The sequence below is a fragment of the Bradyrhizobium sp. UFLA03-84 genome (assembly GCF_002289535.1).
GTDB lineage: Bacteria > Pseudomonadota > Alphaproteobacteria > Rhizobiales > Xanthobacteraceae > Bradyrhizobium > Bradyrhizobium viridifuturi.
This window is the reverse complement of sequence record NZ_NSJY01000014.1, coordinates 171,783-287,125: the sequence shown is the minus strand read 5'-3', so window position 1 is coordinate 287,125 and position 115,343 is coordinate 171,783. Positions and strand designations below refer to the sequence as shown.

Genomic DNA, 115,343 nt, shown 5'->3' with positions numbered 1-115,343 from the left:
CGACCGGACCGCCATTCGGGTGCAGCGAGCCCTCCCGCTGCGGCACGAAACTGTCGCCGCGCAGCGAGACCTTCGGCACGTTAGCCTCGTGCATGTGAAAATACGTGTCGAGCAGCGTCGATTCGATGAACTGCCCTTCTCCGGTGCGCTCGCGATGAAGCAGCGCAAAGCCGACGGCCATCGCCGCGGCGACGCCGGTCGAAGCGTCTCCGATCGCGACCGGCACCTGCGCCGGCTTCCCGTCGGGATCGCCGATCACGCCGGTGATGCCGGCGAAGGCCTGCGCGATGTAGTCGAAGCCGGGCTTGTCGCTCAGCGGACCGGTCTGCCCCGCAAACGAGATCGAGCACATGATCAGCCGCGGATTGATTTTCTTGAGCGTCTCGTAGCCAAGTCCGGCGCGCTCCATCACGCCGGGCGTGAAGTTCTCCACCAGAACGTCGGCCTTGGCCGCGAGCCGGGTCAGGATCTGGCGGCTCTTCTCATGCTTGAAGTCGAGCGCGAGGCTGCGCTTCGAATGGTTCTGCTGAAAGAAATACGTGCTCTGCGAGGTGTTCTTGTAGGCGGGATCGCGCGGCTTGAGCCCCTGGAAGCGCGACCGGTCGCCGAATGGCGCGAGCTCGATCTTGATCACGTCGGCGCCGGCCTCGGCCAATAGACGGGTGCAGGTCGGGCCTGCGACGAACTGGGTGATATCGAGCACGCGATAGCCGGTCAGCATTTTTGGAGGCAAGGTCATCTCAATGATCCGGTTGTAGTGATTGCAGAGCTCCGGCGGGCGTGTCTCCGCTCGCCGGCCTCGTTCCGAACAGATTGCTGCGCGCCTCACCGTCCAGCGTCTTGCGCACCGCGCGCCGGCCGACCGCCAGACCCTTCTGGAGCAGCGGCCGCATGCGCAGCTCAGTGAACCAGCGCTTGATGTGCGGGAAGTCGTCGAGCTGGAAACCCTGCGCCTTGTGGGTCATCACCCAGGGAAAGCAGGCGATGTCGGCGATCGAATAGTCGTCACCTGCGACATAGGCGTTCTCGCCCAGCCGATCGTTAAGCACGCCGTAGAGACGACGCGCCTCGTTGCCATAGCGCTCGACGGCATAAGGAATCCTGTCCGGCGCATAGAGCGAGAAATGTCCGTTCTGGCCGAGCATCGGCCCGAGCGCACTCATCTGCCATATCAACCATTGCTGCACGCAATAGCGGCCACGCAGGTCGCGTGGAGAGAACCGGCCGGTCTTTTCCGCAAGGTAGAGCAATATCGCGCCGGATTCGAAGATCGTCAGCGGCTCGCCTCCGCCGGGCGGATCCCTGTCGACGATGACAGGGATCCGGCGATTGGGATTGAGCTTCCGGAATTCGGGCTTGAACTGATCGCCGCGCGTGATGTTGACGGGCACGACGGTGTACGGCAGCCCGCATTCCTCGAGCATGATCGAAATCTTCCAGCCATTCGGTGTCGGCGCGAAATGAAGATCGATCATCGGAGCCTCCGGCACGGTTCAGGCCAGCTGCTTTTCGCGCGACAGCGACAGCCCGGCCTCCTGCAGCCGGCGCTCGAGCATCGGCACCCGGTCGTTGCCCCAGAACTGCTCGCCGCGGAAGACGCAGATCGGCACGCCGAAGATATGGTCGCCCTGGCTCTCCTGCTGCGCCTCCTCATATTCACGGCGGCCGTCGCCCTCGAAATAACCTCGGAATTCCGCACCGGACATCCCGAGCGATTCGATAAAGCGCTCGACCGCGTCGACCTCGTCGACCGCGAGCTCGCGGCGGAAGAACAGCTCATAAACCAGGCGGCTGTATTCGATCAGCCGACCCTGCTTCTCCGCGAACAACCCGCCGATCAGCGCCGGCGCGGTGTCGAAGATCTTCAGCGGACCGCGGATGATCTTCTTGTCGCCGCGCTCGTTCGCGGTCCGCCGTGCATCCATGTAGGAATACTTGACCTTGTATTCCGAATAGACGCTGCGCTGGCCGGAGCCCTTGATCCGGAGCTGGAACGGCCGCCACTGCACCTTGATGTCGAACCTCTTCTCGAGCTCGAACACCGGATCGAATGCCAGCCAGGCATAGGGGCTCTTGTAGTCCGAATACATCTTGAGAACTTCGCGGGACATTGTCTCTCCTTTGTCGATGTCATTGCGATTGAGCGACGAGCGGGCACTGGCTCTCCGACAACGGCTGCGCCGCCTCGGAAGCCGGAATGACCTTCTCGATGGTGTAGTAGTCCCAGGGCTTCCTGACCTCGCCGGGGGCCTTGATGCTCGCCATGTAGAACGGATGCATCAGCCAGCCGTCGGCGCGCACCGAGCCGTTCTCGACATACATGTCGTTGACCGGCAGCTTGCGGATCTCGTCGGCGACCTTCAGGCCGTCCAGGGTTCCCGCTGCCGCGACCGCCCGGAGATAGTGCAGCGTTCCCGAGTAGACCGCGGCCTGGTCCATGGTCGGCATCGCATGATGCTGCCGGAAGAAGCGCTCCGACCAGGCCCGCGTCTTGTCGGTGCGGTCCCAGTAGAACGGCGTCGCAAAGGTCAGCCCCTGCACGTTGGCGATCCCGAGCGCGTGCACATTGGTGATGTAGGTCAGCGGCACCACGATGTGCTGGCCGCCCTCGGCGATGCCGAACTCCTTGGCCTGCTTCAGCGCGTTGGTGGTGTCCTCCGCGGCGGAGATCAGCCAGATCACCTTGGCCTTCGACGCCACTGCCTGCAGCAGGAAGGAGCTGAAGTCGGGATTGTTCTGTGGGAAGCGCACCGAGCCCAGCACCTTGCCTCCCGCCGCCTTGATCGCACCCGCCGCGGCATCCTCCATCGCCTTGCCGAAAGAGTAGTCGGCCGACAGAAAGAAGAACGTATCGAGCCCGCGCTCGATCAGCGGCTTCGGCAGCGGTGCCGAAATGGCGTAGGCATTGAGCGACCATGAGAATGCGGTCGCCGCGCAGGCCTGCTGGGTGATGGCGGGACTTCCGGTCACACCATGGATGACGATCTTGTTGCGCGCCCGCGCCAGCTCCTGCACCGCGAGCGCCACGGCGGATTGCGCGACATCGACGATGACGTCGGCGCCGCCATTGTCGAACCAGTTGCGGGCGATCGCCGCGCCGACATCGGGCTTGGCCTGATGATCGCCGGAGATCACCTCGATCGGTCGGCCCAGCACCTTGCCGCCGAAATCCTCGACCGCCATCTTCGCTGCGAGCACCGAGCCCGGTCCCATGATGTCGCGGTACATCCCCGACATGTCGGTGAGCACGCCGATCCTGACCGGCTGCACATCCTCCGCCCGAACCGGCGTCGCCATCGCGCTGCCGACCAGCAACGCGATCGCCGCAGCTGTGATTGTTCGTTTCCTCGCCATGACTATCCTCGACGCTCCCCGTGTGGGAATGCGTGTGCCGGCCTCTTTGCTTTCAGATGATCCGTCTTGACTTCAAATCGTCGATCCTCTCGCCGGAGAGGCCGAGCAGCCCGCCATAGATCTCCTGGTTGTTCTGCCCGAGCGTCGGCGCCGGCGCGGTGTATCCCTTGTGCGTCCGTCCCATCTTGATCGGGAATCCGGCGCCGATGACCCGCTGCTCCAGCGGCTCGGTCGGATGCTCGACCGCCAGCAGCATGTCGCGCGCTCCGAGATGCTCCCAGGCGAGGATGTCGTCGATGTCACGGATCGGGCTCGCGGCGACATCGCCGCGATTGAGCGCCTCGATCGCCTCGGCCGTGGTGCGGCCCAGCGTCCATTCGGTGACGACCGCGTCGATGACCGCGTTGTTGGCAACGCGCCAGCCGGTGTTCATGAACTTCGCATCTGCAGCGAGGTCCAGCCGGTCCATCACACCCAATAGGGCCAGCCAGTCCTCGTTGGTGGCGGCGCCGAGCGCGATCGCGCCGTCGCGCGTGGCATAGGTATTGAACGGCGAGAACCGCATGATGCGATTGCCCTGCCGCGGCGCCATCCCCATCTGCGGATAGCAATCCAGGGGCTCGTCGAGCACCAGCGACAGCAGGCAGTCGGCCATCGCGACGTCGACGAACTGGCCTCGTCCCGAGATGCGCTGTTCGGTCAGCGCGGCGAGGATGCCGGAGACGGCAAAGGCGCCGGTAATGCCGTCGGCAAGCGCAGTGCCGGCCTTGCTGGGACCGCCATCCGGCGCACCGGTGATCGACATCAATCCAGCGGCCGCCTGGATCATCAGGTCGTAGGCCTTGAGACGCCGGTCGGCGCCGGTCGAGCCATAGCCGGTCAGCGCGCAATGCACGATGGAAGGATTGATCTGGCGGTTCGCCTCGTAGTCGATCCCGAGCCGCTCGGCAGCGCCGGGTCGCAGATTCTCGACCAGGATGTCCGACTTGCGCAGCAGCGCATGGAACAGCTCCATGCCCTCCGCCGTGCGCATGTTCAGCGTGATCGACTTCTTGTCGCGGCAGCGCTTCAGATAAGCGAGGCCGAGATCGCTGTCGTGCTTGCGGTCGAGCGCAACGCCGTCCTTGCCGAGGAACGGCGGGCCGGTCATGGCGGGATCGCCCTGCTCCGGGGTGTCGATGCGGATGACCTCGGCGCCGAAGCCCGCCAGCATCAAGGTCGCGAACGGGCCCGAATAGAACCGCGTCAGATCGAGAACGCGGACACCGTGCAGCGCGCCTTGCCTCGTCGTCATCGCGCTCGCCATCATCCGCAATTCCCTTCCCGCTCGCCGCTCCGTCGTCGTCTTCATCGTTGACGCGGAGGGCATATAGGTCAAATATTTTCCAATCTGGATTATTGATGCTGAAATGGAATAAATTATGCGCGATCGACGCCCACGCCGGTTCGAGGTCAGCCTCAAACATCTTCGTGCCGCCAACTCGGTCGCGGTGTACGGCAGCTTCACCGCGGCCGCCGCCGACCTCGGCATGACGCAGTCGGCGGTGAGCCGCCTTGTGCTTCAGCTCGAACGGCAGCTCGGCGTCTCGCTGTTCCTCAGATCGACGCGCAACGTCATCATGACCGCACCGGGCCGCGAGTTCACGGCGTCGATCCAGCGCCTGCTCGCCGATCTCGGCACCCAGGTCGACAACGCCCGCGCGCTCGGCGAGCAGATCAAGGGACGCCTGATCATCTCGTGCCTGCTGTCACTCACCCACCACGTGGTGCCGGAGGCCGTGCTGAAATACAGGAAGGCGCATCCGGGCGTCGAAATTCACCTGCGCGAGGGCCTCGGCAGCCAGGTCTATGAAGACGTGCGCAGCGGCTTTGCCGACTTTGGCGTCGGCAACGTCACCGCGCTCGGCCAGGAGGTGGTCGGCGACGACGTGGTGCAGGAGTCCTGCTTCGCGATCCTGCCTTCGCGCCATCCGCTGCGAAACAGCAACACGCTGAGCCTCCGCGAACTGCGCAACGAAGCGTTCGTCTCGCTTCCGACCGGCTCTGGCCTGCGGCAGCAGATCGACAGCGTAGCAACCGCGAGCGGCATCGTGCTCAAGCACAGCACCGTCGTCGAGCAGTTCGGCACGCTCTACGACTTCGTTGCGGCCAATGTCGGCATCTCGATCGTTCCGGCCTCGGCATTGCCGCCACGCGCCCCGCGCGGCGTGGTCGTCAAGCGGCTGGTCTCGCCGCCGCTGGTCCGCAAGATCGGGATCCTGCGGCTGAAGAACCGCCCGCTGACGCCGGCCGCGACCGGATTCCTGGACATCTTCCGGCCGCTGTTCCTGAGCGCCTCACGGCGCTAGCCCAAGAATCATTTGAGATTCACGGCGGAGCCTGATTAGGTTCGCTTTGTGCCGTCCGCTGGCACGCCGCAACTGGCGCGCCGGGCGACGGCATTGCCGAATCGACAGGGCTCAACCACGAATGACAAAGGCGCGACGGACACGACCGACGATTCGTGACGTCGCGGCCGAGGCCGGCGTGTCGGTCTCAAGCGTCAGCCGCACGCTCAATGGCGGCATCTATACCAGCGCGGAACTGCATGCCCGCATCATGCGCGCGGTGAAGCGTCTCGGCTTCGAGCCGGACCAGGCGGCGCAGGCGCTGCGCTCGCGCGCCTCCAACACGATCGGCTGCATGGTCGCCGATTTCTCCAACCCGCACTACACCGGCATGGTGAGCGCGGCGGAAGAGGAGTTCCAGCGCGCCGGCTTCCTGTTGATGCTGGCCGCCACCAAGCACGAGGAGGCGCGCGAGGCCGCGTTCCTTTCGGCGGTGCGCCGCCGCCAGATGGATGGATTGCTGCTGTTCGCCGGCGACAATTCCCACAAGGACTTCATGAAGGGGCTGGCGACGCTCGACCTGCCCTGCGTGACCGTGGACCGCGAGGTGCCGGGCAGCGTCCCGGTTCGTGTCGATCACCGCGGCGGCGCGCTGGAGGCGACGCGTTATCTGATCGGCCTCGGCCATCGCCGGATCGCGCTGCTCACCGGAAGCGCCGCGGTGCTGCCGAGCACGGAGCGGCTCGCGGGCTACCGGCAGGCGCACCAGGAGGTGAAGATCGAGGTCGACCCCACGCTGATCCGCCCGCATATGCAGGGCGCCAACACCGCCTTCAGCTCGGTGTGCCAGCTCCTGCAATCGGCAAAGCCGCCGACCGCGATCATCTCGCTCGGCACCAGCATGCTGGCCGAGGTGCTGGAGGCGATCACCAGCAACGGCCTGCACTATCCGCAGGACGTCTCGCTGGTGTGCAGCGGCGACACCGACCTCGCCCGCCATGCGACGCCGGCGATCTCGGCGCTGAGCTGGGACATGAACGAGGTCGGCCGCACCGCCGCGCGGCTGCTGCTGGAGCGGATCCGCGACGACGACAAGCCCGCTGGCAGCAGCGAACCGGTGTTCCTGCCGACGCGCCTCATCCTGCGACATTCCTGCGCCGCACCGGCGACGCCCGCGCGGGGACGAAAGTAGCGCGGCGAAGATCAATCCGCCTGCGGCGCCGCCGAGTATTGCGCGTCGGAGACATGCTCCATCCAGGTCGCGTAGTCGCCGGCGAGCGCTTCGTGGATCGCGATGTGGCTCATGCCGGTGGTCGGCGCGGCGCCGTGCCAATGCTTCTCACCCTGCGGAATCCACACCACGTCGCCTGGACGGATCAAGCGGATCGGGCCGTCCCAGCTCTGCACATATCCCACACCGGCCGTGACGTAGAGCGTCTGGCCGAGCGGATGGGTGTGCCACGCCGTGCGCGCCCCCGGCTCGAACGTGACCCGCGCGGCCTGCACCCGCGCCGGCGCCGGTGCGTTGACGATCGAGTCAGCCCAGACGGCGCCGGTGAACCATTCGGCGTTACCGCGCCGGCTCGAGACCGTTCCTGCGCGCTTGATGTCCATCTTCAGTCCTCCAACTCGTCCAATCTGGAAACGGTTCCAATTTTATCGTCATCGCGAGCCAACCGGTCGCAATGATGGAGATTCCGGCTTCAGCTCAGCACAAATCCCTCGTAACCGCGCTGCGCGATTTGCGCGATGCGGTGGCGATAGCCCTGGCCGACATAGGGCATGAAAACCCGCGGCTTGCCCGCGATGTTGGCGCCCTGGTACCAGGAATTGGCCTTCGGATAGAGCGTGCGGCTGGCAGCATCCGCGACATGCGCCATCCAGGCCCGCTCGGCCTCTCGTTCCGGCTCGATCCGCGTCTGTCCCTTGGCGCGCATGCTGCCGAGGCACGCTGCGATCCATTCGACATGGTTCTCGCAGGCGTGGATCACGTTACCAATAACTGATGGGCTGCCCGGCCCGGTCACGACGAACAGGTTCGGAAAGCCCGACACCATCAGGCCTAGATAGGCGCTGGGTCCATCGGCCCAAGCCTCTTGCAAGCTCGTGCCGTCGCGGCCGCGGATTTGCATCGCGGCAAGCGCGCCGGTCATCGCGTCATAGCCGGTCGCCAGCACCAGCGCGTCGAGCTCGAACGACCGCGTCGCGGTCTCGAGGCCGGTCTCGGTGACCGCCGTGAGCGGCTCGGCGCGCAGGTCGACGAGCTCGACATGCGGCAGGTTGTAGGTCGCGAAATAGCCGGTATCGATGCAGATGCGCTTGACGCCGAGCGGATAGTCCTTCGGCGACAGCGCTTCCGCCGTCGCCGCATCGTTGACGATGCCGCGGATCTTGTCGCGCACGAAGTCGCAGGCGACGTCGTTGACCGCCGCATCGGTCAGGATATTGGGGAACGCGGTCAGGATGCCGCCGCCACCCTGCTCCCAGAGCTGTTCGTAGCGCGCCCATTGCACATCGCGATCAGGCACTGACGCCTCGAATGCATTCGCGGGCACGCGCCCGAACTCCGGCGTCTCGAGGCTCTCGCGATATCTGGCGATCAACGGCTCGGCGGCCGCGATATCGGCGTCGGACAGCGGCGCATTCCGCGCCGGCACCGAGTAGTTCGGCGTGCGCTGGAACACGGTCAAGCGGCTCGCCGCCTTCGCAACCATCGGGATGGTCTGCACGCCCGATGAGCCGGTGCCGATCACGGCAACGCGCAAGCCGGAAAAGTCGATCTCCTCATGCGGCCACTGCCCGGTGTGATAGACCGGCCCGCGAAAGCGCTCCAGCCCAGGCAAGGTCGGCTTGTTCGGCATTGAGAGATTGCCGGTCGCCATCACGCAAATCGACGCGACGATGCAATCGCCGCGATCGGTGCGCACGGTCCAGCTCTCGCCGGCCTCGTCCCAGTCGGCGCTGGTCACGCGGGTGTCGAAGCGGATCAACGAGCGCAGTTCGAACCGGTCGGCGACGCACTGCGCATAGCGCAGGATCTCCGGCTGGGCGGCGTATTTCTCGCTCCAGCGCCATTCCTGCCGCAGCTCCTCCGACCAGGTGTAGGAATAGAACAGGCTCGGTATGTCGCAGCGCGCGCCGGGATAGCGGTTCCAGTACCAGGTGCCGCCGACGTCGGACGCCGCCTCGATGCCGATCACCTTCAGCCCGAGCTCGCGCAGCCGGTAGATCGCATACAGCCCGCCGAAGCCGGCTCCGACCACGACGGCATCGCATTCGGCGACCAATGGCGGCCTTGCGCCATGGTCCGGGCTGGTCTGCTCCAGTCTGCTCATTTGTCACACCTCTCCGGCCGCGGGAATATTGCCATCTGTGGGAACACGCGCTAGTCTGGAAACGTTTCCAGACTGGAAGCGCATACGATAATTGTCGCCGGGCGTCAACGCGCCGGCCATCGGGCCCGCAGACGCAACAAGGCGATCAGCGAACAATCAGGGAGTGAGTGAGGGATGTTGGAGGGAATTCGTCTTCGCGCGTGCGTGGCAGTCGCGGCCATGATCGGCGCGCTGTCGCCCGCGCTGGCGCAGAAGAACTACGGCCCCGGGGTCTCGGATACCGAGATCAAGATTGGCAACATCATGCCCTATAGCGGCCCCGCGTCCGCCTACGGCGCGATCGGCCGCACCGAGGCAGCCTATTTCAAGATGATCAACGACCAGGGCGGCATCAACGGACGCAAGGTCGACTTCATCAGCTATGACGACGGTTTCTCGCCGCCGAAATCGGTCGAGCAGGCGCGCAAGCTGGTCGAGGGCGACGAGGTGTTGCTGGTGTTCCAGCCGCTCGGCACCGCGCCCAATGTCGCGATCCAGAAATATCTCACCGCCAAGAAGGTCCCCCACCTCTTCATCGCATCGGGCGCGACGCGGTTCGGTGATCCGAAGAACTTTCCCTGGACCATGGGCTGGCAACCGAACTACCAGAGCGAGGGCCGCATCTACGCCAAGTACATCCTGGACAATTTGCCGAACGGCAAGATCGCGGTGCTCTGGCAGAACGACGATGCCGGCAAGGACGCGCTGAAGGGATTGCGCGACGGCCTCGGCGACAAGGCGAGCAGCATGATCGTCGCCGACAAATCCTATGAACTCACCGATCCGACGTTGGATTCGCAGATCGTGGCGCTGCGCGCCTCGGGCGCCGACATCCTGTTCACCTGGGCGGCGCCGAAAGGCGCGGCGCAGACCATCAAGAAGGTCGCCGAGCTCGGCTGGAAGCCGACCTTCTTCCTGACCTCGACCGCGACATCGGTCGCCTCTGTCATGCGCGCCGCCGGCGTCGAGCATTCGCAAGGCATCATCTCGGTCGCCTATCTGAAGGACCCGACCGACAAAATCTGGGCCGATGACGCCGAGACCAAGGAGTGGCGGACGTTCATGGACAAGTACATGCCCGACGGCGACAAGACCAACGGCAATCACGTCTATGGCTACGCCGCTGCGCAAACGCTCGCGCAAGTGCTCAAGCAATGCGGCGACGACCTGACGCGCGAGAACGTGATGAAGCAGGCCGCCAGCCTGAAGGACTTTGCGCCGAAGATGATCCTGCCCGGGATCAGGATCAACACCAGCGCGACCGACTTCCGTCCGATCGAGCAGTCGCAGCTGATGCGGTTCGAAGGCGAAAGCTGGACGCTGTTCGGCAACATCATCACCGGCGAAGTCGGCAGCGAGTAACGCTTCCGTGGGTCATGCCCGGGCCTCCGGGCATGACCCGGTGATCGTTATCCGGTCAGCCAGGCGAACGCGCGGCGAGATGGAAGCCCGGATAAAACATGCCGCGAGAACGCAGCGCTGCGGCCCGCCACCCGCGCAACACATTCAGTGTCGTCCCTGCGAACGCAAGGACCCGTCACGACAAATGCAGATTGTTTCGCGACGATGGAACGACGAGTCCCGTTCACAATCTCCGCCGCGGAGTATGGGTCCCTGCGTTCGCAGGGACGACGCGCGGGAAGAGCTGTGTGCTCACTTCGCTGTCATCGCCCGGCTTGAGCGGACGATCCAGTACGCCGCGGCCTCTCGGCTCAAGCACGGATGTCTCTGGAATACCGTATCACCCGCCTTCGCGGGTGATGACATCGAGAGCTTGGAATCGAAACGATCCTCATCGTCGTCCCGGCGAAAGCCAGGACGACGCGCGGGAAGCGTCGTTGCGTGGGTGATGACACTGAGCAAGCGGTTTGCCAATTGAACCGTACTCGCGGAATTTCCGCCGCTACTCGGCCGGCGTCAGGATCGCCTGCTGTGCCGCATGCCAGCTCGCTTCGTCGGGCGCGCACAGCAGGCCGCCGGTTAGATTGACCGGCTTGTAGGGTGAACCGTCGAAATGCGCGCTGTAGCCGCCGGCCTCGCGATGCAGCAGCCAGCCCGCGGCATGATCCCACGGCATCAGCTTGTTGTAGAACAACAGATGGCAATGGCCGGATGCCGCCATCCGATACTCGTGCGCGGCGCATCGGAGCCAGGCGCTGACACCAAGCTTGGACAGGTTGCCGGCGACGATCGGGCGCAGCGCCTCGGGCAGGAAGTTGACGCCGATCACCGCGTCCATCTGCTTGACCGGCACCGCCGGTGCCACCTTCAGGTCATGCCGGCTGCCATCAGGCATCTCGAGCCAGGCGCCCTCGCCGCGCAGCGCGAACGCGGTGTCGTTGCAGACGGGATCGTGGATCGCGCCGAACACGATCTCCCCGCGCATCGTGGCGGCCACCATGGTGCCGAACAGCGGCAGGCTCGTGGTGAAATTCCGGGTGCCGTCGATCGGATCGATGATGAAAGCGAGCTCCGCGGTTCCGACCTGATCGAGCGCGGACGGATCGCGCGACGTCGCTTCCTCGCCGATCACGACCGCATTCGGAAACGCCCGGAGCAGCGCCGCCGAGATCGCCTGCTCCGCCAGCTCATCGGCTTCGGTGACGACGTCGAACGCCGACGTCTTGGTGCGGACCTCGATCTCGCGGACACGGCGGAACCGCGGCATGATCTCGACGCGGCCGACTTCAGCAAGGATATTTCCGATGGTCAGCGCATCGACATGGGATAGTTTCACGCGGCATTCTCCTGCGTTGCACAGGTATCATATCGCGAAATCATGACCGTGCGGCAATCACCGGCGCTGGTTGTAGACATCGATGCAGACGGCGCCGAGCAGGACGAGGCCCTTGATCACCTGCTGGTAATCGATGCCGATGCCGAGGATCGACATGCCGTTGTTCATCACGCCCATGATCATAGCGCCGACCACGGCGCCGCCGACCCGACCGACGCCGCCATAGGCCGAGGCGCCGCCGATGAAGCAGGCGGCGATCACGTCGAGCTCGAAGCCAAGGCCGGCTTTCGGCGTCGCAGTATTGAGCCGCGCCGCGAACACCAGCCCGGCGAGCGCCGCGAGCACGCCCATGTTGACGAAGGTGAAGAAGGTCAGCCGCTCGGTCTTGACCCCCGACAGCTTCGCGGCCTTGGCATTACCGCCCACCGCATAGATCTGCCGCCCGATCACCGTGCGTCGCGTGACGAAACCATAGGCCGCGATCAGCACCGTCATGATGACGAGCACGTTCGGCAGGCCGCGATGCGAGGCGATCAGATAGGTGAAATAGAGCACCGCGCCGGCCAGCGCGATGCTCTTGGCGACGAAGAACGCGTAGGGCTCGACCTCGATGCCGTGCGACTGCTCGCGCGCCCGCCCCCTGGCGCTCGCCAGCACCAGCGCGAACGCCAGCACGACGCCGATCAAGAGCGAAGTCGGATAGAGCGTGCCGGCGCTCGGGAACAGCTCGGGGATGAAGCCGGACGACAGCTTCTGGAAGGTCGGCGGAAACGGCCCGACCGAGCGCCCCTGCAGCACCGCGAGCGCAAGGCCCTTGAACACCAGCATGCCCGCCAGGGTCACGATGAAGGATGGGATCTTGAAATAGGCGACCCAGTAGCCCTGCGCCGCGCCGATCGCAGCACCGATCAACAGACAGGCGATGAAGGCGATCGGGTAGTCGATATGGTAGGTCACCATCAGCACCGCCGCGACCGCGCCGACGAATCCCGCGACCGAGCCGACCGACAGATCGATATGCCCGGTGACGATCACCAGCAGCATGCCGAGCGCCATGATCACGATGTAGCTGTTCTGCAGCACGAGATTGGTGAGATTGACCGGCTGCAACAGCGTGCCGTCGGTCACGATCTGGAAGAACAGCATGATCGCGAGCAGCGACAGCAGCATGCCGTAGTTGCGCAGATTGTTCTTGATGAAGCCGGAGTGCTTGGGGGCCTCGGGAAGTGACACCGTCTTGTCGGTCATTGCGCTCCTCCTGCCACCCGCACGGCATCGTCATGTGCGCCGCTCCCGGACATCCTGACATTGCGCATGATGGCGCGCATGATCTTCTCCTGCGTCGCATCGTCCTTGGCAAACTCGCCGACGAAGGCGCCGTCATTCATGACGCAGATCCGGTCGCAGATGCCGAGCAGTTCCGGCATCTCCGACGAGATCACCACGACACCCTTGCCAGCTTCCGCGAGCTCGTTGATGATACAGTAGATCTCGTACTTGGCCCCGACGTCGATGCCGCGGGTCGGCTCGTCCAGCAGCAGCACTTGCGGATCGGTCATCAGCCATTTCGACAGCACCACCTTCTGCTGGTTGCCGCCCGAAAGCTGCCCGGCCTCCTGATAGACGTCGGAACAGCGGATCCGCATCCGGTTGCGGTAATCGCTCGCGGCCTTCAGCTCGACGACATCGTCGATCACACCGCGCTCGGCGACCTGGCGAAGGCTCGCTAGCGTCACGTTCTTGCGGACGTCGTCGGCGAGGATCAACCCGAGCTGCTTGCGGTCCTCGGTGACATAGGCAAGCCCGGCGTCGATCGCGGCCGGCACACCGGTGAGGCTCACCTCGCGTCCGTCAAGGCGGATCTTGCCGGTGATGTTGTAGCCCCAGGCCTTGCCGAACAGGCTCATGGCGAATTCGGTACGGCCGGCGCCCATCAGGCCGGCGATGCCGACCACCTCGCCTCGCCGCACCTTGAAGTCGACGTTCTTGATCACCTGCCGGGCGGTGTGCAGCGGGTGATACACCGACCAGTTCTCGACCGTCATCACGGGATTGCCGATCGCGACGTTGCGCTCCGGGAAGCGATGCGCGAGATCGCGGTTGACCATGCTACGGATGATCCGGTCTTCGTCGACCGCTTCGGTCCGGCAATCGATGCTGTCGACGGTACGGCCGTCGCGCAGCACCGTGATGCGGTCGGCGACGCGTGCGACTTCGTTCAGCTTGTGCGAGATCAGGATCGAGGCGATGCCTTGCTCGCGGAACGCCAGCAGCCGGTCGAGCAGCGCGGCGCTGTCGGCCTCGTTGAGGCTCGCGGTCGGCTCGTCCAGGATCAGCAGGCGCACCTTCTTCGACAGCGCCTTGGCGATCTCGACCAGCTGCTGCTTGCCGACGCCGAGATCGGTGACCAGGGTGTCCGGCGATTCCCTTAAGCCTACCTGCGCCAGCAGCTCCGCCGTCCTCCGGTACACCGCATTGCGGTCGATCACGCCGTACCGTGACGGTGCGCGCGACAGAAAGATATTCTCGGCGATCGACATCAGCGGGATCAGCGCCAGCTCCTGGTGGATGATGATGATCCCCAATTCCTCGGAATCGTTGATATCGCGAAACCGGCGTTCCTCGCCGTCGAACAGGATCGCCCCCTCATAGCTGCCGGCGGGATAAACCCCGCTCAGCACCTTCATCAGGGTCGACTTGCCGGCACCGTTCTCGCCGACCAGAGCATGGATCTGGCCGGCTTCCACGGTGAAGTTGACGTCACGCAATGCCTGCACGCCGGCAAAGCTCTTGCTGACGTCACGCATCTCAAGCATCGCCGTCATCGGATCATGTCTCGCAGCGTCGATCGGCCTTGGCGGGGTGCGTCCGGCTCACCCGCCTTAGTCGAATTGCGAGCGCTTATAGTAGCCGCTGTCAATCAGGACTTTCTCCCAATTGGTCTTGTCCACCACGACCGGCTTGAGCAGATAGGACGGAACCACCTTGACCCCGTTGTTGTAGGTCTTGGTGTCGTTGACACTGACCTCCTTCTTGCTCAGCACGGCGTCGACCATGTCGGCAGTGACCTTGGCGAGATCGCGGGTGTCCTTGAAGATGGTCGAGTATTGCTCGCCGCGCAGCATCGCCTTGATCGACGGCACCTCGGCATCCTGACCGCTGATATAGGGCATCGGCTGGTCCTTGCTGCCGTAGCCGACCCCCTTCAGGGAGGAGATGATGCCGATCGACAGGCCGTCATAGGGCGACAGCACCGCATCGACCCGCTTCTTGCCGTAGAAGGCGCTGAGCAGATTGTCCATCCGCGCCTGCGCGGTGGCGCCGTCCCAGCGCAGGGTCGCGACCTTGTCCATGCCCATCTGGCCGCTGGCCACCACCAGCTTGCCGCTGTCGATGTACGGCTTCAGCACCGACATCGCGCCGTCGTAGAAGAAATAGGCGTTGTTGTCGTCGGGCGAGCCGCCGAACAGCTCGATGTTGAAAGGCCCCTTGCCGTCCTTCAGGCCGAGCGCATTCACGATCGAGTTCGCCTGCAGAACACCGACCTGGAAATTGTCGAAGGTCGCGTAGTAGTCGACATTCGGTGTATCCCGGATCAGACGGTCATAGGCGATGACCGTGATGCCCTGCGCCTTGGCCTGCTTCAGCGCGTCGGATAGCGTGGTGCCGTCGATCGCCGCGATGACCAGCACCTTGGAGCCCTTGGTCACCATGTTCTCGACCTGGGAGAGTTGGTTCGGGATGTCGTCGTCGGCATATTGCAGGTCGGTACCGTAGCCGCGCTCCTTCAGCACCTTGACCATGTTGTTGCCGTCGTCGATCCAGCGCGCCGAGGATTTGGTCGGCATCGCGATGCCGATGGTCGGCTTGCTCTGGGCGAGCGCCTCCGGTGCGGCCGCGGTGAGACCTGCCAGCGCCAGTGCGATCAACGAGACCTTCAATCTGAACATGCGTCACTCCCTTGGCTTTTTGAGTTGGGTATCGTTGTCTTGGACAGCGTCAATCGACGGCTATCATTGGTTGGTCACAGATCTACGGCGATGTCGGTCGGCGCTGGGACCGTCACGAGCCGAAATCGCGGAATGTCGGTTATGCCTGTCAACGGCGCCATGCTCACTTCGCACGATCAACCATATCGATCCCGCTATGATGAGGTCATCCGCAAGTCATGCGGTGGGACGAGCGAGCCGTCCGAATGACATGAAGGATCATGAGGCGCTGTCTCCCCGAATTGCCGGCACGCGCCAACGTCCTCCAGAACGTCCTCTGGTGGCTTGGTACTGCTTCTGGCAACCTTTGGTGGATGGTGCCCCTACTTGTCTCACGGACGCAAGCACAATTTATTTCACTAACCGAATAAATTGACTTGGCTCATCGAGGATCATCAGGCGCGCGCTCCCAATATTGTTGGCACTCGTCACCGACCGGCAGACTTTCTGACAGTTCGGCACAGCTTCTGGCTGAAAGTGCCCCTACTATGCTATGGATGCAAGATCAATTTATTTAGTCATCCGAATAAAATGTCCGGAGCGGCCTCCCTGCTACACGGCAGGCGGGCCTTAGCCGTCGATCTCGGAGAGATCGTCGACGACAAGGAGCGCCTCGGAGAAATCATCGTCGCTGAAATAGGTGCTCCGGGTGATGACCGCGGGGATGCCGGCCCGCGCCGCGGCGGCCAGGCCATTGCCGGAATCCTCGACCGCGATGCAATCAGCCGGCCCGAGCCCGAGCCGCGCCAGGACCTCGATATAGACGTCCGGGGCCGGCTTCTTCCGCGGCACGTCGTCGCCGGCGACGATGGCCTCGAACAGATCGGCCCAGTCCGCCCCCAACGCAACCGACAGCAGCGCCTCGATATTGCCGTGCGAGGTCGTGGTGGCGATCGCCAGCCGCTGGCCGCGGCGGCGTGCGCCGGCGAGCCAGGCCCGCACACCCGGCCGCAACGGGCAGCCGCCTGCCGCGATCAGCGCTGCGTAGCGCGCGGTCTTGATCCGGTGCAGGTCGGCGATCTCTGCGAATGTCAGCATAGGCACCGCGTTGCGCTCGTCGAAGGCGCGGATGCGCTCCTTGCCGCCGGCGACCCGAAGCAGCCGTCCATAGGTGACCTGGTCCCAGAACCAATCGAGGCCGGCCTCGGCGAACGCCTCGTTGAAAGCACGGCGGTGCACCTCCTCGGTTTCGGCGAGCGTGCCGTCGACATCGAAGATCAAGGCGCGCGCCCCCGCGATGATGTCGCGCATCCCGGCGATCCGGCTCGCCGCGAGCGCCTGGTTCATCGCCCCTCGCCCGCCGCGCCGATCCCTTTGGTGAACACGCGGCTCGCCAGCACGTCGCCGGCCTCGATCGACATCACGTCATCTGCCGTGAGCGTGCGGTCGAGCTTCGCCACGATCCGGTTGGCCTGGCGCAGCCGGATACGGTCGAGCGCATTGCGGATCGAGCGCGCATTGGAGAACAGCGGCTGCTCCTTGCGGATGCCGATGTACTGGGTGAAAGCCTCGCGTGCCTCCGGAGAGAAACGATAATTCTGCTGCTGCAACATCAGCTCGGCGATCCACAGCAGCTCGCCGTCCGAATAATCCGGGAAGTCGATATGATGCGCGATGCGCGACCGGAACCCCGGATTGCTCTGGAAGAATTTTTCCATGCGGTCGCCATAGCCGGCCAGGATCACCACCAGGTCCTCGCGCTGCGCTTCCATGATCTGCAGCAGGATCTCGATCGCCTCCTGACCGTAGTCGCGCTCGTTTTCAGGCCGGTACAGGTAATAGGCCTCGTCGATGAACAGCACGCCGCCCATCGCCTTCTTCAAGATCTCTTTCGTCTTCGGCGCGGTGTGGCCGATATACTGCCCGACGAGGTCATCGCGCGTGACGCTGATGACGTGGCCGCGGCGGACGAAGCCGAGCTTGTGCAGGATGCCGGCCATCCGCAGCGCGACCGTCGTCTTGCCGGTGCCGGGATTGCCGGTGAACGACATGTGCAGCGTCGGAAATGTCGTTGCCAGCGCCATCTTCTGCCTGATGCGCTCGACCAGCAGCAGTGACGCGATCTCGCGGATGCGGGTCTTCACCGGCTTCAGGCCGATCAATTCGGAATCAAGCTGGTCGAGCACATCACCGATGCCGAGGTCGGCGAATTCATGCCGGAGGTCGATGGTCTCGGGCGGCGTCTCGCGGATCTGTTCCTGTACTTGGGTCATCATCCTCTCGCTTCAAGAAAAGCTCCGTCGCCGCTGCGGCGACGACGGAGAAGTGCATCCGGACCAGACGGTCGAGGGAGCAACCCGCCTGGCTTGCCAACCGGACGCGGTCACTGATCGGCGTAGCGTTCGCCCTCGGGGCGGCCCGCCGCATAAGAATGCGTCGAGTAATGCAGGTTACGACCGGCGGCCTCCTGACGATCGAGCCGGAAGCCGGGCTCCTCGCGCGGCCGGTTGACGATGAAGGACAGCCGCACCGACTCCCAGCCATGGCCAGAATCGAAGCCGGAGATCCGGATGTAGCGGTCGCCATAGACCCGCCGGCAGTCGGCGAGCTCCTTCATGATGCCGGCTGCGTCGCGCAGGTCGAACATCGGCAGGCCCCACATGTCCCAATAGGTGTTGCGGGGATGCGGGTCGTCGGTGAACTCGATGTTCACCGCCCAACCCTTGTCGAGGCAGTATTGCACCTGCGCAGCGATCTGCTCGTCGGTGAGATCGGGCAGGAATGAGAAGCAGCCTTGGGTCACGCGCATGAGAAACTCCTGTCAGACCGCCATGCTCGGCGTGGGAACGAAATCAGGGGCATCCGTCGACTCGTAGTTGAAGGTGACGTCCTTCCAGACATCGAGCGCCTCGCGCAGCGGCGTGCAGGTCTGCGCCGCCTTGGCCAGGATCTCCGGCCCTTCATGGACGTAGTCGCGGCCCTCGTTGCGGGCGAGGATCATGGCTTCCAGCGCGACGCGGTTGGCGGTTGCGCCGGCCTGGATGCCGCGCGGATGACCGATGGTGCCGCCGCCGAACTGCAGCACGACGTCCTCGCCGAGCAGGTCGAGCAGTTGGTGCATCTGGCCGGCATGAATGCCGCCGGAGGCCACCGGCATCAGCTTGTTGAGGCTCGCCCAGTTCTGGTCGAAGAACACGCCGTGCTCGAGCTGCATCGGGTTGAAGTCCTCGCGGCAGATGTCGTAGTAGCCACGCGTGGTGTTCGGGTCGCCCTCGAGCTTGCCGACAACGGTCCCGGCATGGATGTGATCGACGCCTGCGAGCCGCATCCATTTCGCGATCACGCGGAACGAGACGCCGTGGCTGCGCTGCCGCGTGTAGGTCGAGTGACCGGCGCGATGCAGATGCAGAATCATGTTGTTCCTGCGCGCCCACTTCGCCATCGACTGGATCGCGGTGTAGCCGATCACGAGGTCGATCATGACGATGTTGGAGCCGAGTTCATGGGCGAACTCGGCGCGCTCGTACATGTCCTCCATGGTCGCCGCGGTGACGTTGAGGTACGTGCCCTTGATCTCGCCGGTCGCGGCCTGCGCGCGGTTGACCGCCTCCATGCAGTACAGGAAGCGCTCGCGCCAATGCATGAACGGCTGCGAGTTGATGTTCTCGTCGTCCTTGGTGAAGTCGAGCCCGCCCTTCAGCGCCTCGTAGACGACGCGACCGTAGTTGCGGCCGGACAGGCCGAGCTTCGGCTTCACGGTGGCGCCGAGCAAGGGACGGCCGAACTTGTCGAGCCGCTCGCGCTCGACCACGATACCGGTCGCCGGGCCCTGGAAGGTCTTCACATAGGCGGTCGGCAGCCGCATGTCCTCGAGCCGCAGCGCCTTGAGCGGCTTGAAGCCGAACACATTGCCGATGATCGACGCCGTCAGGTTCGAGATCGAGCCCGGCTCGAACAGATCGAGGTCGTAGGCGATATAGGCGAAATAGCTGCCCGGCGAGTTCGGCACCGGATCGACGCGATAGCACTTCGCCCGGTACTTCTCCGCCGCCGTCAGCCGGTCGGTCCACACCACGGTCCAGGTCGCGGTCGAGGATTCGCCGGCCACCGCAGCGCAAGCTTCGGTCGGATCGACGCCGTCCTGCGGCGTGACGCGGAATAGCGCGATGACGTCGGTGTCCTTGGGCTCGTAGTTCGGCTCCCAATAGCCCATCCGCTTGTATTCCATCACGCCGGACTTGTAGCGATCCTTGCCGCGCACGGTGATCGACTGCTGCATGTTCATCTCAATCTCCTGTGTTTCGTCGCCATTTGCTCAGGCGGCCTGGGTCATTTTTCCAATCTGCGGATCGAGCGCGCCGGCGCGGTAGCGCCGGGCCATCTCCGGCAGGCCAACCACCTTGATCCGGGCGGCATTGCCGGCCGTGCCGAACTGCTCGAAGCGGTCGCGGCAGAGCTCGCGCAGGGCATCCATCGCGGGCTTGAGGAACTTGCGCGGATCGAACTCGCTCTTCGACTGCACGGCGACCTTGCGGAAGGCCGCGGCCATCGCCAGCCGGCAGTCGGTGTCGATGTTGACCTTGCGCACGCCGTGCTTGATGCCGCGCACGATCTCCTCGACCGGCACGCCCCAGGTCTGCGGCATCTCGCCGCCGAACTGGTTGAACACGTCCTGCAGCGCCTGCGGCACCGAGGACGAGCCGTGCATCACCAGATGCGTGTTGGGCAGTCGCGTGTGGATCTCCTCGACCACGCGCATCGCCAGGATCTCGCCGTCGGGCTTGCGCGTGAACTTGTAGGCGCCGTGCGAGGTACCCATCGCGATCGCGAGCGCATCGACCTTGGTGGCGCGGACGAAATCGACCGCCTGGTCCGGGTCGGTGAGCAGCTGATCGTGGCTGATCTTGCCTTCGACCCCGTGACCGTCCTCCTGCTCGCCGCCGCCATGCTCGAGCGAGCCGAGCACGCCGAGCTCGCCTTCGACCGACGCACCGACCCAGTGCGCCATGTCGACGACCCGGCGGGTGATATCGACATTGTAGTCATAATCGGCCGCGGTCTTGGCGTCGGCCTTGAGCGAGCCGTCCATCATCACGGAGGTGAAGCCATAGCGGATCGCGGTGGCGCAGGTCGCCTCCTCGTTGCCGTGGTCGAGATGCAGGCAGAGCGGGATCTGCGGATACATCTCCTCCAGCGCATCGATCATCTTCGCCAGCATGATGTCGTTGGCGTAGGACCGCGCACCGCGCGAGGCCTGGATGATGACCGGCGCGTCGCAGGCGGCAGCCGCCTCCATGATGGCGAGACCCTGCTCCATGTTGTTGATGTTGAAGGCCGGCACGCCGTAGCCGCGCTCGGCGGCGTGGTCCAGCAATTGCCTCAGTGTGATCCGCGCCATCGTGGCGTCCTCCTTTCAATTCGCTCGTTGGATGAGCTGTTTTGCGGTTGCGGCGACCGCCGCAGGCGTGATGCCGAATTCGCGGTACAGCACATCGGCCGGTGCGGACGCGCCGAAGCCGGTCATGCCGACGAAGGCTCCGTCGTCGCCGAGCCAGCGCGCCCAGTCGCCCTCGACGGCGGCTTCCACGCCGACGCGCGGCGCGGTGCCCAGTACCTTGGCGCGATAGTCGCTCGGCTGCTGGCGGAACAGGTCGAAGCACGGGGCCGAGACGACCGCGGCCTGTACCCCTGCTTCCGCCAGCAGCTTTGCGGCTTCGAGCGCAATCGACACCTCTGAACCCGTTGCAATCAGGGTGACGTCACGCGCGAAAGCCGGCTCGACGAGAACGTAGGCGCCGAGCGCGACCTGGTTGTCCTTGCCGCCATCGCGAACCGTCGGCAGCGCCTGCCGCGACAGGCAGAGGATCGACGGCGAGGTCTCTGCGTTGAGCGCGCAGTCCCAGGCCTCCGCTGTTTCGACCGCGTCGGCTGGACGGAACACCAGCAGGTTCGGGATCGCCCGCAGCGCCGCCAGATGCTCGACCGGCTGATGCGTCGGCCCGTCCTCGCCAAGCCCGATCGAGTCATGGGTCATGACATGGATGACGCGGATCCCCATCAAAGCCGCGAGACGGATCGCCGGCCGGCTGTAATCGGCGAAGCTCAGGAAAGTGCCGCCATAGGGAATGAACCCGCCATGCAGCGCGATGCCGTTCATCGCTGCGGCCATGCCGTGCTCGCGGATGCCATAGTGGATGTAGCTGCCGTCGAGCGTGTCCGGCCGCACCGGAACCTGCGACTTCGCCTGCGTCAGGTTGGAGTGCGTGAGGTCGGCCGAGCCGCCGAGCAGGTTCGGCAAGGCTTCCGCGATCACGTCGATGACCTGCTGCGAGGCCTGCCGCGTCGCGAGCTTCGGCCGTTCGGTTGCAAAGCGCTCGACGAGCGCTGCCATCGCCTTGGTATAGGCGCAGGGCAGTTTCCGGTTCAGCGCATCGTGGAACGGCGACCGTTCGCCCTTCTCGGCCTTGCAGGCGGCACGCGAGCGCTCGATCCAGGCGCGCCGTGCATCGCGGCCGCGGCCGCCGAGCTCGCGCCACTCGGCCAGCACCACATCGGGGATCTCGAATGCGGGATACGGCCAGCGCAGCGCGCTGCGGGTCTTCGCCACCTCGTCGGTGCCGAGCGGTGCGCCATGCACCTTCTCGCTGCCCTGCCGGTTCGGCGCACCAAACCCGATCACGGTGCGGCAGGCGATCAGCGACGGCCGATCGCTCGTGCGCGCCTGCCTGATCGCAGCAGTGATCGCCTGCGGATCGTGGCCGTCGATGCGGCAGACGTTCCAGCCGCTGGCCGCAAACCGTGCCGCCTGATCGTCCGAGCAGGACAGCGAGGTCGCGCCGTCGATCGAGATCTGGTTGTCGTCGAACAGCACGATCAGGCGATTGAGCCGCAAATGGCCGGCCAGCGAGATCGCCTCATGGCTCAGGCCTTCCATCAGGCAACCATCGCCGGCGATCACATAGGTATAGTGGTCGACCAAGTCGTCGCCGAAGCGCGCGTTCATCAGGCGCTCGGCGAGCGCCATGCCGACCGCAGTCGCGATGCCCTGCCCGAGCGGCCCGGTCGTGGTCTCGACACCAGGCGTATGGCCATACTCCGGATGCCCAGGGGTCTGCGATCCCCACTGTCGGAACGCCTTGAGCTGATCGAGCGTCATGCTCTCGTAGCCGGTGAGGTAAAGCAACGCGTAGAGCAGCATCGAGCCGTGCCCGGCCGACAGCACGAAGCGGTCGCGGTCGGGCCAGGCCGGATCGGCCGGATCGAACTTCAGGAAATCGGTGAACAGCACGGTCGCGACATCGGCCATGCCCATCGGCATGCCGGGATGACCGGACTTCGCCTGCTCCACGGCGTCGACGGCGAGGAAGCGGATGGCGTTGGCCATCTCGTCGTGGCTGATGTCGGGGCGGCTGGCAACGGACGCAAGTGCGGTCATATCGTTCGCCTCTTTCGTTCGATCAATTGCAGGATCAGCGGGGTCAGGATCAGTTGCATCGCGAGATCGAGCTTGGCACCGTGCACCACGATCGAGTTTGCGCGCGACATGAAGCTGTGCGGGATCATCGAAAGCAGGTAGGGAAAATCGATGCCGCGCGGGTTCTTCAGCCGGATCACGACCATCGATTCATCAGGGGTCGGGATCCAGCGCGCGATGAACGGGTTCGAGGTATCGACCGTCGGCACGCGCTGGAAGTTGATGTCGGTCTCGGTGAATTGCGGGCAGATGTAGTTCACGTAGTCCGGCATGCGGCGCAGGATGGTATCGGTCACCGCCTCGGTCGAGTAGCCGCGGTGGCTGCGGTCGCGATGCAGCTTCTGGATCCATTCGAGATTGATCACCGGCACGACCCCGATCTTGAGGTCGGCATGCTGCGCGACATTCACCTTGTCGGTGACGACGGCGCCATGCAGGCCCTCATAGAACAAGAGATCCGAATTCTCCGGCAGCGCTTCCCAGGCGGTGAAGGTGCCGGGCTTGGCGCCGTAGAGCCGCGATTCCTCCTCGTCATGCACATAGTGCCGCGTCGTTCCGGTGCCGGTCTCGGCATAGTCCCGGAACAGCTTCTCCAGCTCCTCGAACAGATTGGTCTCGGGGCTGAAATGGCTGAAGTGCTTGTTGCCGCGTTCCGCCTTCTCCACCATCATGCTGCGCATCTCGGCGCGGTCGTAACGGTGAAACGCGTCACCTTCGACATAGGCCGCGACCACGTTCTCGCGGCGGAAGATGTTCTCGAACGTCTTCTTCACCGAGGTGGTGCCGGCGCCGGATGAGCCGGTGATCGAGATGATGGGATGCCTGCGTGACATACGCTCCCCCTTCAGCGGAACAGGCCGCGCCGCGCGAACAGCGGGGCATCGCTGCTCTCGAACAACGGCTCGACGGTCAGGTGGATCGCATCGACGTCGCGCACGGCGCGCGTCGATCCCATGATCAGCGGCACGCGCTGATGCGGCGTGCGTGCCGAGAGTTCGAGAATGCGCGACCGGCCGCTCGACGCGGCGCCGCCGGCCCACTCCATGATCAGCGCGATCGGATGCGCTTCATACAGCAGCCTAAGCCGGCCTTCGCGGTAGCCCTGGCGCGCATCCGCCGGATACAGGAACACGCCGCCGCGCATCAGGATGCGGTAGGCTTCCGCCACCAGCGAGCCGATCCAGCGCATGTTGAAGTCCTGCCCGCGCTCGCCGTTCACGCCGGCCAGGCACTCGTCGATATAGTTGCGCACCTGGCCGCTCCAGTGCCGCCGGTTCGAGGCGTTGATGGCGAATTCCGGCGTATCCTGCGGCACCCGAAGGTCGCGTGCAGTCAGCACGAACTCGCCTGTTCTGGGATCCAGGGTGAAACAGTCGACGCGCTGGTCGAGTGCCAGCACCAGCACGATCTGCGGACCGTAGATGAAGAAACCCGCGGCACATTGCGCCGTTCCGGGCTCGAAGAAGGTCGAAATGATGTCGTTTCCCTTCGGCCGGATCGAGAAGATCGTGCCGATCGAGATGTTGTTCTCGAGATTGGCTGATCCATCGAGCGGATCGATCGCGACGCAGAGCGGCGCATCCGGATCGAGCGTCTCCGGCAGTTCGACCTCCTCCGAGAGAACGGCGGCGACCGGCGCGGCGCGCAGCGCGTCGCGCATCAGGCCGTCGGCGACGATGTCGAGGGTCTTCTGGCGATCACCGTCGGGATTGATGCCGCCGCTCTCGCCGACGATGCCGGCGAGCGGCCCGGCGGCAATGATGCGCGACAGCTCGATCGCGGCACCGGCCAGCGCTTCGATCACCGCAACGGTCGCGGCGCGCAACGGGCTATGCTGCGTCGGCCACTCCAGATGGGCATGCAATGCAGGACGAATCTCCACCGGCCTCTCCCTATGATCGCGCCCTCTGTCCCGAGGCTACGAGAGGCGACCTCAGGGGAGTCGCCTTAGCCGTATCAACGCGCGAATTGCCCAATTAGGGAAATTTCATTATCTTTGGTCCGGGCAAAGTTTTTCTTATGGAGCTGGGCATGGCCGGCAACTTCACGCGGGATCTCACCATTCGCCAGCTGCGCGCCCTCTCAACCCTGCACGAGGCCGGCTCGATCACCTCGGCGGCCAACCGGTTGAACCTGACGCAGCCTGCAGTGACATTGCAGCTCCGCAACCTGCAGGCGCTCGCGGGGCTGCCGCTGATCCAGCGCACCGGCGAGGGCATGGCGCTGACGGATGCCGGCGCGCACGTGCTGACGCTGGTCGAGCGGATCGAGGCGGCGCTGAAGGATTGCGAGCAGTCGCTCGACATGATCGCCGGCCGCAGCGGCGGCCGCGTCGCGATGGGCGCGGTCTCGACCGCGAAGTATTTCGTGCCGTTCGCGATCGCCGCGTTCTCGCGCCGCTTTCCCAAGATCGAGGTGACGCTGCGGATCGGCAACCGCGAGGAAATCCGCGACGCGCTGCGCGGCTACGATCTCGATATCGCTGTGATGGGCCGGCCGCCTGCCGATGTCGAGGTCGAGATGAAGCCGCTCGGCCGCCATCCGCACTTCATCATCGCGGCACCCGATCACCGGCTGGCGCGGCGGCGGCACGTCTCGCCGCCGGAGCTCGCCAACGAGACCTTCATCACCCGCGAACAGGGATCCGGCACGCGGATGCTGATGCAGCAATATTTCGAGCGGGTCGGACTGGAGCCGAAGCTCGGCATGGCGATGGACAGCAACGAGACCATCAAGCAGGCCGTCATGGCCGGGCTCGGCATCGCCTTCATCTCCCAGCACACCGTGTTCCACGAGCTGGAGGACGGCCGGTTGGTGGTCCTCAAGGTGAAGGGCCTGCCGATCGTCCGGCAGTGGCACGCGATCCGGCGCACCGACAAGATCCTGCTGCCGCCCGCACAGGCCATGCTGGACTTCCTCGGCAAGGAGGGCTGGCGCTACCTGCCGAATTCGCACTAGCGGCCCCGCGCCGCGCCCCCCGCTCGATCGAAAAAATCAAGCCGCTACCGTATGTTAACCATTGAAGTTCCGGCAAACGCATGTCACATCTTGAGGTGCGGTCAGTGGCGGACCGTATCCCTGCGAGGGAGGATGAACTGCAAAACCAGTCCCCGCCGATGCCTGACTTCAAGGCGTTATTCGAGGCGGCGCCCGGCCTCTATCTGGTGCTGACCCAGCCCGACTTCCGCATCGTGGCAGTGAGCGACGCCTATCTGCGCGCCACCAAGACCGAGCGTGCCGCGATCCTCGGGCGCGGGCTGTTCGACGTATTTCCCGACAATCCGGACGATCCGGCCGCCGACGGGGTGCGAAACCTGCGCGCCTCGCTCGAACGCGTGGTCCAGTTCCGCCGCCCCGACACCATGTCGGTGCAGAAATACGACATCCGCAAGCCCGAGTCGGAGGGCGGCGGGTTCGAGGAAAAGTACTGGAGCCCGCGTAATACGCCGGTGTTCGGGCCGACCGGACAGTTCACCTACATCATCCATCGGGTCGAAGACGTCACCAGCTTCATTCAGTTGAAGCAGCGCGGCGCCGAGCAGGACAAGCTGACCGACCGGCTGCGCGAGCGCACCGAGCAGATGGAAGCCGAGATCTTCATGCGCGCCCGCGAGGTCGAGGCCGCCCGCGAGCAGCTCGAGGCCGAGCAGAAGCTGCGCCAGGTGCAGAAGATGGAGGCCGTCGGGCACCTCACCGGCGGCATTGCCCACGACTTCAACAACATCCTGACCGTCATCACCGGCCTGATCGACATCCTCGCCGAGGCGGTCGAGCACGACGCCGCGCTATCGTCGGTGACGAAAATGATCAGCGACGCCGCCTTCCGCGGCGCCGAGGTGACCAAGCATCTGCTGGCCTTCTCGCGGCAGCAGCCGCTGCAACCGCGTGAGGCCAACCTCAACACGCTGGTGCAGGACACCGCGCGGCTGCTGCGCCCGTCGCTCGGCGAGCAGATCGAGATCGATACCGCGCTCGAGCCCGACGCCTGGCCGGCCTTCATCGATCCCAATCACATGGCGACCGCGCTGCTCAATCTCGCCGTCAACGCCCGCGATGCGATGCCCGAAGGCGGCAAGCTGATGCTGGAGACCAGCAACGTTATCCTCGACGAGGTCTATGCCGCGGCCAACCCCGATGTGCGCGCGGGTGAATACGTGATGGTCGCCGTCAGCGACACCGGCGGCGGCATCCCCGCGGCAATCCGCGACAAGGTGTTCGAACCGTTCTTCACCACCAAGGACACCGGCAAGGGCACCGGCCTCGGGCTGAGCATGGTCTACGGCTTCATCAAGCAGTCCGACGGCCACCTCAAGATCTATTCCGAAGAAGGCCACGGTACGTCGATCAAGCTCTATCTGCCGCGCAGCATGGGCGACATGGTCGATGTCGAACCGCCTGCCCCGGTCGACACGCGCGGCGGCCATGAATCCATCCTGGTCGTCGAGGACGATCCGCTGGTGCGCAACTACGTCAGCGCCCAGCTCGAGCAGCTCGGCTACCGCACGATGGTCACCGCCAACGGCCCGGAAGCACTGGCCGCCGTCGACAATGGGTTCGTCTGCGACGTGCTGTTCACCGACGTCATCATGTCCGGCGGCATGAACGGCCGGCAGGTGGCCGATGCCGTGACCGCCAGGCTGCCCTCGGTGCGCGTGCTGTTCACCTCCGGCTATACCGAGGACGCGATCATCCACCACGGCCGTCTCGACCCCGACGTAACGCTGTTACCGAAGCCTTATCGCAAGGCCGATCTCGCCCGGATGATCCGGCAAGTGTTGACGCAGCCTCCCGCTTCGGCGGCGGCCAAGTAATGCGGCGCCTGGCGCAGCTTGCTCAGGGGCCGAAGCTCGAGCGGCTCTGGATTTTCCAGGCGCCGCCGAGCAGGCTCAGCACGTAGAGCGAATCGTAGATCCCGATCACCGAGCCATCCTCGCGGTAGCGCGTGTAGCGCACGGCGTAATGCGCCTTCGCCGGCGAGGACTGCACCAGCCTGGTCTCGTTCCAGGCGCTGTGATGCCAGCCGTCCTGCTTGCGCAGCCGCTCGAACAAATCCATCGGATTGTTGCCGCTCTGCTGATAGACGGTGACCACCCCGCCCGCGATCCGCACATGCGGGAAGTGCATCAGCGTGTCCATGGCCGCGGCGTCATGACGATTGAGCGCGGCCATCCAGCGCGCCAGCACATCCTCGCATTTGGCCTGGTCGTCGCGCGAGATCTGCGCCTCGACGGAATAGGTCGCGGCCGGCTCCGGCATCATGCACCTCCGTTCTGCGCGTTGGCCTGGCCTGCCGGCACGGCGCAGCCGGACAGAAAGAGCGCAGCACAGGCCTTGGCGCGAGCCTCGATCTCGTTGCGCGTCAGCACGGGCTTGTGCCCGAACATGACGTCGCGTTGCGGCTTGAACACGAGCATGCCAAGCAGCATGCCCGCGGCGGCCTCAGTATCGTCGAGCACGATCCGCCCTCGCCGCTGCTGCACGCCGAGCCAGCTTGCCAGTGCCGCGATGGTCCGCTGCATCGCCTTCTCGTAGAACGTCTCGGCAATGTCGGGGAATTTGTCGCTCTCGGCCAGGATGATCCGTTGCAGGGCGATGACCTCGGCGTCGAGGATGAGCTCGGCGCAGGTCAGCAACGCGGCCTCCAGGGCCGCGGCAACGTTGCGGCCGTCGCAGGCGCCGAGACTCACGATGGAGACGAACCGGTCGACCCGGTCGGTCACCATGCCTTCGAACAGCGCCAGTTTGGTCGGGATCAGCCGGTAGAGAGTCTTGGTGGAGACGCCGGCGCGGCAGGCGACGTCGGCGATGCTCGCCGCAGCGAAACCACGCTCCGAGAACTCCCGCCGCGCGGCCTCATAGATCAGCGCGCGCGTCTCGTCGTCGGAGCGAAGCTGCGGCCGCCCGCGGCCGCGCCGCTCCGGCACAGCCAGGTTTTGCTCAGTCTGATCCTTGTCATTCCGGTTCATCGGCAAGCCATGCTTTTAGATGATGCCTGTCATTCTATTGACAGTCCCAATATGGGGGATATTTTGGAAAACATCAAGTTTCCTAATTATCCAGGGCAACCCGGAGCGAAATTCGCAAGGTTTCCCAGAGGGATATAAAGCTTCCAGGAGCCACTGCCATGAGCCAGCATGAAACCTCTTTCAAGGCCGAGAGCCAGGTTCCGGCCGCAACCGCCAAGCAATTGATCGCCAACCCGGAAACAGCCAAGCCCGCCGCCGCCAAGGGCAAGCTTCGCCGCCTCCTCCTCGCCGGCGCAGCCTTGGCCGTCCTCGCAGGTGGCGCCTGGTACGGCTGGGACTATTGGACGGTCGGCCGCTTTCAGGTCTCGACCGACGACGCCTATGTGAAGGCCGACAACACCACGATCGCGCCGAAGGTCTCCGGCTATCTCAGCGCGGTGTTGGTGGGCGACAACGAGCATGTACGTGCCGGGCAGATCCTGGCACGGATCGACGAGCGCGATTTCAAGGTCGCGCTTGATCAGTCGAAGGCCGACGTCGCTGCTGCCGAAGCCGCGATCACCAGCAAGCGTGCCCAGCTCGACGTGCAGCACTCGGTGATCGAGGCGGCGCGCGCGACCCTTGCGGTGGATACCGCGACGCAGACCTTCGCCGAGCAGGAGAACAAGCGCTACACCGACCTCGCCGGCACCGGTTTCGGCAGCGTGCAGAACGCGCAGCAGGCGCAGTCGCGCTACGCCAGCGCGCAGGCCGCTATCGCCCGCGACACCGCAAACCTCGCTTCCGCCGAGCGCCAGGTGGAACTGCTCAAGGCCGAGATCGCCCAGGCGGTTGCGGCGTTGGGACGGGCCACTGCCCTGCAGAACCAGGCCGAGCTCAATCTTGGCTACACCACCATCACCGCGCCGATCGACGGCGTGGTCGGCAACCGCACGCTGCGCACCGGCCAGTTCGTCCAGGCCGGCACGCAATTGATGTCGCTGGTGCCGGCCACCGGCGCCTATGTGATCGCAAACTACAAGGAGACGCAGCTCACCCATGTCCGCAAGGGCCAGCCGGTCGAGATCGAGGTCGACATGTTCCCCGGTCAGGTCGTACGCGGCCATGTCGACAGCCTGGCGCCGGCGAGCGGTCAGGAGTTCGCGCTGCTGCCGCCGGATAACGCCACCGGCAACTTCACCAAGGTGGTGCAGCGCATCCCGGTGAAGATCGTGCTCGACGCAACCAATGTCGATCTGCGGCCGGGCATGTCGGTGATCCCCTCCATCGCGACACTTTCACATCCTGCCGCGCAAGCTCCGCAAGCCAAAGCCACGCCGAAACTCGCTGTCGCCTCGTTCAAATAGGTGATGTCATGTCCGACCTCGCGCTCTCCTCCTCCGCCGCCGCGCCTCGCGCCACCGTGGATCCCAATCGCGCAAGTGTGACCGTCTGGATCTCGATCCTGGCGGCCATGATCGGCGCCTTCATGGCTATCCTCAACATCCAGATCACCAACGCCTCGCTGCTCAACATCGAGGGCGGCATCGGAACCGGCGTCGACAATGGTTCGTGGATCTCGACGTCCTATCTGATCGGCGAGATCGTGGTGATTCCGCTCACCGACTACCTCAGCCGGGTGTTCTCGTTCCGCAAGATCATCATCAGCTTCGCCACGCTGTTTGCGCTGTTCTCGGTCGCATGTGCCTTCACCCACGATCTGCCATCGATGATCGCGATGCGCGGCCTGCAGGGCTTCTTTGGCGGCGTGCTGATCCCGATGGCCTTCACGCTGGTTTTCACCAAGCTGCCGAAGGTGCAGCAGCCGATCGGGTTGGCGATGTTCGCGCTCGCCGTGACCTTTGCCCCGGCGATCGGCCCGACCATCGGCGGCTACCTGACCGAGAATTACGGCTGGCAGACCATCTTCTTCGTCAACGTGATCCCGACCGCGGTCATGGTCGCTACTCTCTATTTCACGCTGGAGCGCCAGCCGATGCAGCTGCATCTGCTGCGTGAAGGTGACTGGCTCGGCATTATCACGATGGCGATCGGCCTGTCATCGCTGCAGGCGGTGCTGGAGGAAGGCAACAAGGACGACTGGTTCGGCTCGCCCTTCATCGTCAAGCTCGCAGTGATCGCCGCGGTCAGCCTGACCCTGTTCGTCTGGATCGAACTGGTCGTCGAGAAGCCGCTGCTCCGGCTGCGGCTCCTGACCCAGCGCAGCTTCGGCTTCGGCACCATCTCGGCGGTGTTCGTCGGCTTCGCGCTATTCGGCTCGGTCTATCTGCTACCCGCCTATCTCGGCCAGGTGCAGCGCTACAATGCCGAGCAGATCGGCCAGGTGCTGGCCTGGACCGGCCTGCCGCAGCTGATCCTGATCCCGCTGGTGCCGAAGCTGATGCAGCGCTTCGATGCCCGGCTGATCGCGTTCACCGGCATGGCGCTGTTCGCGGTCTCCTCCTTCATGAACATCCAGATGTCGCTCGACTATTCCGGCGACCAGTTCTTCTATCCGAACATCGTTCGCGCTGTCGGCCAGGCGATTACGCTGGCGCCGCTGTCCGCCATCAGCCTCGGCAGCGTCGCGCCGCAGGATGCACCGGCGGCCTCCGGCATCTCCAACATGATGCGCAACCTCGGCGGCGCAATCGGCACCGCGCTGCTTTCGACCATCGTCACCAAGCGCGAGCAGTTCCACTCCAACATCATCGGCCAGTCCGTTCATCTCGGCCGCGACGAGGTGCGGACCCGGATTACCGAAGTCACCAACTACTTCCTCAGCCACGGCATCTCGGACCCCGCCACCGCGCACAGCCAGGCAATCGTGGCGATCGGCAATATCGTGAAGCGTCAGGCGCTGGTGCTCGGCTTCAGTGACGCCTTCGCGGTGATCGGCGTCGTGCTCGCGCTCGCTGCGATCGCGATCGTTCTGACCGGCAAGCCAAAGAGCGCGGCGGGCGGCGCCGGCGCGCATTGAGCTCTCTTTCGCTTGTCGATCGCGAATTGAATCCTTAGGGCGACAGCTTCAGGCCGTCGCCCTATTCTTAGCTGGCCTCGCGCAGCTTGAAGCGCTGGATCTTCCCGGTCTGGGTCTTCGGCAACGCCTCGACGAAAGCAATCGCGCGGGGATATTTGTACGGCGCGATCGTCGCCTTGACGTGATCCTGCAACAGCTTGACCTCGGTATCGTCACTGCGCGCGCCCTGCTTCAGCACGACGAAGGCTGAAACGATCTGTCCCCGCTCCTCGTCGGGCGCGCCGATCACGGCGCATTCGGCGACATCGGGGTGGCCGAGCAGCGCCGCCTCGACCTCGGGACCGGCGATGTTGTAGCCCGCCGAGATGATCATGTCGTCGGCGCGCGCCACGAAGGACAGCCGGCCGTTTTCATCGCTGACGAAGGCATCGCCGGTGATGTTCCAGCCATCGCGGACATATTTGGTCTGCCGGGAGTCCGCGAGATAGCGGCATCCGGTCGGGCCGCGAACCGCCAGCTTGCCGACCTGCCCCGGCGGCAGCTCGTTCATGTCCTCATCGACGATCTTCGCCTGGTAGCCGGTCACGGGCGTGCCCGTGGTGCCGGCAACGGCGCTGCCGGCGCGGTTGGTGATGAAGATGTGCAGCAGCTCCGTGCTGCCGATGCCGTCGAGGATCGGCTTGCCGGTCTTCTTGGTCCAGCTCTCGAACACCGGCGCCGGCAGCGTCTCGCCGGCCGAGACCGCGAGCCGCAGCGACGACAGATCGGCGCCCTTGTCCATCGCCGCCATCATCGCCCGATAGGCGGTCGGCGCGGTGAAGCAGATCGTCGCCTTGTAGGTCTCGATGATCCTGATCATCTCGCTCGGCGCCGCGTTCTCCAGCAGCGTCGCGGTGGCGCCGAAGCGCAGCGGGAAGATCGCGAGCCCGCCGAGGCCGAAGGTGAATGCCAGCGGCGGCGAGCCGACGAACACATCGTCCGGCGTCACCTTGAGCACTTCCCTGGCGTAGCCATCCGCGACGATCAGGAGATCGCGGTGGAAGTGCATGGTCGCCTTGGGCTCGCCCGTGGTGCCCGACGTGAAGCCGAGCAGCGCGACGTCGTCGCGGCCGGTCTTCACCGCATCGAACTTGACCGGCTTGTTCAGCGCGATCCGGTCGAGCTCGGCGTCATGGTTCGAGGTGCCGTCGAAATTGACGACCTGCTTGAGGAATTTGCTGGTCTTGGCGCAGGCCACCAGCTCATCGGCGATACGGCTGTCGGTCAGTGCCAGCGAGATCTCGGCCTTGTCGACGATCTTGGCCAGCTCGCCCGCGCGCAGCATCGGCATGGTGTTGACGACGACGGCACCGGCCTTGGTCGCCGCGAGCCAGGCCGCGACCAGCGCCGGGTTGTTGCCCGAGCGGATCAGCACGCGATTGCCGGGCTTGACGCCGTAATTCTCCACCAGCGCATGCGCCAGGCGGTTGGACCAGTCGGTCAATTCCTTGTAGGTGCGCTGGCGGCCGTTGCCGATCAGCGCGATGCGATCGCCCATGCCCTGCTCGACGATCCGGTCGGTCAGCTCGACCGCGGCGTTGAGATAGTCGGGATATTTGAATTCCGGCCGGTCGAGCAGCAGCTGCGGCCATTGCTGGAACGGCGGCAGGTTGCGCCGCGCGAAATCGTCGACATGCCCGGATGGGCCGAGCCCGGGAAATTCACCTGACATTCGATTGCCCTCGCTTTCCATCCAGAAAGGCCAAAGACCAACGTCGAGACGACTGATATCGGGGACGCCCGGCAGCGTTCCAATCGCCAATCATTTTATACTTAAAATAATTTGGCGCAAGGGTGGAAATCACTCGGCCGTCGCTGGCGATCCCTCAGAACCTCAGATCTGTGTGAGCTGCTTCAGTCGCGCGACCATCTTCGACTCCGGGTCGGCGAGCGGCGCGATCGCAGTGAAATGATTGGCGTCGGGCACGGTGCCGAACCGCGTGGCAACGCCCGCTCCGCCCCAGAAATCGGCGATGGTCCGGCTCTGCCGGTGATATTCGGCGCTCTCGGCGCCGCCGACGACGGCATCAAGCGTCGTGCCGGCGGGTGCTTTCCAAAGCAGCGGGCTCGCCGCCCTTGCTGCGTCGCGGTCGAGGCCGAGCGCCTTGTTGATGGAGGTGCCGACCAGCGGCTCCAGCTCGAACAGGCCTGATATCGCATAAGCAGCCCTGGCCAGGTTCTTGGGCAGCGATGCATCGTAGGCCGCCCAATCGGTCGCGAGCATGCATGCGGCAAGATGTCCGCCGGCGGAGTGGCCCGACACGACCAGCGGCCGGCCGAGCTTTGCCAGTTCGCGGCACGCCGCACGCATCTCGCCGATGATGTCGCCGACCGAGACGCTTGGGCAGAGATCGTAGCTCGGCACCGCGACGCTGATGCCGTGGCCGTTGAGGCCGCGCGCGCAGTGGCTCGACGACGAGCCGTCGAGCGCCTGCCAGTAACCGCCATGGATGAAGACCACGAGCGGCCCCTCGCGATCACCCTCGAAGAGGTCGATGACGTTGCGCTCGCCCGGTCCATAGCTCAGCCGCCGCGGCTTGTGCTGCTCGCGATAGGCCGCGGAGTCTCGTGCCCAGCCGGCCATGATCGCCGGGTTCTCCGGCACGCGCGCCCGATTGTTGTATTCGACCTCGTAATCGATCCCGCTCACGGCTTAAGCGGTCCGCGCCTTGGCCGAGCGCTGCGCCGAACCCTTGGCCTTGGCAAGCAGCCGCATCAGCTCGCGGATGTCCTTCGGCGAGAGGTCGCCAAAGACATCGGCGATCCACTTCTCGTGCTCGGCCGCCATCTTGCGGAACTCGGCCCGGCCGGTCTTGGTCAGGCGGATGAACTGCACGCGGCGGTCGGTCTCCGAGGTGCGGCGATCGAGATGGCCCGATTCAACCAGGCGCTCGACCAGCCCGGTGACGTTGCCGTTCGACACCATCATCCGCTTCGACAGGTCCGACAGCGTCATGCCGTCGGACACCTTGTCGAGCTGAGCCATCAGGTCGAAGCGCGGCAGGGTGACGTCGAATTTCTCGCGCAGGCGGCTGCGCACCTCGCCTTCGATCAGCGTGGTGCAGGTCAACAGCCGCAGCCACAGCCTGAGCTCGGTGCCGTGATCGTCGGGCAGTTCGACGGCTTTGGTTTCGGAATCGAGGATCATGCGGCGATCGTGCCTCCGCGGCGGGTTTCGGTCGGACCGATTGCTTTGAGCTTCAAGCAATTCGTGGCGCCCTGCAAGGACAATAGCGAATCCGGCCCGGTGCACCGAGGCAATTCTGTAATTTCTTTAAACTTCAAGCAATTGGCGCGGCGCTTGCATGGGGCGCGACAGGCTCGCGAGTTGCGCAGCTGGCAGCCTGACGCAATGCCACATCGCTTGCGGCGGTCGCGCGCGTCAGACTAAGCTGCGACCAAGCTGGAAAGGCATCACGACATTGCTTTGGGGGAGTGACATGAAACAACTGACAAAACTGATGGGATTGGCGGCGCTGCTCGGGATCGCGGCGGCCCCGGCGGCCGCGCAGGAGAAGATCAAGATCGGCGTGCTGGTCACGACCTCGGGACCTGCCGCGGCGCTGGGCCAGCAGGTCCGTGACGGCTTTGCACTCGCGGTCAAGGACCTCGGCGGCAAGATGGCCGGCCGCGATGTCGAGATCATCAACGCCGACGACGAGCTGAAGCCCGACGCTGCCGTGGTCAAGGTGCGCGGCCTGCTCGAGCGCGACAAGGTCGATTTCGTGGTCGGCCCGATCTTCTCCAACATCCTGCTGGCGATCCACCGCCCGGTCACCGACAGCAAGACCTTCCTGATCAGCCCGAATGCTGGTCCCTCCAGCTACGCCGGCAAGGAATGCAACCCGTTCTTCTATGTGACGTCGTACCAGAACGACCAGGTGCACGAGATCCTGGGCAAGGTGGCGCAGGACCGCGGCTACAAGCGCGTCTACCTCCTGGTGCCGAACTACCAGGCCGGCCGCGACTCCGTCGCCGGCTTCAAGCTCGACTACAAGGGCGAGATAACGGAGGAATCCTACACGCCGCTGAACACGCTGGATTTCCAGCCTGAGCTGTCCAAGATCGCCGCGCAGAAGCCGGACGCGCTGTTCACCTTCATGCCGGGTGGCATGGGCGTCAATCTGGTGAAGCAGTACAAGCAGGCCGGCGCCACCGTGCCGGTGCTCTCCGCTTTCACCGTCGACGAATCCACCCTGCCCGCGCAGCAGGACGCCGCGGTCGGCATGTTCGGCGGCGCGAACTGGGCGCCCAACCTCGACAATCCCCAGAGCAAGAAGTTCGTCGCCGCCTATGAAGCAGCCTACAACGGCGTGCCCGGCACCTATGCCATGCAGGCCTATGACGCGGCGCTTCTGATCGACAGCGCGGTGAAGGCCGTGAAGGGCGACCTCTCCAACAAGGACGCGGTCGCGGCGGCGCTGAAGAAGGCCGACTTCACCTCGCTGCGCGGTAACTTCAAGTTCAACAACAACGGCTATCCGATCCAGGATTTCTATCTCACCAAGGTCGCGAAGCGGCCGGACGGCAAATTCCAGACCGAGATCGTCGAAAAGGTGTTCTCGAACTATGGCGACCGCTACGCCAAGGATTGCGCCGCCAAGTAAGCCACAAAGCGTTTTCGAAGTGGACACCGGCTCGCGTGAAGAAAACGCGTCAAGCAAAAGAGAGGGAAACATGACGATGAAAGACGAGATCGCCGGCATCACCCGCGCCAATGAGGGCATCCAGGGCATTTCCTGGGGCATCCTCGGCCAGACCTACGTGCCGAAGAGCCGCACCGAGCATTCGTTCTCCTGGCACGCCACCTTCCCGCCGGGCACCTTCGTGCCGCCGCATATCCATCCCGACCAGGACGAGTATCTCTATATCCTCGAGGGCAAGCTCGATTTCATGCTCGACGGGGCCGACGAATCCGCCACGCCCGGCGACCTGGTGCGGCTGCCGATGGGCAAGCCGCACGGCATCTTCAACAAGTCGCAGCAGACGGCCAAGACGCTGTTCTGGGTGTCGCCGACGCGCCGGCTCTACGACCTGTTCTGGGCGATCCACAACATGAAGGAACAGAACCCGGACGACGTGGTGCGGCTCGCCGCCGAGCACAACATCCACTTCCTGCCGCCGCCTCCCGGCTAGCGTAGGCGCCGGCCTCGCACCGTCATCCTGAGGAGCCGCGAAGCGGCGTCTCGAAGGATGAACGGCCCCGCTGGTGGCCGTCGACCCTTCGAGACGGCCGCGTTGCGGCCTCCTCAGGGTGACGGATCGCAAGTTGCCGCCTCACGAAGAGACGCAATCGTCTCGGCTCAACCTACTGCCGCGCCACCACCCGCGCGGCAAAGCCGGCCTTGGCGGCATAGCCGCGCACGATCGCCTCGCGCGCTTCGTAGTTGAGGATGGTGTCGACGTCGGTAAAGCCCTGTGGAGCGAGCTGCTCGACGGCGTCGATCACGCCCTCCGGTCCGCCGCGGCGGTTGGAGGCGACGATGTCGGCGGTCATCGGCAGCCGCTGCCGCTCATAGGCCGCCAGCGCCTGACGTGGGTGCTCCGATCGCGCCAGCATGTCGGCCAGGCAGCGCGCATCGAGGATGGCCTGCGAGGCACCGTTGGAGCCGACCGGGTACATCGGATGCGCGGCGTCGCCGAGCAGCGTGACGCGGCCGCTCGACCAATAGGGCAGCGGATCGCGGTCGCAGCACGGATACTCCCAGAACTCCGGCGTGGCGTTGATCAGGCCGGTGAAGTCGACCTGCGGGATCGTGAAGCTCGTGACATAGGGCATCATCTCCTCGCGCCGGCCGAGATTGGACCAGCCCTCGCGGCGCGGCGGCGGCGAGGAGCCGTCGCCGATCCGCACCAGCACTGCCCAATTGGTGAGCCGGCTCGCCGGGCTCGAGCCCGGCGCGATCGGGTAGATCACCGCCTTGGCGTTCAGCCCACCGGCGATGATCATTGAGCGTCCGGTCAGGAAGGCCGGCCAGTCCGTGGCGCCGCGCCACAGCATCAGCCCGTTCCAGCACGGCCCGCCCTCGCCCGGGAACAGCGTCTCGCGCACCTTGGAGTGGATGCCGTCGGCGCCGATCAGGATGTCGCCGCGCGCAGTGTGCACATGGGCGCCGCTACGATCGAAGAAATAGGCCGAGACACCGCCCTCGTCCTGGGTGAAGGCGCCGAGCCGGCAGCCGGTGCGGATCGCATCGGCGCCGAGACGGTCGATCACCGCCTGATGGATCACGCTTTGCAGGCGGCCGCGATGGATCGAGAATTGCGGCACGTCGTGGCCGGCATCGAGCCCGCGCTTCTCGTGCCAGACCTGCTGGCCATGCCGCGTCAGATAGAACAGCTCATAGGTGCGGATCGCGACGTCGTCGAGCTTGTCGAGCAGGCCAAGCCCAGCGAGCTCGCGGATCGCATGCGGCAAGGTGTTGATGCCGACGCCGAGCTCGCGGATCGTCTCCGACTGCTCGTACAGCTCGCAAGCGATGCCGCGCGAGCGCAGCATCAGCGCAGTGGTGAGGCCACCGATTCCGCCACCGACGATAATCGCCTTCATCGTCCCTTACTCCACTCACAACAGGACGCATTTACGCTTTCGCCTAGGGTCGCATGCCGGCTCGTCCGGCCGCAAGCGGCTTTGTCGCCCCTACTTCCTCCGCTGCGGCCAAGTGTCCCCAAGGGTTAACGTTTCAGCCGCCGGAACAGTTAATCCGGCACCACCGCGATCGCCTGGATTTCCACCTTCGCGCGATCCTCGATCAGGCCGGCAACCTGGATCGCGGTCATCGCCGGAAAGTGCCGGCCGATGACGTCGCGATAGACGGAGCCGATCTCCTTCAGCCGCGCCGAGTATTCCTTGCGGTCAAGCAGGAACCAGGTCATCGACACGATGTGCTCGGGTCTCGCCCCGCCGGCAGCCGCGACCGCGACGATGTTGCGCAGGGTCTGGCCGATCTGCGCCACGAGATCGTCGGTCTCGAACACGCATTGCCCGTTCCAGCCGATCTGGCCCGCGATGAAGAGCTGCTTGCCGCGTGCGGCCATGCCGTTGGCGTAGCCGATCGGCTTCGCCCATCCTTCCGGTTGCAGGATCTCGATCATCTCAATTGCCCTCGAACGCCGGCTTCTTCTTGGCAGCGAAGGCCTCGAAGGCACGGCGGAAGTCGCCCGTCACCATGCAGATCGCCTGCGCCTGGGCTTCGGACTCGATCATCTCGTCGACGCCCATCGCCCATTCCTGGTTGAACATCGTTTTCGTCACGCCATGCGCGAACCACGGTCCATCCGCGAGCGAGCGTGCCATCTCTTGCGCGGCAGCCGCGAGCTCGGCCGGTGGCACCAGGCGGTTGTGGAAGCCCCAAGCAAAGCCTTCGTCGGCGCTCATCGCGCGCCCCGTATAGAGCAGATCGGCGGCGTGGCCCTGCCCGATCACGCGCGGCAGCAGCCCGCACGCGCCCATGTCGGCGCCGGCAAGGCCGACCCGGGTGAACAGGAATGCGGTCTTGGCCTGCGGCGTCGCCAGCCTGAGGTCGGACGCCAGCGCCAGCATCGCGCCGGCGCCGGCGCAGATGCCGTCGATCGCGGCGACGATGATCTGCGGGCATTTGCGCATCGCGCGCACCACCTCGCCGGTCATCCGGGTGAAGGCGAGCAGGTCCGGCATCGCCATCCGCGTCAACGGCTCGATGATCTCGAACACATCGCCGCCGGAGCAGAAATTGCCGTCGGCGCCGGTCAGTACGATGGCGCGGACATCGGAGGCAGATTTGAGGTTGGTGAAGAGGTCGCGCAGCTCCTCGTAGGATTCGAAGGTCAGCGGGTTCTTCTTGTCCGGCCGGTTCAGCGTAATGGTCGCGACACGACCGCTCGCATCCGTCGACCAGCGGAAGTGCTTTGCGGGATAATCCTTGAACGGCCGGAGCTTTGCTTTCATCTCGGACATGATTTTTTCCTCACCCGGTAAAGACTTCGCCGCCGGCGATTGCGACGGCTTGTCCGTTGACTGACGATGCCCCCTCGGAGGCAAGCCAGAAGATGGCGTCGGCGACCTCCTCCGGCGTGACCAGCCGCTGCATCGGATTGACTTTTGCGAGCGCGGCCCGCGCCTCCTGCTCGCTGCGTCCGGTCTTGGCGACGATGTTGGCGGCGGCATCCGCTACCAGCGGCGTGTCGGTATAACCGGGGCAGACCGCATTCACGGTGACGCCGCGCCGGGCATATTCCAGCGCCAGCGAGCGCGTCAGCCCGATGACGCCGTGCTTCGCCGCGACATAGGCCGAAACGTAAGCGTAACCCGTGAGACCGGCGGTCGAAGCGACATTGATCACGCGGCCGCGGCCGCGCTGCGCCATCCCGGGCAGCACAGCCTGCGTCACCAGGAACACGCTGGAGAGATTGCTGGCCAGCATATCGGCCCACAGCGCCGCGTTCGTCTTGTCGAACGGCGCGCTGCCGGCCTTGCCGGCATTGTTGACGAGGATATCGATCGGGCCGGCCGCGGCCTCGATCTCAGCGACCCCCTTGGTCACCGCGGCTTCGTCGGTTACGTCGATCGACACGACGGCACCCGACTGCTTGCCGAGCGACGCCGCGGTCGCCTTCAGCGCCTCGATCCGGCGCCCGGCGATGCTGACGCGCACGCCAGCCTTTGCGAGCGCGATCGCCGTCGCGGCGCCGATGCCGGAGCCGGCACCGGTGACCAGCGCATGTGCGCTGGGCCAGAACCTCGTCATGCCTTTCCTCCTGCGGCCGCGCGTTCGAGATTGGCCTCATATTGCGACTTGCCCGACTGATACTGTTTCGGCCAGGCGATCTGCTTGACGCCGATCTTGGCGGCCTCATGCAGCGTCCAGGCCGGATCGGCGAGATGCGGCCGCGCGATGGCGCAGAGATCAGCGCGGCCGGCTGCGATGATCGAGTTGGCGTGGTCGGCCTCCGAGATCGCGCCGACCGCGATGGTGGCGATACCGACCTCGTTGCGGATCTTGTCGGCGAACGGCGTTTGGTAGAGCCGGCCATAGATCGGATGGTCGTCGGCCCAGACCTGCCCCGACGAACAGTCGATCAGGTCCGCACCGGCTTGCTTGAACAGTTTCGCGAAAGCGAGCGCGTCCTCGGGCGTGTTGCCGCCCTCGGCCCAGTCGTGACAGGACAGGCGGACCGACATCGGCTTGTCCTCCGGCCACACCGCGCGGACGGCGCGGAACACTTCCAGCGGATAACGCGCGCGGTTCTCGATCGATCCGCCATACTCGTCGGTGCGGCGGTTGGTCAGCGGCGACAGGAAGCTCGACAGCAGATAGCCGTGGGCGCAGTGCAGCTCCAGAATATCGAAGCCCGCGCTCGCGGCGCGCCTGGCGGCGGCAACGAACTGCTCGCGCACCTCGTCCATCTCGGCGCGGCTCATCGGCTCCGGCACCTGGCCGTCCGGCAGGTAAGGTACCGATGAGGCCGACACCAGTGGCCAGTTGTGGTCCGGCAGCGGCTCGTCCATGCCCTCCCAGGCGACGCGGGTCGAGCCCTTGCGGCCGGCATGGCCGAGCTGGATGCCGATCTTCGCTTCCGAATTGCGATGCACGAAGTCGACGATGCGTTTGTAGGCCGTGCCTTGCGCGTCGTTCCACAACCCGCAGCAGCCGGGCGTGATCCGGGCCTCCGGCGAGACGCAGGTCATCTCGGTGAACAACAGGCCAGCGCCGCCGAGCGCGCGCGAGCCGAAATGCACCAGATGGAAATCGTTCGGCACGCCCTCCTCCGCCGAATACATCGCCATCGGCGAAACGATGATGCGGTTATGCAGTGACAGGCCACGGATGTGGAACGGCGTCAGCATCGGCGGCGTGACGCGGTCGTTGGTGGCGGGCACACCGTTGCGCTCGGCGAACCAGCGCTCATAGCCCTCGAGCCAGGTCTTGTCGCGCAGCCGCAAATTCTCGTGACTGATCCGCTGCGAGCGGGTCAGCAGCGAGTACATGAACTGCTCGGGCTCCAGCGTGTCGGCATAGCGCGAGCCGACCACCTCGAACCATTCCATCGCGTTGCGCGCCGCATTCTGGATTCGCGCCACATCGACGCGTCGCAGTTCCTCGTAAGCCTTGAGCACCGCGGGGATGCTGTCCTTGGTCGCGCCGTGGATCTTGAACTGGTTGGTGAGCTCGATCGCATCTTCGAGCGCCAGCTTGGTACCCGAGCCGATCGCGAAATGCGCGGTATGGGCGGCATCGCCCATCAGCACGACATGGCTGTTGCCGTTGAACGCAGTCCACTTGCCGCAGATCAGCCGCGGAAACGACAGCCACGCCGAGCCGCGCAGATGCCGCGCGTTGGAGACCAGGTGATGGCCCTTAAGGATCTCACTGAACACGTTCTCGCAGAACGCGATGGAGTCGCCCTGCTCCATCTTGTCGAGGCCGTGGGCGAGATAGGCCTCCTCGGTGGTCTCGACGATGAAGGTCGCCGCGCCGTCCTCGAACTTATAGATATGCGCCTGGAACCAGCCGTGCTCGGTCTTGCGGAAATCGAAGGTGAAGGCATCGAACGGGCGGTTGGTGCCGAGCCAGATATAGCGGTTCGGCCGCATCAGCATGTCCGGCTGGAACGTCTCGGCATATTTGACGCGAACCTTCGAGTTCACGCCGTCGCACGCCACTATCAGGTCCGCATCGGGGAATTCGAGATCGGAATTGACCTCGCGCTCGAAGATCAATTCGACGCCGAGCTCCTCGGCCCGTGCCTGCAGGATGTTGAGCAGCCGCTTGCGGCCGATGCCGACGAAGCCGTGCCCGGTGGTGCGCATGCGGCGGCCCTTGATCAGGACCTCGATGTCGTCCCAGTGATTGAAGGCCTGCTCGATCGTGTCGGCGGTGACCGGGTCCCATTTGCGCATGTTGTCCATGGTCGCATCCGAGAACACCACGCCGAAGCCGAACGTGTCATAGGGCCGGTTGCGTTCGACCACGGAGATGACGTGCGAGGGATCCAGCATCTTCATCAGGATGCCGAAATAAAGCCCGGCCGGCCCGCCTCCAATGCAAACGATGCGCATGGCGCTCTCCCGTTGGGTTCGGCGGCCGGGGCGTTTACTCCAGCGGGCCGATGGGGAGATAATATTTTATACTTAAAATAATTGTCAAGGGCAGGTTTGGCCGCACCACAACCGTCGTCCCTGCGAAGCAGGGACCCATAACCCCAGGCCTTTGTTGTTGAAATTAGGCCGCGGCCCCAGCGCTGCAAAACAACAGCGATTGGTGGCTATCGGTCCCTACTCCCGTGCGCAATTGCGCACCGGGGAATGACGATGGAGAGAAGTCGGGGCCGACGTCGCGGCCTTCAATGCACGGCGGCGTACAGGATCTTGTCCTGGGTCGCGTCCGCCGCGTCGAACTCGGCGACGATGCGGCCGGTGCGGGCGACCAGGATGCGATCGGACACCGCGAGGATCTCCGGCAGGTACGACGAGATCACCACCACCGCCTTGCCCTCGTCGGCGAGGCGGCGGATTTCGCCGTGGATGTGCGGGATGGTGCCGACATCGACGCCGCGCGTCGGCTCGTCGAAGAAGATGATCGAGGGCTCCTGCACCAGGGTCTTGGCCAGCACCACCTTCTGCTGGTTGCCGCCGGACAGCTCGATGATCCTGGCCTTGCGCTGCAGCGCGCTGATCTTCAGCCGGTCGACCCAGTAATTGGCAAGCTTGCTGCGCTTTGCGCGCGACAACAGGAAGCTCCAGCCCTTCTTTGTAGCGAGGCTGCCGATATAGACGTTGTCGTCGACCACCATGGTCTCGAAGAAGCCGTTGGCCTTGCGGTCCTCGGTGATGTAAGCGATGCCGTCGTTGATCGCCTGCCGCGGCACGCGGTAGCGGATCGGCTTGCCGCGCAGCCGGATGGTGCCGCCGTTGACCAGATTGCGCTTCAGCGCGCCGTAGACGATCTTGGCGATCTCGGTGCGGCCGGAGCCGATCAGGCCGGCGATGCCGACCACCTCGCCGGCATAGACCGAGAACGACATGTTCTTGACCGCCATGCCCATGGTGACGTTCTCGACCGTCAGCACCTTCTCGCGGCGCTGATGGGTCTTGGCCTTGCCGCCATAGACCGCCTGCGCCACCTCGCGCCCGACCATGTGCTGCACCAGCGCGTCGCGGGTCAGCTGCTTGGCGGGCGCGGTGATCACCAGCTTGCCGTCGCGCAGTACGGTGATGCGGTCGGCGATCTGCAGCGATTCCTCCAGTGCATGCGAGATGTAGATGATGGAGACGCCGCGGGCGCGCAGGTCGCGCACCAGATGGAAGAAATGGACGATCTCCTCCGGCGTCAGCGATGCGGTCGGCTCGTCGAAGATGATGATGCGCGCCTTGTTGTAGATCGCGCGCGCGATCTCCACCATCTGCTTCTTGGCGGTGCCGAGCAGCGCCACCGGAGTAGCCGGATCGACGTGGAAGTTGAGCGACTGCAACAGCTGCTGGGCCTGGATGTTCAGCGTGCGGAAGCGCGTCAAGAGCTTCTCGTTGCCGAGCTCGATGTTCTGCGCCGCGGTCATGGTCGGCACCAGGCTGGTCTCCTGATAGACCATGCAGATGCCGGCATCGAGCGCGTCGCGCGGCTGCTCGAAATTGGCAGGCTTCCCGTCCAGCAGATAGTCGCCCGAAGTGAGATTGATCGCGCCCGCGATCGCCTTGCACAGCGTCGACTTGCCGGCGCCGTTCTCGCCGACCAGCGCATGCACCTCGCCGGGATAGAGATCGAAATTGACGCCTTCGATGGCGTGGACGCCGCCATAGATCTTGGAGCCGTTGCTGATCCGCAGCACCGGCTCGCGGGCTGCGGACTGGGTCGCGGTCGCTGCCTGTATCACGCCGTCATTCATCGCAGCTCTCCCGTGTAGCGCAACAGCCGTCCGGCGCCGCGCGCCGCGATCACGATGCCCGAAGGCGTCGCGCAGGCGGCGGTGATGCCGTGGAAACGGCCGCCGGCACGGCTGTGCAGGCTGTCGGTCGCATCGCCCTCGGCATCGAGATGCGCCAGCAGGCCATAGGAGCGCGGCGGCGCCCATGGCTTCTGGATGCCGAGCGCCTTGACGCTGCCAATCTGCATCGGCTCCAGGCAATCGCTGCCGCCGACCAGCGCCGGCGCCACCCAGTAATCGGGCGGCATCGTCGCCATCATCTCCTCGCGGAAATCGTCTTCCTTGAGCACGAACTCGATCAGATGGGTGCGGCGCGCGAACATGCCGAGCAACAGCCCGCCATGACCGTCGGGACGCAGCCGCGCCGGATAGCCCGGCATGTTGGCGGCGACGGTCTCGCGCGGGCCAAGCCCGCCCGCAGTGAGCGCGAACCGGCTGAGGCGGTGCGCCCAGCTCTCGGTGAGCCACAGGCTGTTGCCGTCGGCCGATACCATCACGCCATAGGGATATGGCAGGTCGCGCAGCAGCACCTGCGGATGGTCGAGGCCGGCGCCGCAGCCGATCAGGCGGCCATTGGCCCGCTTCTCCATCAGATCGTGCCGCCACTCGCTCGGGCGGCGACCGATGCTGCCTTCGACCGCATAGATGCGGCCATCGGGCGCCGCCGTGACCGACAACAACCCCGTGAGCGCGCTGCCGCCGACCGCATCCAGCCAGCGCGGCGCGGGCTTTGCGGGATCGATCGCGGCAAGCCCCCTGCCCGCGACGCAGACCAGCAGGCGGCCGTCCGGATGCAGCGCGAGGCCGCCGGCATCGTCCTCGAACTCGGCGACGACAGTGCGGGTCGAGAAATCCGCGCCGCTGAGCTTCAGCACCTTTCGGCCCGCGGAGACATAGACCGCGCCGTCGCCGGCGGCGATCACGTCGTCGATGCCGGGCAGCGGCTCGCCGATCGGCACCGCGGTGTCGAGCCGGTCGTTCGGGCTCAGTGCGCCGTCGAGCGGCGGGATCGCGTTCTGGCCGCCGTCGCGGTCGACGACGCTGCGGATGTCGCGCAGCAGATGATCGAAGAATCCCATTATTTCGTCACCCTGCTTTTCGCGCCCCAATAGGCATCGTAGCCGGTCCAGCTGTCGTCGACGCCGTCGAGCTTGATGCGGCCGATCCGGTTGTTCTCGAGCCCGCCGAGATAGAGATAGCCTTGGTGCTCGCGCATCGACGTCAGGGTCGAATGCGAGATGCCGGTCGGGTCCCACCACGACTCCAGCGCCTCGCCCTTCTCGTTGAACTTCAGCACGCAGCCATGGTTGAGCGCCGGCGCCAGCCACTCGTCGGTCGGCACCTGCTTGACCATGCGCAAGCGGAAGCCGGGCTTTCGCGCGGCGAGGTCGAAGGTCGGGGTGCGGATGCCGACCAGCGCCAGCCAGTAGGTGCCGTCGGAGGCGCGGTTGATGTTGTCCGGGTTGCCCGGCAACTCGTCCATCAGCACTTCGGTCTTGCCCTTGTTCGGCCCGTCGATCCAGTGCCGGAACACCTTGCACAGCGAGGTCGACGCGATCAGGATCGACTTGCCGTCGTGGGAGACGCAGATCCCGTTCGGGAAATAGAAGTGGTTGATCACCGTGCGCGTGGTCTTGGTCGCCGGATCGTAGCAGACCACGCGGCCATTCGGCCGGCCCTCGAGGATGTCGAGGGTGTTGGTGGTCATCTCGTAGCGCGTGGTGCAGTCGCTGAAATAGATCTTGCCGTCGGGCGCGATGTCGAGGTCGTCGGCCATGCGCAGGCGCGAGTCGTCGTTCAGCTTGTACCAGGTGCGGTTGGTCTCGTCGGTGACCTTGAAGATGCGGCCATCGGGCGCGACGCCGTAGACGCCCATGCCTGCCACCGCGACGATCAGGTTCTCGTCGCGATCGAACTGCATGCCGAGCGGCCGCCCGCCGATATGGGCGAACACCTCGCGGGTTTCGAAGTTCGGCCCGGAGAAGCGGATCACATTGCCGTCGCGGGTCGAGCCGTAGAGCCGGCCCTGGCGGTCGAGGATGACGTCCTCGGGGCCTTCGACCTGGTCGACGCCGATCGCCTGCGCCTTGATCAGCCGGTCGTTCTGCGCATAGGGCGAGGCTGAGCCGGGCTGCACCGCCGGCGCCGAGGCCAGCGGCACGAAGGCCGGATTGACATAGATCTTCTGGATCGCCTTGCCGCGGTTCTTCGACCATTTGACGTCGATGCCGACGGCCGCGAGCAGGATCATGCCGGTCACCGCCGAGGTGACGTAGCCCGGGATGCCCATGCGCACGAGGCCGTTGATCAGCAGGAAGATGATCAGCGCGCCGATCATCGCCCGCCACACCGTGCCCTTGCCGCCGGCCAGCGACACGCCGCCGAGCACCACGGCCGTGAGCGCCTGGAATTCCCAGCCGACACCGGTGGTGGAATCCGTCGAGGCCTGCCGTGCCGCATAGAAGATGCCGCTCGCCGCGCACAGCGTGCCCGACAGCACATAGGTCATGAACAGCATCAGGCGGACGCGGATGCCGGCATGACGCGCCGCCTTGCGGCTGGCGCCAATCGCGGTGAGATGCCAGCCATAGCGCGAGCGCGACAGGAAGATGTGGCAGATCAAGAGCACCACGAACAGCGTCGCCGCATTGACGGGAATGCCGAGCACGCTGCCGCCGCCGATGAAATCCCAGGCGTCGCTCTCGACCGAGTTGGTCGCGAACACCTGAGCGTAGGAGGTGTTGAGCAGGTTGACCGAGGCGCGCAGGATGATCAGCGTCACCAGCGTGGTCAGGAACGGCCGCGTCTTCAGGAAGCCGATCAGGAAGCCGTTGATGCTGCCGAGCAGTGCGCCGACCAAGAGCGTCGCCGGCACCGCGAGGCCGACCGGCCATTCGCGCACCAGGAGGAAATACAGCGCCGCGAAATTGCACAGCGCAAAGATCGCGCCGACCGAAAGGTCGATGCCGCCGGTGACGAGGCAGAAGCCCATCGCCAGCGCGACGAAGCCGAATTCGGCGAACAGCCGCAGCAGCGACACCGAGTTCTGCACCGAGGCGTAGTCGGGAATGGTGAACGCGAAATAGGCCCACAGCCCGATCATCACGGTGAACGGAACGACTGGCTCAAACCACTGTTTCAGCAACAGCTCCGACAGCAGAAGCCGGGGTGAAAACCGCCGCACCGACGCGGCAAAGGAATCAACTGCCATCGACATCGTTCAAAGCACTCCCTCGATCCGGTTTCACGTGTCCGGATTCTGATCCTTGTCACAGCCGGCGCGGGAATGCCCCCCGCGCCGGCTGCCCCGCGCCTTGTTAGTTTTTCTTGGGTAGCGCGAAACAGGTGCCGCCGAGCGAGGCGTTCGACTTATCGATCCAGATCGGCCGCGTGTAGTAAGACAGGTTCTTCGTGCCGGGCTTGTCGCCGGACATCAGCAGGGTTTCGGCCGCGAACATCAGATCGTGGCCCTGCTCGGTCGCCTTGTAGCTGAGGAACTTGCTGAAATTGCCCGATGTGACCTGGTCGCAATCGAGCTGCGAGCCCTCGCCCGAGGCGAACACCTTGACGTCGTCGATCTTGCCGGCGTTGCGGATCGCTTGCGCGGCCCCCGACTCCATGATGCCCCAGAAGCCGATCGAGGCGCAGAGATCGGGATGCTGCTGGATCACGGTCGCGGTGATGTTGAGCGCGGTGTTGGCGTCCCAGTTCGCCGCCTGGTTCGACACCACCTTGATGTTCGGGTCCTTGTTCAGGACATCCATGATGGCGCCGACCTGGTCGACGCTGGCAGCCGCGGTCAATTCGCCCTGCACGATCTGCACCTTGCCTGACTTGCCGGAGCCTGTGCCGCAGGCCTTGACGGCTTCGTTGGCGAGCATCCTGCCGATCTCGCGCCAGTCGACGCCGACGAAGGCGCCGGACTTGTAGTTCGAGGCCATGTTGACCTGGATCACATGCGTGCCCTGGGCCTCGGCGCGCTTGAGATCCTTCATCAGCAGCGTCACGCTTGGGTTCTGCACGATCAGGACGTCGGGCTTCTGGTCGACCAGCGCGGTCAGCGCCTGCTGCATGGCGGACGGATTGTTGTTGGGATCGCGCACGACATATTTCATGCCGCGCCACTCGGCCTCTTCCTGCACCACGCGGCCCCATTCGTCCGACAACGGCACGCCGAGCGCGATCGGCAGATAGGCGATGGTCTTGCCCTGCAGCGACTTGTCGTAGGCGGCGCGCAATTCGCGCCCGGCCTTGGTGCCTTCATCCTGCGCCGATGCCGCGAACGGCATGGCGGCAACCGCCACTCCGGCGAGCAGGATCGTCCAGAACTTCGTCGTCTTCATCGTCTCCTCCACAAGAAATTCTTTTGATTGATTTGGATTTGTTATGATTGATTTTGGCGCGGGGACACTCGTTTCAGTCGCCTTGCCGCGCGGTCTCCTCGTCGCGGGGATGCAGCCAGTTGTCGAGCACGATCGCCGCCAGCAGCACCACGCCCTTGATGATGTTCTGCACCTCGCTGTTGACGTCCATGATGGTGAAGGCGTTGAGCAGCGTGCCGATCAGGATGCAGCCGACCACGACGCTGAACACGCTGCCGCGGCCGCCGATCAGGCTGATGCCGCCGATCACGACGACCAGCACGACGTCGAAGATCATGGTCCCCTGCGTGATCGCCATCTGCATGCTGCCCGTGGTGCCGACCCAGACCAGGCCTGCAATCCAGGCGAGCAGCGCAACCAGCACGTGCTCGAGCACGATCAGCGGCCGCAGCGGAATGCCGGTCAGCCGCGCCGCCTCCGGATTGTCGCCCTGCGCATAGATGAAGCGGCCGACCGAGGTGCGCGACAGGAACAGGTGCATCGCGATCGCCGCGATCGCGAACACCAGGATTGGAACCGGGATGCCGAACAGCCGTCCGGCGCCGAGATACATCAGGCCCGGCGCGTCCTTTGGCGCGTAGACCACCCAGGCCGGCGCGATCCAGAATGCGAGGCCATAGATCACGAAGCCGGCGGCCAGCGTCACGAACAGCGCCGGCGCCTCGACGAAGGCGACCATCACGCCGTTCACGACGCCGATCAGCACCGCGATTGCCAGCGCCAGCAGTACCGCCGTGAAAACGGGCATGCCGTTCTGCATGTAGATCAACGCGATCGCCCAGGAACCGGCCATGATAGCGACCTCGGAGAGGTCGATGCCGCGACTGATCACGATCAGCCCCATGCCGAGGCCGAGCACGCCGAGGATGGAAATACTGCGCAATAGATTGAGCAGATTGGAGACGGTGGCAAAGCCGTTCAGCGTCAGGCCGAACACCACCAGCAGCGCGATCGTGATCAGGAGCACGATCTGCTCCTGGCTCGGCTTTGCGAACATTGAGCCCGAGCGAGATGATGCCGCAGGGACAGCAACGCCGCGCGATGGCGATTGCACGCTCATCGTTTCCTCCAGGTATTATTTTGCTTGAGACTTTAAGAGTGCCGACTGATATTCGTCAAATGCATTCGACGGATACGGATTGATTATTTCCATGCATGTGCGCGATATCGATCTGAACCTGTTCGTGGTGTTCGACGCGATCTATTCCGAGGGCGGCGTCAGCCGCGCCTGCTTCCGCCTCAACCTGACGCAGCCCGCGGTGAGCCATGCGCTGAGCCGGCTGCGCGCGATGTTCAACGATCCGCTGTTCGTGCGCCGCCATCACGTGATGACGCCGACCCCGCTGGCGCGCCAGATCATCACCACGGTGCGCCAGGCGCTCAACGGCCTCGAGACGACGCTGACCCACACCAACCGCTTCGATCCGGCCAGGACGCCGAAGCGGTTCGTGATCGGCCTGCGCAACAATCTGGAGGCGCCGATTCTGAGCGCGCTGATCAACCGGATCAGCAGCCTCGCGCCGCTGGTCGAGATCGCCACCGTGCGCAGCGAGCGCAACAACCTGGAGCGTGAGCTTGCCGCCGGCACGCTCGACGTCGCGATCGACACGCTGTTGCCGCTCTCGACCGAGGTGCGGCGCGAGCAGATCCTGACCGAGCATATCGCGGTGTTCGCCCGCCGCGGCCATCCCGAGCTCGGCACGCGGCTCGACAAGAAGGCTTATCTGCGCATGGAGCATGTCTGCGTGACGTCGCGGCGCAGCGGCCTGTCGTTCGAGGACTTCCAGTTCCAGCGCCTCGGCCTGACGCGCACCGTTCGCCTGACCTGCCAGAATTTCGCGACCGCCTGCCACGTCGTGAGCCGCAGCAGCATGCTGCTGACGGCGTCGGAAAGCGCAGCTTCCGTGCTGGAGGACCCCGGGCTGCTGCAGTGCTTCCCCTGCCCGTTCCCGATCAGCCCGCACGTCAATTATCTCTATTGGCATGCCACCGCCGAGGGCGACACCACCAATCAATGGCTGCGCGAGCAACTGCGCGCCGCCGCCGCGCTGCTGGCCGGCAGCCGCTTCGGCAAGAAGAGCCGCCGTGCAGCAAAGACGGGCCCGAAGGTGGCGCTTCCGATTCCGACCAGCATCGCCGCCGAGTAGCGATGCGCTTCACCTCGCGCCGCCTGCGGCGAGAGGTGCAGCAGTCCCCGCTACATCCCGCTCAGCCCGCTATCCACCGCCAGCGTCTGTGCTGTGACATAGACGCTTTCGTCCGACATGAAGAACAGCACGGCATAGGCGATCTCCCACGCCGTCGCCTGGCGGCCGAACGGGACCTGGCTCTTGCCGCGCGACGGCCGGCCGGCGCCGGCCTCGCGGCCGTTCGGCGTGTCGACCAGCCCGGGATAGACCAAATTGGCGCGGATGCCGCGCCGCGCACCGGTATGCGCGATGTTGCGCATCAGGCCGCCGAGCGCCGCCTTGGAGGAATCGTACACCGCCATCTGCGATCCTGCCTTCAGCGCCGCGATCGAGGAGATGAAGACGATCGAGCCGCCGTCGTCGAATTTCGGCAACGCGGCGCGGCAGCACAGCATCGGGCCGCGGACGTTGACGTCGTAGATCCGGTTCCACTCCTCGGCGCTGACATTGTCGAGCCCGGTCTTGCCGAAGGTGCCGATGTTCAGCACCATGCCGTCGAGCCCACCCATGCCTTGATGCGCCTCATCAATCATCCTGATGACGTCGGCCTCCCTGGTGACATCAGCGGCGATCGAAAAACCTCGGCCGCCGTCGGCCGCGATCCGCGCGACCGTGTCGTCGGCGGAGGCGCGGTTGAGGTCGGCGACCGCGACCTGCGCGCCCTCGCGTGCGAACAGCAGGCTCATGGCGCGGCCGTTGCCGATCGGATCGGTCGCGGCATCGAACACGCGCTGGCCGCCGCCGACCACCAGGATGCGGCGGCCGTTGAGGCGTCCCCTGCCCGGCGCCGAGCCCGACGATTCCGCACTCAAGGGACGGACGTAGCGCTCAGGCTTGGCCTCTTGCGAAGTCTCCGACATCCCATCAACCCCGCTTCTTGCCGCCCTCATAGACCGCCATGCCGGCGGCCGGATCGAGATCGGTCTCGGTCGCCTCGGTCAGCCGCGCCATCATCATGTAGAACCCGAGCGTCACGATCGCCTCGACGATCTCCTGCTCGCTGAAATGCTTGCGAACACCGGCGAATGCCGCGTCACCGACGCGCACTTTCTCGACCACCTCGCGGCCGAAGCCGAGCAGCGCGCGTTCGGCGGTGTTGAGCGCGGCATCGTCGTAATGGCTGCGCTCGACCGCATCGATCTGCGCTTGCGTCACGCCGACGCCGAGCGCGATCGGCACGTGCTGGCGCCACTCATAGGCGCCGCCCTCGAGCTGCGCGGCTTGCAGGATCAAGAGCTCGCGGTTGACCGCTGACAGTTTCTGCTTGTGCAGGATCGAATTGCCGAGCCGCATCAGCGGAATCGCATTGGCCTCGGCATGGGCCATCATGCGGAAGATGTTGAGCTTGACCGGCATGCGGTCGAACGCGGAGCGGATGTCTCCGCTGGTGGTCTCCGGATCAATCAGAGGCAGTCTTGCCACGCGTCTCTCCCTTTTTTCGTTGTTTGTTGTCCGAGATGTCTGCGTCCCTGGCCGCAATCAGCGACAGGAAGAACGCGAGATAGCGGTCGATCGCCTCGATCACCTTCGACCGCGGCGAGGCCTCCGCGCCCATCACATAATGTTCGAGCCTGACATAGATCAGGCCGGCCGCGAACAGCCGCGCCGCCTCGCGCGGATCCGAGGTCGAGATCAATCCGGCCAGCGCGAAGCCGCGGAAGTAGTCCGTCATCAGGCTTTGTTCGCGCGCATAGAAATGGTCGGCGAACTTGGCGCGAATGCCGGGCACACGGTTGCGTTCGGCGGTGATGACCTTCTGGAACTGATGCTCGCGCGGATCGGACCATTGTTCGACGAGATCGAGCGCGAACTGGCGGCAGAACGCGGTCGGCCGCCGTGCCAGCTGCCGGTAGCGCGGCTCCTCGAGCCGGTCGGCCGAACTCGCCGGGCCGTGCTCGCTGACGATCGCTTCGAGGATCGCGGCCTTGCCGGGAAAATGATTGTAGAGGCTGCTCTCGCGGATGCCGACGCGGCGCGCGAGCTCGCGCATCGAGGCCCCGCCATAGCCGCTCTGCGCGAACAGGCTGAGCGCTTCGCTGAGGATGCGCTCACGGGTGGATGTTGCGACCGCCTCGGCCGCGCTGGATGTGGAAGCCATGGCGCCTTGACTAACGAACGATCGTTCGCTAGTCAATCGTACGAACGATCGTTCGTTTGCTCTAGGGCGGGTCGCGATCCGCAGCCGGCAAGGCGAAGTACTCGCGTTTCAACTCCGCCCCGAAGAGGCGGAGAGCAATCTGGGGAGATCACGTCATGGCGCACCTCGTCCGCTCTCATTTGCGCGCGGCCCTTGTCCTGCTGCCGCTCATCGCCGCAGGTGCCGCGCGAGCCGAGAGCGCGAAATACGACGCGGGCGCCGATGACAAGACGATCAAGATCGGAACCACCGCGCCGCTCTCCGGTCCTGTCTCCGCTTTCGCGCAGATCGCGAAATCCGCGGAGGCCTATTTCCGCAAGGTGAATGACGAGGGCGGCGTCAACGGCCGGCGCATCCAGATGATGATCGCCGACGACGCTTACAGCCCGCCGAAGACGGTGGAGCAGACACGCCGCCTGGTCGAGAGCGACGAGGTGCTGTTGATCTTCGGCGGCGTCGGCACGCCGACCAACAGCGCCGTGCACAAATATCTCAACGACAGGAAGGTGCCGCAGCTCTTCCTCGGCTCGGGTGCGGCGAAGTGGGACGATCCGAAGAATTTTCCGTGGACCGTCGGCTGGCAGCCGACCTATCGCGACGAGGCGATCGCCTACGCCAAATACATCAAGGCGAGCCATCCGAACGCCAAGGTCGGTGTGCTCTACCAGAACGACGACCTCGGCAAGGACTATCTGAAGGCGCTGGAGGAAGGCCTCGGCAGCACCGAGGCCATCGTGGCGCGCGCGCCGTATGAGACGTCATCGCCCACCGTCGACACGCAGATATTGCTGCTCAGGAGCAGCGGCGCCGACGTGGTGCTGGTCGCGGCGACACCGAAATTCGCGGCGCAGGCGATCCGCAAGATCGGCGAGATCGGGTGGAAGCCCACCACCATCATCTCCAATGTCTCGGCCTCGATCAGCGGCGTGCTCGAACCCGCCGGCCGCGACAATTCCACCGGCGTGATCTCGAGCCAGTACCTGAAGGATTCGACCGACCCGACGCTGAAGGACGATTCCGGCTACAAGCAATGGGCCGCCTTCATGGACAAGTATTTGCCTGATGCCAATAAGAGCGACTGGCTCAATGTCTACGGCTACACCATCGCACAGACGCTGGTCGCGGTGCTGAAGGCCTCCGGCAACGACGTGACCCGTGCCAATGTGATGAAGCAGGCGACCAGCATGAGGGATCTGCATCTACCGATGCTGATCAACGGCACGGTGGTCAGCAATTCGCCGGAGCACTATACGCCGATGACCAGCCTGCAACTGATCCGCTACGACGGCACGCGCTGGGTGCCGTTCGGCGACCTCATCAAGAACTGAGCACGGCATGCGCCAGATCACCATCGGCAGCATGCGGATCGACCGGCTGGTCGAAACCGCCGCGCTCGCCTTCGACAAGACATGGCTGTTCGCCAACGTCACCGACGAGGTCATCGCCGCGAACCGAAGCTGGCTCGATCACCGCTATATCGAGCCGGAGACCGGCCGCTTCATCCTGAGCCACCACTCCTATCTGGTACGTACGCCGCGCTGGACCGCTGTCGTCGATACCTGCTGCGGCAATCACAAGCCACGTCCGCGCGTGCCGGTGTGGGACAATCTCAACCAACCCTATCTGGAAAACATGGCCGCGCTGGGCGTGCGACCCGAGCAGGTCGACTTCGTGATGTGCACGCATCTCCATGTTGACCACGTCGGCTGGAACACGCGGCTGCTCAACGGGCGCTGGGTGCCGACCTTTCCGAAGGCGCGCTATCTGATGGGACGCGCCGAGTTCCGGCACTGGGAGGCCGCGCACCGCGCGAGCCCGCCGACACCGGTCAATCACGGCTCGTTCGAGGACTCCGTGCTACCGATCGTCGCGGCCGGACAGGCCGAATTCGTCGAGACCAATCACCTGCTGTTCGATGACCGCGATGCGGGCTTGCGCTTTGCGCCGGCGCCGGGCCACACCGCCGGCAACATGCAGATCCATCTCGACGGCGGCGGCGCTCATGCCGTGATGTCCGGCGATGTAATCCATCATCCGATCCAGTGCGCGGAGCCTTGGCTGTCCAATGCCGCCGACATCGATCCCGCAGCAGCGCTCGCCACCCGCGTGACGCTGCTGGAGGAGTTGGCTGATACACCGAGCTATTTGCTGACGGGGCACTTCCCTGCTCCGACGGCAGGCCGCGTGGTCCGGCATGGCGACGCGTTCAGGTTCAGGTTCGAGGATTGAGCGTCTGAGAAGATCGGGCCAGGAGGGCTCCGCTAAACCAGCGGCGCCCCGTCTTCCGCTTGCCCTCGCCGGCGCTGCCGGGATCGAAGTCAAATAGCGCGATCCAGCCATGCGGTTCCGCGCTTGAATCCGCATCGACGGGCAGGCATAAGGGCTGCCATCTCCCTTAAAAAATGGCCATAGCCCAAGGATTTACGATGCCCGCCTATCGCTCCCGCACAACCACCCACGGCCGCAACATGGCGGGTGCTCGCGGCCTCTGGCGCGCCACCGGCATGAAGAACGAGGATTTCGGCAAGCCGATCATCGCGGTGGTCAATTCCTTCACCCAGTTCGTGCCCGGACATGTGCATCTCCAGAACCTTGGCCAGCTCGTCGCACGCGAGATCGAGAAGGCCGGCGGCGTCGCCAAGGAGTTCAACACCATCGCGGTCGACGACGGCATCGCAATGGGCCATGACGGCATGCTCTACAGCCTGCCCTCGCGCGAACTGATCGCCGACAGCGTCGAGTACATGGTCAATGCGCATTGCGCCGACGCGATGGTCTGCATCTCCAACTGCGACAAGATCACCCCCGGCATGCTGATGGCGACGCTGCGCCTCAACATCCCGACCGTGTTCGTTTCGGGTGGTCCGATGGAATCGGGCAAGATCCTGCTCAAGGGCAAGAAGCGGGCGGTCGACCTGATCGACGCGATGGTTGCGGCTGCCGACTCCAACGTGTCGGACGAAGAGGTCGAGGTGATCGAGCGCTCGGCCTGCCCGACCTGCGGCTCCTGCTCCGGCATGTTCACCGCGAATTCGATGAACTGCCTGACCGAGGCCCTCGGCCTCGCGCTGCCCGGCAACGGCTCGGTGCTGGCGACCCATGCCGACCGCAAGAGCCTGTTCGTCGAAGCCGGCCATCTGATCGTCGATCTCGCCCGCCGCTACTACGAGCAGGACGACGCCAAGGTGCTGCCGCGCAACATCGCAAACTTCAAATCGTTCGAGAACGCGATGACGCTCGACATCGCGATGGGCGGCTCGACCAACACCGTGCTGCATCTGCTCGCCGCCGCGCGCGAGGGCGAAGTGCCGTTCACGATGGCCGACATCGATCGTCTCTCACGCAAGGTGCCGGTGCTCTGCAAGGTCGCGCCCTCGGTGCAGGACGTCCACATGGAGGACGTGCATCACGCCGGCGGCATCATGGCGATCCTCGGCGAGCTCGACCGCGCCAGGCTGCTCACGACAGACGGCCCGACCGTGCACGCCGCGACGCTGGACGACGCGCTGAACCGCTGGGACGTGGTGCGGACGTCGAGCGACAAGGTGCGCAACTTCTACTGCGCCGCACCGGGCAACGTGCCGACCCAGGAGGCTTTCAGCCAGAACAGCCGCTTCGATGAAGTCGACGCCGACCGCGAAGCCGGCGTCATCCGCGACGCCGCGCATGCCTATTCCAAGGACGGCGGCCTCGCCGTGCTGTTCGGCAACCTCGCCGAAGACGGCTGCATCGTGAAGACCGCCGGCGTCGACCAGAGCATCCTGAAGTTCTCCGGTCCGGCCCGCATCTTCGAGAGCCAGGACGCATCGGTCGACGCCATCCTCACCAACAAGGTGAAGGCGGGCGATGTCGTGCTGATCCGCTACGAAGGTCCGCGCGGCGGCCCGGGCATGCAGGAGATGCTCTACCCGACCAGCTATCTGAAGTCGAAGGGGCTCGGAAAGGCCTGCGCACTGATCACCGACGGCCGCTTCTCCGGCGGATCGTCCGGCCTGTCGATCGGCCACGTCTCGCCGGAAGCCGCCGAAGGCGGCCTGATCGGCCTCGTCGAGGAAGGCGATGTGATCGAGTTCGACATCCCGAACCGCAAGGTCAACCTCAAGGTCGATGATGCCGAACTGAAGCGCCGCCGCGCGGCGATGGAAGCCAAGGGCAACGCGGCGTGGAAGCCGGCCGCGCCGCGCAAGCGCGCCGTCTCGACCGCGCTGAAGGCCTATGCGGCCTTCGCGAGCAGCGCCGCCAAGGGCGCGGTGCGCATCCTGCCGGAGTAATCGGCCAAAGCGTTTTCGAGCAAGGAAAACGCGTCAAACGAAATCAAAAGCCCCGTCCCGATGCCATCGGGACGGGGCTTTTGACGTATCAGCTCACGTGCAAGTCGGCTGCTTCGATCCGGATGCGGTCGGCATGCAGTGACCAATCGCACAGCGATTGTTCCTGACAGAATTTGACCTTGGCCATCTCGCCTGCCTGGCCTTCGCTCACGGCGTCGATCTCGAGCGCACCCTGGCAGACCTCGCGCTCGCGGCCATTGCCGCCGAGCACGTCCTTCATGAAATGAACGACGAAGCGTGACATGGAACCCTCCCTGCTGGACCGGAAGAGCCGGGAGTACCGCTTTAGCACTAACGCTAAATGGTGTTGAGTTAATTCGGCGCGCGTGACTGCGGCGCTTCGCTGCGGTGGAAAACTAGGCGCCGGCCTGCGGCAGGCTGGCGGCCGCGATCGCGACGATCTGCGCAATGCGGCGGCCGATCCTGGCGGGCGCGTTGCGGAGCAATGACTGGACCTGTCGCATGACACATCTTCCTTCCGTGCCCGGAATGGTCGGGCACATCAAGAAAATGGCGATTTCGGGCTAAGTCGTCGATATCTCAGGGAAAATAACAACGGACGCTTCGCGAGACGGCGGTTTTGCAGTGGGTTTGTTGCCCTATTTGCGCCCGCGACGACGGAGATTTTCTCCGGCATTCCTGCCTTCACCACGTATAGCGCACCACCCCCTTGCCGGCGTAGGAAGCGGTGACATCTGAGAATTCGCCTTCGAACGTCGCCGCAGCCGACCAGCCGTTGCGCCATTTCATGTCGATCGACGCCGTGGTCAGCGCGGAGTCGGAGGCCTGCGCCGCGCCGTTGACGACGAAACTCGCGCCGGGCAGCGCCTGGAAGGTCGCGGCGATCGACCGGTCCGGATCATAGTCATGCGCCCAGGCGAACCGCGTGCGCAGCGTCAGCACGCCGTCGGCCATCGCAAACGACTTGTCGGTGCGAATGCCGAGTTCGCTGCGGACATCCGTGACGCTCTTGCCGGCATAATCGAGCACGAAGGCCGGTGAGCCGACGACGGCCTGCTCGGCATAGCCAGGCAGATCGAAGGTCGTGAACTGGCCGGCGGCATAGGGCGTGATGCCGATGCCGCCGGTCCATGGTGCGACGAAACGATAGCCACCTTCAAGCCTGCCTGAATAGGTGTTGGCATTGAACTCGGCGCGGAGTTGGTCGATGCCGGCGACCGTGACGATGCGGTTGGTGGTGATGTCCTGCCAGCCATAAGCCAATGCCGCGGAGATGTAGGCCGCACCTTCGGTATGGCGGAGATAGGCGCCGGCCTGGAACAGATCGGATCGGCCGCTGCCGCTGTTGACGACCGAGAAGTTGGTGCCGCCGCCAGCGAGCGCGAAGCCCGCGATCGTGTTCGGCGAAAACAGATAGTCGGCACCGACCACGGTGCCGTACACGCTGCTGGTGGTATCGTTCGATCCGACAATGGCGTTGCCGTTGGTCGACCGCGAGCCGCCATAGCCCTCCGCCCATACACTCCAGCGCGGCACGAACGGGACCGGCGGCGCCTTGGTGAACATCGCGAACGCGTTGGTCGTGCGTGTGGCGGCATAGGCGCTTGTGTCGCCCTCCTCCGCATAGCCCGATATGCCGGGCGCCGCAGCAATTCCCCCGTTCCGATTCATGAGCGGATCGGTCAGCAGCCCCAGGAACAGGTTCGTGGCATCGAAGGTGGTCTGCTGCGAGCCGGTCGCCAGTTCACCAGAGGCCTGCGTCAGGCCTGCCGGCGTCAGCGTGCCGTAGACCATCGGGATGCCGCCTGTCGTGTTGAAGGAGTTGACCAGCGCGTTGGCGACGGGCTGCTGATTGAGGTTCAGGCCCCTGCCGAAGTTCGGTGCGGTCGGGCCTGGCGGTGGCGGCGTGAAGTTCAGCGTGAGATTGAGGTAGGCGTGGCCGGCGTCGTAGCTCAGCGTGTCGCTGAAATTTGCCGGCAGGTTCGTGTTGGTCAGCGCGCCGAAGGTGCCGCTGACGCTGCCCGCGCTCAGGATGGTATATTGCTTCGAGATATAGCTGCCGTTGGCGAACGCCGCATTGACGGTGGCACCGCCGAGCGTCGCGCTGCCCGTGACATTGGCGGAGGATGCGGTCGAAGGATTGACCGCCACGACATAATACGCGCCGGACTGGAATGCGAGATTGCCGTTCACCGTCGTCGACGTGCCCGGCGTGCCGGAGCCTGGCGCGAAGGTGCCGGCGCTCTGGATCATCGTGTCGCCGACCGAGCCGGTGCCGTTGAGCAGGCCACCGGCCCCGATGGTCGGATCGCTGAGCGAGCCGTTCACCGTCAGCGTCGCGTTGGTCACTGTCGTGCCGCCGGTATAGGTGTTGGTGCCGAGCACGAGGGTCGTGCCGGCGGTCGCGTCGAGGCTCGCAGCACCGCCGAGGCCGTTGATCGCGCCGCCTGTCGAGGTGATGGCGCCGTTGAGCGAGCCGTTCTGCAACGTGCCGCCGGCAAGCTTCAGTGCCGCCTGCGTCTGCGTGGTGCCGCCGAGATCGAGCGTTCCGCCACCATTGACGGTCGTCGTTCCGCTCGTCGCGCCCAGCGCGCCGGCGCCGGACAGTTGCACCATGCCAGCATTGATGATGGTGCCGCCGCTGTAGGTGTTGTTCCCCGACAGCACCAGCGTGCCGTTGCCGGTTTTGGTGACGGCACCCGTTGCGCCGCCAAGGTCCGCGATCACGCCGGATAGTGTGAGCGAGCCGGTGTCGACCTGCGCCGTCCCGCCGTTGCTTCCGATCTGGACCGCACGGGACGCGGTGAAACCGGCGCCGCTGACCTCCAGCGTGCCGCCATCGAAAATCAATCGTCCCGTTCGGCCCCCGAGATTGGCATCCCCCGAAACAGAGAGCGTGCCTGATGCAAAGGTCGTTCCGCCCGTATACGTGTTGGTTCCGGTCAGGGTCAGCGTGCCGGTGCCGACCTTGATCAGCCCGCCGTTCCCACTGAATACGCCGGAAACCGGGGTGATAACGCCGGAGAATGTCGTCGAGAGGTCATTGCCGCCGACCGTCAGGGTATTGGCGCCGAGCCGGATGGTGCCGCCCCCTTCGATCGACCCGGCCGTGGTGCCGCCTGTCGTGAGGCCCGAAATGTCGAGCGCACCTGTCCCGTTCAGGATGAAGCGCGCGGTGCCGCCGCTGGCCGTGTCTTGAATGGAAGTCGTGCCACCATCGTTGGTCGTGATGGTGGCGTTGCCGGCCGTGCTCGAATTCGCGAACGTCAAATTGAGATTGTTGATGATCGCGGCATTGCCAGCCGTGCTCGCGTTGAGGAAATTGGTTTCGCCGGTGTTGAGGATGCTGGCATTGCCGGCCGTGCTGGTGTCGTGGAAGACCAGATTGCCGTTGTCGGTAATTCTGGCGTTGCCGGCCGTGCTCGCGTTGAAGAAATCGAGCAGGGCGTTGTTGAGGATCCTGGCATTGCCGGCCGTGCTGCTGTCGCCGAACTGGAGACTCCAGTTATTGGTGATGGCGGCATTGCCGGCTGTGCTCGTGTTGGAGAACCGTGTTGCGGTCTGGGTAAGGTTGTCGTTGACGATGGTAGCGCTTCCAGCCGAGCTGCTGTCGGAGAACAAGAGAATGCCGCTATTGTAGATCGTGGCGCTGCCGGCCGTGCTCGCGTTGAGGAATTGTGTTGTGGATACGGCCGCGAAGCCGCCCTCGTTAAAGATGGTTGCGCTGCCACCGTTGCTCACAATGCCGGCGCCATTGAACGTAAGTAATTGACTCCCGAAGTATGTGCCAACGTTGAACGTATAAGCGGAGGCCCCGGCATTGAAAGTCCAGCCACCGACGCTGGTGTTCTGCTCCAAGAACCCCACGTTTGAGCTGTTCGTCACTCCGAATGTGGCGGTGCCGGTCGGAACCGTTGCCGGTGTCCAGTTGGCGGCGCTATTGAAGTCGAACATCCCCAAGTAGGGCCCGCCTGCCGTGGGGTTCAGACTCCAGGTCGCGTCCTGAGCCGCGGCCGGCAAGCCGGTCACCAACAGCGCCACCGACGCAAACAGCCCGGCACGCAACGAAGCCAGCGTTCGTCGCCCGCACAATCCCGACGCACTGCGTTGGCCGGGCACCACAAGAGTTCGCACTGCATTCCCCTGGAGACACCGCGCAGCGCCCCGCGCGCAGGAGTGCCGGTCGTCGCGCAACGAGGAAGCGCATCTTCCCGTTACGCATTCTGTTGCGAGAAACGCGCAGCCTGGAGTTTAACAAAGCAATGTTATGATAACATTATGTTATGTTATGAGTCCATCTCGTTCCGCTGCCTGCCGAGTTTTCGTTTCGGTTGCTGACCTGGGTTCCAATCAGCACCGCGGTTTTCTTCATTCATGCAATCAGGCGAAGACGGCGTCCTTCACAAACAGGGACAGCGGCGGCTTACCACTGATACCGCACCACGCCCTTGCCGGCGTAGCTCGAGGTGACGTCGGAAAACTCGCCTTCGAATGTCGCCGACGCCGACCAGCCGCTTCGCCATTTCATCTCGAGCGACGCCGTGGTCAGCGCGGAGTCGCTGGCCTGCGCCGCGCCGTTGACGACAAAGCTTGTACCGGGCAGCGCCTGGAAGGTCGCTGCGATCGCGCGGTCGGGATTGTAGTCGTGCGCCCAGGCCAGGCGCGTGCGCAGCGTCAGGATGCCGTCCTGAACCAGGAATGATTTGTCGGTGCGCAAGCCGAGCTCGCTGCGCGTGTCGGTCACGCTCTTGCTGGCATAGCCGAGCGCAAAGGTCGGCAGACCCGAGATCACCTGCTCGGCATAGGCGGGCAGATCGAAGGTCGTGAACTGGCCCGCGGCGTAAGGCGTGATGCCGATGCCGCCGGTCCACGGCGCGACGAAACGATAGCCGCCTTCAAGCCGGCCGGAATAGGTATTGGCATTGAACTCGGCGCGGAGTTGATCGAGGCCGGCGACCGTCACCGTGCGGTTGGTGGTGATGTCTTGCCAACCATAAGCCAATGCCGCGGAAATGTAGGCCGCACCTTCGGTATGGCGGAGATAGGCGCCGGCCTGGAACAGATCGGATCGGCCGCTGCCGCTGCCCGCGACCGAGAAGTTGGTGCCGCCGCCGGCGAGCGCAAAGCCCGCGATGGTGTTCGGCGAAAACAGATAGTCGGCTCCAACAGCGGTGCCGTACACGCTGCTGGTGGTGTCGTTCGATCCGACGACGGCGTTGCCGCTGGTCGATCGCGAGCCGCCGTAGCCCGCCGCCCAGACGCTCCAGCGCGGCACGAACGGCACCGGCGGCGCCTTGGTGAACATCGCATACGCGCCCGTCTTCCTTGTGGCTGCGCAGCCGCTGGCATCGCGCTCCTCCGCATAGCCCGGAGCGTCCCGCGCTGAGCCTGCGTCACAGTTGCGGCTCATGAAGGGATCGGTGAGCAGCCCCATGAACAGGTTCATGGCATCGAACGTCGTCTGCTGCGAGCCGGTCGCCAGTTCGCCCGAGGCTTGCGTCAGGCCCGCCGGGGTCAGCGTGCCGTAGACCATCGGAATGCCGCCGGTCGTGTTGAAGTAGTTGACCAGCGTGTTGGCGACGTTCTGCTGATTGAGATTCAGGCCGCTGCCGAAGTTGGGGCCGGACGGTGGCGGCGTGAAGTTCAGCGTGAGGTTGAGATAGACGTGGGCGGCGTCGTAGCTCAGCGAGTCCGTGAAGTTTGCCGGCAGGTTGGTGTTGGTGAGCGCGCCGAAGGTGCCGCTGACGCTGCCCGCGCTCAGGATGGTATATTGCCTGGAGATGTAGCTGCCATTGGCGAATGCCGCCTTGACCGTAGCGCCGCCCGGCGTCGCGGTCCCGAGGACATTGGTCGATGCCGCGGCCGACGGCGTCACCTGCACCAGATAGAACGCGCCGGACTGGAAAGCGAGATCTCCGGTAACGTTCAACGTGCCGGTCGGGCTTGCGGCATTGCCGGGCGCCAGCGTGCCGCCCGGGGCGATGGTGGTGGACGCGGGATCGACGACGCCGGTGCCGCTCAAGGTGCCGCCTGAATTGACCGTCACGCTCGACGAGCGGGCGATCGAGCCGTCCACCTCGAGCGTGCCGCCGTTGACGGCGGTCGCGCCGGTGTAGCTGTTGGTGATGTTTAACAGGGCCAAGGTGCCGTCGCCGACCTTGGTCAGCCCGCCGGTCCCGCTGATGACGCCGGAAAATGTCGTCGAGAGATCATTGCCGCCAACCGTCAGGGTGTTCGCGCCGAGACGGATGTTGCCGCCGCCCTCGATCGACCCGGCCGCGGTACCGCCGGTCGTGAGGCCTGAAATGTTGAGTATGCCGGTCCCGTTCAGGATGAAGCGCGCGGTTCCGCCGCTGGCCGAGTCCTGAATGAAAGTCGTGCCGCCGCTGTTGGTCGTGATGGTGGCGGCGCCGGCCGTGCTCGAATTCGCAAACGCCAAGCCGAAATTGTTGATGATGGTGGCATTGCCGGCTGTGCTGGCATCCTGGAAACTTACTCCGGTGCCGCCATTATTGGTAATGCTCGCGTTGCCGGCTGTGCTGGTGTCATGGAAGGCCAAGAAGCCGTTCTCGGTGATGACGGCATTGCCGGCCGTGCTCGCGTTGAAGAAGTCCGCCACAGCAGTGTTGACGATTTTCGCATTGCCGCCAGTGCTGTTGTCGTGGAAAGCGAGATTACGGTCGTTGTTGATGGTGGCGTTGCCGCCTGAGCTGGTGTTGAAGAACGCTACCGTGTTGGTGGTTAGGGCGGCGCCCGGCGAGTTGTTATTGATGATGGTGGCGTTGCCGGCCGAACTCGCGTTGAGGAATTGTAGTGTGCTTGTGATGACCCCGTTGGCGTTGATGTTGAAGGTGGCGCTACCACCATCGATAGCGATGCCGGCACCGTTGAACGTAAGTGTTTGACCGACGAGCCCGAACGTGTAGGCGGAAGCCCCGGCATTAAAAGTCCAGCCACCGACGCTGGTGTTGGTCGCCGAAAACGACAGCCTGGGGCTGTTCGTCGATCCGAATGTGGCGGTGCCGGTCGGTACCGTTGCCGGTGTCCAATTGGCGGCGCCATTGTAATCGGGCGTTCCGGGGACGGGTCCGCCTACCGTGGGGTTGAAAACCCAGGTCGCGTCCTGGGCCGCAGCCGGCAAGACAGTCACGAGCAGCGTCACCGACGCGAGCAGCCCGGCACACAGCGAAGCCAGTGTTCGTCGCGCAACCACTCCCGATACGCCTTGCTGATCGGGCACCACAAAAGTTCCCACTGCATTCCCCTGGAGTCACGGCGACCGCGAAGCGCCGCGCCCGCAGCGTGCAGGAGTCATGCTCGTCTAGCAATGAAACTGCGTGGCCCAGCGATGGAACTGCGCCTCTTCTTGCCGTTTGCTTTTCGCGCGTTGCGAATAAATCACAGCTTGAGGTTTAGTCAGTTGCATTGCGTGTCGAACACACTTGACGTGTTCCAGTTGCGCCGAGCTGTATGACCGGCACCGGGTTTAACGAGGTCATTACGATGGCAGGGTGAGGGAACCTGACAAGCGTGCTCACCTGCCACGGCGGCGGCCTTCGACTTCAACCACGTCGGCATGAACTCGAACGCCCTCTCGAACCGCATCGCATACACCGGCCACACCTCGGGACCGACGATGCGCGGCCGAGCGCCTGCACGATTTCGGAATATTGGAAATGTACCCTTGAGTTGCCCGACGTGTCAAGTTGCTGGTCGAACGCCGCAGCCGCCGGCTCCTTTGCATGGGGTTGTTTTTCGGTATTTTGTTTTGGCCGCGCGCGGCCGCGACACGCCTCGCTGGTGAGGGACGCACCAACGGCAGGGTTCCCTCTCCCCTTGCGGGAGAGGGTTAGGGAGAGGGGTGCCGCACGGCACACTCTCTCATTTTGCAGTCCGACAATGCGGGATCCGAATTGAGACGGTCGTGCCCTCGTCGGCCGTCGCGCCCGGGGCCACCCCTCTCCCCACCCTCTCCCGCAAGGGGAGAGGGAGCCTGACTGGTGTGCTCACCTGACTCCGCCGCTGGCAGCTACCGCCGCCACCTACCCCGGCAAGAACCCGAACGCCTTCTCGAACCTCTTCGCGTAGACCGGCCAGACCTCGGGATTGATGATGCGCGGCGGGCGCTTGCCGTCGAGCGCGTCGAGGATCTGTTCGGCCGCGATCCGGCCCATGTTGATGCGCGCCTCGCGGGTGACGCCGGCGGTGTGCGGGCTCGCCAGCACGTTGTCGAACTGCAGCAGCGGATGGTCCGGCGGCGGCGGCTCCTTGGACCAGACGTCGAGGCCGGCGCCGGCGATACGTTTTTCGCGCAGCGCCTCTTCCAGCGCCTTCTCGTCATGGATGAAGCCGCGCGCCGTGGTGACGAAATAGGCGTGCGGCTGCATCAGCGCGAATTCGCGGGCGCCGATCATGCCCCGGCTCTTGCTGTCCAGCGGACAGGAGATCGAGACGAAATCGGCGCGGCGCAGCAGATCGTCGAGTTCGACCTTCTCGCCGCCCCGCTTCGCCATCTCGTCTGCCGTCAGATACGGATCGTAGGCGATCACCTTCATGTGCAGCAGGCCCTTGCACAGCTCGGCGATGCGGCGGCCGACATTGCCGAGGCCGACGATGCCGACGGTCTTCTCCCTCAGCTCGTTGCCGATCAAATCGTTGCGGTTGACATTGGCCTCGCGTCGCAGCCGGCGATCGGACTGGATGATCCGCTTTGACAGCGTCAGCATCATGCCAAGCGCGTGCTCGGCGACCGAGTTGGCGTTGCCGCCGGACTGGTTGACGACCAGCACGCCCGCGGCCGTGCAGGCATCGACATCGACCGGATCGAAGCCGGCACCGTTCGAGGACACGATCAGCAGGTTCGGCGCCCGCTTCAGCAGCTCGGCATGGGCATGGAAATGCGGCGCCAGCTCGTCGCGTGCCGCGCCGATCTGGTAGGCATGCGCATCCGCCAGCACGGGAGCGAACTGCGCCTCCGGTGTCTCGTTCTCAAGACGATCGAGCCGGACGTCCGGCCGCTTCTTCAGGATGTCGACATAGATCTCGTGGGCGAGGTATTTGACGTAGAACACGCGCTTGTTGTTGACGGTCATGTCTTCGAGCAGCTCTCAGTTTGGGAAGCCATAGAGTTTTGCGGGATTGTCGACGAGGATGCGGTGACGTGTCGCGGCATCCGGCGTCCATTCGTAGAACAAGTCGAGCAGATGGCCGGCATCGGGCATTTCGCCCTCGACCCGCGGATGCGGCCAGTCGCCGCCCCACACCAGCCGCTCAGGATTGGCCGCTAGCAGCGCTTCGTGGAACGGCCGCGCATCCGGATAATCCGGTGCGCGCTGGCTCAAGCGATGCGCGCCTGACAGCTTCACCCAGCACCAGCCTTCATCTATCGCACGCAGCAGGCTCTGAAAGCCCGCGGTATTGATGCCGGCGGCGGCATCGGTGCGGCCCATGTGATCGACCACGACCGGCAAGCCCAGCGCCTTCAGCGCCGGGATCGTGCCGGGCAGATCCTTGACGTCGATCCAGAGCTGCAGGTGCCAGCCGAGCTCGGCCATCGCGGGCGCATGCGTCTCCGCGACGCCGAGCGGAATGCCACCGCGATAATGCAACTGGCCGCCACGGAAGAAATGGTTGAAGCGCAACGCGCGGACGCCGAGCACGTGCCATTGCCGCAGCGTGCCCGCAGCGACATCGGCGTCGGCCACCGCGACGCCGCGCAGCCGCGCCGGCTCGCGCTGCAACGCATCCAGCATCGACGAATTGTCGCGGCCATGCGCACTGCCCTGCACCAGCACGCCGCGCGCGAAGCCGAGCGCATCGAGCATGCCGAGATAGCTCGCGAGCGGCGCGTCGGGCGGCGTATAGCTGCGATCATTGGCGTAGGGAAAGCGGTCGGCCGGGCCGAACACGTGCGCGTGCGTGTCGCAGGCCTTCGCCGGCAACTTCTCCCGCGGCGGTGTCACGGGCCGCGGCGGCAGGCAGGCGGAAATCTCGGATGTAACCATCTGCTATTCCGCCTTCATGCCGGCGGCCTTGATGATCGGCCCCCATTTGTCGTAGTCGGCCTTGATCTTGGCCGTGAACTGGTCCGGCGTGGAGCCGATCGAGATCGCGCCGAGCTTGCCGAGCCGCTCCTTCACCGTAGCGGTGTTCACTGCCGCCACGAAATCATGCGAGATCTTCGCGACGAGATCGGCCGGCATGTTGCCCGGCCCGAGCAGGCCCCACCACACCTCGGTATCATAGCCGGGCACGGTCTCCGACATGCTGGGCACGTCAGGCAGGAACGGCGCGCGCGAGGCCGTCGTCACCGCCAGCGCGCGAACCGTGCCCGCCTGCAACTGGCCGACCGATTCCGGCCCGTTGTTGAACGACATCGGAATCTGTCCGCCAAGCAGATCGTTGATCGCGGGCGCGCCGCCCTTGTAGGGGATCGCGCTGAGATCGATTTTTGCGAGATTGTTGAGCAGCTCGCCGGCCAGATGGGTCGAGGTGCCGTTGCCGGCATGGGCGAACGACAGGCTGCCCGGCTTTGCCTTCGCAGCCGCGATGACGTCGCCGACCGACTTGAGCGGCGAGTCCGCGCGCACCAGCAGCACGTTCGGCGACGATGCCAGCAGCGAGATCGGCGAGAAATCCTTGAACGTGTCGTACGGCAGCTTCGGATAGAGGAACGGATTGGTGGCATGTCCGCTCGCCACCATGATCAAATTGTAGCCGTCAGGCGCCGAGCTCGCGATCGCCTGCGAGGCGATCACCCCGCCGGCGCCCGGCCGGTTCTCGACCACGATCGCTTGCGTCCAGGTTTTCGACACGGCTTCGGCCAGCGTGCGCGTCAGCACGTCGACGCCGCCGCCGGGCGGATACGGAACGAGGATGTGAACGGCCTTGGCCGGGTATGGCTGCGCGGACGCAAAGCCGGCCGCAAGCACGGCCGCTGCCGCAATGGCGGTCCGCCAGACCCATCCGGCCATCGACGCCTCCCGTCCCTTGATCGTTCCGTCCCTTTGTCGTTATCGCCTGTATCGCACGTCGGTTCGGCACAGCGATGGCCGAATTCCGCAGATCGCGTTGCGGCCGCGGCATGTTGACAATCACAGGCGCCGCGTCAAGTTTCGAGCCGAAAGCGAACATCAGCGTCGCACGATGAGGGAGAACAGGATGGCGGCTACGGAACAAGCCTCGTCCCAGACGTCGGGGGCGACCTGGCACGGCATCGTGCTGCAGACCCTGAAACGGAACGAGATCAAGCTGGTGCCCTATGTGCCCGACCGGGTGCTGACCACGCTGATCAAGAATCTGCACGCCGATCCGTATTTCACGACATTTCCAACCGCGCGCGAGGAAGAGGCGGTCGGCATCGTCTCCGGCGCCTGGATGGCCGGCATGCGCGGCGCGGTGCTGATGCAGACCTCGGGCTTTGCCACGCTCGCCAATGTGCTGGCCTCGCTGGCGGTGCCCTACCAGATCCCGCTGATCATGTTCGTCTCCGAGCGCGGCACGCTCGGCGAGTTCAATTACGGCCAGGCGCTGGTCTGTCGCACCATGCGCCCGGTGCTGGATTCGCTGGCGATGGAGCACCACACCATCACCCGGCTAGACGAACTCGAATTCATCGCCGACCGCTCGATCAAGCAGGCCGTCACCACCCAGGCGCCGGTGGCGCTGATCCTCTCGCCGCTGCTGACCGGCGGCAAGACCTTCGACAAGTGAGATCAGCCATGACCAGCACACAGCGCAACACCAAGGTGATGAACCGCTTCGATCTGACGCAGCGCCTCGTCAGCAAGTTGAAGGACGAGGCCGTGATCGGCGGCATCGGCAACACCAATTTCGATCTCTGGGCAGCCGGCCACCGCCCGGAGAATTTCTACATGCTTGGCAGCATGGGACTTGCGTTTCCGATCGCGCTCGGCGTCGCCTTGGCGCAGCCGAAGCGGCGCGTGTTCGCGCTCGAGGGCGACGGCTCGCTGCTGATGCAGCTCGGCTGCCTCTCGACCATCGCGACATTGGCGCCCAAAAATCTCACCATGGTGGTGATGGACAACGGCATCTACCAGATCACCGGCAGCCAGCCGACCCCGGCCGCAGGCCATACCGACATCGTCGCGGTGGCACTCGCCAGCGGCCTCGCCAACAGCTCCTGGGCCGCCGACGAGGACGATTTCGAGCGGCTGATCGAGCAGTCGAAGTCAGCTTCGGCCCCAACCCTGATCGGCGTCCGCATCGACGACAAGCCCGGCACCGGCACGACAAGGCGCGACCCCGTGCAAATCCGCGAGCGGTTTATGCATGGGATGGGAGTACGGCAGCTGCTGTAGCGACAAGGCGCAGGTCGCCCTGCTATCGCGCGCACCCGCGAAACCTCCAGCGCGAGTCTGGAAGGCTTCGTCCGCGCCCTAACGGTCGCCAAGACTCTCGCGCCCCGACAACTCGAGGGGTGTACGTCGCCGTAATTCTTGCTAACGTTGTTCTCGGTTAGTTGAGAACATTACGTATGATTCTGTTTGGAAGTTCTGACCCGATCCGCACATTCGCTGGCAAGATTTCGTCTCATTCGAACTGCAGACGCTGTCGGCCGATTAGCCCACGCTCGTGGTTAGCGTTCGCGTTGTTAGCTCTTCTAGTTGCCCTCGGAGGAACTGATCCGGCGCGGGCACAGCAGGCGCAAACACAATGGATCGTATCCGCATGCCGAGCCGACGCGCCACCCGCGGCCGAAGGTAAGATTCCCGACGCATCTGCGCTGTCTAGGAACAGGGAGGCACGCGCCCGGGCCGCCACGGCTCCATTGTCGTCCACTGGCGCCTACGCAAGAGCTATCGAGCAACTTAGCCGCGTCATTGACTACGATCCGGACAACGCCCGGCTGTATGTCAACCGAGGTGGACTTTATCTGGGAAACCGCCAAATCAACGAGGCATTGGCAGACTACAACCGCTCGATCTCCCTCGATCCGACCTCATCGCTTGCATTTGCCGGCCGCGGCCAGACCTATCTCCGGATGGCGGATTATGAGCATGCCATCGAGGACTTCAACGAGGCCGTCAACCTGTACTCGGGTAACGCGCGCGCCTTTCTGGCCCGCGGCACGGCATACACAAGCACGCGCGAGTACGATCGAGCGATCGAAGACGTAGATCGCTCGATCACGCTTGATCCACTATGCACGGCAGGATACCGCGCAAGAGCCTACATCTACGGAATGAAGGGGGATCGCGATCGCGCGAATGCCGACTACGACCAGGCGATCAAGCTCGATCCAAATCCCGGAACCGCAACCGCCTTCTCCCGGCGGGCGAGCGCCTACCAAGGAAAGCGGGACTATGATCACGCCATGGCGGATTTCGCCCAGGCACTAAAGCTGGAGCCCAACAACGCATCCGTCCTGAACAACCGTTGCTTACTTCGCGCAGTGCTCGGCCTGTACGAGAGTGCGCTGACTGATTGTAACGAAGCACTGCGGATAAAACCTGGCGAGGCCAGCATTCTTGATTCGCGTGGCGTTGCCCATCTCAAGAAAGGTGCGTTGGAACAAGCCATTGAAGACTATGACGCTGCGCTTCAGATCGATGCGAAGATGGCGGTGGCGCTCTACGGACGGGCAATTGCCAAGCAGCGGAAGGGAGATGCAGTAGGCGGCGAGGCCGACATCGCCATGGCCTTGGCCATCAAACCGAACGTAGCGGACGAGATGGCAGCAAGATACGGCATCAAATAGCTGCGCGCTCTTCGAGGGCGCACGATCTACATGGAATTCTCGTCGGCGCCGGCCGCTCAATTCATCCGCAGCTCCGTGATGTGCCGTGGATCCGGCTTCAGCTCGCCGCGTTCGACGCGCTTGACGATGTCGGTCAGCGCAGCGTTGGCATTGCAGGCAAGGCCGAGCTTCTCGCCTTCGCGCACCACAAAACCGTTGAGGAATTCGATCTCGGTGCGGCGGCCCTTCTGCATGTCCTGGCCCATCGAGGGGCGCTGCGCGGACGAGGTGCGCTTGCTGTCCTTGAAGCGCTGTTCGTCGCAGGCGCGGGTCGCGGCCTCGTCGCCCTCGCCGGCGCGGGCGATGGTCTCGGGCGGCAGGTGCAGGATCTCCTCGAGCTGATAGCCCTGCGCCTGGCCGACGCGGATCGCTTCGCTGCCGAGCCGGGTCGAGAAGCGGCGCAGCGGCTCGCTTTGCAGCACCTCGCCGCCGGGCAGACCGGTGCAGGCCGACAGCCCGTTGCCCATCACGTTCGCGACCAGCTTGGACCAGCGCTCGCCCCAGAGATTGGAGGTGACCTTGGCGCTGTCGGAATGAGCGACCAGCCGGCAAACTTCCTCCGCCCGCGCCGTGATGCGGCCATGCACCTCGCCGGCACGAAACACGGTATGCGCCGCCCCGCCCTTGCCGGCGCCACGATGGATATGGCCGGGCTCGGGCAGATTGACGGTGATGCTGCTCGCGATGCAGCCGAGCGTCTTGCCCCAGCCGACGATGCCGGCGATGGTCTCCTCGTTCATGCAGTTCTGCAGCGACACGACGTAGCCGTCCGCCGCCAGATACTGCCGGATCAGCATGGTGGCCCAGCCGGTGTCGTAGGACTTCATGCAGACGAAGGCAATATCGACCGGCTTCTCCTTGGCGAGCTGCTGCGCGTCGGTGACGTGCAGCGCGCGGACCGGCACCGAGAACTCAGCGACATCCATCGCGTGGGTGACGCGCAGTCCGTGCTTGCGCATGTGTTCGACATGCTCGGGCCAGGGATCGATGAAGGTGACGTCCTCACCAGCCTGCACCATATGCGCACCGGCATAGCCGCCGACCGCACCCGCGCCGACGATCGCGATCTTCCGACCCATGTTTCCGTCCCCTGCTTGTCCAAGGCAGACGCTTGCTGCGTCCGTTGCCGGACAGTCTAGGGGATCGGGCGGTCAGGCCAACCGGTGGCTGCATGAAAAAACCGGGCCTGTGCCATGCCGGTATTCATGGCATCCAAGAAAATCCCCGCGGGCGATACGCCCGCGAGGATATTCGCAATCAGATGAAGCTTGGTGCGATCAGTCGATGATCTTGACGATCCGGTGGCTGCGCGCGTCGACGATCACGCGGCGATCGTTGACGACCGCATAGCGATACTCGGTGTAGCGCGGCACCGGGCGAAGCACGACGGTGTCGGGCAGCGGCTCGCCGACCACGACGCGCTCGCGCACCACGACCGACGGCTCGCCGCGCGGGATCGAGGTGATCACCGCATTTGGAATCTCGAGGCCGGCGCCGACCGCAGCACCCACCGTGCCGCCGACGATCTCGCCAACCGGGCCCGCAATCTCGCCGCCGGTTCGCGCACCGTTGGCGGCACCCGCAGCGGTCGTGGACTGCGCGAAGGCCGAACCGGACGCGAGCAGCGACGCAGCAGCGACAAGGGAAACGGCAAAACGCTTGTTCATCATTCTCCTCCTCCGAGTTGATCGACGCATCTCAACATCGGAGCGAATGAGACGTTCCAGTTCCGGCGCGGCAACTTGGGCACAAATTCCAGTTCCCTCGCAACTCGCTTTGGTTCCAGCACAAATGAAAAAGCCCCTTCGAATAGCGTGCGAGACGGCATTCATCATTGGTTCAGATTCAGAAGACGTTCAGGGCGGGCCCGCGCCACGCGCTTTTTTCATTCCGGCGGTTTTTGGTCCGCTCGCCGTCTTGGCGCTCTCCGTCTCGGCGGCGGTGCGGCCGCCGGCTTGATGCGGATCCGCATCGCCCCGCCCTTGGGATTATCGATCTCGAAGGCGTTGGTCCTGCGCACCAGTTCGCCGAGCGTGCGGAAGCCGTAAGTCCGCTGATCGAAATCGGATGCGACATTGGCGAGCTGGCGTCCGACCTCGCCAAGCGTCACCCAGTCATCTTCACTGGCGATCTGGCCGAGCACCTTCTTGATGATCGGCGTCGCGGCCTCGGGCGGCTGCAACGGCTGGGCACGCGCGGCCGAGTCCTGGTTGCTCACCGCGCCGCCGCGCAAATTCTCGGTGTAGACGAACCTGCGGCAGGCCTGACGGAAACTTTCCGGCGTCTTCTGCTCGCCGAACCCGAACACGTCGATGCCGTGCTCGCGGATGCGAGCGGCAAGACGGGTGAAATCGCTGTCCGACGACACCAGGCAGAAGCCATCGAACCGGCCGCTGTGCAGCAGGTCCATCGCGTCGATCACCAGGGTGATGTCGGATGCATTCTTGCCGGTCGTATAGGCGAATTGCTGCTGCGGGATGATGGCGTGCTTCGACAGGATGTCGGCCCAGCCCTTGGACCTCGGATTGGAGAAGTCGCCGTAGATGCGGCGCACGCTGGCCTCGCCGATCTTGGCGATCTCCTCGAACAATCCATCTGCGATCTTTGCGGATGCATTGTCGGCATCGATCAGGACGGCAAGACGGGGCGAGCGGAGTTCTGACGGCATGGCATGTCTCAGCTGGGACGCGATGGATCAAGACTCGCACATCGCGCGTCCCAGGCATAGAGCAGCGGCTGCCGGACCGACATCCGAGCAGCCTCGAGGCCGTGCGGGTCAGATCACCTCGCCGAGGTCGATCGCGCGCCTGGCGAACTCGATGGCCTTCTCGGCGGTGATCGCGTCCGCCGTCGTCGTCGCTTCGTCGCGCACCGACGGCGGCGAGGCGATCCGGATCTTCTTGCCGTTCGAACGGCGGATGGTCGCGCGCCACCGATCGACGTCTCGCCGGTAGGCATCGATGACAAAGTCGCGGTAGGCGACGCCGCTCATCAGCGGCTGAAGCGATGGCGCATCGGCACCGGCCGGCCGGCTCGCGATCTCGCGCACCATCTCGACAATCGTCTCGACGGCATGCTCACGCGCGACGCCGGTTGCATCCCTGAGCAGATAGCTCACCGCCGCGCCGATCTGCGCCCTGGCGCGATCTTCGCTCGCAAAATCCGAATCGATCTGAATTGACATGATGGGGAAAACGCCTCCTTCGGACGCAATAACGGATGCTTCCTGGCATCCGGCACGCTGCAACCAGAGACGTTTAGTCGGCCCCCCATTAAAGCCGGATTATCCGTTAGCCCCCGATTTCTCGGATGCCGTTAACCGGGTCTTGATGCCGCTTCGGAACCTGTCCGAAGCGGCACCGATCGTCGATCAGATCACAGAAGGCCGGCGCGAGGCGCCGATGGGTTCCGGCCCTGCCAGGCGCCTCGCGCACGTGATAATCAATTGACATATTACTGCTATTCGTGTGACATTTTATGAAAGAGGGCCGAAAAGAGCCCGGCAACGTCCACTTGGGGAGGACAGCAATGACCGTTTCCGACGTCACCGCATCGGCCGGACGCCTGGCTCCGGCCGCCGTCGCGCGGACCGCGCAGGCACAGCAGGTCGCCGACATCGCGGCACGGCTCGAACGCCTGCCGCTGACCTCCTATCAGCGCTGGATCTTCGGAATCATCGCAACCGCATGGTTCTTCGACAGCATGGACCTGGCCGCGCTCACTTTCGTGCTCGGCTCGATCCGTCAGACCTTCGGCCTGTCGACGGCGGAAGCCGGGCTGCTGTCCAGCATGAGCTTCCTCGGCATGTTCATAGGCGCCGCCTCCGCCGGCCTATTGGCCGACCGTTTCGGCCGCGCCCGCGTCTTCCAGGTCAGCATGATCTTCTGGGGCCTGGGCAGCCTGTGCTGCGGTCTCTCGACAACGGCGACCGCGCTCGGTGCATCCCGTCTGCTGCTCGGCTTCGGCATGGGCATGGAATTTCCAGTCGCGCAATCGATGGTCTCGGAGATCATGCCCGCCAGCAACCGTGGCCGCTACATCGCTTTCCTCGAGGGATTTTGGCCGCTCGGCTTCATCGCGTCTGGCCTGTTGACCTACTTCGTGCTGCAGGCCGCCGACTGGCGCTGGGTCTTCATCCTGCAGGCGATCCCGGCCGTGTTCGTGCTCGTGGTCCGGCGCTATGTTCCGGAATCGCCGCGCTGGCTCGCTTCGCATGGCTATTCCGAGCGGGCCGAAGCGACCGTGCGCGAGATCGAAAGCAGGGTCCGCGATCGCATCGGCGGCAAGGAGCTGCCGCCGGTCGTGCGCCAGGCGCCTGCCCCTGCATCCGCAACAACGGGCCTGAGGACGCTGTTTTCAGGCATCTACGCCAGGCGGACCACGATGTTGTGGACCTTGTGGTTCTTCGCGCTGCTCGGCTTCTACGGCCTGACCACGTGGCTCGGCGCCCTGCTGCAGGCCAAGGGATTCCCGATCACCAAATCGGTGTTCTACACCATCCTGATTTCGCTCGCGGGCATCCCCGGCTTCCTGGTCTCGGCATGGCTCGTCGAATCCTGGGGCAGGAAGGCGACGCTGGCAATGAACCTGCTCTGCGGCGCGATCGCGTGCCACTTCTACGGCTCGGCGGCGGACCAGACCCAGCTCATCATTGCCGGCCTCTGCATGCAGTTCTTCCTGTTCGGCATGTGGTCGGCGCTCTACGCCTATACGCCCGAACTGTATCCGACCCATGTCCGGGCAACCGGGACCGGATTCGCCTCCGCGGTCGGCCGAATCGGATCGCTGATCGGCCCTTATGTGATCGGCGTGATCCTGCCCGCGGCGGGACAGAGCGGCGTGTTCGCGCTCGGCGCCGGCGCGTTCGTGGTGGCGGCGCTGGCGGTGCTGCTGCTCGGTGAGGAAACCCGCGGCCGGTCGCTGGAGAGCATTTCGCACTGATGATGCGCGGCCGTTCGCTGCACTCCGCCGGATTCGGTGTAGTGCCGATCGGGCGGCCTTGTCAGTGCGATCGGGGCGTGTGAGATATCTGCTGGACAGCAGCACGCAAGATCCCGATGGCAGATTCGAGCAAACGATCCAGCACGGTGCGCGCCCGCGCAGCAGGAAGCCGCCGGCCGGCGCGGCAATCGTCCGCCGCCGGCAAGCCGCGCGCTACCGCGCAGGCTCTTCTCCCGCAGGGCGATGTCACCCTCACCGATCGCGCCTATGCCGAGCTGGAAGAGCTGATCGTGACGCTGCAATTGCCTCCGGGCACCGCCCTCTCCGAGCTCGTGCTCGCCAAGCGGCTCGACATCGGCCGTACCCCGATCCGCGAGGCGCTGCAGCGGCTGTCGCGCGACGGCCTCGTCAACATCCTGGCCCGTCGCGGCGTGCTGGTGTCCGAGATCGACCTTCGCGCCCAGCTCCGCCTGCTCGAGGTGCGGCGCGAGCTGGAACGGCTGATGGCGCGCGGCGCTGCCGAGCGCGCCACCGGCGAGCAGCGTGCGCAGTTCTCAGAGATCGCCGCCGGCATGCGGCGCGCAGCGGAAAAGTCCGACGATCTGCTGTTCATGCGGCTGGATCACCAGTTCAACACATTGATCTCCGCGGCGTCGCGCAACGAGTTCGCCTCCCGCGCCATGGGCTTGATGCACGGCCTGTCGCGCCGATTCTGGTACCAGCATTACAAGGAAGCGGCCGATCTGCCGCTCGCCGCGCGGCTGCATGCCGATGTCGCCGAAGCCATCGCCGAGCGCCGCGTCGACGCCGCGGGCGCTGCCTCCGACAGCCTGATCGACTACATCGAGAGTTTCGCGCGTTCGACGCTGTAGAAACCTTTGTTCGAACGTGAACTTTTCGGAAAACCGGGTCCACTTTTCCGGATCATGCTTCAGAATTCGACGACCGTGCGGATCGACCGGCCGCGCCGCAACGCTTCGAAGCCATCATTGATGCCGTCGAGGGTGCAGCGGCCGGTGATCAGTTCGTCAAGTTTGAGTCGGCCGTCGAGATAGGCCTGCGCCAGCAAGGGGAAGTCGCGCCGCGGCCGCGCGCCGCCATAGCTCGAACGGCGGAAACGCTTCTCGCCCATCAACGCGCCCCAGCGGAAGCTCACGTCCTGCGTGACGTCGATCTTGCCGAGCCAGATCACCTCGCCGCCCGGCCGCACCGCCTCCGCGGTTTGCCGAAACGCCAGTGGATGGCCCGCCGCCTCGAGGATGACGTCGGCGCCCCGCCCGCGCGTCGCCGCCTTCGCAACCTGGACCGGGTCCTCGCGCGCCGCGTTGACGGCGTGCGTCGCGCCGAGTTGCCGCGCCAGCGCAAGCCTCGCGTCGTCGAGATCGACCGCGATGATCGCACCGGCACCGGCGAGCCTGGCGCCCTGCACCGCTGCCAGCCCGACCGCGCCGCAGCCGGTGACCATCACGGTATCGCCATAGCCGATCTCGGCGACATTCAGCGCGGCGCCGACGCCGGTCATGACACCGCAACCGATCAGGCACGCACGGTCGAACGGGATGTCCTTTGGCACGACGATCGCCTGCTGCGCCGGCAGCACGACATATTCCGAGAACGCGCCAAGGAACATCAGATGCGCCAGGCCGCCGCCGGCCGCGAGCTGCGCCTTCGACGTGCCGTCGAAATGCACGCCTTCCGCACCCCTGGCGAGATAGGTCTCGCACAGGATCGGCTGCGCGCGGTCGCAGTGAAAGCAGTGCCCGCAATGCGGATTCCATGACAGGATGACGTGGTCGCCGATGCGGACGTCGCGCACCGCGCTGCCGACCTGTTCGACCACCCCGGCCGCCTCGTGCCCGAGGATCATCGGCAGGGGATAACGCAGCGATCCGTCGATCACCTCCAGATCGGTATGACAGAGCCCCGCCGAACGCACCTTCACCACGACATCGGTTGGCGAAGGCGGCGCCAGCGTAACGCGCTCGATCGAGAGCGGCGTTCCGCTTTGATGCAGCACCGCGGCGCGACAGGTCAGCGTCATCTCAAAAATTCTCTCGTGGAGAAATCAGGGGGGGTCAGGCCGTCTGTCCGGACCGCAATGCCGCGACCGCCTCATCGAGATCGGCCGAGGAGAGCTCCCATTCGTTGTCGAAATTGGCGACGATGCGCCGCATGAAGCTCTCGTGCAGCGCCTTTGCGACCGTGGCGTCGTGCAGATGATCATAGAGCAGCGCGAAGGCCAGCTGTGCCGGCTCGGGTCCCTCATAGCTCCACTCAAAACCATGCTCGTTGAGACGGAGCTGGTCGTAATGCGGTGACAGCGGCGCGCCGTCGACCAGGACGGAAATGCCGTCGATGGTGCGGTCCCCGGTATAGTTCGCCATCGGATCCTCCCCGTGCTGCAGCATCACATCAAGACCCCGGCGGACGCATCTTGAGGTCCTTCTTGACGACCTCGGGGAAGATCCACATCGCGCCCGTGGCGAACACACCGAGGAAGGCGACCGCGTAGCTCGGTCCCTGCTGCCCCAGATAGACCATGAAGAAGTATCCGCAGGCCGCGGTGGCGAGGCAGGCCAGCGACAACATGAGCTTGATGTGGCTTGGCATCGAAAACGTCCCCTCAGGTCCAGATGTGAAACGACGGCGCAGCCACGCCGATCAGCAGCGCCAGCGCTGCGACCATGGCGCAACAGGACAGCCGCAATCCCGCCCGTCCGTCGCGCCACCATTCCGGCAGCGCCTGAAACAGCTCGGGCAGGAACAGGAACAGCACACCGCCCACCACAATGATGGTGGTCCAGCGCAGCTCCACCAGGGCGAATGCCAGCGTGCCGGCGAGCAGCATCACCCACAATATCGTCGTCATCGTCACCGGCAGGACGGTGCCCCCGCGCAGCGGATACATCCCGGCCAGCTGCAGGAAGCCGATGCAGCACACGCTCCACAGCAGCCCGAACCAGGCGAGGCCGGCGAGATTGGGTTCAAGCTGCGGCATGCGGCACCGATCGCTCCTTCACCACGACCCGCGGCGTCCGCGCCGTCCGTCGCATGTCGGTCTTCACATAGCGCGTGCTGTAGCCGTTGAAGACGTGGCCGAGCAGGCCGCGATTGAGATCGGAGGTACCGAACACATAGTCCATCACGGGGAAGGTCAGGTTCATATTCCGCTCCATCATGATCGACTGGTTGTGATGGGCGGTATGATGCCTGCGGATGGTGTTGACGAAGGGCATGTTGCGCACGAAGGCGTTTTCCTCGACGTGGCAGCAGAAGTGCATGAATTCGTAGATCAGGTACATCGACGTGGTCGTCGTGATCAGCAGCCAGCCGGTATTGGCCGAAATCACAAGCCCGGCCACGATCGCCGGCGGGATCGACATCAGGGTGAACACCACGAGCGCATAGGGCGGGAAGAAGGTGACGCGCCAATCGTGATGATCGGCAAAGCGCATTTCCTCTTCGGTGAAGAACTGATGATGCATCAGCGTGTGGCGGCTGTAGATCGCGCGCAGCAGCGGCACATTCGAGGGCCGGTGCATAACGAAGCGATGCACCGCCCATTCAAAGAAGTTCGCAATCAGGAAGACCACCGGGATGGCGAGGTATTCCCACCATTTCACGTCGTGCAGATTGGCCAGGTAGACGTACAGCGCCGTGAACCCGATCGTGTAGATCAGCACGACGTGCAGCCAGCCATTGTACCAGCCCACCACCCGCTCGCGGTAGGTCGCGCGATACTTGCGCTGGCGGTCGGTCATTCCTGTTGCAGCCAACTCCATCGCAGCTTCCTCCGTCTTATCTGACATATCAGTAGCACATCAGTTGTGGAAGGCAAGCCGGCTCGGCCCGGGAATGACGGGACGATGCGCGGAACTCGGGCGGGCAGAGCCGCGCGGCCGCCCCTTCCCCGCCTACGTGTCAGATCGGATGGCGCAATGAAAAAGCCGCCCCGGACGATGTCCGAGGCGGCCTTTGGTCTCCGGCTGATCAGACGATCAGAGCAGGCCCGCGCCGCGCGCCCACTTGTACTTGGCGCCAAGCACCTCGACCGGCAGTTCGGTCGAATAGGCGTAGGCCGGGATGCCGTTCTGGTAGAGATATTCGGCGGCTTCCTCGACCTCGACGTCACCAGCGAGCGAGGCGACGATCGGCTTGACGAAGCCCTTGGCCTCCATCTCCTTCTTCACCTCGACCATGTTGCGCGCGAACACCATCGGCGGCGTCACGATGGTGTGCCAGTAGCCGAGGATCAGCGCGTGGATGCGCTCATCCGACAGGCCGAGCTTCACGGTGTTGACATAGGTGATCGGCGGCTCGCCGCCGGTGATATCCACAGGATTTCCGGCCGCGCCGAACGGCGGGATGAACTTGCGGAACGCCGCGTCGAGATCCGGCGGCATCTGCATCAGCGACAGGCCGTTGTCGACGACGGAGTCCGACAGCAGCACGCCGGAGCCGCCGGCGCCGGTGATGATCAGGACGTTCTCGCCCTTCGGCGTCGGCAGCACCGGCACGCCGCGGGCGAACTCCAGGAGCTGCCGGAGCGAGCGGGCGCGGATCACGCCGGACTGCTTGAACACGTCCTCGTAGATCTTGTCGTTGCCGGCGAGCGCGCCGGTGTGCGACGACGCCGCTTTCGCACCGGCCGAGGTGCGGCCGGCCTTCAGCACGACCACCGGCTTCTTCTTGGAGACGCGCTTGGCGGCCTCGGCAAAGGCTCGACCGTCCTTCAGATCCTCGCAGTGCTGCGCGATCAAATTGGTGTTGGGGTCCTGCTCGAAGAAGGCGAGCAGATCGTCCTCGTCGATGTCGGACTTGTTGCCGAGGCCGACGATCGCCGATACGCCCATCTTCGCCGAGCGCGAGAAGCCGATGATCGCCATGCCGATGCCGCCCGACTGCGACGACAGCGCCGCGTGGCCCTTGACGTCATAGGCGGTGCAGAAGGTGGCGCAGAGATTGGCCGGGGTATAGTAGAAACCGTAGATGTTCGGCCCCATCAGGCGGATGTTGTACTTCTTGCCGACCTCGACGATCTCGGCCTGCAATTCGGGCGCACCGGCTTCGGCAAAGCCCGAGGGAATCAGCACCGCGCCGGGGATTTTCTTCTCGCCGCATTCGACGAGCGCGCCGGCGACGAATTTCGCGGGGATCGCGAACACCGCCGTGTCGATCACGCCCGGCACATCCTTGACGCTCTTGTAGGCCTTGTAGCCCAAGATCTCTTCCGCCTTCGGGTGGATCGGATAGATCTCGCCCTTGTAGCCGCCGTTGATGAGGTTCTTCATCACCGAGTTGCCGATCTTGCCGTCCTCGGCGGAGGCGCCGATCACCGCAACGCCCTTCGGCTGCATGATGCGGTTCATCGCGGCGACGATCTCTTCGGTCGGACGCGGCGCCGGGCGCGGCTTGTAATCGAAGTCGACCACGATGCGGACGTCGGCCGCGATCGCATTCTTGCTGGTAGCGAACACCGGGTTGAGGTCGAGCTCGACGATCTCGGGGAAATCGCTGACCAGCTGCGACACCTTGACGATGACGTCGGCGAGCGCCTCGCGATTGACGGGGTCGCCGCCGCGCACGCCCTTGAGCATCTCATGGGCCTGGATGCCGTCGAGCATCGACAGCGCATCTTCCTTGGTCGCGGGCGCGAGGCGGAAGGTGATGTCCTTGAGAATCTCGACCAGCACGCCGCCGAGGCCGAAGGCGACCAGCTTGCCGAACGAGCCGTCGGTGATCGAACCGACGATTACCTCGGTGCCGCCGCCCAGCATCTGCTGGACCTGGATGCCCTCGATCTTGGCATCGGCCTTATATTTCTTGGCGTTGGCGAGAATGGTTTCGTAGCTCTTCTCGGCGTCGGTCGCGCTCTTGACGCCGACCACGACGCCGCCGGCCTCGGTCTTATGCAGGATATCGGGCGAGACGATCTTCATCACGACCGGGAAGCCCATGTCGGAGGCGATCCGGGCGGCGTCCGCCGCCGACTTGGCAACGCCTTCCTTCGGCACCGGAATGCCGTAGGCGTCGCAAACCACCTTGCCTTCGGGCGCGGTGAGGCTCGTGCGCTTATCGGCCCTGACCGCATCGAGAATTTTGCGGACCGCATCCTTAGAATTTGACATCGGCTTCCTCCTGGGACAAATTTCGTGGCATTTGGTATGCCAAAAACGTAATTGTCAAGGTCGGTCGACGCTCAAAAAGTCCGAAAAATAAGGGCAGCTTGACATTCTGGTATTTGGCATGCCAAAAATCTAGGGTAATTTCTTCTGCTAAGAAGACGTCTCCAAGAGGAGGAGACGAGTCGTGCCAGAACCGAAACAGACCAAGGCGTCGCCCACCATGGCTGACACAGATATCGCCATCGTCCGGATCGCGCCGGAGACGAGCTTCAAGAACAAGGCCTATGAAGCCTTGAAGGAAGCGATCCTGAAGATGGACATCTACGCGACGCCGGAGCCCGTGATGCTCGACGAGCGCGCATTGTCCGAGCGCCTCGGCGTCAGCCGCACGCCGATCCGCGAAGCGATCGCGATGCTCGAGCAGGACGGCTTCGTGAAAACCGTGCCGCGCCGCGGCATCGTCGTGGTCCGCCGCACCAAGGCGGAGATCGTCGACATGATCCGCGCCTGGGCGGCGCTGGAGAGCATGGCGGCGCGCCTGATCACGACCACCGCGCGCAAGAAGGACATCTCGGCGCTGCGCGACTTCTTCAAGGACTTCAGCGACGACCGGCTGCCGCAGGATCACGTCGAGGAATACTCCAAGGCCAACATCGCGTTCCATCAGGCGCTGATCTCGCTTTCGGAATCGCCTGTGCTGGTCGACCTCACCAACGACCTGCTGTTGCATGTGCGCGGCTATCGCCAGCTCACGATCGGCCGCAAGGACCGCACCGCGACCTCACTGCCGGAGCATCTCGGAATCATCGAGGCGCTGGAAGCGCGCGACACCGAGCTCGCCGAGAAGCGCGCCCGCGATCACACGCTCGGGCTTGCCGCCTATGTCGAGGCGCATGGCCAAGAGTTGTTCACGTAGAGACCCGTTCACGTAAGTTTGAGAATCCACACCCGCTTCAGACGACAATCAGATCGTCCGAACAAAGAACGATCAGGGAGACGATGCCGATGCTGAATACCGCTACGAAGTCCGAGGCACCGGGCACCGAGCAAGAACTGACCGATGGCTTCCACCTCGTCATCGATGCGCTCAAGCTCAACGGCATCGACACCGTCTACGGTGTGCCGGGTATCCCGATCACGGACCTGGGCCGCATGGCCCAGGCGGCGGGCATTCGCGTGCTCTCGTTCCGCCACGAGCAGAACGCCGGCTATGCGGCATCGATCGCCGGCTTCCTGACCAAGCGTCCCGGCGTCTGCCTGACGGTGTCGGCGCCCGGCTTCCTCAACGGCCTCACCGCGCTGGCCCACGCCACCACCAACTGCTTCCCGATGATCCTGATCTCCGGCTCGTCGGAGCGCGAGATCGTCGATCTGCAGCAGGGCGACTATGAGGAGATGGACCAGCTCGCGATCGCCAAGCCGCTCTGCAAGGCGGCGTTCCGCGTGCTGCATGCCCAGGACATCGGCATCGGCCTCGCGCGCGCGATTCGCGCCGCGGTGTCGGGCCGTCCGGGCGGCGTCTATCTCGATCTGCCGGCAAAACTGTTCGGCCAGGTGATGGACGCTGCGGCCGGCGAGAAGTCGCTGGTCAAGGTGATCGACGCGGCGCCGGAGCAGATCCCCTCCCCGTCTTCGGTCAAGCGCGCGCTCGACATCCTGAAGAGCGCAAAGCGCCCGCTGATCATCCTCGGCAAGGGCGCCGCCTACGCGCAGGCCGACGAGGCGATCAAGAATTTCGTCGAGAAGAGCGGCGTGCCGTTCCTGCCGATGAGCATGGCCAAGGGCCTGCTGCCCGATCTGCATCCGCAATGCGCCGGTGCTGCACGCTCGACCGTGCTGAAGGAAGCCGACGTCGTGATGCTGATCGGCGCCCGCCTCAACTGGCTGCTCTCGCACGGCAAGGGCAAGACATGGGGCGAAGCTCCGAAGAAATTCATCCAGGTCGACATCGAGCCGAAGGAAATGGATTCCAACGTCGAGATCGTCGCCCCCGTGGTCGGTGATATCGGCTCCTGCGTCTCCGCGTTCCTCGACGCGATGGGCGCGAACTGGTCGGCCGCACCAAGCGATTGGCTCGCAACCGTGGCGAAGAAGCGCGACGACAACGTCGCCAAGATGGCGCCGAAGCTGATGAGCAACGCTTCGCCGATGGATTATCACGGTGCGCTCGGCGCGCTCCGCGCCATCATTGCGGAACGCCCCGACACCATCTTCGTCAACGAAGGCGCCAACACGCTCGACCTCGCCCGCGGCGTCGTCGACATGCACAAGCCGCGCAAGCGGCTCGATGTCGGCACCTGGGGCGTGATGGGCATCGGCATGGGCTATTCGATCGCCGCCGCGGTCGAGACCGGCCTGCCGGTGCTCGCGGTCGAAGGCGATAGCGCGTTCGGCTTCTCGGGCATGGAGGTCGAGACCATCTGCCGCTACAAGCTGCCGATCTGCGTCGTGATCTTCAACAATGACGGCATCTATCGCGGCACCGACGTCAACAGCGCCGGCGACGATCCGGCGACCACCGTGTTCGTCAAGGGCTCGCGCTACGACAAGATGATGGAAGCCTTCGGCGGCGTCGGCGTCAACGCCACCTCGCCCGACGAGCTGAAGCGTGCGGTCAATGCGGCGCTGGATAGCGGCAAGCCGACCCTGATCAACGCGGTGATCGATCCGGCGGCGGGCTCGGAGAGCGGTCGCATCGGCAACCTCAATCCGCAGAGCGTTTTGAAGAAGAAGTAACCCCCAACCCACATCACTCCCTGCGGGTGCAGGGGCAGACCAGAGTACGGAGCAATTATTATGACCAAAGCGCTCAAGGGCGTTCGCATTCTCGATTTCACCCACGTTCAGTCGGGTCCGACCTGCACGCAATTGCTGGCCTGGTTCGGCGCCGACGTGATCAAGGTCGAGCGCCCCGGCGTTGGCGACATCACGCGTGGCCAGCTGCAGGACATCCCGAACGTGGACAGCCTGTATTTCACCATGCTGAATCACAACAAGCGCTCGATCACGCTCGACACCAAGAACCCGAAGGGCAAGGAAGTGCTGACCGCGCTGATCAAGCAGTGCGACGTGCTGGTCGAGAATTTCGGCCCCGGCGTGCTCGATCGCATGGGCTTCCCCTGGGAGAAGATCCACGCCATCAACCCGAAGATGATCGTCGCCTCGATCAAGGGCTTCGGTCCCGGCCCGTATGAGGACTGCAAGGTCTACGAGAACGTCGCGCAGTGCACCGGCGGCGCCGCCTCGACCACCGGCTTCCGCGACGGCCTGCCGCTGGTCACCGGCGCGCAGATCGGCGACAGCGGCACCGGCCTCCACCTCGCGCTCGGCATCGTCACCGCGCTCTATCAGCGCACCCATTCCGGCCAGGGCCAGCGCGTCACCGCGGCGATGCAGGACGGCGTGCTCAACCTCGCCCGCGTCAAGCTGCGCGACCAGCAGCGCCTCGCCCATGGTCCGCTGAAGGAATACAGCCAGTTCGGCGAAGGCATTCCGTTCGGCGATGCCGTGCCGCGCGCCGGCAATGATTCCGGCGGCGGCCAGCCCGGCCGCATCCTGAAGTGCAAGGGGTGGGAGACCGACCCGAACGCCTACATCTACTTCATCACCCAGGCCCCGGTCTGGGAGAAGATCTGCGACGTGATCGGCGAGCCGACCTGGAAGACCGATCCGAACTACGCCAAGCCGCCGGCCCGCCTGCCGCGCCTCAACGAGATCTTCGCCCGCATCGAGCAGTGGACGATGACCAAGACCAAGTTCGAGGCGATGGAAATCCTCAACAAGGACGACATCCCCTGCGGCCCGATCCTGTCGATGAAGGAGATCGCGGAAGACCAGTCGCTGCGCGCGACCGGCACCGTGGTCGAGGTCGATCACCCTACCCGCGGCAAGTACATCTCGGTCGGCAACCCGATCAAGCTGTCGGATTCGCCGAGCGAAGTCGCCCGCTCGCCGCTGCTCGGCGAGCACACCGACGAGATCCTGCGCGAGGTGCTCGGCTTCTCCGACCACCAGGTCGCCGAGATCCACGATTCCGGCGCACTCGATCCGCCGCGCAAGCAGGCTGCCGAGTAAGCTGCACGTTCAAGCACCACGACAAATGGCCGCGGACAACCGCGGCCATTTTTGTTTGCTTGAAGGAAGCACTGCGGCGCGCTGTGCACAGATTCAGCTGTTGCCTCTCGACCGTTCGAAAGAACGAAATCACCGCTATCGACGCGCGGACGATAGAGATGCTTCCCAACTCCCGTCGAGAACAGCACCAACATGCTGAGCAGCGCGGCGTAAGATAGCCGGGCAAACGAGGGGTGGGGCACCATGACTATTCGCGCGGGTCTGTTGGATGCGATCGGTAATACGCCCCTGATCAGGCTGCGCGGACCGTCGGACGCCACCGGTTGCGACATCTACGGCAAGGCCGAGTTCCTCAATCCGGGCGGCTCGATCAAGGATCGCGCGGCGCTCGCGATCATCGACGACGCCGAACAGCGCGGCCTGCTCGAGCCGGGCGGCACCATCGTCGAAGGCACCGCCGGCAATGTCGGCATCGGCATCGCGCTCGTGGCCAATGCGCGCGGCTATCGTTCCGTGATCGTGATGCCCGACACGCAAAGCCAGGAGAAGCAGGACCTGCTGCGGCTCTACGGCACCGATCTGCGCCTGATACCCGCCGTGCCCTACTCCGATCCGAGCCACTATGCGCGCTACTCCGCGCGCCTCGCCGCGGAGCTGGGCGCGTTTTGGGCGAACCAGTTCGACAATGTCGCCAACAGCGAAGGCCACTATCGCACGACCGGCCGCGAGATCTGGCAGCAGACCGACGGCAAGGTCGACGGCTTCACCTGCGCCGTCGGCAGCGGCGGCACCTTGGGGGGCGTTGCCCGCGCCCTCAAGGACCGCAATCCGGGCGTGAAGATCGCGCTCAGCGATCCGATGGGCGCCGCGCTCTACAACTGGTTCACCAAGGGCAAGCTGACGACGGAAGGCGACTCGATCACCGAGGGCATCGGCCAGGTCCGCGTGACGAAGAACCTTGAAGGCGCGCCGATCGACATGGCCTACCAGATCGCGGATGAGGAGGCGCTCCCCGTCCTGTTCGACCTGATCGAACATGAGGGGCTGGTGCTGGGCGGCTCGAGCGCGATCAACATCGTGGGAGCGATGCGGCTTGCACGCGACCTCGGTCCCGGCAAGACCATCGTCACGATCCTCGCCGACGGCGGCCAGCGCTACCAGTCCAAGCTGTTCAATCCGGCTTTCCTGCGCAAGAAAAACCTGCCGCTGCCGCGCTGGATGAGTTGAGCCGGCGGCCGCCCTCGCCCCGCTGAGAAGCAGGTGGCGGACCAAGACCTCACTCAACTCGACAAACAAACCACGACCTGGCGATGAACGTCTTGCAGGGCCAATGCCACTAAGCTCAAGACGAGCACCTGCCCTCCGGGCTCTCGTCGAGACCTCGTGCACATTGGATCCGGCGATGAAGCGTCGAACGAAAGTGGTTTTGGTCATCGGGTGCCTGGCCGTCGTGACGGCGGCGGCGACGGTCGCCGCGCTGACGGCGGCGCTGGCGCGGGCGGTGGATCCTCATGAATATTGCACGACTGGCTTTTCGCCGCTGGTCAGTTGCAACCTCGGATGGTCGTCGAGAACCACCAGCCAATCGGATCCGATATTCGCCACCGCATCGAGCTCGCAAAACGCTACGTCGGGCCCGCGTCCTGCGCCGCAGCCGACATCCGTCGACGTCACGTCCTGGGCGATCGCCCATTGTCCCGGGAGCAGCATCGGCAGGCGCTTGCTTTGTCCCGTCCCTGCGGCCGAGACATCGGTCGAGGCCGCGAGCGACGATCTCGCAACCGGCCTGCCCAGGCCCAAGCCATGGCTGCTGACGACGGCGAGGAAGTCACCCTTGAACGAGGCGGTTCGCGTCGAGACGCCGCTTGGCCTTGCGGCCGTGCTCAGCTTCTATCGTGGCGCACTCGGCAAGCGCGGCTGGACCGAGAACGGTGTTTCAGGCGTCGAGCCCGACAGGGCCGTGGTCGCGTTCACGACATCGAGCGGTCCCGCGCTCCTCCGGCTTGTTCGCCAGGGCGACAGAACGGTCGCCGAACTCTCGCTGCGCAAATCTGCCGCAGCCGATGCCGAATTCCAGCCAACGCAGGGGCAAGTGCGGCTCCTGTTCGGCAATGCCACGGACGAAGCGGCCGTCATCACCATCAACGAGCAGACAATCAAGCTGGAGGCGCGCGCCGGGCGTCATCTGACTGACACCCCCGCAACCGGACGCAAATCGCCGGACGGTGCGGAAATCAATCTGCCGCCGGGCATCTACAAGGTTGCCGTCCGGATCGCGGGCGGCGCGGCGCAGACCTCGGAATTCGCGGTTGCTGCCGACGAGACCTGGGGCTTGCTCGCCGGTCCTAACGGCGTCGCCCTTCCGATGCGCCTCTATTGAATTCCATTTGTCGCCGAAGACCAGAAGCACCGCGTGGGTGATCGATCCATGGCACACGCATGAATGCGCGGCATCAACCACCCTCGCCGCTCTCAGCATCGCCGCCTTCGTCGCCAGGCACATACTCCAAAATATCCCCCGGCCGGCAATCCAGCTCGCGGCAGATTGCCGACAGCGTCGAGAAGCGCATCGCCTTGGCCTTGCCGGTCTTCAGGATCGACAGGTTCTGAATCGAGATGCCGATCGCGTCCGCAAGGTCTCCGAGGCGGCGCTTGCGCTTTGCGAGCATGACATCGAGGTTCACCACGATCGGCACCGGCATCGCCCTCAGATCGTCAGGTCGTTTTCGGACTGCAGCAGGATGGCGTGCTCGAGCACGAATTTCAGCGCCATCAGGAACACGCCGCCGGCGACGGTGCTGACGTCGACGCCGTAGCTCGGCAGGAAGAATTTGACGTCGCCGAGTTGATACAGGGCATAGCTCACCGCAACGGTCGTAATCGTTTCCACAAACGGCCAGACCACCAGGAAGATCCCCATCCACCAGACACCTTGCAGCGTTTCGGACACGAAGATCCGCCCGTTGGCGAATCGATTGACCATGCGATGAAGGATGCCGATCAACACGGCGTAAAACGATACCCCAAGCGCAAACAGCGACCAGAACAGCACCTGGCCCTTGGCCGACATGGTGAGCGGGTTGGCGACGATGGCGGCGCATTTGGCCTGCTCGCCGGTGAGGCTTTCGGCGATCGTGGCCGAGGCCGTGGTGGTGCGGTAATAGGCCAGCCACAGCACCACCGGCAGCGCAGCCCAGATCACCCAGAACGCCCGGTCGAGCCTTCGAAACCAAAGCTGGCGCTGCTCGCGAACCGATTTCCCCATCGCACCCACCCGAAAAATTTTTGTCAAACAGGCCATCACGGCTGTGATCCATCATGCCTTGGTAATGTTGTTGACTCAACCTAAAACGTGATTTATTTCATGTTTATAATGAAATTTTTCATGAAGAAGGTGGATGATGACATTAGCCCCCGATAATGACGGCCAGCTCAAGGCCGTGAAGCAGTTGATCCACGCTCACCTGACCCGCCGCCTGATCGTGGCGGCGTTCCACATCCCGCTGCTCGGCGGCACCGCCGACGCCGCGAAAGCCACCGACAGAGCGAGCGATCCGGCCGGCGTCTGGCTGACCCAGTCCGGCGACGCCAGGATCAAGGTCCACCGCTGCGGCGCCGCGCTGTGCGGCCGCGTCGTCTGGCTGAAGGAACCGACCGACAAGGCCACCGGCAAGCCCCAGCTCGACGACAAGAATGCCGATCCCGCGCAGCGCACCCGGCCGGTGATGGGCATCTCGCTGTTCATCAACATGCAGCCCGCAGGCCCGAACAAATGGGCCGGCCGGATCTACAACGCCGACGACGGCAAGACTTACGAGAGCTCGGTGACGCTGGTGTCGTCGGGCACGCTAAACGTACGCGGCTGCATGGGAACACTGTGCGCGGGCGAAGACTGGACGCGGTGAAGGGATCTGGCCCCGACCCTTCATCGGCCAAGAAGAAAAGCAAACCCATCAACTCAAGGCCGCCCATCGGGGCGGCCTTTTTTATGACAGCCGCAGTTTCGATTGTCTGGGCCTGGCCACGGCCCGGCCTCGAAGCGCCCGCGGCCGATAACCCGGCCGCCGGGAACGCCTGATCCAAGGCTCTGGTTTCACGCCGCTTTCCCTCGGATCTGGGATGCCAAGGGGCCAACTTTGCTGCAATGCACAGCGGCGAATGCTGCTATGCAAACAAGCTCGTTGTATCTGGCATCTGGTATACATAGTTTGGCTGCAGATGATGCCGGCCCATTGCTGGCCTCCAGTGAAAGGGGACACCAATGTCCAAGACGACTGCTACGGCCATCGCGCTCGCGCCCTCCTCCACCCTGTTCGGCCGCCTGCTGGCTTCGATCGACCGCCTGCTGATGAAGAGCGCGGAGATCTCCAACCGCAACGGCGACCTGCCGCGCTTCGGCCTCTGACGCATAGCGATTCCTCGGCGCTCTTCGCCGCGCGTGCTTCGCTGCAAGACGCGACCTGACATTGAACCTTCGACCAATGGCCCCGCTTTCCGGGGCCATTTTTTTGCGCGCTGAACTAGTGTTCGCGCGGTCGTTGAGTCTTCTGCGGCATATGCGCACGCTGCCCCTGCGACAGCTTGAACCTTGGCATATCGAATACCAAGATGATCACGCCGCGCCACAAGCAGAATGACAAAGCGCGCACTGGGAGGATGAATGTCGGACATGGTTCAGGCAACTGCGGCCCCCGCGGCCGCGCGCGTCAGCGACACCTATCGCTGGACGCAACTTGCGATCGGCGTCGCCGCAATGGTGATGATCGCAAACTATCAATACGGGTGGACGTTCTTCGTGCCCGACATCCAGAAGACGTTTGGATGGGATCGCGCATCGATCCAGTGGGCCTTTACGCTCTTCGTGCTGTTCGAGACCTGGCTGGTGCCGGTCGAAGGCTGGTTCGTCGACAAATACGGTCCGCGCCTCGTCGTGCTGATCGGCGGCATCCTCTGCGCGATCGGCTGGGCGATCAACGCGCAGGCGACTTCGCTGAACGGCTACTATCTCGGCATGATCATCGCCGGCATCGGCGCCGGCGGCGTTTACGGCACCTGCGTCGGCAACGCGCTGAAATGGTTTCCCGACAAGCGCGGGCTTGCGGCGGGCATCACCGCAGCAGGCTTCGGTGCAGGCTCAGCGCTCACGGTCGCGCCGATCCAGGCGATGATCAAGGACTCCGGCTTCCAGACCACCTTCCTCTATTTCGGCCTCGGCCAGGGCATCATCATCGTGCTGCTCGCCTTCTTCCTGCTCGCACCGAAGGCCGGACAGGTGCCGGCCGTCGTGCAGAATGCCAACATCATCCAGACCCGGCGCAACTATCAGCCGACCGAAGTGCTGCGGCAGCCAATCTTCTGGCTGATGTACTTCATGTTCGTGATCGTCGGCGCCGGCGGCTTGATGGTGACGGCGAACCTGAAGCCGATCGCGGTCGACTGGAAGGTCGACAGCGTGCCGGTGACGCTGATGGCGGTGACGATGACGGCCGTGACCTTCGCGGCAACCATCGACCGCGTCCTCAACGGCCTGACGCGTCCGTTCTTCGGCTGGATCTCCGACATGATCGGCCGCGAGAACACGATGTTCATCGCCTTCGGCATGGAAGGCTTCGGCATCTGGATGCTCTACCTCTGGGGCCACGATCCGATGTGGTTCGTGCTGCTCTCGGGCTTCGTATTCTTCGCCTGGGGCGAGATCTACTCGCTGTTCCCCTCGACCTGCACCGACACGTTCGGCGCCAAGTTCGCAACCACGAATGCGGGCCTGCTCTACACCGCGAAGGGCACTGCGGCGCTCCTCGTGCCGATCGCCAACTACATGCAGCAATCGTCGGGCAATTGGGACAACGTGTTCATCATCGCGGCCGGCGCCAACATCCTCGCCTCGCTGCTGGCGATTGCCGTGCTCAAGCCATGGCGGAAAATCGTAGTCGCGAAATCGACGGCGATGGCTTAGGCAACGCGCCACTTCTGCTGACGAAACGCCCGGCCGACGCCGGGCGTTTTTCATTTTGCGGCGCCGATCGCCACCCCGGATCAGTCCAAAGTATGCCAGTTTTGCTGCGGTGCAGCAGCAAGATACGCTTGCATTCTGGAATATAGTATACCAACCTCCCGGCAAGCGTTTGCGACGATACGCCACAATAATTGCGACACTGGGTCACAAGAAGACCAGGCGCGCTCGGGAGGATTTGATGGTTTCCAGCAATACTGCCGCGACACAAGCTCAACCTTCGTTCAGTGGCTTCCGCTGGCTGCAGCTCATCATGGGCATCGTCTGCATGGCGATGATCGCCAACCTGCAATATGGCTGGACGCTGTTCGTCGATCCGATCGACGGCGCCCATCACTGGGGCCGCGCGGCCATCCAGTTCGCCTTCACGATCTTCGTGGTGACCGAGACCTGGCTGGTGCCGGTCGAAGCCTGGTTCGTCGACAAATACGGCCCACGGATCGTCATCATGTTCGGCGGCGTGATGATCGCGCTCGCCTGGGTGCTGAACTCATACGCGGATTCACTCACCGTGCTCTATGCCGCGGCAGTCGTCGGCGGCATCGGCGCCGGCTCGGTCTACGGCACCTGCGTCGGCAATGCGCTGAAATGGTTTCCCGATCGCCGCGGCCTCGCCGCCGGCGCAACGGCGGCGGGCTTCGGCGCGGGCGCAGCGCTGACAGTAGTGCCGATCGCCAACATGATCGCCTCGAGCGGCTATCAGACCGCGTTCTTCGATTTCGGCATCGGGCAAGGCGTGATCGTGTTCCTGCTCGCCTTCTTCATCCAGAAGCCCGCGGTCTCAATTCCGCCGAAGAAGAAGCAGCTCAACCTGCCGCAGACCAAGATCGACTTCACGCCGCCGCAGGTGCTGCGCAGCCCGATCTTCTGGGTGATGTATCTGGTGTTCGTGATGGTCGCCTCCGGCGGCCTGATGGCGGCGGCGCAGATCGCACCGATCGCGCACGACTACAAGATCGCCACGACGCCGGTTTCACTCGCCGGCTTCCAGATGGCCGCGCTGACCTTCGCGATCTCGCTCGACCGCATCTTCGACGGTTTCGGACGGCCGTTCTTCGGCTGGGTCTCCGACAATATCGGCCGTGAGCACACCATGTTCATCGCGTTCGGCACCGGCGCGCTGATGCTGCTGACGCTGTCGACCTGGGGCCACAACCCGCTGGTGTTCGTGCTGGCCACCGCAGTCTATTTCGGCGTGTTCGGCGAGATCTACTCGCTGTTCCCGGCGACCTGCGGCGACACCTTCGGCTCCAAATTCGCGACCACCAACAACGGCATGCTCTACACCGCGAAAGGCACGGCAGCGCTCCTGGTGCCGGCCGCCAGCATCGTTGCGGCGAGCTATGGCTGGCAGGCGGTGTTCGTGATCGCGGTCGCGCTCAACGCCACCGCGGCGCTGATGGCGCTGTTCGTGATCAAGCCGCTGCGCCGTGCGTTCATCAACGGCAACGAAGCGGCCGCGGCCGCAGCCGAGACCGCAACCAACGCCAAGACGGCGTAACAACACGGCCTCAGATGTCGGCCTGATTTGATTGCCAAATTTCAGGACGTCCGGTTGAACTTGATGGAGGCGCACTTCGGTGCGCCTCTTTCGTTTGGGCTGATTAGGGATGCCAGATACCAGAAGCGCCGGAAGCCGTGATTGGCCTGCCCGTTCAACCCGGTCACAATCATCTGAAACGTCAGCGGTTCTGCCTATTTCGGCGATTTCTTGGTGGTAGATTTCCCAGGCGGCGGCGTTGACAATTGGTATTTTGTATACCAGAATCATACCAACAATAACCAAGGAGGTTGCCATGCAAGTCGGAGATATCCTGCGCAAGAAGACCCCTCGCGTCGCTACGGTTCGCATGAACGAGACGGTGGCGATCGCCGCGCAACTGATGCGCGCCAGCAATATCAGCGCGCTCGTGGTCAAGGATGTCGTTCGCACCGAGGGCAACACCGCCGTCGGCATGTTCACCGAGCGCGACGTGGTGCGCGCGATCGCCGAGCACGGCGCCGCCGGCGCCAGCATGAAGGTCTCGCAACTGGTCTCGGTGCAGCAGCTCGTGTCATGCACCTCGAGCGACACGCTCGAGCACATCCGTCATCTGATGACCAAGCACCACATTCGCCACGTGCCGGTCATCGACAATTACAGCCTGATCGGCGTCGTCAGCATGCGCGACATCGCGGCCGCGTTCGACGAGGAAACCGCCGCGTCGAAGAAGGACGCCGTGCCGGCGTAACGAACATTCCGGCTGTCATTGCTCTCGGCCAGGCGCTGCGTGCGATCACCAGCGCCTGAGCAGATGAAGAAAGACTTCTGCCCGCCCCTCGCCTGACCGCCGCGCCCCGACATTTCCGCATGGGCGCGCCGCAGGTCACCGGTAGACATTTGCCGGACAGGACTGCATCCTTCCCTCGACATCCAAAAACAACACCGTGCGTGGCCGTCCGCGTCGCGGAAAATTCCGATGGAAACGAGGGCAGAATGATCAAGACACGCTTCACCGAGATGTTCGGCGTCGACCACCCGATCGTGCAGGGCGGCATGCAATGGGTTGGCCGCGCGGAGCTGGTTGCCGCCGTCGCCAACGCCGGCGCGCTCGGCATGATCACCGCGCTGACGCAGCCGACGCCGGACGATCTGCGCAAGGAGATCGCGCGCTGCCGCGAGCTGACCGACAAGCCGTTCGGCGTGAACCTGACGATCCTGCCCGCGATCAAGCCGCCGCCTTACGCCGAATATCGCCAGGCCATCATCGAAAGCGGCATCAAGATCGTCGAGACCGCCGGCAACAAGCCGCAGGAGCATGTCGACGAGTTCAAGAAGCACGGCGTCAAGGTGCTGCACAAATGCACCAGCGTCCGCCACGCGCTGTCCGCCGAGCGGATGGGCGCCGACGCGATCTCGATCGACGGCTTCGAATGCGCCGGACATCCCGGCGAGGACGACACGCCCGGCCTGATCCTGATCCCGGCCGCCGCCGACAAGGTGAAGATCCCGATGATCGCCTCCGGCGGCTTCGGCGATGCCCGCGGCCTCGTCGCAGCGCTTGCGCTCGGCGCGGAAGGCATCAACATGGGCACGCGTTTCATGTGCACCAAGGAAAGCCCGATCCATCAGCTCGTGAAGGAACGCATCGTCGCCAATGACGAGCGCGAGACCGAGTTGATCTTCCGCACCATGCGCAACACCTCGCGCGTCGCCAAGAACGCGATCTCGACCAAGGTCGTTGCGATGGAGAAGGAAGGCGCCAAGTTCGAGGACGTCCGCGAGCTGGTCGCCGGCGCCCGCGGCAAGATGGTCTACGCGACAGGCGATGCCGACGAGGGCATCTGGTCGGCCGGCCAGGTGCAGGGCCTGATCCACGACATCCCGACCTGCGCCGAGCTGATATCCCGCATCGTGCACGAGGCGGAGGCGATCATCCGCGAACGGCTGGAGGCCATGATGTCCGGGGCCAAGCGCCAGGCTGCCGAATAGCGGACACCGGTTCGTGTAAAGACAGCGCGTCAAAATAGAAGCTAGAGCTTCGGTTCTGATTCAATCGGAACCGAAACCGCTCCAGCGGGGGTTTGCATGCGTTTGTTCAAGACGGCCGTTGCGGCCGCGCTCTGTCTGTCGACCGCGTGTGCAGACGCGGCCGGCCTGCGGCTCATCAAGGTGCAGTCCGACGGCGGCCCGCCGATGCAGATCGCGGTGTGGTCACCCTGCGCCGCGCCCGCAGGCGAGTTCCAGCTCAAGACGTCGACCTTGCCCGGAACTGCGGATTGCCCCGTGGTCGGTGACAAGCTGCCGCTGGTCCTGATTTCGCACGGCTTCCGCGGCAGCTTCACCGGCCATCACGACACCGCCGAGACGCTCGCCGATGCCGGCTTCGTCGTGGTCGCGGTCAATCATCCCGTCGACACCGGCGCAGGCGACATGAGCCGGGCCGATACACTCGCCGTGCTGGTCGAGCGCTCCGCCGACATCAAGCGGGCGATCGACTACATGATCGACGCATGGCCGGACCGCACCAAACTCGATCCCGGCAAGATCGGCTTCTTCGGCTTTTCGCGCGGCGGCTACACCGGCCTCGTCGTCGCCGGCGCCAATCCGGATATCCGCAAGGCGACGGCCTTCTGCGATGTGCCCTACCGCAAGCCGAGCTGTGAAGAATTGCAACGCAACGAGCTTCCCGCGCAGGCTGTCGTGCATGACCCGCGCGTGAAGGCAATGGTGATCGCCGATCCGGCGTTCGGTCCGCTGTTCGATCGCGACGCATTGAAGGACGTGACGATCCCGACCCAGCTATGGGCCTCCGAGCTCAGCGGCGAGGACAGGATCACCGAGATCAATCCCGGCTATGTCACGGCAATCAACCAGGTGCTGCCGATCAAAACGGATTATCACGTGGTCCCCAATGCCGGGCATTTCGTGTTCCTGGCGCCCTGCTCTGCAACCCTGGCGGCCAAACTGCCGAATGTCTGCACGGACCGGCCGGGCTTCGACCGCGTTGCGTTCCATAAGGAATTGAACGCTGACATCCTGGCCTTCTTCCGCAAGCAACTGGACGTCCATCAACCCTGACTTCAATCCCCAAGTGCGCGACGTGCGTTGCGACACGCCTCGGCCAACAGCTGGAGAGAACCCATGAAAGCTTACGTGTACGGAGCCAACGGCCCTGAGATCACTGATGTCGCCAAGCCCGTCCCGAAGGGCACGCAGGTGCTGGTCAAGGTTCATGCCTGCGGGCTGAACCGCGCCGATCTCGGCATGACCAAGGGCCACGCCCATGGCGCGGCCGGCGGCGTCGGCACCGTGCTCGGCATGGAATGGGCCGGCGAGGTTGCAGAGCTCGGCCCCGATGCCAAGGGCGTCAAGGTCGGCGACAGGATCATGGGCTCCGGCGGCGCGGCGTTCGCCGAGTACACGCTCGCCGATCACGGCAGGCTGTTCCGTTCACCGTCGAACATGAATTTCGAGGAGGCCGCCACCCTCCCCGTCGCGCTCGCCACCATGCACAATGCCGTCGTCACCAATGGCGCATTGCAGCCCGGCCAGACCGTCATGATCCAGGGCGCGAGCTCCGGCGTCGGCCTGATGGCGATGCAGATCGCAAAGCTGAAGGGCGCCAAGCTCGTCGTAGGCTCGTCGACGGATTCGATGCGCCGCGGCCGGCTCAAGGAGTTCGGCGCTGATCTTGCGGTGGACTCCAGGGATCCCGCCTGGGTCGATCAGGTGTTGCAGGCGACATCAGGCGAAGGCGTCGATCTGATCGTCGACCAGATCTCCGGCCCGGTCGCGAACCAGAACCTAAAGGCAACCAAGGTCAAGGGCCGCATCGTCAATGTCGGCCGGCTCGGCGGCACCCATGGCGACTTCAACTTCGACCTGCACGCGGCGCGCCGCATCCAGTATATCGGCGTCACCTTCCGCACCCGTTCGATCGAGGAGGTCAGAGAGATCTTCGAGGAGGTGCGCAAGGACATCTGGCCCGCCGTCGAGGCGCGCAAGCTGCAGCTGCCGATCGACCAAGTCTACAAATTCGCCGACATCGGCAAGGCCTTCGAGCACATGGAAGCCAACAAGCACCTCGGCAAGATCGTGGTGACGCTGTAGCGGGGAGCGGCTTGGCGAAGCGCAATCCACAATCTTCTTCCGGCAGATGACGTCGGAGCCTGTCATCGGGCCGCGCTTCGCGCGGACCCGATGGGTTAGTCCGCTCCACGCATCGCTATTGCGGACGCGCGATGTAACCGCTCTGCGCCGCGGCATGGAAAGCTCGGACCTTCGCCAAGTCCTTTGCGTGGGTGCCTTCACGGTCGGTCTTGGTTTTTGAGTCAACGCCCGCAGGCCGGACCGACCGGATGGCTTGCCTGACATTGTCCGGTCCGAGGCCACCAGCGAGTATGACCGGGCTACGAACGGTCTCGACAATCGTTCGACTAATGCTCCAGTCGTGCGTCACGCCCTGCGCCCCGATCTGGACGTCACCAATGCGATGACTATCAAGCAGGATCCAGTCGACGATTCCATCATATGCGCGCGCCACGTCCACCGCTTCAGGTCCCGATACAGGTACGCTGCGCATGATTTTGGTTGTTGGCAGCAACTTTCGTAGCGCTATGACATGATCAGGCATGATCAATTCGTTTGAAGCGCCAAGATGCACGACGGGCGGATCAAGTTCCCTGGCCATCCGTTCGATGAGCGCGACATCCGCCGAGAGGAACAGCGCCGAAAGCACGGACGGTGCCCGGATCGCTTTCATGACAGCTGCTGCTTTGTGAACCGGAAGTTCGCGAGGAAAGGCGCCGTCGCCGACGAGCACGCCAACATGATCCACACCGATTGCGGAAATCGCCTCGGCTTCGAACGGTGTCGCCACTTCGTAGATTTGCGTCAGCATTGTTCTGCACCAACCCCCACGCATTTGAATAGGAGCGACAGCCGCGCCCTCAGTCAATAGCGGTTCAGCCGACCGGTCCGGGGACCCAATAATCCCCCGCTAGCGGGCTAACTTTTACGTCGCTAATGACCCCGCGCTCCAGGCTCGGATCGAAATAGCGCATCGTCCGCTCATTGAGGTCGATGATGCGGCCGGGCCTCAGTGGTCCCACATCGTTTATCTTGACGATGACCTTCTTGCCGACAGCCTCGACCAGGGCATATTTCGGCCTCGCGCCAAATTCGACCCCACCAAACTTCCGACGCAGGCTTGTCTTGATGGCAGCCGCCCAGACGGAGCGATCATAGCGCTCGCCGGAGGCTGTGCTCGGACCGCCCTCCTCCTTGCCGGGCTCGAACGGATTGTACATGGATGCTGCGCCAACGATCGCATCGCCACAAGCAGCATTGACGACGGCGCTTGAATGAACCGAACCGATTTCACTTCCTGCAGCGGTGCCAAAAATGGCGAACGCAACCACGGCGCCGCAAACTGCGGCGCTCGAGCCGAACAGCATCATAACTCCTTGACTGATTTTTCTCGATCGTTGGTTCCCGATTCCGCAAAACATGGCCGGGTAAACGTGGAGGCGTTAACTCGGGGCCAGTTCTTCGCGGATTCGTGCCAATTCCGGCGACGGAACCATTGTGGGAACCACGCCGGTCCCACACAGTGTTTTTAATTCTCGTCCGGTTAAGACAGAGAATGCGTCAGCAACATGACTGAACGGGTCTCCTTCGACGGCGCCTGAAAAGCGTATCGGCATCTTCCGCCCCCCTCGATCGGGCACGTAGAGCCGATTAGCGAAGCGCAATCCGCCATGTTCTGCCGGATGCACGGCGGATGCGCCGGAGCCCGTCATCAGGCCGCGCTTCGCGCGGACCCCGGTGGGCCAATCCGCCCTGCGTGCTGGTGTTAACGATGCTTAACGACTTTCAGCCCGAGCAAGCTCGCTTCGCAGTTTGTTAGAATTTGCTCGGTACCTCGTCCAGGCACAGGGACTTGGGGAAAGATATGGCAAAGCGGGCAAAACGTGCGAAGACGGAAACGCTCGCACTACCAATGGCCGGACGAGTTGCAATTGGCGTCATGGCCGCCGCCGCATTGGGGTACGGTTTGCTGTCTCGCCCGGCGAGCATTCAACCGACAAAAAAATCGACCGCGCATCAAGCCCTCGCGCTGTCGGCTCCAGTTCCAGCTCGCACACCAACTCCAGTTCACGTCCCAACGCCGGCGCCGGCTCCGGCTCCTGTCTCGGCTCCTGTCGCGGCTCCCATCTCGACCCCGGCGCCTCGGGTCGAAACACCGAAATCCGCTGTCGCACCCGCAAGACTCGATCGGCAGGTGGTTGACTATGTCAGCCACCAGGCGCCAGGCACCGTCGTCATCGATACCGAGAACACGTTCCTCTATCTCGTTCTGAACGACGGGCAAGCGATGCGCTACGGCATCGGTGTCGGCCGCGAAGGCTTCACATGGTCCGGTGAACAGACCGTGGCCCGCAAGACAGCATGGCCGGATTGGCGTCCGCCTGCGGAGATGATTTCGCGTCAACCTTATCTGCCGCGGTTCATGGCAGGCGGCCCCGGAAATCCGCTTGGCGCCCGGGCGATGTATCTCGGCGAAACCGAATATCGAATTCACGGCACCAACAAACCCGATACGATCGGGAAGCGGGTTTCGTCCGGCTGCATCCGGCTGACCAATGACGACGTCACGGACCTTTATGAGCGGGTGAAAATCGGAGCGAAAGTGATCGTGCTGCCGGGAGCCGCCGCCCGTCGACCATCCCAGGGAACGGCGCCCGACGCCGCCTTCCGGGCACCGGACCCGGCATCACCGTCGCAACGCTCATGATGTGCCAGGTCTTCGTGTGCCAGGTCTTCATGCGCTAGGGTCTTCATGTGCCCAATCTTCGCGATCATCACGGGTGCCGTGGCGCGATCCGATGATCGCCGCGTCGACCGCTACCAGTCGTCGTAGAGCCACTCCCTTGGCGGCATGCGAGGCGGCGCCCTCGCGTAGGGCGGCTCATATGTCCGCTGGGGCTTGCGCGGGGCTGGAGCCGGCTGCGTCGGAGGCGCTGCTGTCGTCTTCGGCTCGGAAACCTTCGCCAGCGCCCGTTTCAATTCCTCCTGGCTTGCCTTCAGCTCCTCGATGGCTTTGGAGCTCTCGCGGGCCGTCTGTTGCTGCTCCGCCTTGAGCTGTTCGATGTTTCGCTGCACGTTCGCGAGATCGCGCGCGATGGTTTGCAGAAGTTCGGATTGATCGGGAAGCGCTGCAGCAGCTGGCGGCGCAGTATCCTGCGTCGCTTTCGGCGCGGCGTCCTGCGTTGCGGTCGAAGGCGGCGCCGGCGCGGGCGCCGGTTGCGGTGGTGCGGGCTCCGCCGCCGCAACTTGAACGGCAGTCGCAGCGGGCTGCGCGGGAAGCGGCGGGTCTTTCGGCGGCAATGATGGCGCGGAGGCGAGCTGCGGCACCCAGCGGGCGACAACCAGCTTGGCTCTCGCACCATACGACGACTGCGAAGCCAGGACGGCGACGATGACACACGCCGCCATCGACAAGGCGGCAAGGGCCCGGAACGCCGGCCTTCCGGACGACGGTTGCGGGCCGGGTTCGAGCGCAGCAGGTCCGGACGAAGCACCAGGACCGGACGAAGCAGCAGGCCCGACCGCGGGCGGGACAGGTTCAGCCGACGGAGGTGGCGGCGGCGACGGAGGCGGCGACGCCGCGTCGCGCTCCAGCTTGGCAAGCTGCTCGCTCAGCCGCGTGAGCTCTTCATCAGCGCGGACGATCTGCTTATGGGCTTCCGCCAGCCGCTCATCGGCGCTGGCGGCCGGGCCTGCACCAGGTTCACCTGGATTCGGAGTGGATGCGGAGTTCATTGGCCTGTCCCTCTTCCGTCCAATGTCATCCAAGACTGCCGTCTCGGCTATCCATCAGGTTGATCAGCGCCCAGCCTCCCGTTCAGTCTTGTCCAAGCAACGCCATGATAGCGTGCTTGACGTCTCGTGATAAGCAGGATCGCGCCGTTGCGGTGATGATGACTGTTGCCCGTTCGACACGACCGGCAACTGTGCGAAACGCATCAATCCCTCGCTGCAAATTAACTTCGTTTTATCAGAATTTCCAATTGCGAGACCGCGGGTGCCGCGCACACGCGGGATTCCCTGCGCCCTGTACGAAGACGAACTGCGCAAGACTTTCGGTGTCGTCCTCGCGCAAGCCAGGACGACGGCTTGATTGGCACAATGATGCTCTTGCGAGTGAGTTGCGATTACGCATCGCAAACGACGGCTGACACTTGATGTTCACGGACTCCCTGCTACACCGCCGCCCATGACCTCTTCAAACACCAGCACATCCTCGACCAAGACATCCGTCGCCGCGATCTCGATCCTCGCCAGCGGCAGCATGGCCGTCGCGAAATTCGTCGTCGGCATGGCCATCGGATCGCTGGCGCTGATATCAGAGGCGCTGCACTCGTCGATCGACCTGGTCGCCACCATCATCACCTGGGCGGTGGTGCGGGTGTCGGATCAGCCGGCCGACGCCGAGCATCATTACGGCCATGGTAAGTTCGAGAGCGTCTCGGCGCTTGGCGTCATCGCCATGCTCTATGTGCTGGCCGGCGGCATCCTGGTGCAGGCCTACAGCCATTTGCGCGAGGGCGCGCCGCCGCCGTCGATCTCGGCCATTCCCTTCATCGTTCTCCTCCTCGATATCGGCGTCAATCTGTGGCGCGCCCGCGCGCTGCATCGCGCCGCGCGCGACACCAAGAGCCAGGCGCTGGCCGCCGATGCGCTGCATTTCGCTTCCGACGTGATGGGCTCGACCGCGGTCATCGTCGGCTTGGTGCTGGCGGGCCTGGGCTTCTGGTGGGGCGACGCCGCGGCGGCGATCGCGGTCGCCGTGATGATCGCCCTGCTCGGCCTGCGCATGGCGCGGGAGACGGTCGAGACCCTGCTCGACCGCGCGCCCGAAGGCGCGCTGGAAAAGGCCACCGCCGCCATCAAGGCCGTGCCGGGCGTGGTCGACGTCGACCGCCTGCGGGTCCGCATGGTCGGCGCGACGCATTTCATCGACGCCATCGCCAAAGTGCCGCGGACCTACCCGATCGACCGCGTCGAGGACATCAAGCGCCGGGCGCAGGAGGCGATGAGCAAGACGTTCGGCGATGCCGACCTCACCTTCACCGCGGTTCCGGTGGCGCGCGACAATGAGAGCGTGCGCGAGCGCATCATGGTGATCGCGCGCAATTCAGGCCTCGCCATCCACCATGTCACCGTCCACGACATCGACGGCAAGCTGATCGTCGGCATCGACCTCGAGGTCGACAGCAACATGGCACTGGAGGCCGCGCACGACATCGCCCACGAGCTCGAGCGCGCGATCCGCGAGGACTTCGGCGAGGACGTCGAAGTCGATACCCATATCGAGCCGCTCGAACCGGAACTGCCGTGGGGAACCGACGCCGCGCCCGACCGGGTCGAGGCCATCAAGACCGCGCTGACCGGATTTGCCGATGGCGGCGCGATCCATGACATCCACAATGTGCGGGTCCGCAACACCGATGCCGGCGAGATCGTGAACTTCCATTGCCGCGCCGAGCCTTCGATGAGTGTGATCAAGGTGCACGAAAGCGTCGACGAGATCGAACGCAAACTGCGCCGCGCGTTCCCGACCGTGAAGCGTGTGATCAGTCACGCAGAACCGGCGCGCGCGTAATTCTACGGAGCCGTTCTCCTTTCGGACTCACTTTGAGTAACCCGATTCTGTTTTTGACAAGAATTATTTCGCATTAACGAATCGTTGACTCTCGACAGTCCCGGAAATCTGGATTCAAATGATCATGATTCGGATGCATCGTGGGGAGCATCCGATCCGGGTAAAAATCAGCTTAGAGCGGGGGTCTAAGGCATGGCGCGCGCGCATGCAGCGAACGCGTGCGTCCAATCCGATTCGATCAAGGGATTGGCGCAATCGATCGCAAAACCGGCCTATCACAGGCTCTTGACGGCCGAGCCTGCACTGCGCCGCGCTGTACCTACGCTCATCATCGCCTTCCTCATCACGATTTGCCTCGGCGCCTTCGTCCAGGTGATCGACCAGAACCGGCAGAAGCGCGGCGCGATGAAGCGCGATCTTGCCGCGCTCTCCGACATTCTCGCCGAACGTCTCGATCGCCTGACCTCGGTGCGGCGCGAGCGGCTCGCCAATATCGAGAAGCTGCAGGAGCTGCTGCCGGACCTGATCCCGTCCTGGGGCATCGCCTACGGCCGTCACGTCATCATCACCAGCGCCGATCACCGCGTGCTGGCGCGCGTGCCGATCGACGGTAGCGGCGAGACCGACCGCGTCCTCGACATCGTCTCCACCGCGCAGCTCATGATCGCGCCGGGCCAGCAGGGCGCGGTCAACGACATGACGCTGCCGAACGGCACCAACGCGCTGGCGATCTCGCAACTCATCAAGTCGCTGCCCGGCCAGGTCGTCGTCATCCAAGAGATGAACGAGCCGATCTGGGGATCGGACGCCGCGCTCTCGGTGACGCTGTCGGCGACCACGAGCTTCGTGGTGCTGATCCTCGGCTTCGCCTTCCACTGGCAATCGACCCGCGCCCGCGAGGGCGACCTGATCAACGACGCCGTGCGCGGCCGGATCGACACCGCGCTCAACCGCGGCCGCTGCGGCTTGTGGGACTGGGACCTGTCGCGCGGCCGGATCTTCTGGTCGCAGTCGATGTTCACCCTGCTCGGCCTCGACAGCCGCAACGACCTCCTCACCTTCGGCGAGGTCAACGCGCTGGTGAACTCAGACGACATCAACCTGTTCGACATCGCCGACCAGCTGATCTCGAACAAGATCGACCACATCGACCAGAGCTTTCGTATGCGCCATGTCGGCGGCCACTGGATCTGGCTGCGCGTGCGCTGCGAGCTCAGCCACGCCGCGGCCGACGGCGGCCTGCATCTGATCGGCATCGCGGTCGACATCACCGAGCAGAAGAGCCTCGCCGAGAAGTCGGTGGAAGCCGACCTCCGCCTGCGCGACGCGATCGAGACCATTCCGGAGGCCTTCGTGCTTTGGGATGCCGATGACCGCCTCGTGCTCTGCAACTCGCACTTCCAGCGCCTGCACAAGCTGCCCGACAGCGCCGTCAGCCCCGGCACCTCCTACGAGACCGTGATCGAGGTCGGCAGCATGCCCGAAGTGCGCACCCGCCTGCAAGAGAGCGGCGTGCCGGCGCCGGGCGCCCGCACCTTCGAGGCTCAGCTCGACGACGGCAGCTGGCTGCACATCAGCGAGCGCCGCACCAAGGACGGCGGCTACGTCTCCGTCGGCACCGACATCACCCGCATCAAGGCGCACGAGCAGAAGCTGGTCGACAACGATCTCCGCCTGCGCGCCAGCGTGATCGACCTGCAGCGCTCGCAGTCCGAGCTTGAACGGCAGGCGGTCGAGCTCGCCGACCTCGCCGAGAAGTACTCGCAGGAAAAGACCCGCGCCGAGGACGCCAACGCCGCAAAGTCGAAATTCCTCGCCAATATGAGCCATGAGCTGCGCACGCCGCTCAACGCCATCATCGGCTTCTCCGAGATCATGGGCTCTGGCCTGTTCGGCACGCTCGGCTCGGACAAGTACGAAGAGTACTGCCACGACATCCTGACCTCGGGGAAATACCTGCTCGAGGTCATCAACGACATTCTCGACATGTCGAAGATCGAGGCCGGCCGCATGAAGTTCGACATGGAGCCGCTCGACCTCTCCGGCATCCTCGCCGAGTCGCTGCGGGTGGTTTCCGGCCGCGCCGAGAACAAGGGCCTGTCGCTGGAGTCGGATATCGAAAGCACGATCTCGGTCGTCGCCGACCGCCGCTCGGTCAAGCAGATCATCGTCAACCTGCTCTCCAACGCCGTGAAATTCACGCCGGACAACGGCCGCGTGCTGGTGCGCGGCCAGATGCTGGACGACTCGATCGTGCTGCTGATCGCCGACAGCGGCATCGGCATCGCGCCGGACTCGCTGCGGCGGCTCGGCAAGCCGTTCGAGCAGGTCGAGAGCCAGCTCACCAAGAGCTACCAGGGCTCGGGCCTCGGACTTGCGATCGCGCGCTCGCTGACCAACCTGCACGGCGGCTCGATGAAGCTGCGCTCCAAGCTCGGCGTCGGCACCGTGGTCCGCGTCACCCTGCCGCGCGATCCGCGCGCGCTGCTGACCAGGCTTCCGGAAGCGGCCTAGCCCCCACGCGACTTCGCGAGCACCCCTTCCAGCAACGCGGGATCGCCGAGGACAGCCAGTGTCTCGCGCGGCGTGAGATGGCGGGCCGCCTCATCGAAGCTGTCGCTGGCCTCGATGCGCGCGCGGGCCACCGCAAGATGAAGGTCGATCTCGCCCGGGCCACCGCGCCGCGCCGGCGGCAGCGACGACAGATGACGTTGCAGCAGGCCGGTATCCTGCCGCAGCGCCGCGAGCGCCGGGGCCGACGCGTGGGCCGGCGCCGCCGCCAATTCGTTGGCACGGACCAGCACGCTGGGCGGTCCGCTTTCCTCCGGCGTCACGAACAGCGCGCGCATCGCGGGCTTGGCGGTCCAGGCCCCGATCGGGATCGCAAACAAGAGACCTGATATCACCGGCGACATCCAGAGCAGCAGCGGCAACGACACCGCGTACGCGCTGATCGCCATCGCGACACCGCAAACGGTAGGAATCCCATACTTCCGATACAGCTCCCGCCGCTCGACCTCGCCATCGTCGCGGCGTTGCGTCTGCCAGCCCGCATCTCGCCCGAGCAGGATCTCGACGACGGCGATCGACTGGAACACCATCATGACCGGCGCGATCATCGCCGAGATCAGCACCTCGGCGAGGACGCCTGCAAGCGTGCGGAAGCCGCCGCCGAATTGCCGGCGCACGTCCCGCCTCGTCAGCAGCAGGATGAAGCCGAGCAGCTTGGGCACGATCAGCAGCGCCATGGTGAGACCGAACACCCAGGCGGCGAGCACCGGGTCCTGCGCCGGCCAGTTCGGGAACAGCGAGAAGCCCTTCGGAAAATACTCCGGGCGAATAAAGCGCGCCTGCAACGAGATCAGGATTCCGAGCAGCAGGAACGACAGCCACATCGGCGCGGTGATGTAGGAGCCGATCCCGGCCATGAAATGCAGCCGCGAGATCCAGTGCAGCCGGCGCGTGGTCAGCACGGCGAGATGCTGCAGATTGCCCTGGCACCAGCGCCGGTCGCGCGCGGCGAAATCCAACAGCGACGGCGGAACCTCCTCGAAGCTGCCGCCGAGCGTCGGCGCCATGTAGATGCCCCAGCCGGCGCGCCGCATCAGCGCCGCCTCGACGAAATCGTGGCTCAGGATATGACCGCCGAACGGCTTGGGTCCGGATAATTCAGGCAGGCCGGCCTGCTCCGCGAATGCCTGGATCCTGATGATGGCATTGTGCCCCCAATAATTGCCCTCGGAGCCGTGCCACCATGCCACGCCGGCCGCGACCATCGGTCCGTAGAGCCGGCCGGCGAATTGCTGCAGGCGGCTGAACAGGCTGCGCGCATTGACGATGACCGGCAGCGTCTGCAGCAGCGCCGCCTGCGGATTGGTCTCCATGGCATGAGCCATCCGCACCATGGTGTCGCCCGACATCAGGCTGTCGGCGTCGAGCACGATCATGAACTGATAGGCGCCGCCAAACCGCGTGATCCACTCGCCGAGATTGCCGGCCTTCCGCGCCGTATTATCTGCGCGATGCCGGTAGTAGAGCCTGCCTCCGCAGGCATCGCTGAGCGCGAGAAACGCCCGTTCCTCAGCGATCCAGATGTCGGGATCTCGCGTGTCGCTCAGCACGAACCAGTCGAAGCTTCCGCCCTGCCCGGTCGCTTCGATGGACTCGTAGATGGCGCGCAGGCGCGCCATCAGTTGATGCGGATTCTCGTTGTAGGTCGGAAGCAGCACCGCGGTCCGGCTCGCAAGCTGCGGCAACGGACCATCATCGCGGATCGGCAGCGCGTTGCCCTTGCGCCGAAGCAGCACGAAGAAGCCGGCCAGCCCCGATGCGAACGAGAACGCGATCCAGGCGAGCAGTGCGACGAACAGCGCCAGCACCATCCATTCCATGATCGTCACGCCGCCGACCTGGACCACCATGTACATTTCGTAGGCGCCCGCACCGGTCAGCGCGACGGTCATTATCAGGATGAACGCGCGGCGCATCAACATGCCCGCTCCGACCGACACCGGCCTGCTCACCGCGCGCGGCGGCTGGCCGAGATCGGCCGCCGCCATCGCGAGCGGGCTCTCTTGTGGAAGGAAACCTTCGGCCGCTGGTGCGACGTCGGGACGAGGCGACGTGACTATGGCGCCCATCGATAGACCCAGATCTCCGAGAGCGGCTTGTCATCCTGCGCCAGGTGGGCGCGCAGCTCGATCGGATCCTTCTTGACGGCACACTGGAAGCTGAGCCGCCATCCGCCCGTATTCGGATTCGGCTGCGTGACGATGTTGGTGATCTCGGCCTTCTCGGCTGTCACGACGCCCTTGATGGTGGCGGGATCGATCCCCTTCAGATTGTCGCCGAACAGGTCGAGCACGAACAGCTTGCTGCCCTCGCCATGCCCGCCGATGCCGGTGCGGGTGAAGCGCGCCAGCGAATGCGGCTTCGGCGCGTCCGGGCCCCAGTGCAGACGATAGGTGAGATTGGTCTCGCTCTTGGCCTTGAGCGGCGCCTTCGGCCGCCAGAACGCGGCGATGTTGTCGTGAATCTCTTCCTTGGTCGGAATCTCGATCAGGATCACCGCGCCCTCGCCCCAGTCGCCGATCGGCTCGACCCACAGGCTCGGGCGCTTCTCGAAGCTCGATTCGATGTCCTGATAGGCGAAGAAATTCTTCTCCCGCTGCATCAGTCCGAAGCCGTGCGGATTGATGTCCTGGAACGTGCTGATCTGGAGATCGCGCGGATTGCTCAGCGGACGCCACAGGCTCTCGCCCCTGCCGTTATAGATCGCAAGCCCGTCGGAATCGTGCACGGATGGCCTGAAATCATCGACCTCGTTGCGATCGTTCGGCCCGAAGAAGAACATGCTCGTCATCGGTGCGACGCCGGCATGTTCGAGATCGGCGCGCGGATAGAGCGAGGCCTCGACATCGAACACGGTCGTCTTCCCCGGTCTGATCGTGAAACGATAGCTCGCCGCGCAGCTCTTGCTGTCGAGCAACGCATGAATGACCAGCGAGGTCGCGTTGGGCACCGGACGCTCGAGCCAGAACGCCTTGAAGAACGGAAACTCCTCGCCCTTCGCCTCACCGGTATCGATCGACAGGCCGCGCGCCGACAGGCCGTAGGTTTCACCCTTGGCGACCGCGCGGAAATAGCTTGCGCCGAGGAAGACGCAGACCTCGTCGTAATAGTCCGGCTTGTTGATCGGCGCGTGGATACGAAATCCGGCAAAGCCGAGATCGGTCTCGGTGAACGCGGGCACGGCCTCGCCGAAGGAAAACATATCCTTGCTGTATTTGACTTCGCTGACCTTGCCGTCGGCGACCTCGAAGATACTGACCTTGTTCTTGTAGAAGAAACCACGGTGAAAGAACTGCGCCTCGAACGGCAGCTTCGCGCCGCGCCACAGCGCGCGCTCCGGCACGAAGCGGATCGAGCGGTACTGATCGTAATTCAGGTCCGTCAAGCCGTTCGGCAGCTTCTCGTCCGGCGCCTCGAATGACTTGCTCGCGAGATTGCGGGCGAGCTCCTTCACCATCGACGGATCGAAGGCTGCGTCCGACGTGTTCCCGGCGGCTACGGCCTCTCGCTGCGGCAACAGCAATAGTGTCGGCAACACGGCCGATCCATGGAGTAACTGGCGACGATTCAAGGCGGCTCCTGCTGGCTGATCGGGACGCCGCAATGAAACCGTTCAATCGTCCGTGAGTTCCACTATTGCTGCGTGAAGCAGAAGATTGCGTTCAGCGCCCGGCCCGGCGCGCCGCAGCGGGAACCGTCGTGAAAGAGCCGCGGAGAATGCCCGCGCGCTACGCTGGCTCCAGCGTCGGCGCGACCTCGCGCGCGACCTGCACCAGGGCTGCGATCAAGGGCGTCATCGGATCGCGCTGCGGGATCACGAGGCCGATGCTGTAGTCCACGACGGGATCGACGATCGGTATGCTGCGCACGGCGTCGGCAAGGCCGAGCGTCTCGGCGAGCTTGGCCGGCATCACGCTGGCCCAGCGCCCGGTCTTCACATGGGTGTAGAGCACGAGCAGTGAATTCGACGTCAGCGTCGGCGTCGCCTCCGCGCCAACCGAGGTCAGCGCACGGTCGATGATGCGGCGGTTCTGCATGTCGGGCGTGAGCAGGCACAGCGGCACGGTGCCGACCTCCTTCCACGTCACCTGCTTGCGGTCGCCGAACATCGCATCGGGCGCCGTCAGCAGCCGGTAGCTCTCGTTGTAGAGCGGGATGGTGCGGACCTTGCCGATCGGCTCGTTCTCGATATAGGTCAGCCCGGCGTCGACCTCGAGATTCTCGAGCAGTCCGAGCACGTCGGCCGACGTGCAGGACTGGATGCGGAAGCGCACATCGGGATGGCGCGCCCGGAACGGCGTGGTCAGCGAGGCGACCATGCCGAGCGCGGTCGGGATCGCCGCGATCCGTATCTCGCCGGACAGCTTGTCCTTGAGGCTGTTGATCTCCTGCTTCATCGCGCGCGCGTCGCCGACGATGCGCCGGGCCCAGTCCAGCGTCCGCTCACCCTCCGGCGTGAAGCCCTGGAAGCGCGATCCGCGCTGCACCAGCATGACGCCGAGGATCTCCTCGAGCTGCTTGAGGCTGGTCGACATGGTCGGCTGGGTGACGCCGCAGGCCTCCGCAGCCCGGCCGAAATGCCGCTCCTTGGCCAGCGCCAGCAGAAGTTCCAGCTTGTCGATCAAGGTTCAAACCCCCTCGGAAAACGGCGTCCCAAAATGGCAGCCCACGCGTCCATAGGTAGCACGATCCGGGTGCGATTCCGAAATCCAAAGCGCCCCCGAAGTGCGTGATTCCAGACCATTATTGCGATCCTAAATCGTCCTATCGCACAACGCTATTAATCGCGTTTCGCAATCGCCGCATGAGACAGCTTTATTGATGTTTCGAACGATTCCAACTCTGATGCGCGCAGCAAAAAATGGATCGTGAGAAGCGCGGATGACGGTGGGATACGAACCTTGGGACAGAGCGCGCGGCGCTGAAATCATCGCCGAACATGCCGGGCGTGAAGGCGCCACGCTGGTGATCCTGCACGCGCTGCAGGAGGCCTTCGGCTATGTGCCGGAGCCTGCGATCCCGATGGTCGCGGAGGCGCTCAATTTGTCCCGCGCCGAGGTGCACGGCGTGTTCACCTTCTACCACGACTTCCGCAAGCAACCTGCCGGGCGCCACGTCCTTAAGCTGTGCCGCGCCGAGGCCTGCCAGGCCGCCGGCGGCGACAGACTTGCGGCGCGCGCCGAGGCCAAGCTCGGCGTCGCCCTGGGGAATACCACGGCGGACGAGCGCGTGACGCTGGAGCCGATCTACTGCCTCGGGCTGTGCGCCACCGCGCCGTCGGCGATGCTGGACGGCCGCGTGGTCGGCCGGCTCGACGAAGCGCGGATCGACGCGCTGGTCGCGGAGGCACAGCGATGACGATGCGGATCTTCATTCCCCGCGATGCCGGCGCGGTCGCCGTCGGCGCCGACGATGTCGCCCTCGCCTTCGCGCAGGCCGCAGCCGCGCGTGGTGCAGCAATCGAGATTGTCAGGACCGGTTCGCGCGGGCTGTACTGGCTGGAGCCGATGGTCGAACTGACGACTGCGCAGGGCCGCGTCGCATTCGGCCCGGTGACGGCGGCCGACGTTCCGTCCCTGCTCGACGCGATGGCCGGCAACGGCCAGCATGCGCTGCGGCTTGGTGTCACGGACGAGATCGCCTGGCTGAAGCGCCAGACCCGCCTCACCTTCGCCCGCTGCGGCGTGATCGATCCGCGCTCGGTCGACGACTACCGCGCCCATGGCGGCTACAAGGGCCTGGACCGGGCGCTGACGCTGACCTCGGACCAGATCCTTGCCGACGTCACGACGTCGGGCCTACGCGGCCGCGGCGGCGCCGGCTTCCCGACCGGCATCAAATGGAAGACGGTGGCGCAGGCCAGCGCCGACCGCAAATACATCGTCTGCAACGCAGACGAAGGCGACAGCGGCACCTTTGCCGACCGCATGATCATGGAAGGCGACCCCTTCGTCGTGATCGAAGGCATGACGATCGCGGGCATCACGGTCGGCGCCACCAAAGGCTACATCTACATCCGCTCGGAATATCCGCACGCGGTCGCGGCGATGAACGCGGCGATCGCCGGCGCACGTCGCGCCGGCCTGCTCGGCAAGCGGATCGGCGGCTCCGCGCATGAGTTTGATCTCGAGGTGCGGGTCGGCGCCGGCGCCTATGTCTGCGGCGAGGAGACTTCGCTCTTGGAGAGCCTCGAGGGCCGCCGCGGCATCGTCCGCGCCAAGCCGCCGCTGCCCGCGCACAAGGGCCTGTTCGGCCGCCCGAGCGTGATCAACAACGTGCTGTCGTTCGCGGCGATCCCCTTCATCCTCGACAACGGCGCCAAGGCCTACGCCGATTTCGGCATGGGCCGCTCGCGCGGCACGATGCCGATCCAGCTCGCCGGCAATATCAAATACGGCGGGCTGTTCGAGACCGCGTTCGGCGTCACGCTCGGCGAGCTCGTCGACGAGATCGGCGGCGGCACCCTCACCGGACGCGAGGTGCGCGCGGTTCAGGTCGGCGGACCCCTCGGGGCCTATTTCCCGCGCGCGCTGTTCGACACGCCGTTCGACTATGAGGCGTTCGCGGCGCGCGACGGCCTGATCGGCCATGGCGGCGTGGTTGTGTTCGACGACACCGTCGACATGGTCAAGCAGGCACGCTTCGCGATGGAGTTCTGCGCCATCGAATCCTGCGGCAAATGCACGCCGTGCCGGATCGGCTCGACCCGCGGCGTCGAAACCATCAACAAGATCATCAATGGCGAGCGCGTGGCGGAAAATCTCGCGGTGATCGAAGACCTCTGCAACACCATGAAGTTCGGCTCGCTCTGCGCGCTCGGCGGCTTCACGCCCTACCCCGTGATGAGCGCACTGAAACACTTCCGGGAAGATTTCGGCGGAGATCTAAGTCCCGCACCGGCCCGGCTGCAGGCCGCGGAATAGCAAGGAAATCACGATGTCGCTGATCCAGGAAACCGATTTCGGCACGCCCAAATCCAAATCCGAGGCGATGGTCACGCTGACCATCGACGGCAATCAGATCACCGTGCCCGAGGGCACCTCGATCATGCGCGCGGCGATGGAAGCCGGCACCCAGATCCCAAAGCTCTGTGCGACCGACATGGTCGACGCCTTCGGTTCCTGCCGGCTCTGCCTCGTCGAGATCGAGGGCCGCGCCGGCACGCCGGCCTCCTGCACCACACCGGTCATGCCCGGCCTCGTGGTGCACACCCAGAGCGACCGGCTGAAGAAGCTGCGCAAGGGCGTGATGGAGCTCTACATCTCCGACCATCCGCTGGACTGCCTGACCTGCGCCGCGAACGGCGACTGCGAGTTGCAGGACATGGCGGGCGCGGTCGGCCTGCGCGACGTGCGTTACGGCTATGAGGGCGAGAACCATGTGTTCGCCAAATCGCACGGCTGCGAAAACGACAACTGGATGCCGAAGGACGAATCCAATCCGTACTTCACCTACGATCCCTCGAAGTGCATCGTCTGCTCGCGCTGCGTCCGCGCCTGTGAGGAGGTGCAAGGCACCTTCGCGCTGACGATCTCCGGCCGCGGCTTCGACAGCCGCGTCTCGCCCGGCATGAACGAAAGCTTCCTTGGCTCCGAATGCGTGTCCTGCGGCGCCTGCGTGCAGGCCTGCCCGACCGCGACGCTGACCGAGAAATCCGTGATCGAGATCGGCCAGCCCGAGCATTCGGTCGTCACCACCTGCGCCTATTGCGGCGTCGGCTGCGCCTTCAAGGCCGAGATGCGCGGCGAGGAAGTGGTGCGCATGGTGCCGTGGAAGGACGGCAAGGCCAATCGCGGCCATTCCTGCGTCAAGGGCCGCTTCGCCTGGGGCTACACCACCCACAAGGAGCGCATCCTGAAGCCGATGATCCGCGAACGGATCGAGGATCCCTGGCAGGAGGTGTCGTGGGACGAGGCGATGAATTTCGCCGCCGCGAAGTTCAAGGGCATCCAGCAGAAATACGGCCGCGACGCGGTCGGCGGCATCACCTCGTCGCGCTGCACCAACGAAGAGACCTACCTGGTGCAGAAGCTGATCCGCGCCGGCTTCGGCAACAACAATGTCGACACCTGCGCCCGCGTCTGCCACTCGCCGACCGGCTACGGCCTGTCGCAGACCTACGGCACCTCGGCCGGCACCCAGGATTTCGACTCGGTGGAGGACACCGACGTCGTGCTGGTCATCGGCGCCAATCCGGCCTCGGCCCATCCGGTGTTCGCCTCGCGGCTGAAGAAGCGGCTGCGCCAGGGCGCGAAGCTGATCGTGATCGATCCGCGCCGAACCGAGATGGTGGAAGCGCCGCATGTGAAGGCGCTGCATCTGCCGCTGATGCCCGGCACCAACGTCGCGGTGCTGACGGCACTCGCCCATGTCATCGTCACCGAAGGGCTCGCCGACGAGGCCTTCGTGCGCGAACGCTGCGACTGGAGCGAGTTCGAGGACTGGGCCGCCTTCGTCGCGCAAGACAAGCACAGCCCTGAAGCCACCGCGATCATGACCGGCGTCGACCCGAAGGATCTGCGCGAGGCGGCGCGGATCTATGCCACCGGCGGCAACGGCGCGATCTATTACGGGCTCGGCGTCACCGAGCACAGCCAGGGCTCCACCACCGTGATCGCGATCGCCAACCTCGCGATGGCCACCGGCAATAT

99 protein-coding genes (2 of these 99 cut by a window edge) are annotated in these 115,343 nt (G+C 64.7%); 38 read left to right on the top strand and 61 right to left on the bottom strand.

The genetic code is table 11. The features are described from left to right. The 5 genes in view from CK489_RS22975 to CK489_RS22955 are tightly spaced (at most 52 nt apart) and all read right to left on the bottom strand, a layout consistent with a single transcriptional unit that may run on beyond the window. Positions 1 to 739: the 5' portion of a CaiB/BaiF CoA transferase family protein gene (locus CK489_RS22975; protein WP_095733903.1), read on the bottom strand. It extends 533 nt beyond the left edge of the window; only the first 739 of its 1,272 coding nucleotides appear in the window; it begins with the start codon at positions 737 to 739; the stop codon falls past the left edge of the window. 1 nt (position 740) lies between these two features. After that, on the bottom strand, positions 741 to 1,475 hold the full coding sequence (locus CK489_RS22970) for a glutathione binding-like protein (protein ID WP_095733902.1): 735 nt from the start codon (positions 1,473 to 1,475) through the stop codon (positions 741 to 743). Between the two features lie 18 nt (positions 1,476 to 1,493). Further along, positions 1,494 to 2,111, bottom strand: coding sequence for a DsbA family protein (locus tag CK489_RS22965; RefSeq protein WP_095733901.1), 618 nt, complete (start codon positions 2,109 to 2,111; stop codon positions 1,494 to 1,496). A 19-nt stretch (positions 2,112 to 2,130) separates the two neighbouring features. Next, entirely contained in the window at positions 2,131 to 3,354 is a 1,224-nt protein-coding gene (locus CK489_RS22960; RefSeq protein WP_095733900.1) for an ABC transporter substrate-binding protein, read from the bottom strand. 52 nt (positions 3,355 to 3,406) lie between these two features. Continuing rightward, positions 3,407 to 4,648 carry a CaiB/BaiF CoA transferase family protein gene (locus CK489_RS22955; protein WP_158226486.1) on the bottom strand — a complete coding sequence of 414 codons (1,242 nt, stop codon included), beginning with the start codon at positions 4,646 to 4,648 and terminating at the stop codon, positions 3,407 to 3,409. 127 nt (positions 4,649 to 4,775) lie between these two features. Here CK489_RS22955 and CK489_RS22950 point away from each other — a divergent pair, with 127 nt between their 5' ends. Beyond that, on the top strand, positions 4,776 to 5,702 hold the full coding sequence (locus CK489_RS22950; RefSeq protein ID WP_095733898.1) for a LysR family transcriptional regulator: 927 nt from the start codon (positions 4,776 to 4,778) through the stop codon (positions 5,700 to 5,702). Positions 5,703 to 5,823: 121 nt separating this feature from the next. Beyond that, a complete protein-coding gene (locus tag CK489_RS22945; RefSeq protein ID WP_095733897.1) occupies positions 5,824 to 6,873 on the top strand; it encodes a LacI family DNA-binding transcriptional regulator in 1,050 nt (349 codons plus the stop codon). Between the two features lie 11 nt (positions 6,874 to 6,884). Here CK489_RS22945 and CK489_RS22940 read toward each other — a convergent pair whose 3' ends face one another. Next, positions 6,885 to 7,295, bottom strand: a complete 411-nt coding sequence (locus CK489_RS22940; protein WP_095733896.1) for a (R)-mandelonitrile lyase — start codon at positions 7,293 to 7,295, stop codon at positions 6,885 to 6,887. Positions 7,296 to 7,384: 89 nt separating this feature from the next. Then, positions 7,385 to 9,016: a flavin-containing monooxygenase gene (locus CK489_RS22935; protein ID WP_095733895.1), complete on the bottom strand. Its 1,632-nt coding sequence runs from the start codon at positions 9,014 to 9,016 to the stop codon at positions 7,385 to 7,387. Between the two features lie 174 nt (positions 9,017 to 9,190). Here CK489_RS22935 and CK489_RS22930 point away from each other — a divergent pair, with 174 nt between their 5' ends. Continuing rightward, positions 9,191 to 10,417, top strand: a complete 1,227-nt coding sequence (locus tag CK489_RS22930) for an ABC transporter substrate-binding protein (RefSeq protein ID WP_095733894.1) — start codon at positions 9,191 to 9,193, stop codon at positions 10,415 to 10,417. 541 nt (positions 10,418 to 10,958) lie between these two features. On the opposite strand, the gene CK489_RS22925 is transcribed toward CK489_RS22930, so the two are convergent. The 12 genes from CK489_RS22925 to CK489_RS22870 form a co-directional block, all read right to left on the bottom strand. Further along, positions 10,959 to 11,792 carry an inositol monophosphatase family protein gene (locus tag CK489_RS22925; protein WP_245350481.1) on the bottom strand — a complete coding sequence of 278 codons (834 nt, stop codon included), beginning with the start codon at positions 11,790 to 11,792 and terminating at the stop codon, positions 10,959 to 10,961. Between the two features lie 57 nt (positions 11,793 to 11,849). Then, positions 11,850 to 13,040: a multiple monosaccharide ABC transporter permease gene (mmsB, locus tag CK489_RS22920; protein WP_095733893.1), complete on the bottom strand. Its 1,191-nt coding sequence runs from the start codon at positions 13,038 to 13,040 to the stop codon at positions 11,850 to 11,852. Beyond that, a complete protein-coding gene (gene mmsA / locus CK489_RS22915; RefSeq protein ID WP_095733892.1) occupies positions 13,037 to 14,617 on the bottom strand; it encodes a multiple monosaccharide ABC transporter ATP-binding protein in 1,581 nt (526 codons plus the stop codon). Before mmsA ends, mmsB begins: the two co-directional genes overlap by 4 nt. A gap of 57 nt (positions 14,618 to 14,674) precedes the next feature. Next, positions 14,675 to 15,742, bottom strand: a complete 1,068-nt coding sequence (chvE, locus tag CK489_RS22910; RefSeq protein WP_050627825.1) for a multiple monosaccharide ABC transporter substrate-binding protein — start codon at positions 15,740 to 15,742, stop codon at positions 14,675 to 14,677. Positions 15,743 to 16,351: 609 nt separating this feature from the next. After that, the gene (locus CK489_RS22905; protein WP_095733891.1) at positions 16,352 to 17,068 is read right to left on the bottom strand and encodes an HAD family hydrolase; all 717 of its coding nucleotides are present in this window, start codon (positions 17,066 to 17,068) and stop codon (positions 16,352 to 16,354) included. Then, complete coding sequence (gene cbbX, locus CK489_RS22900; RefSeq protein ID WP_050627937.1) at positions 17,065 to 17,994, bottom strand: CbbX protein; 930 nt, start codon at positions 17,992 to 17,994, stop codon at positions 17,065 to 17,067. The genes CK489_RS22905 and cbbX overlap by 4 nt, the downstream gene beginning before the upstream one ends. Positions 17,995 to 18,104: 110 nt before the next feature. After that, the gene (locus CK489_RS22895) at positions 18,105 to 18,530 is read right to left on the bottom strand and encodes a ribulose bisphosphate carboxylase small subunit (protein WP_050627823.1); all 426 of its coding nucleotides are present in this window, start codon (positions 18,528 to 18,530) and stop codon (positions 18,105 to 18,107) included. 12 nt (positions 18,531 to 18,542) lie between these two features. Then, positions 18,543 to 20,000, bottom strand: a complete 1,458-nt coding sequence (locus tag CK489_RS22890) for a form I ribulose bisphosphate carboxylase large subunit (protein ID WP_035653486.1) — start codon at positions 19,998 to 20,000, stop codon at positions 18,543 to 18,545. A 36-nt stretch (positions 20,001 to 20,036) separates the two neighbouring features. Continuing rightward, positions 20,037 to 21,119, bottom strand: a complete 1,083-nt coding sequence (fba, locus tag CK489_RS22885) for a class II fructose-bisphosphate aldolase (RefSeq protein WP_050627822.1) — start codon at positions 21,117 to 21,119, stop codon at positions 20,037 to 20,039. Positions 21,120 to 21,134: 15 nt separating this feature from the next. Continuing rightward, positions 21,135 to 23,156 carry a transketolase gene (tkt, locus tag CK489_RS22880; protein ID WP_095733890.1) on the bottom strand — a complete coding sequence of 674 codons (2,022 nt, stop codon included), beginning with the start codon at positions 23,154 to 23,156 and terminating at the stop codon, positions 21,135 to 21,137. Next, on the bottom strand, positions 23,153 to 24,028 hold the full coding sequence (locus tag CK489_RS22875; RefSeq protein ID WP_095733889.1) for a phosphoribulokinase: 876 nt from the start codon (positions 24,026 to 24,028) through the stop codon (positions 23,153 to 23,155). The genes tkt and CK489_RS22875 overlap by 4 nt, the downstream gene beginning before the upstream one ends. A gap of 11 nt (positions 24,029 to 24,039) precedes the next feature. Further along, on the bottom strand, positions 24,040 to 25,059 hold the full coding sequence (locus tag CK489_RS22870; RefSeq protein ID WP_095733888.1) for a class 1 fructose-bisphosphatase: 1,020 nt from the start codon (positions 25,057 to 25,059) through the stop codon (positions 24,040 to 24,042). Between the two features lie 167 nt (positions 25,060 to 25,226). On the opposite strand from CK489_RS22870, the gene CK489_RS22865 reads away from it, so the two are divergent. Continuing rightward, positions 25,227 to 26,153: a LysR family transcriptional regulator gene (locus CK489_RS22865; RefSeq protein ID WP_050627936.1), complete on the top strand. Its 927-nt coding sequence runs from the start codon at positions 25,227 to 25,229 to the stop codon at positions 26,151 to 26,153. 158 nt (positions 26,154 to 26,311) lie between these two features. Continuing rightward, positions 26,312 to 28,006 carry an ATP-binding protein gene (locus tag CK489_RS22860; protein WP_245350480.1) on the top strand — a complete coding sequence of 565 codons (1,695 nt, stop codon included), beginning with the start codon at positions 26,312 to 26,314 and terminating at the stop codon, positions 28,004 to 28,006. Positions 28,007 to 28,028: 22 nt separating this feature from the next. On the opposite strand, the gene CK489_RS22855 is transcribed toward CK489_RS22860, so the two are convergent. Then, positions 28,029 to 28,454, bottom strand: coding sequence for a DUF6841 family protein (locus tag CK489_RS22855; RefSeq protein ID WP_050627817.1), 426 nt, complete (start codon positions 28,452 to 28,454; stop codon positions 28,029 to 28,031). Then, entirely contained in the window at positions 28,451 to 29,161 is a 711-nt protein-coding gene (locus CK489_RS22850; RefSeq protein WP_095733887.1) for a TetR/AcrR family transcriptional regulator, read from the bottom strand. Before CK489_RS22850 ends, CK489_RS22855 begins: the two co-directional genes overlap by 4 nt. A 158-nt stretch (positions 29,162 to 29,319) precedes the next feature. On the opposite strand from CK489_RS22850, the gene CK489_RS22845 reads away from it, so the two are divergent. Together CK489_RS22845 and CK489_RS22840 are read left to right on the top strand one after the other, a co-directional pair. Continuing rightward, positions 29,320 to 30,507, top strand: a complete 1,188-nt coding sequence (locus tag CK489_RS22845; RefSeq protein WP_095733886.1) for an HlyD family secretion protein — start codon at positions 29,320 to 29,322, stop codon at positions 30,505 to 30,507. Positions 30,508 to 30,515: 8 nt separating this feature from the next. After that, positions 30,516 to 32,120: a DHA2 family efflux MFS transporter permease subunit gene (locus tag CK489_RS22840; RefSeq protein WP_198961001.1), complete on the top strand. Its 1,605-nt coding sequence runs from the start codon at positions 30,516 to 30,518 to the stop codon at positions 32,118 to 32,120. A 67-nt stretch (positions 32,121 to 32,187) separates the two neighbouring features. Here CK489_RS22840 and CK489_RS22835 read toward each other — a convergent pair whose 3' ends face one another. The 3 genes from CK489_RS22835 to CK489_RS22825 form a co-directional block, all read right to left on the bottom strand. Then, entirely contained in the window at positions 32,188 to 33,831 is a 1,644-nt protein-coding gene (locus tag CK489_RS22835; protein ID WP_095733885.1) for a benzoate-CoA ligase family protein, read from the bottom strand. 162 nt (positions 33,832 to 33,993) lie between these two features. Continuing rightward, a complete protein-coding gene (locus tag CK489_RS22830; protein WP_095733884.1) occupies positions 33,994 to 34,809 on the bottom strand; it encodes an alpha/beta hydrolase in 816 nt (271 codons plus the stop codon). A gap of 3 nt (positions 34,810 to 34,812) precedes the next feature. Further along, positions 34,813 to 35,307, bottom strand: coding sequence for a MarR family winged helix-turn-helix transcriptional regulator (locus tag CK489_RS22825; RefSeq protein ID WP_050627813.1), 495 nt, complete (start codon positions 35,305 to 35,307; stop codon positions 34,813 to 34,815). A 292-nt stretch (positions 35,308 to 35,599) separates the two neighbouring features. On the opposite strand from CK489_RS22825, the gene CK489_RS22820 reads away from it, so the two are divergent. Together CK489_RS22820 and CK489_RS22815 are read left to right on the top strand one after the other, a co-directional pair. Then, entirely contained in the window at positions 35,600 to 36,766 is a 1,167-nt protein-coding gene (locus CK489_RS22820; RefSeq protein WP_095733883.1) for an ABC transporter substrate-binding protein, read from the top strand. A gap of 76 nt (positions 36,767 to 36,842) precedes the next feature. Further along, on the top strand, positions 36,843 to 37,295 hold the full coding sequence (locus tag CK489_RS22815) for a cupin domain-containing protein (protein ID WP_050627935.1): 453 nt from the start codon (positions 36,843 to 36,845) through the stop codon (positions 37,293 to 37,295). Positions 37,296 to 37,467: 172 nt separating this feature from the next. Here CK489_RS22815 and CK489_RS22810 read toward each other — a convergent pair whose 3' ends face one another. The 10 genes from CK489_RS22810 to CK489_RS22765 form a co-directional block, all read right to left on the bottom strand. Then, positions 37,468 to 38,709: a flavin-dependent oxidoreductase gene (locus CK489_RS22810; RefSeq protein ID WP_050627811.1), complete on the bottom strand. Its 1,242-nt coding sequence runs from the start codon at positions 38,707 to 38,709 to the stop codon at positions 37,468 to 37,470. A gap of 149 nt (positions 38,710 to 38,858) precedes the next feature. Further along, entirely contained in the window at positions 38,859 to 39,254 is a 396-nt protein-coding gene (locus CK489_RS22805; protein ID WP_095733882.1) for a RidA family protein, read from the bottom strand. A 1-nt stretch (position 39,255) separates the two neighbouring features. Further along, complete coding sequence (locus tag CK489_RS22800) at positions 39,256 to 40,095, bottom strand: enoyl-CoA hydratase family protein (protein WP_050627809.1); 840 nt, start codon at positions 40,093 to 40,095, stop codon at positions 39,256 to 39,258. Between the two features lie 10 nt (positions 40,096 to 40,105). Beyond that, the gene (locus CK489_RS22795) at positions 40,106 to 40,885 is read right to left on the bottom strand and encodes an SDR family NAD(P)-dependent oxidoreductase (protein ID WP_095733881.1); all 780 of its coding nucleotides are present in this window, start codon (positions 40,883 to 40,885) and stop codon (positions 40,106 to 40,108) included. Then, positions 40,882 to 43,197: a bifunctional salicylyl-CoA 5-hydroxylase/oxidoreductase gene (locus CK489_RS22790; protein ID WP_095733880.1), complete on the bottom strand. Its 2,316-nt coding sequence runs from the start codon at positions 43,195 to 43,197 to the stop codon at positions 40,882 to 40,884. Before CK489_RS22790 ends, CK489_RS22795 begins: the two co-directional genes overlap by 4 nt. Before the next feature lie 284 nt (positions 43,198 to 43,481). Next, on the bottom strand, positions 43,482 to 45,020 hold the full coding sequence (locus CK489_RS22785) for a sugar ABC transporter ATP-binding protein (protein WP_198961000.1): 1,539 nt from the start codon (positions 45,018 to 45,020) through the stop codon (positions 43,482 to 43,484). Further along, entirely contained in the window at positions 45,017 to 46,138 is a 1,122-nt protein-coding gene (locus CK489_RS22780) for an SMP-30/gluconolactonase/LRE family protein (RefSeq protein ID WP_095733879.1), read from the bottom strand. The genes CK489_RS22785 and CK489_RS22780 overlap by 4 nt, the downstream gene beginning before the upstream one ends. Next, positions 46,138 to 48,276, bottom strand: coding sequence for an ABC transporter permease (locus tag CK489_RS22775; RefSeq protein WP_095733878.1), 2,139 nt, complete (start codon positions 48,274 to 48,276; stop codon positions 46,138 to 46,140). Before CK489_RS22775 ends, CK489_RS22780 begins: the two co-directional genes overlap by 1 nt. 100 nt (positions 48,277 to 48,376) lie before the next feature. After that, positions 48,377 to 49,402, bottom strand: coding sequence for a sugar ABC transporter substrate-binding protein (locus CK489_RS22770; protein WP_143278204.1), 1,026 nt, complete (start codon positions 49,400 to 49,402; stop codon positions 48,377 to 48,379). A gap of 73 nt (positions 49,403 to 49,475) precedes the next feature. Beyond that, the gene (locus tag CK489_RS22765; RefSeq protein WP_244486084.1) at positions 49,476 to 50,501 is read right to left on the bottom strand and encodes an ABC transporter permease; all 1,026 of its coding nucleotides are present in this window, start codon (positions 50,499 to 50,501) and stop codon (positions 49,476 to 49,478) included. A gap of 79 nt (positions 50,502 to 50,580) precedes the next feature. Between CK489_RS22765 and CK489_RS22760 the strand changes: the two genes are divergently transcribed. Beyond that, positions 50,581 to 51,588 (top strand): LysR family transcriptional regulator, encoded by a 1,008-nt coding sequence (locus CK489_RS22760; RefSeq protein ID WP_245350479.1) that lies wholly within the window; start codon positions 50,581 to 50,583, stop codon positions 51,586 to 51,588. A gap of 50 nt (positions 51,589 to 51,638) precedes the next feature. On the opposite strand, the gene CK489_RS22755 is transcribed toward CK489_RS22760, so the two are convergent. The 3 genes from CK489_RS22755 to CK489_RS22745 are packed head-to-tail and all read right to left on the bottom strand — an operon-like array spanning position 51,639 to position 53,728. Continuing rightward, complete coding sequence (locus tag CK489_RS22755) at positions 51,639 to 52,490, bottom strand: SDR family NAD(P)-dependent oxidoreductase (RefSeq protein ID WP_095733875.1); 852 nt, start codon at positions 52,488 to 52,490, stop codon at positions 51,639 to 51,641. Positions 52,491 to 52,494: 4 nt separating this feature from the next. Next, complete coding sequence (locus tag CK489_RS22750) at positions 52,495 to 53,052, bottom strand: carboxymuconolactone decarboxylase family protein (RefSeq protein WP_050627932.1); 558 nt, start codon at positions 53,050 to 53,052, stop codon at positions 52,495 to 52,497. Next, positions 53,030 to 53,728: a TetR/AcrR family transcriptional regulator gene (locus CK489_RS22745; RefSeq protein WP_050627801.1), complete on the bottom strand. Its 699-nt coding sequence runs from the start codon at positions 53,726 to 53,728 to the stop codon at positions 53,030 to 53,032. Before CK489_RS22745 ends, CK489_RS22750 begins: the two co-directional genes overlap by 23 nt. Before the next feature lie 155 nt (positions 53,729 to 53,883). Between CK489_RS22745 and CK489_RS22740 the strand changes: the two genes are divergently transcribed. From CK489_RS22740 to ilvD, 3 genes are all read left to right on the top strand, one after another. Then, on the top strand, positions 53,884 to 55,095 hold the full coding sequence (locus CK489_RS22740; RefSeq protein ID WP_095733874.1) for an ABC transporter substrate-binding protein: 1,212 nt from the start codon (positions 53,884 to 53,886) through the stop codon (positions 55,093 to 55,095). Between the two features lie 7 nt (positions 55,096 to 55,102). After that, complete coding sequence (locus tag CK489_RS22735) at positions 55,103 to 55,996, top strand: MBL fold metallo-hydrolase (RefSeq protein ID WP_095733873.1); 894 nt, start codon at positions 55,103 to 55,105, stop codon at positions 55,994 to 55,996. Positions 55,997 to 56,193: 197 nt separating this feature from the next. After that, positions 56,194 to 58,038: a dihydroxy-acid dehydratase gene (gene ilvD / locus CK489_RS22730; RefSeq protein WP_050627798.1), complete on the top strand. Its 1,845-nt coding sequence runs from the start codon at positions 56,194 to 56,196 to the stop codon at positions 58,036 to 58,038. Positions 58,039 to 58,126: 88 nt separating this feature from the next. Here the strand turns inward: ilvD and CK489_RS22725 are convergent, their stop codons facing one another. Both CK489_RS22725 and CK489_RS22720 read right to left on the bottom strand, forming a co-directional pair. Further along, entirely contained in the window at positions 58,127 to 58,342 is a 216-nt protein-coding gene (locus tag CK489_RS22725) for a hypothetical protein (RefSeq protein WP_050627797.1), read from the bottom strand. Positions 58,343 to 58,743: 401 nt separating this feature from the next. Continuing rightward, a complete protein-coding gene (locus tag CK489_RS22720; RefSeq protein ID WP_245350478.1) occupies positions 58,744 to 61,800 on the bottom strand; it encodes an autotransporter outer membrane beta-barrel domain-containing protein in 3,057 nt (1,018 codons plus the stop codon). Positions 61,801 to 61,879: 79 nt separating this feature from the next. On the opposite strand from CK489_RS22720, the gene CK489_RS42335 reads away from it, so the two are divergent. Further along, positions 61,880 to 62,023 carry a hypothetical protein gene (locus tag CK489_RS42335; RefSeq protein ID WP_245350477.1) on the top strand — a complete coding sequence of 48 codons (144 nt, stop codon included), beginning with the start codon at positions 61,880 to 61,882 and terminating at the stop codon, positions 62,021 to 62,023. 459 nt (positions 62,024 to 62,482) lie between these two features. On the opposite strand, the gene CK489_RS22715 is transcribed toward CK489_RS42335, so the two are convergent. From CK489_RS22715 to CK489_RS22700, 4 genes are all read right to left on the bottom strand, one after another. Next, positions 62,483 to 65,299: an autotransporter outer membrane beta-barrel domain-containing protein gene (locus tag CK489_RS22715; protein ID WP_245350476.1), complete on the bottom strand. Its 2,817-nt coding sequence runs from the start codon at positions 65,297 to 65,299 to the stop codon at positions 62,483 to 62,485. A gap of 802 nt (positions 65,300 to 66,101) precedes the next feature. Further along, entirely contained in the window at positions 66,102 to 67,151 is a 1,050-nt protein-coding gene (locus tag CK489_RS22710; RefSeq protein ID WP_095733871.1) for a hydroxyacid dehydrogenase, read from the bottom strand. Positions 67,152 to 67,166: 15 nt separating this feature from the next. Further along, positions 67,167 to 68,063 (bottom strand): amidohydrolase family protein, encoded by an 897-nt coding sequence (locus CK489_RS22705; protein ID WP_095733870.1) that lies wholly within the window; start codon positions 68,061 to 68,063, stop codon positions 67,167 to 67,169. Between the two features lie 3 nt (positions 68,064 to 68,066). After that, positions 68,067 to 69,032 carry a Bug family tripartite tricarboxylate transporter substrate binding protein gene (locus tag CK489_RS22700; protein ID WP_095733869.1) on the bottom strand — a complete coding sequence of 322 codons (966 nt, stop codon included), beginning with the start codon at positions 69,030 to 69,032 and terminating at the stop codon, positions 68,067 to 68,069. Between the two features lie 187 nt (positions 69,033 to 69,219). On the opposite strand from CK489_RS22700, the gene CK489_RS22695 reads away from it, so the two are divergent. The 3 genes from CK489_RS22695 to CK489_RS22685 all read left to right on the top strand — a co-directional run bounded on the left by CK489_RS22695 (position 69,220) and on the right by CK489_RS22685 (position 71,779). Continuing rightward, entirely contained in the window at positions 69,220 to 69,771 is a 552-nt protein-coding gene (locus CK489_RS22695; protein WP_095733868.1) for a thiamine pyrophosphate-binding protein, read from the top strand. Between the two features lie 8 nt (positions 69,772 to 69,779). Then, positions 69,780 to 70,379 (top strand): thiamine pyrophosphate-dependent enzyme, encoded by a 600-nt coding sequence (locus tag CK489_RS22690; RefSeq protein ID WP_095733867.1) that lies wholly within the window; start codon positions 69,780 to 69,782, stop codon positions 70,377 to 70,379. A 470-nt stretch (positions 70,380 to 70,849) separates the two neighbouring features. Continuing rightward, positions 70,850 to 71,779: a tetratricopeptide repeat protein gene (locus CK489_RS22685; protein WP_158226484.1), complete on the top strand. Its 930-nt coding sequence runs from the start codon at positions 70,850 to 70,852 to the stop codon at positions 71,777 to 71,779. Positions 71,780 to 71,835: 56 nt separating this feature from the next. Here CK489_RS22685 and CK489_RS22680 read toward each other — a convergent pair whose 3' ends face one another. The 4 genes from CK489_RS22680 to CK489_RS22665 all read right to left on the bottom strand — a co-directional run bounded on the left by CK489_RS22680 (position 71,836) and on the right by CK489_RS22665 (position 75,002). Beyond that, positions 71,836 to 72,897 carry a ketopantoate reductase family protein gene (locus CK489_RS22680; protein WP_095733865.1) on the bottom strand — a complete coding sequence of 354 codons (1,062 nt, stop codon included), beginning with the start codon at positions 72,895 to 72,897 and terminating at the stop codon, positions 71,836 to 71,838. Between the two features lie 198 nt (positions 72,898 to 73,095). Then, positions 73,096 to 73,485: a DUF1236 domain-containing protein gene (locus CK489_RS22675; RefSeq protein ID WP_095734614.1), complete on the bottom strand. Its 390-nt coding sequence runs from the start codon at positions 73,483 to 73,485 to the stop codon at positions 73,096 to 73,098. Positions 73,486 to 73,703: 218 nt separating this feature from the next. After that, positions 73,704 to 74,486: an NYN domain-containing protein gene (locus tag CK489_RS22670; RefSeq protein WP_095733864.1), complete on the bottom strand. Its 783-nt coding sequence runs from the start codon at positions 74,484 to 74,486 to the stop codon at positions 73,704 to 73,706. Positions 74,487 to 74,594: 108 nt separating this feature from the next. Next, positions 74,595 to 75,002, bottom strand: coding sequence for a hypothetical protein (locus tag CK489_RS22665; RefSeq protein ID WP_095733863.1), 408 nt, complete (start codon positions 75,000 to 75,002; stop codon positions 74,595 to 74,597). Positions 75,003 to 75,346: 344 nt separating this feature from the next. On the opposite strand from CK489_RS22665, the gene CK489_RS22660 reads away from it, so the two are divergent. Both CK489_RS22660 and CK489_RS22655 read left to right on the top strand, forming a co-directional pair. Then, positions 75,347 to 76,759 (top strand): MFS transporter, encoded by a 1,413-nt coding sequence (locus CK489_RS22660; protein ID WP_095733862.1) that lies wholly within the window; start codon positions 75,347 to 75,349, stop codon positions 76,757 to 76,759. Positions 76,760 to 76,875: 116 nt separating this feature from the next. Further along, positions 76,876 to 77,631 carry a GntR family transcriptional regulator gene (locus CK489_RS22655; protein ID WP_050630323.1) on the top strand — a complete coding sequence of 252 codons (756 nt, stop codon included), beginning with the start codon at positions 76,876 to 76,878 and terminating at the stop codon, positions 77,629 to 77,631. A 59-nt stretch (positions 77,632 to 77,690) separates the two neighbouring features. Here the strand turns inward: CK489_RS22655 and CK489_RS22650 are convergent, their stop codons facing one another. From CK489_RS22650 to CK489_RS22625, 6 genes are all read right to left on the bottom strand, one after another. Continuing rightward, entirely contained in the window at positions 77,691 to 78,800 is a 1,110-nt protein-coding gene (locus CK489_RS22650) for a Zn-dependent alcohol dehydrogenase (RefSeq protein ID WP_095733861.1), read from the bottom strand. A 34-nt stretch (positions 78,801 to 78,834) separates the two neighbouring features. Then, the gene (locus CK489_RS22645; protein ID WP_198960999.1) at positions 78,835 to 79,143 is read right to left on the bottom strand and encodes a DUF6166 domain-containing protein; all 309 of its coding nucleotides are present in this window, start codon (positions 79,141 to 79,143) and stop codon (positions 78,835 to 78,837) included. Between the two features lie 28 nt (positions 79,144 to 79,171). After that, a complete protein-coding gene (locus CK489_RS22640) occupies positions 79,172 to 79,369 on the bottom strand; it encodes a hypothetical protein (protein ID WP_095733859.1) in 198 nt (65 codons plus the stop codon). Positions 79,370 to 79,382: 13 nt separating this feature from the next. After that, positions 79,383 to 79,757: a hypothetical protein gene (locus tag CK489_RS22635; RefSeq protein ID WP_095733858.1), complete on the bottom strand. Its 375-nt coding sequence runs from the start codon at positions 79,755 to 79,757 to the stop codon at positions 79,383 to 79,385. After that, the gene (locus tag CK489_RS22630) at positions 79,744 to 80,541 is read right to left on the bottom strand and encodes a sterol desaturase family protein (RefSeq protein WP_095733857.1); all 798 of its coding nucleotides are present in this window, start codon (positions 80,539 to 80,541) and stop codon (positions 79,744 to 79,746) included. Before CK489_RS22630 ends, CK489_RS22635 begins: the two co-directional genes overlap by 14 nt. A 216-nt stretch (positions 80,542 to 80,757) precedes the next feature. Further along, positions 80,758 to 82,887 carry an acetate--CoA ligase family protein gene (locus CK489_RS22625; protein ID WP_095733856.1) on the bottom strand — a complete coding sequence of 710 codons (2,130 nt, stop codon included), beginning with the start codon at positions 82,885 to 82,887 and terminating at the stop codon, positions 80,758 to 80,760. Positions 82,888 to 83,104: 217 nt separating this feature from the next. On the opposite strand from CK489_RS22625, the gene CK489_RS22620 reads away from it, so the two are divergent. The 5 genes from CK489_RS22620 to CK489_RS22600 all read left to right on the top strand — a co-directional run bounded on the left by CK489_RS22620 (position 83,105) and on the right by CK489_RS22600 (position 89,338). Continuing rightward, positions 83,105 to 83,800: a GntR family transcriptional regulator gene (locus CK489_RS22620; RefSeq protein ID WP_050387017.1), complete on the top strand. Its 696-nt coding sequence runs from the start codon at positions 83,105 to 83,107 to the stop codon at positions 83,798 to 83,800. Positions 83,801 to 83,889: 89 nt separating this feature from the next. Beyond that, on the top strand, positions 83,890 to 85,620 hold the full coding sequence (gene oxc / locus CK489_RS22615) for an oxalyl-CoA decarboxylase (protein WP_095734613.1): 1,731 nt from the start codon (positions 83,890 to 83,892) through the stop codon (positions 85,618 to 85,620). Between the two features lie 60 nt (positions 85,621 to 85,680). Beyond that, positions 85,681 to 86,958, top strand: coding sequence for a formyl-CoA transferase (frc, locus tag CK489_RS22610; protein ID WP_050630319.1), 1,278 nt, complete (start codon positions 85,681 to 85,683; stop codon positions 86,956 to 86,958). 243 nt (positions 86,959 to 87,201) lie between these two features. Continuing rightward, entirely contained in the window at positions 87,202 to 88,185 is a 984-nt protein-coding gene (locus CK489_RS22605) for a cysteine synthase A (RefSeq protein ID WP_095733855.1), read from the top strand. A gap of 175 nt (positions 88,186 to 88,360) precedes the next feature. Continuing rightward, complete coding sequence (locus CK489_RS22600; RefSeq protein WP_128089625.1) at positions 88,361 to 89,338, top strand: hypothetical protein; 978 nt, start codon at positions 88,361 to 88,363, stop codon at positions 89,336 to 89,338. Positions 89,339 to 89,411: 73 nt separating this feature from the next. Here the strand turns inward: CK489_RS22600 and CK489_RS22595 are convergent, their stop codons facing one another. Next, entirely contained in the window at positions 89,412 to 89,654 is a 243-nt protein-coding gene (locus CK489_RS22595) for a helix-turn-helix domain-containing protein (RefSeq protein WP_024579626.1), read from the bottom strand. Between the two features lie 11 nt (positions 89,655 to 89,665). After that, the gene (locus tag CK489_RS22590; RefSeq protein WP_158226483.1) at positions 89,666 to 90,223 is read right to left on the bottom strand and encodes a DUF2975 domain-containing protein; all 558 of its coding nucleotides are present in this window, start codon (positions 90,221 to 90,223) and stop codon (positions 89,666 to 89,668) included. A 133-nt stretch (positions 90,224 to 90,356) separates the two neighbouring features. Here CK489_RS22590 and CK489_RS22585 point away from each other — a divergent pair, with 133 nt between their 5' ends. From CK489_RS22585 to CK489_RS22555, 8 genes are all read left to right on the top strand, one after another. Next, positions 90,357 to 90,863 (top strand): DUF2147 domain-containing protein, encoded by a 507-nt coding sequence (locus CK489_RS22585; RefSeq protein ID WP_094194185.1) that lies wholly within the window; start codon positions 90,357 to 90,359, stop codon positions 90,861 to 90,863. Positions 90,864 to 91,219: 356 nt separating this feature from the next. After that, positions 91,220 to 91,363: a hypothetical protein gene (locus tag CK489_RS41805; protein ID WP_167350175.1), complete on the top strand. Its 144-nt coding sequence runs from the start codon at positions 91,220 to 91,222 to the stop codon at positions 91,361 to 91,363. Positions 91,364 to 91,618: 255 nt separating this feature from the next. Further along, on the top strand, positions 91,619 to 92,914 hold the full coding sequence (oxlT, locus tag CK489_RS22580; protein ID WP_050630315.1) for an oxalate/formate MFS antiporter: 1,296 nt from the start codon (positions 91,619 to 91,621) through the stop codon (positions 92,912 to 92,914). Positions 92,915 to 93,152: 238 nt separating this feature from the next. Further along, positions 93,153 to 94,472 (top strand): oxalate/formate MFS antiporter, encoded by a 1,320-nt coding sequence (gene oxlT, locus CK489_RS22575; protein WP_050630314.1) that lies wholly within the window; start codon positions 93,153 to 93,155, stop codon positions 94,470 to 94,472. A 295-nt stretch (positions 94,473 to 94,767) separates the two neighbouring features. After that, the gene (locus CK489_RS22570) at positions 94,768 to 95,202 is read left to right on the top strand and encodes a CBS domain-containing protein (protein WP_050423996.1); all 435 of its coding nucleotides are present in this window, start codon (positions 94,768 to 94,770) and stop codon (positions 95,200 to 95,202) included. Between the two features lie 245 nt (positions 95,203 to 95,447). Beyond that, on the top strand, positions 95,448 to 96,443 hold the full coding sequence (locus tag CK489_RS22565; protein ID WP_050630313.1) for an NAD(P)H-dependent flavin oxidoreductase: 996 nt from the start codon (positions 95,448 to 95,450) through the stop codon (positions 96,441 to 96,443). Positions 96,444 to 96,539: 96 nt separating this feature from the next. Continuing rightward, positions 96,540 to 97,532 carry an alpha/beta hydrolase family protein gene (locus tag CK489_RS22560; protein ID WP_095733853.1) on the top strand — a complete coding sequence of 331 codons (993 nt, stop codon included), beginning with the start codon at positions 96,540 to 96,542 and terminating at the stop codon, positions 97,530 to 97,532. Positions 97,533 to 97,595: 63 nt separating this feature from the next. Beyond that, positions 97,596 to 98,564, top strand: a complete 969-nt coding sequence (locus CK489_RS22555; RefSeq protein ID WP_095733852.1) for a zinc-binding dehydrogenase — start codon at positions 97,596 to 97,598, stop codon at positions 98,562 to 98,564. Positions 98,565 to 98,679: 115 nt separating this feature from the next. Here CK489_RS22555 and CK489_RS22550 read toward each other — a convergent pair whose 3' ends face one another. Together CK489_RS22550 and CK489_RS22545 are read right to left on the bottom strand one after the other, a co-directional pair. Continuing rightward, positions 98,680 to 99,354: a phosphoribosylanthranilate isomerase gene (locus tag CK489_RS22550; protein WP_245350475.1), complete on the bottom strand. Its 675-nt coding sequence runs from the start codon at positions 99,352 to 99,354 to the stop codon at positions 98,680 to 98,682. 64 nt (positions 99,355 to 99,418) lie between these two features. Beyond that, entirely contained in the window at positions 99,419 to 99,913 is a 495-nt protein-coding gene (locus CK489_RS22545) for a septal ring lytic transglycosylase RlpA family protein (RefSeq protein WP_198960998.1), read from the bottom strand. A 494-nt stretch (positions 99,914 to 100,407) separates the two neighbouring features. On the opposite strand from CK489_RS22545, the gene CK489_RS22540 reads away from it, so the two are divergent. Continuing rightward, positions 100,408 to 101,250 carry a L,D-transpeptidase gene (locus CK489_RS22540; protein WP_050630336.1) on the top strand — a complete coding sequence of 281 codons (843 nt, stop codon included), beginning with the start codon at positions 100,408 to 100,410 and terminating at the stop codon, positions 101,248 to 101,250. A gap of 110 nt (positions 101,251 to 101,360) precedes the next feature. Here the strand turns inward: CK489_RS22540 and CK489_RS40910 are convergent, their stop codons facing one another. Further along, the gene (locus CK489_RS40910; RefSeq protein WP_128089624.1) at positions 101,361 to 102,278 is read right to left on the bottom strand and encodes a hypothetical protein; all 918 of its coding nucleotides are present in this window, start codon (positions 102,276 to 102,278) and stop codon (positions 101,361 to 101,363) included. A 454-nt stretch (positions 102,279 to 102,732) separates the two neighbouring features. Here CK489_RS40910 and CK489_RS22530 point away from each other — a divergent pair, with 454 nt between their 5' ends. Both CK489_RS22530 and CK489_RS22525 read left to right on the top strand, forming a co-directional pair. Further along, a complete protein-coding gene (locus CK489_RS22530) occupies positions 102,733 to 104,121 on the top strand; it encodes a cation-efflux pump (RefSeq protein WP_095733851.1) in 1,389 nt (462 codons plus the stop codon). Between the two features lie 192 nt (positions 104,122 to 104,313). Next, positions 104,314 to 106,635: a sensor histidine kinase gene (locus CK489_RS22525; RefSeq protein ID WP_095733850.1), complete on the top strand. Its 2,322-nt coding sequence runs from the start codon at positions 104,314 to 104,316 to the stop codon at positions 106,633 to 106,635. On the opposite strand, the gene mdoH is transcribed toward CK489_RS22525, so the two are convergent. From mdoH to CK489_RS22510, 3 genes are all read right to left on the bottom strand, one after another. Further along, positions 106,632 to 108,761 (bottom strand): glucans biosynthesis glucosyltransferase MdoH, encoded by a 2,130-nt coding sequence (mdoH, locus tag CK489_RS22520; protein WP_095733849.1) that lies wholly within the window; start codon positions 108,759 to 108,761, stop codon positions 106,632 to 106,634. The two genes, CK489_RS22525 and mdoH, sit on opposite strands and share 4 nt — an antisense overlap. Further along, the gene (locus tag CK489_RS22515) at positions 108,749 to 110,263 is read right to left on the bottom strand and encodes a glucan biosynthesis protein G (RefSeq protein ID WP_198960997.1); all 1,515 of its coding nucleotides are present in this window, start codon (positions 110,261 to 110,263) and stop codon (positions 108,749 to 108,751) included. The genes mdoH and CK489_RS22515 overlap by 13 nt, the downstream gene beginning before the upstream one ends. A 157-nt stretch (positions 110,264 to 110,420) precedes the next feature. Further along, on the bottom strand, positions 110,421 to 111,317 hold the full coding sequence (locus CK489_RS22510; RefSeq protein WP_050423962.1) for a LysR family transcriptional regulator: 897 nt from the start codon (positions 111,315 to 111,317) through the stop codon (positions 110,421 to 110,423). Between the two features lie 256 nt (positions 111,318 to 111,573). Between CK489_RS22510 and CK489_RS22505 the strand changes: the two genes are divergently transcribed. The 3 genes in view from CK489_RS22505 to fdhF are tightly spaced (at most 13 nt apart) and all read left to right on the top strand, a layout consistent with a single transcriptional unit that may run on beyond the window. Continuing rightward, a complete protein-coding gene (locus CK489_RS22505) occupies positions 111,574 to 112,050 on the top strand; it encodes a formate dehydrogenase subunit gamma (protein ID WP_095733847.1) in 477 nt (158 codons plus the stop codon). Further along, positions 112,047 to 113,615, top strand: a complete 1,569-nt coding sequence (locus tag CK489_RS22500) for a formate dehydrogenase beta subunit (protein WP_095733846.1) — start codon at positions 112,047 to 112,049, stop codon at positions 113,613 to 113,615. Before CK489_RS22505 ends, CK489_RS22500 begins: the two co-directional genes overlap by 4 nt. A gap of 13 nt (positions 113,616 to 113,628) precedes the next feature. Further along, positions 113,629 to 115,343, top strand: partial view of a formate dehydrogenase subunit alpha gene (gene fdhF, locus CK489_RS22495; RefSeq protein WP_095733845.1) — the 5' portion only. The gene runs 1,162 nt beyond the window's last position; 1,715 of the gene's 2,877 nt are visible here — the first part of the coding sequence; the start codon lies at positions 113,629 to 113,631; the stop codon falls past the right edge of the window.

Coding starts and splice junctions, on each gene's coding strand:
- oxlT (WP_050630315.1), top strand. CDS start 91,619: ATGTCGGACATGGTTCAGGCAACTGCGGCCCCCGCGGCCGCGCGCGTC.
- fba (WP_050627822.1), bottom strand. CDS start 21,119: ATGGCGCGGATCACACTGAGGCAATTGCTGGACCACGCCGCCGAGCGC.
- CK489_RS22640 (WP_095733859.1), bottom strand. CDS start 79,369: ATGCCAAGCCACATCAAGCTCATGTTGTCGCTGGCCTGCCTCGCCACC.
- CK489_RS22890 (WP_035653486.1), bottom strand. CDS start 20,000: ATGCAGCAGTCGATCACCGTGCGCGGCAAGGATCGCTACAAGTCCGGC.
- CK489_RS22620 (WP_050387017.1), top strand. CDS start 83,105: ATGGCTGACACAGATATCGCCATCGTCCGGATCGCGCCGGAGACGAGC.
- CK489_RS22790 (WP_095733880.1), bottom strand. CDS start 43,197: ATGCGCATCGTTTGCATTGGAGGCGGGCCGGCCGGGCTTTATTTCGGC.
- CK489_RS22550 (WP_245350475.1), bottom strand. CDS start 99,354: ATGCTGACGCAAATCTACGAAGTGGCGACACCGTTCGAAGCCGAGGCG.
- CK489_RS22705 (WP_095733870.1), bottom strand. CDS start 68,063: ATGGTTACATCCGAGATTTCCGCCTGCCTGCCGCCGCGGCCCGTGACA.
- CK489_RS22710 (WP_095733871.1), bottom strand. CDS start 67,151: ATGACCGTCAACAACAAGCGCGTGTTCTACGTCAAATACCTCGCCCAC.
- CK489_RS22690 (WP_095733867.1), top strand. CDS start 69,780: ATGACCAGCACACAGCGCAACACCAAGGTGATGAACCGCTTCGATCTG.
- CK489_RS22950 (WP_095733898.1), top strand. CDS start 4,776: ATGCGCGATCGACGCCCACGCCGGTTCGAGGTCAGCCTCAAACATCTT.
- CK489_RS22525 (WP_095733850.1), top strand. CDS start 104,314: ATGGCGCGCGCGCATGCAGCGAACGCGTGCGTCCAATCCGATTCGATC.
- CK489_RS22725 (WP_050627797.1), bottom strand. CDS start 58,342: ATGTCACGCTTCGTCGTTCATTTCATGAAGGACGTGCTCGGCGGCAAT.
- CK489_RS22785 (WP_198961000.1), bottom strand. CDS start 45,020: ATGAATGACGGCGTGATACAGGCAGCGACCGCGACCCAGTCCGCAGCC.
- CK489_RS22765 (WP_244486084.1), bottom strand. CDS start 50,501: ATGAGCGTGCAATCGCCATCGCGCGGCGTTGCTGTCCCTGCGGCATCA.
- chvE (WP_050627825.1), bottom strand. CDS start 15,742: ATGTTCAGATTGAAGGTCTCGTTGATCGCACTGGCGCTGGCAGGTCTC.
- CK489_RS22680 (WP_095733865.1), bottom strand. CDS start 72,897: ATGGGTCGGAAGATCGCGATCGTCGGCGCGGGTGCGGTCGGCGGCTAT.
- CK489_RS22940 (WP_095733896.1), bottom strand. CDS start 7,295: ATGGACATCAAGCGCGCAGGAACGGTCTCGAGCCGGCGCGGTAACGCC.
- CK489_RS22840 (WP_198961001.1), top strand. CDS start 30,516: ATGTCCGACCTCGCGCTCTCCTCCTCCGCCGCCGCGCCTCGCGCCACC.
- CK489_RS22675 (WP_095734614.1), bottom strand. CDS start 73,485: ATGAACAAGCGTTTTGCCGTTTCCCTTGTCGCTGCTGCGTCGCTGCTC.
- CK489_RS22965 (WP_095733901.1), bottom strand. CDS start 2,111: ATGTCCCGCGAAGTTCTCAAGATGTATTCGGACTACAAGAGCCCCTAT.
- ilvD (WP_050627798.1), top strand. CDS start 56,194: ATGCCCGCCTATCGCTCCCGCACAACCACCCACGGCCGCAACATGGCG.
- CK489_RS22780 (WP_095733879.1), bottom strand. CDS start 46,138: ATGGGATTCTTCGATCATCTGCTGCGCGACATCCGCAGCGTCGTCGAC.
- CK489_RS22565 (WP_050630313.1), top strand. CDS start 95,448: ATGATCAAGACACGCTTCACCGAGATGTTCGGCGTCGACCACCCGATC.
- CK489_RS22855 (WP_050627817.1), bottom strand. CDS start 28,454: ATGATGCCGGAGCCGGCCGCGACCTATTCCGTCGAGGCGCAGATCTCG.
- CK489_RS22810 (WP_050627811.1), bottom strand. CDS start 38,709: ATGAAGGCGATTATCGTCGGTGGCGGAATCGGTGGCCTCACCACTGCG.
- CK489_RS22960 (WP_095733900.1), bottom strand. CDS start 3,354: ATGGCGAGGAAACGAACAATCACAGCTGCGGCGATCGCGTTGCTGGTC.
- CK489_RS22500 (WP_095733846.1), top strand. CDS start 112,047: ATGACGATGCGGATCTTCATTCCCCGCGATGCCGGCGCGGTCGCCGTC.
- oxlT (WP_050630314.1), top strand. CDS start 93,153: ATGGTTTCCAGCAATACTGCCGCGACACAAGCTCAACCTTCGTTCAGT.
- CK489_RS22825 (WP_050627813.1), bottom strand. CDS start 35,307: ATGATCCTCGATTCCGAAACCAAAGCCGTCGAACTGCCCGACGATCAC.
- CK489_RS22865 (WP_050627936.1), top strand. CDS start 25,227: ATGGCCGGCAACTTCACGCGGGATCTCACCATTCGCCAGCTGCGCGCC.
- CK489_RS22570 (WP_050423996.1), top strand. CDS start 94,768: ATGCAAGTCGGAGATATCCTGCGCAAGAAGACCCCTCGCGTCGCTACG.
- CK489_RS22530 (WP_095733851.1), top strand. CDS start 102,733: ATGACCTCTTCAAACACCAGCACATCCTCGACCAAGACATCCGTCGCC.
- CK489_RS22555 (WP_095733852.1), top strand. CDS start 97,596: ATGAAAGCTTACGTGTACGGAGCCAACGGCCCTGAGATCACTGATGTC.
- CK489_RS22745 (WP_050627801.1), bottom strand. CDS start 53,728: ATGGCTTCCACATCCAGCGCGGCCGAGGCGGTCGCAACATCCACCCGT.
- CK489_RS22820 (WP_095733883.1), top strand. CDS start 35,600: ATGAAACAACTGACAAAACTGATGGGATTGGCGGCGCTGCTCGGGATC.
- CK489_RS22795 (WP_095733881.1), bottom strand. CDS start 40,885: ATGACGAGGTTCTGGCCCAGCGCACATGCGCTGGTCACCGGTGCCGGC.
- CK489_RS22875 (WP_095733889.1), bottom strand. CDS start 24,028: ATGTCACGCAGGCATCCCATCATCTCGATCACCGGCTCATCCGGCGCC.
- CK489_RS22670 (WP_095733864.1), bottom strand. CDS start 74,486: ATGCCGTCAGAACTCCGCTCGCCCCGTCTTGCCGTCCTGATCGATGCC.
- CK489_RS40910 (WP_128089624.1), bottom strand. CDS start 102,278: ATGAACTCCGCATCCACTCCGAATCCAGGTGAACCTGGTGCAGGCCCG.
- CK489_RS22645 (WP_198960999.1), bottom strand. CDS start 79,143: ATGGCGAACTATACCGGGGACCGCACCATCGACGGCATTTCCGTCCTG.
- CK489_RS22895 (WP_050627823.1), bottom strand. CDS start 18,530: ATGCGCGTGACCCAAGGCTGCTTCTCATTCCTGCCCGATCTCACCGAC.
- CK489_RS22815 (WP_050627935.1), top strand. CDS start 36,843: ATGAAAGACGAGATCGCCGGCATCACCCGCGCCAATGAGGGCATCCAG.
- CK489_RS22545 (WP_198960998.1), bottom strand. CDS start 99,913: ATGATGCTGTTCGGCTCGAGCGCCGCAGTTTGCGGCGCCGTGGTTGCG.
- CK489_RS22945 (WP_095733897.1), top strand. CDS start 5,824: ATGACAAAGGCGCGACGGACACGACCGACGATTCGTGACGTCGCGGCC.
- CK489_RS22930 (WP_095733894.1), top strand. CDS start 9,191: ATGTTGGAGGGAATTCGTCTTCGCGCGTGCGTGGCAGTCGCGGCCATG.
- mmsB (WP_095733893.1), bottom strand. CDS start 13,040: ATGACCGACAAGACGGTGTCACTTCCCGAGGCCCCCAAGCACTCCGGC.
- CK489_RS22695 (WP_095733868.1), top strand. CDS start 69,220: ATGGCGGCTACGGAACAAGCCTCGTCCCAGACGTCGGGGGCGACCTGG.
- CK489_RS22835 (WP_095733885.1), bottom strand. CDS start 33,831: ATGTCAGGTGAATTTCCCGGGCTCGGCCCATCCGGGCATGTCGACGAT.
- CK489_RS22540 (WP_050630336.1), top strand. CDS start 100,408: ATGGCAAAGCGGGCAAAACGTGCGAAGACGGAAACGCTCGCACTACCA.
- CK489_RS22935 (WP_095733895.1), bottom strand. CDS start 9,016: ATGAGCAGACTGGAGCAGACCAGCCCGGACCATGGCGCAAGGCCGCCA.
- CK489_RS22605 (WP_095733855.1), top strand. CDS start 87,202: ATGACTATTCGCGCGGGTCTGTTGGATGCGATCGGTAATACGCCCCTG.
- CK489_RS22735 (WP_095733873.1), top strand. CDS start 55,103: ATGCGCCAGATCACCATCGGCAGCATGCGGATCGACCGGCTGGTCGAA.
- CK489_RS22955 (WP_158226486.1), bottom strand. CDS start 4,648: ATGACGACGAGGCAAGGCGCGCTGCACGGTGTCCGCGTTCTCGATCTG.
- CK489_RS22770 (WP_143278204.1), bottom strand. CDS start 49,402: ATGAAGACGACGAAGTTCTGGACGATCCTGCTCGCCGGAGTGGCGGTT.
- CK489_RS22845 (WP_095733886.1), top strand. CDS start 29,320: ATGAGCCAGCATGAAACCTCTTTCAAGGCCGAGAGCCAGGTTCCGGCC.
- mmsA (WP_095733892.1), bottom strand. CDS start 14,617: ATGACGGCGATGCTTGAGATGCGTGACGTCAGCAAGAGCTTTGCCGGC.
- CK489_RS22590 (WP_158226483.1), bottom strand. CDS start 90,223: ATGGGGAAATCGGTTCGCGAGCAGCGCCAGCTTTGGTTTCGAAGGCTC.
- CK489_RS22970 (WP_095733902.1), bottom strand. CDS start 1,475: ATGATCGATCTTCATTTCGCGCCGACACCGAATGGCTGGAAGATTTCG.
- CK489_RS22630 (WP_095733857.1), bottom strand. CDS start 80,541: ATGGAGTTGGCTGCAACAGGAATGACCGACCGCCAGCGCAAGTATCGC.
- CK489_RS22560 (WP_095733853.1), top strand. CDS start 96,540: ATGCGTTTGTTCAAGACGGCCGTTGCGGCCGCGCTCTGTCTGTCGACC.
- CK489_RS41805 (WP_167350175.1), top strand. CDS start 91,220: ATGTCCAAGACGACTGCTACGGCCATCGCGCTCGCGCCCTCCTCCACC.
- CK489_RS22905 (WP_095733891.1), bottom strand. CDS start 17,068: ATGAACCAGGCGCTCGCGGCGAGCCGGATCGCCGGGATGCGCGACATC.
- CK489_RS22740 (WP_095733874.1), top strand. CDS start 53,884: ATGGCGCACCTCGTCCGCTCTCATTTGCGCGCGGCCCTTGTCCTGCTG.
- cbbX (WP_050627937.1), bottom strand. CDS start 17,994: ATGACCCAAGTACAGGAACAGATCCGCGAGACGCCGCCCGAGACCATC.
- tkt (WP_095733890.1), bottom strand. CDS start 23,156: ATGACCGCACTTGCGTCCGTTGCCAGCCGCCCCGACATCAGCCACGAC.
- CK489_RS22600 (WP_128089625.1), top strand. CDS start 88,361: ATGAAGCGTCGAACGAAAGTGGTTTTGGTCATCGGGTGCCTGGCCGTC.
- CK489_RS22505 (WP_095733847.1), top strand. CDS start 111,574: ATGACGGTGGGATACGAACCTTGGGACAGAGCGCGCGGCGCTGAAATC.
- oxc (WP_095734613.1), top strand. CDS start 83,890: ATGCTGAATACCGCTACGAAGTCCGAGGCACCGGGCACCGAGCAAGAA.
- CK489_RS22700 (WP_095733869.1), bottom strand. CDS start 69,032: ATGGCCGGATGGGTCTGGCGGACCGCCATTGCGGCAGCGGCCGTGCTT.
- CK489_RS22860 (WP_245350480.1), top strand. CDS start 26,312: ATGCCTGACTTCAAGGCGTTATTCGAGGCGGCGCCCGGCCTCTATCTG.
- mdoH (WP_095733849.1), bottom strand. CDS start 108,761: ATGGGCGCCATAGTCACGTCGCCTCGTCCCGACGTCGCACCAGCGGCC.
- CK489_RS22800 (WP_050627809.1), bottom strand. CDS start 40,095: ATGTCCGAGATGAAAGCAAAGCTCCGGCCGTTCAAGGATTATCCCGCA.
- CK489_RS22585 (WP_094194185.1), top strand. CDS start 90,357: ATGATGACATTAGCCCCCGATAATGACGGCCAGCTCAAGGCCGTGAAG.
- CK489_RS22650 (WP_095733861.1), bottom strand. CDS start 78,800: ATGACGCTGACCTGTCGCGCCGCGGTGCTGCATCAAAGCGGAACGCCG.
- CK489_RS22805 (WP_095733882.1), bottom strand. CDS start 39,254: ATGATCGAGATCCTGCAACCGGAAGGATGGGCGAAGCCGATCGGCTAC.
- CK489_RS22850 (WP_095733887.1), bottom strand. CDS start 29,161: ATGAACCGGAATGACAAGGATCAGACTGAGCAAAACCTGGCTGTGCCG.
- CK489_RS22625 (WP_095733856.1), bottom strand. CDS start 82,887: ATGTCAAATTCTAAGGATGCGGTCCGCAAAATTCTCGATGCGGTCAGG.
- frc (WP_050630319.1), top strand. CDS start 85,681: ATGACCAAAGCGCTCAAGGGCGTTCGCATTCTCGATTTCACCCACGTT.
- CK489_RS22655 (WP_050630323.1), top strand. CDS start 76,876: ATGGCAGATTCGAGCAAACGATCCAGCACGGTGCGCGCCCGCGCAGCA.
- CK489_RS22755 (WP_095733875.1), bottom strand. CDS start 52,490: ATGTCGGAGACTTCGCAAGAGGCCAAGCCTGAGCGCTACGTCCGTCCC.
- CK489_RS22660 (WP_095733862.1), top strand. CDS start 75,347: ATGACCGTTTCCGACGTCACCGCATCGGCCGGACGCCTGGCTCCGGCC.
- CK489_RS22775 (WP_095733878.1), bottom strand. CDS start 48,276: ATGTCGATGGCAGTTGATTCCTTTGCCGCGTCGGTGCGGCGGTTTTCA.
- CK489_RS22635 (WP_095733858.1), bottom strand. CDS start 79,757: ATGCCGCAGCTTGAACCCAATCTCGCCGGCCTCGCCTGGTTCGGGCTG.
- CK489_RS22665 (WP_095733863.1), bottom strand. CDS start 75,002: ATGTCAATTCAGATCGATTCGGATTTTGCGAGCGAAGATCGCGCCAGG.